The organism is Mycobacterium colombiense, assembly GCF_003284935.1.
Classification (GTDB): domain Bacteria; phylum Actinomycetota; class Actinomycetes; order Mycobacteriales; family Mycobacteriaceae; genus Mycobacterium; species Mycobacterium arosiense_A.
Genome location: NZ_QMEV01000014.1, coordinates 1 through 92,576 on the forward strand (window position 1 = coordinate 1; position 92,576 = coordinate 92,576).

The 92,576-nt window shown below is 68.3% G+C and carries 81 protein-coding genes and 1 pseudogene; 45 read left to right on the forward strand and 37 right to left on the reverse strand.

The features are described from left to right. Positions 1–999 (reverse strand): PPE family protein (locus DQP57_RS09390; protein WP_114149382.1); only part of this gene is annotated, 999 nt, incomplete at its 3' end. 91 nt (positions 1,000–1,090) lie between these two features. Further along, a complete protein-coding gene (locus DQP57_RS09395) occupies positions 1,091–2,005 on the reverse strand; it encodes an oxygenase MpaB family protein (RefSeq protein WP_112632712.1) in 915 nt (304 codons plus the stop codon). 84 nt (positions 2,006–2,089) lie between these two features. On the opposite strand from DQP57_RS09395, the gene DQP57_RS09400 reads away from it, so the two are divergent. Continuing rightward, entirely contained in the window at positions 2,090–2,752 is a 663-nt protein-coding gene (locus tag DQP57_RS09400) for a TetR/AcrR family transcriptional regulator (RefSeq protein WP_112632713.1), read from the forward strand. A gap of 15 nt (positions 2,753–2,767) precedes the next feature. Here the strand turns inward: DQP57_RS09400 and DQP57_RS09405 are convergent, their stop codons facing one another. The 6 genes from DQP57_RS09405 to DQP57_RS09430 all read right to left on the reverse strand — a co-directional run bounded on the left by DQP57_RS09405 (position 2,768) and on the right by DQP57_RS09430 (position 10,320). Next, positions 2,768–4,105 (reverse strand): hypothetical protein, encoded by a 1,338-nt coding sequence (locus DQP57_RS09405; protein ID WP_112632714.1) that lies wholly within the window; start codon positions 4,103–4,105, stop codon positions 2,768–2,770. A gap of 2 nt (positions 4,106–4,107) precedes the next feature. Then, entirely contained in the window at positions 4,108–5,583 is a 1,476-nt protein-coding gene (locus DQP57_RS09410; RefSeq protein WP_112632715.1) for a condensation domain-containing protein, read from the reverse strand. A gap of 306 nt (positions 5,584–5,889) precedes the next feature. Beyond that, a complete protein-coding gene (locus DQP57_RS09415) occupies positions 5,890–7,239 on the reverse strand; it encodes a hypothetical protein (RefSeq protein WP_112632716.1) in 1,350 nt (449 codons plus the stop codon). A gap of 2 nt (positions 7,240–7,241) precedes the next feature. Further along, positions 7,242–8,717 (reverse strand): condensation domain-containing protein, encoded by a 1,476-nt coding sequence (locus DQP57_RS09420; protein ID WP_112632717.1) that lies wholly within the window; start codon positions 8,715–8,717, stop codon positions 7,242–7,244. Positions 8,718–9,159: 442 nt separating this feature from the next. Beyond that, positions 9,160–9,708 (reverse strand): hypothetical protein, encoded by a 549-nt coding sequence (locus tag DQP57_RS09425; protein ID WP_112632718.1) that lies wholly within the window; start codon positions 9,706–9,708, stop codon positions 9,160–9,162. A gap of 30 nt (positions 9,709–9,738) precedes the next feature. Then, positions 9,739–10,320 (reverse strand): VOC family protein, encoded by a 582-nt coding sequence (locus DQP57_RS09430; RefSeq protein WP_112632719.1) that lies wholly within the window; start codon positions 10,318–10,320, stop codon positions 9,739–9,741. 186 nt (positions 10,321–10,506) lie between these two features. Between DQP57_RS09430 and DQP57_RS09435 the strand changes: the two genes are divergently transcribed. The 3 genes from DQP57_RS09435 (at position 10,507) to DQP57_RS09445 (ending at position 14,545) form a co-directional block, all read left to right on the forward strand. Then, the gene (locus DQP57_RS09435) at positions 10,507–11,070 is read left to right on the forward strand and encodes a TetR/AcrR family transcriptional regulator (RefSeq protein WP_165821788.1); all 564 of its coding nucleotides are present in this window, start codon (positions 10,507–10,509) and stop codon (positions 11,068–11,070) included. Further along, positions 11,067–12,197, forward strand: a complete 1,131-nt coding sequence (locus tag DQP57_RS09440) for an alpha/beta hydrolase (protein ID WP_112632721.1) — start codon at positions 11,067–11,069, stop codon at positions 12,195–12,197. Before DQP57_RS09435 ends, DQP57_RS09440 begins: the two co-directional genes overlap by 4 nt. Before the next feature lie 146 nt (positions 12,198–12,343). Continuing rightward, positions 12,344–14,545, forward strand: a complete 2,202-nt coding sequence (locus tag DQP57_RS09445; RefSeq protein ID WP_112632722.1) for an acyl-CoA dehydrogenase — start codon at positions 12,344–12,346, stop codon at positions 14,543–14,545. 133 nt (positions 14,546–14,678) lie between these two features. On the opposite strand, the gene DQP57_RS26585 is transcribed toward DQP57_RS09445, so the two are convergent. Beyond that, positions 14,679–15,005 carry a hypothetical protein gene (locus DQP57_RS26585; protein ID WP_133259230.1) on the reverse strand — a complete coding sequence of 109 codons (327 nt, stop codon included), beginning with the start codon at positions 15,003–15,005 and terminating at the stop codon, positions 14,679–14,681. Positions 15,006–15,574: 569 nt separating this feature from the next. Here DQP57_RS26585 and DQP57_RS09455 point away from each other — a divergent pair. Next, positions 15,575–15,940: an ATPase gene (locus tag DQP57_RS09455; protein ID WP_112632779.1), complete on the forward strand. Its 366-nt coding sequence runs from the start codon at positions 15,575–15,577 to the stop codon at positions 15,938–15,940. A 25-nt stretch (positions 15,941–15,965) separates the two neighbouring features. Here the strand turns inward: DQP57_RS09455 and fadD2 are convergent, their stop codons facing one another. Further along, positions 15,966–17,645 carry a long-chain-fatty-acid--CoA ligase FadD2 gene (gene fadD2 / locus DQP57_RS09460; protein WP_112632724.1) on the reverse strand — a complete coding sequence of 560 codons (1,680 nt, stop codon included), beginning with the start codon at positions 17,643–17,645 and terminating at the stop codon, positions 15,966–15,968. A gap of 59 nt (positions 17,646–17,704) precedes the next feature. On the opposite strand from fadD2, the gene DQP57_RS09465 reads away from it, so the two are divergent. Further along, positions 17,705–18,997 (forward strand): DNA polymerase domain-containing protein, encoded by a 1,293-nt coding sequence (locus tag DQP57_RS09465; RefSeq protein ID WP_112632725.1) that lies wholly within the window; start codon positions 17,705–17,707, stop codon positions 18,995–18,997. Between the two features lie 2 nt (positions 18,998–18,999). Here the strand turns inward: DQP57_RS09465 and DQP57_RS09470 are convergent, their stop codons facing one another. Beyond that, entirely contained in the window at positions 19,000–20,391 is a 1,392-nt protein-coding gene (locus DQP57_RS09470; RefSeq protein WP_112632726.1) for a NarK family nitrate/nitrite MFS transporter, read from the reverse strand. Positions 20,392–20,587: 196 nt separating this feature from the next. Between DQP57_RS09470 and DQP57_RS09475 the strand changes: the two genes are divergently transcribed. The 8 genes from DQP57_RS09475 (at position 20,588) to DQP57_RS09510 (ending at position 28,391) form a co-directional block, all read left to right on the forward strand. Then, positions 20,588–21,172, forward strand: a complete 585-nt coding sequence (locus DQP57_RS09475) for a TetR family transcriptional regulator (RefSeq protein ID WP_112632727.1) — start codon at positions 20,588–20,590, stop codon at positions 21,170–21,172. 57 nt (positions 21,173–21,229) lie between these two features. Further along, positions 21,230–22,243, forward strand: a complete 1,014-nt coding sequence (locus tag DQP57_RS09480) for an ABC transporter substrate-binding protein (RefSeq protein WP_112632728.1) — start codon at positions 21,230–21,232, stop codon at positions 22,241–22,243. Positions 22,244–22,356: 113 nt separating this feature from the next. Further along, positions 22,357–23,037, forward strand: a complete 681-nt coding sequence (locus DQP57_RS09485; protein WP_112632729.1) for a 5-oxoprolinase subunit B family protein — start codon at positions 22,357–22,359, stop codon at positions 23,035–23,037. 27 nt (positions 23,038–23,064) lie between these two features. Continuing rightward, positions 23,065–23,976 (forward strand): 5-oxoprolinase/urea amidolyase family protein, encoded by a 912-nt coding sequence (locus DQP57_RS09490; RefSeq protein ID WP_112632730.1) that lies wholly within the window; start codon positions 23,065–23,067, stop codon positions 23,974–23,976. 478 nt (positions 23,977–24,454) lie between these two features. Next, complete coding sequence (locus DQP57_RS09495; protein ID WP_112632780.1) at positions 24,455–25,852, forward strand: MFS transporter; 1,398 nt, start codon at positions 24,455–24,457, stop codon at positions 25,850–25,852. Positions 25,853–25,941: 89 nt separating this feature from the next. Beyond that, the gene (locus tag DQP57_RS09500) at positions 25,942–27,093 is read left to right on the forward strand and encodes a uroporphyrinogen-III synthase (RefSeq protein ID WP_112632781.1); all 1,152 of its coding nucleotides are present in this window, start codon (positions 25,942–25,944) and stop codon (positions 27,091–27,093) included. Next, on the forward strand, positions 27,084–27,860 hold the full coding sequence (locus DQP57_RS09505) for a sirohydrochlorin chelatase (RefSeq protein ID WP_112632731.1): 777 nt from the start codon (positions 27,084–27,086) through the stop codon (positions 27,858–27,860). Before DQP57_RS09500 ends, DQP57_RS09505 begins: the two co-directional genes overlap by 10 nt. Before the next feature lie 78 nt (positions 27,861–27,938). After that, positions 27,939–28,391: a hypothetical protein gene (locus DQP57_RS09510; RefSeq protein WP_112632732.1), complete on the forward strand. Its 453-nt coding sequence runs from the start codon at positions 27,939–27,941 to the stop codon at positions 28,389–28,391. Between the two features lie 13 nt (positions 28,392–28,404). Here DQP57_RS09510 and nirD read toward each other — a convergent pair whose 3' ends face one another. Beyond that, the gene (gene nirD, locus DQP57_RS09515; RefSeq protein WP_112632733.1) at positions 28,405–28,773 is read right to left on the reverse strand and encodes a nitrite reductase small subunit NirD; all 369 of its coding nucleotides are present in this window, start codon (positions 28,771–28,773) and stop codon (positions 28,405–28,407) included. A gap of 10 nt (positions 28,774–28,783) precedes the next feature. Then, positions 28,784–31,366 carry a nitrite reductase large subunit NirB gene (gene nirB / locus DQP57_RS09520; protein WP_112632734.1) on the reverse strand — a complete coding sequence of 861 codons (2,583 nt, stop codon included), beginning with the start codon at positions 31,364–31,366 and terminating at the stop codon, positions 28,784–28,786. Between the two features lie 227 nt (positions 31,367–31,593). Here nirB and DQP57_RS09525 point away from each other — a divergent pair, with 227 nt between their 5' ends. Beyond that, complete coding sequence (locus tag DQP57_RS09525; RefSeq protein ID WP_112632735.1) at positions 31,594–32,034, forward strand: Hsp20/alpha crystallin family protein; 441 nt, start codon at positions 31,594–31,596, stop codon at positions 32,032–32,034. A 69-nt stretch (positions 32,035–32,103) separates the two neighbouring features. Here DQP57_RS09525 and DQP57_RS09530 read toward each other — a convergent pair whose 3' ends face one another. Next, positions 32,104–32,865 carry an isocitrate lyase/PEP mutase family protein gene (locus DQP57_RS09530; RefSeq protein ID WP_112632736.1) on the reverse strand — a complete coding sequence of 254 codons (762 nt, stop codon included), beginning with the start codon at positions 32,863–32,865 and terminating at the stop codon, positions 32,104–32,106. A gap of 105 nt (positions 32,866–32,970) precedes the next feature. On the opposite strand from DQP57_RS09530, the gene DQP57_RS09535 reads away from it, so the two are divergent. The 4 genes from DQP57_RS09535 to DQP57_RS09550 all read left to right on the forward strand — a co-directional run bounded on the left by DQP57_RS09535 (position 32,971) and on the right by DQP57_RS09550 (position 36,901). Beyond that, entirely contained in the window at positions 32,971–33,285 is a 315-nt protein-coding gene (locus DQP57_RS09535) for a hypothetical protein (protein ID WP_112632737.1), read from the forward strand. Between the two features lie 80 nt (positions 33,286–33,365). After that, positions 33,366–34,193 (forward strand): hypothetical protein, encoded by an 828-nt coding sequence (locus DQP57_RS09540; protein ID WP_112632738.1) that lies wholly within the window; start codon positions 33,366–33,368, stop codon positions 34,191–34,193. A 45-nt stretch (positions 34,194–34,238) separates the two neighbouring features. Further along, on the forward strand, positions 34,239–36,158 hold the full coding sequence (locus tag DQP57_RS09545) for a fumarate reductase/succinate dehydrogenase flavoprotein subunit (protein ID WP_112632739.1): 1,920 nt from the start codon (positions 34,239–34,241) through the stop codon (positions 36,156–36,158). Further along, positions 36,155–36,901, forward strand: a complete 747-nt coding sequence (locus DQP57_RS09550) for a succinate dehydrogenase/fumarate reductase iron-sulfur subunit (RefSeq protein ID WP_067123930.1) — start codon at positions 36,155–36,157, stop codon at positions 36,899–36,901. Before DQP57_RS09545 ends, DQP57_RS09550 begins: the two co-directional genes overlap by 4 nt. A 315-nt stretch (positions 36,902–37,216) precedes the next feature. On the opposite strand, the gene DQP57_RS09560 is transcribed toward DQP57_RS09550, so the two are convergent. Together DQP57_RS09560 and DQP57_RS09565 are read right to left on the reverse strand one after the other, a co-directional pair. Next, complete coding sequence (locus DQP57_RS09560) at positions 37,217–37,705, reverse strand: flavin reductase family protein (protein WP_112632740.1); 489 nt, start codon at positions 37,703–37,705, stop codon at positions 37,217–37,219. 82 nt (positions 37,706–37,787) lie between these two features. After that, the gene (locus DQP57_RS09565) at positions 37,788–38,834 is read right to left on the reverse strand and encodes an isopenicillin N synthase family dioxygenase (RefSeq protein ID WP_430918636.1); all 1,047 of its coding nucleotides are present in this window, start codon (positions 38,832–38,834) and stop codon (positions 37,788–37,790) included. Between the two features lie 201 nt (positions 38,835–39,035). Between DQP57_RS09565 and DQP57_RS09570 the strand changes: the two genes are divergently transcribed. Next, positions 39,036–40,871, forward strand: coding sequence for an acyl-CoA dehydrogenase (locus tag DQP57_RS09570; protein WP_112632741.1), 1,836 nt, complete (start codon positions 39,036–39,038; stop codon positions 40,869–40,871). A gap of 332 nt (positions 40,872–41,203) precedes the next feature. Here DQP57_RS09570 and DQP57_RS09575 read toward each other — a convergent pair whose 3' ends face one another. After that, a complete protein-coding gene (locus DQP57_RS09575; RefSeq protein WP_112632742.1) occupies positions 41,204–42,547 on the reverse strand; it encodes an acetyl-CoA C-acetyltransferase in 1,344 nt (447 codons plus the stop codon). A 152-nt stretch (positions 42,548–42,699) separates the two neighbouring features. Between DQP57_RS09575 and DQP57_RS09580 the strand changes: the two genes are divergently transcribed. Together DQP57_RS09580 and DQP57_RS09585 are read left to right on the forward strand one after the other, a co-directional pair. Continuing rightward, on the forward strand, positions 42,700–44,064 hold the full coding sequence (locus DQP57_RS09580) for a 3-oxoacyl-ACP reductase (RefSeq protein ID WP_112632743.1): 1,365 nt from the start codon (positions 42,700–42,702) through the stop codon (positions 44,062–44,064). 26 nt (positions 44,065–44,090) lie between these two features. Further along, positions 44,091–44,933, forward strand: a complete 843-nt coding sequence (locus DQP57_RS09585; RefSeq protein ID WP_112632744.1) for a MaoC/PaaZ C-terminal domain-containing protein — start codon at positions 44,091–44,093, stop codon at positions 44,931–44,933. Between the two features lie 22 nt (positions 44,934–44,955). On the opposite strand, the gene DQP57_RS09590 is transcribed toward DQP57_RS09585, so the two are convergent. From DQP57_RS09590 to DQP57_RS09600, 3 genes are read right to left on the reverse strand one after another with little or no spacing between them, the layout of a single operon-like run. Next, positions 44,956–46,209: a chloride channel protein gene (locus DQP57_RS09590; RefSeq protein WP_112632745.1), complete on the reverse strand. Its 1,254-nt coding sequence runs from the start codon at positions 46,207–46,209 to the stop codon at positions 44,956–44,958. 23 nt (positions 46,210–46,232) lie between these two features. Further along, entirely contained in the window at positions 46,233–46,883 is a 651-nt protein-coding gene (locus DQP57_RS09595; protein WP_112632746.1) for a TetR/AcrR family transcriptional regulator, read from the reverse strand. A gap of 52 nt (positions 46,884–46,935) precedes the next feature. Next, positions 46,936–48,090 (reverse strand): glycoside hydrolase family 3 N-terminal domain-containing protein, encoded by a 1,155-nt coding sequence (locus tag DQP57_RS09600; RefSeq protein WP_112632747.1) that lies wholly within the window; start codon positions 48,088–48,090, stop codon positions 46,936–46,938. Between the two features lie 110 nt (positions 48,091–48,200). Here DQP57_RS09600 and DQP57_RS09605 point away from each other — a divergent pair, with 110 nt between their 5' ends. The 5 genes and pseudogenes from DQP57_RS09605 to DQP57_RS09625 all read left to right on the forward strand — a co-directional run bounded on the left by DQP57_RS09605 (position 48,201) and on the right by DQP57_RS09625 (position 55,623). Then, positions 48,201–48,404 carry a DUF2613 family protein gene (locus DQP57_RS09605; protein ID WP_112632748.1) on the forward strand — a complete coding sequence of 68 codons (204 nt, stop codon included), beginning with the start codon at positions 48,201–48,203 and terminating at the stop codon, positions 48,402–48,404. A gap of 87 nt (positions 48,405–48,491) precedes the next feature. Further along, positions 48,492–48,665 carry a DUF2613 domain-containing protein gene (locus tag DQP57_RS09610; RefSeq protein ID WP_007769006.1) on the forward strand — a complete coding sequence of 58 codons (174 nt, stop codon included), beginning with the start codon at positions 48,492–48,494 and terminating at the stop codon, positions 48,663–48,665. 67 nt (positions 48,666–48,732) lie between these two features. Further along, positions 48,733–52,923 (forward strand): alpha-(1->3)-arabinofuranosyltransferase, encoded by a 4,191-nt coding sequence (locus DQP57_RS09615; protein ID WP_112632749.1) that lies wholly within the window; start codon positions 48,733–48,735, stop codon positions 52,921–52,923. Positions 52,924–53,010: 87 nt separating this feature from the next. After that, positions 53,011–54,458, forward strand: a pseudogene (locus DQP57_RS09620) (lipase maturation factor family protein). Between the two features lie 148 nt (positions 54,459–54,606). Next, a complete protein-coding gene (locus tag DQP57_RS09625) occupies positions 54,607–55,623 on the forward strand; it encodes an ABC transporter substrate-binding protein (RefSeq protein WP_112632750.1) in 1,017 nt (338 codons plus the stop codon). Positions 55,624–55,674: 51 nt separating this feature from the next. On the opposite strand, the gene DQP57_RS09630 is transcribed toward DQP57_RS09625, so the two are convergent. Together DQP57_RS09630 and DQP57_RS09635 are read right to left on the reverse strand one after the other, a co-directional pair. Next, positions 55,675–56,829 carry an NAD-dependent formate dehydrogenase gene (locus DQP57_RS09630; RefSeq protein ID WP_112632751.1) on the reverse strand — a complete coding sequence of 385 codons (1,155 nt, stop codon included), beginning with the start codon at positions 56,827–56,829 and terminating at the stop codon, positions 55,675–55,677. A gap of 104 nt (positions 56,830–56,933) precedes the next feature. Then, positions 56,934–57,845: a LysR family transcriptional regulator gene (locus tag DQP57_RS09635; protein ID WP_112632752.1), complete on the reverse strand. Its 912-nt coding sequence runs from the start codon at positions 57,843–57,845 to the stop codon at positions 56,934–56,936. Positions 57,846–58,100: 255 nt separating this feature from the next. Here DQP57_RS09635 and DQP57_RS09640 point away from each other — a divergent pair, with 255 nt between their 5' ends. Next, a complete protein-coding gene (locus DQP57_RS09640; protein WP_133259231.1) occupies positions 58,101–58,526 on the forward strand; it encodes a hypothetical protein in 426 nt (141 codons plus the stop codon). A 19-nt stretch (positions 58,527–58,545) separates the two neighbouring features. Here the strand turns inward: DQP57_RS09640 and DQP57_RS09645 are convergent, their stop codons facing one another. Beyond that, positions 58,546–60,192 (reverse strand): acetolactate synthase large subunit, encoded by a 1,647-nt coding sequence (locus DQP57_RS09645; RefSeq protein ID WP_112632754.1) that lies wholly within the window; start codon positions 60,190–60,192, stop codon positions 58,546–58,548. A gap of 90 nt (positions 60,193–60,282) precedes the next feature. Here DQP57_RS09645 and DQP57_RS09650 point away from each other — a divergent pair, with 90 nt between their 5' ends. Next, positions 60,283–61,701 carry an NADP-dependent succinic semialdehyde dehydrogenase gene (locus DQP57_RS09650; RefSeq protein ID WP_112632755.1) on the forward strand — a complete coding sequence of 473 codons (1,419 nt, stop codon included), beginning with the start codon at positions 60,283–60,285 and terminating at the stop codon, positions 61,699–61,701. Between the two features lie 13 nt (positions 61,702–61,714). Here the strand turns inward: DQP57_RS09650 and DQP57_RS09655 are convergent, their stop codons facing one another. The 3 genes from DQP57_RS09655 to DQP57_RS09665 form a co-directional block, all read right to left on the reverse strand. Further along, positions 61,715–62,656, reverse strand: coding sequence for a R2-like ligand-binding oxidase (locus DQP57_RS09655; protein ID WP_112632756.1), 942 nt, complete (start codon positions 62,654–62,656; stop codon positions 61,715–61,717). Continuing rightward, positions 62,653–63,336 (reverse strand): TetR/AcrR family transcriptional regulator, encoded by a 684-nt coding sequence (locus DQP57_RS09660; RefSeq protein WP_112632757.1) that lies wholly within the window; start codon positions 63,334–63,336, stop codon positions 62,653–62,655. Before DQP57_RS09660 ends, DQP57_RS09655 begins: the two co-directional genes overlap by 4 nt. A 130-nt stretch (positions 63,337–63,466) precedes the next feature. Then, a complete protein-coding gene (locus DQP57_RS09665) occupies positions 63,467–65,164 on the reverse strand; it encodes an acyl-CoA dehydrogenase (protein WP_112632758.1) in 1,698 nt (565 codons plus the stop codon). A gap of 135 nt (positions 65,165–65,299) precedes the next feature. Between DQP57_RS09665 and DQP57_RS09670 the strand changes: the two genes are divergently transcribed. The 8 genes from DQP57_RS09670 to DQP57_RS09705 all read left to right on the forward strand — a co-directional run bounded on the left by DQP57_RS09670 (position 65,300) and on the right by DQP57_RS09705 (position 72,617). Beyond that, positions 65,300–66,361, forward strand: a complete 1,062-nt coding sequence (locus DQP57_RS09670) for a 4,5-dihydroxyphthalate decarboxylase (RefSeq protein ID WP_240631721.1) — start codon at positions 65,300–65,302, stop codon at positions 66,359–66,361. Then, entirely contained in the window at positions 66,361–67,350 is a 990-nt protein-coding gene (locus DQP57_RS09675) for an amidohydrolase family protein (RefSeq protein ID WP_112632760.1), read from the forward strand. Before DQP57_RS09670 ends, DQP57_RS09675 begins: the two co-directional genes overlap by 1 nt. Before the next feature lie 59 nt (positions 67,351–67,409). Then, entirely contained in the window at positions 67,410–68,390 is a 981-nt protein-coding gene (locus DQP57_RS09680) for a phosphotriesterase-related protein (protein WP_112632761.1), read from the forward strand. After that, positions 68,383–69,855, forward strand: coding sequence for an AMP-binding protein (locus DQP57_RS09685; RefSeq protein ID WP_112632762.1), 1,473 nt, complete (start codon positions 68,383–68,385; stop codon positions 69,853–69,855). Before DQP57_RS09680 ends, DQP57_RS09685 begins: the two co-directional genes overlap by 8 nt. 48 nt (positions 69,856–69,903) lie before the next feature. Then, positions 69,904–70,380 (forward strand): YbjN domain-containing protein, encoded by a 477-nt coding sequence (locus tag DQP57_RS09690; protein ID WP_112632763.1) that lies wholly within the window; start codon positions 69,904–69,906, stop codon positions 70,378–70,380. Between the two features lie 214 nt (positions 70,381–70,594). Further along, positions 70,595–70,894, forward strand: coding sequence for a hypothetical protein (locus DQP57_RS09695; RefSeq protein ID WP_240631722.1), 300 nt, complete (start codon positions 70,595–70,597; stop codon positions 70,892–70,894). Between the two features lie 2 nt (positions 70,895–70,896). Further along, positions 70,897–72,021 (forward strand): hypothetical protein, encoded by a 1,125-nt coding sequence (locus tag DQP57_RS27140; RefSeq protein ID WP_240631723.1) that lies wholly within the window; start codon positions 70,897–70,899, stop codon positions 72,019–72,021. A gap of 188 nt (positions 72,022–72,209) precedes the next feature. Next, complete coding sequence (locus DQP57_RS09705) at positions 72,210–72,617, forward strand: hypothetical protein (protein ID WP_133259232.1); 408 nt, start codon at positions 72,210–72,212, stop codon at positions 72,615–72,617. Between the two features lie 5 nt (positions 72,618–72,622). On the opposite strand, the gene DQP57_RS09710 is transcribed toward DQP57_RS09705, so the two are convergent. Beyond that, positions 72,623–73,798, reverse strand: a complete 1,176-nt coding sequence (locus DQP57_RS09710) for an acyltransferase family protein (RefSeq protein ID WP_112632765.1) — start codon at positions 73,796–73,798, stop codon at positions 72,623–72,625. Positions 73,799–73,977: 179 nt separating this feature from the next. Between DQP57_RS09710 and DQP57_RS09715 the strand changes: the two genes are divergently transcribed. Both DQP57_RS09715 and DQP57_RS09720 read left to right on the forward strand, forming a co-directional pair. Then, the gene (locus tag DQP57_RS09715) at positions 73,978–75,249 is read left to right on the forward strand and encodes a DUF3068 domain-containing protein (RefSeq protein WP_165821787.1); all 1,272 of its coding nucleotides are present in this window, start codon (positions 73,978–73,980) and stop codon (positions 75,247–75,249) included. Between the two features lie 21 nt (positions 75,250–75,270). Further along, positions 75,271–76,992, forward strand: a complete 1,722-nt coding sequence (locus DQP57_RS09720; protein WP_112632767.1) for a hypothetical protein — start codon at positions 75,271–75,273, stop codon at positions 76,990–76,992. Here DQP57_RS09720 and DQP57_RS09725 read toward each other — a convergent pair. After that, on the reverse strand, positions 76,972–78,138 hold the full coding sequence (locus tag DQP57_RS09725) for a glycosyltransferase family 4 protein (RefSeq protein ID WP_112632768.1): 1,167 nt from the start codon (positions 78,136–78,138) through the stop codon (positions 76,972–76,974). The two genes, DQP57_RS09720 and DQP57_RS09725, sit on opposite strands and share 21 nt — an antisense overlap. Positions 78,139–78,215: 77 nt before the next feature. On the opposite strand from DQP57_RS09725, the gene DQP57_RS09730 reads away from it, so the two are divergent. From DQP57_RS09730 to DQP57_RS09740, 4 genes are all read left to right on the forward strand, one after another. Next, on the forward strand, positions 78,216–78,986 hold the full coding sequence (locus tag DQP57_RS09730) for a class I SAM-dependent methyltransferase (protein ID WP_112632769.1): 771 nt from the start codon (positions 78,216–78,218) through the stop codon (positions 78,984–78,986). A 41-nt stretch (positions 78,987–79,027) separates the two neighbouring features. After that, entirely contained in the window at positions 79,028–80,494 is a 1,467-nt protein-coding gene (locus DQP57_RS09735) for an aldehyde dehydrogenase (RefSeq protein WP_112632770.1), read from the forward strand. 333 nt (positions 80,495–80,827) lie between these two features. Continuing rightward, positions 80,828–80,959: a hypothetical protein gene (locus tag DQP57_RS27430; protein ID WP_255361682.1), complete on the forward strand. Its 132-nt coding sequence runs from the start codon at positions 80,828–80,830 to the stop codon at positions 80,957–80,959. An 89-nt stretch (positions 80,960–81,048) separates the two neighbouring features. Then, positions 81,049–81,636 carry a TetR/AcrR family transcriptional regulator gene (locus DQP57_RS09740; protein WP_112632771.1) on the forward strand — a complete coding sequence of 196 codons (588 nt, stop codon included), beginning with the start codon at positions 81,049–81,051 and terminating at the stop codon, positions 81,634–81,636. 5 nt (positions 81,637–81,641) lie between these two features. On the opposite strand, the gene DQP57_RS09745 is transcribed toward DQP57_RS09740, so the two are convergent. Beyond that, a complete protein-coding gene (locus tag DQP57_RS09745; protein WP_067124006.1) occupies positions 81,642–81,938 on the reverse strand; it encodes a hypothetical protein in 297 nt (98 codons plus the stop codon). A gap of 20 nt (positions 81,939–81,958) precedes the next feature. Beyond that, complete coding sequence (locus tag DQP57_RS09750) at positions 81,959–83,485, reverse strand: class I adenylate-forming enzyme family protein (RefSeq protein ID WP_112632772.1); 1,527 nt, start codon at positions 83,483–83,485, stop codon at positions 81,959–81,961. Between the two features lie 232 nt (positions 83,486–83,717). Here DQP57_RS09750 and DQP57_RS09755 point away from each other — a divergent pair, with 232 nt between their 5' ends. Next, entirely contained in the window at positions 83,718–84,053 is a 336-nt protein-coding gene (locus DQP57_RS09755) for a hypothetical protein (protein WP_205869081.1), read from the forward strand. A gap of 1 nt (position 84,054) precedes the next feature. On the opposite strand, the gene DQP57_RS09760 is transcribed toward DQP57_RS09755, so the two are convergent. From DQP57_RS09760 to DQP57_RS09780, 5 genes are all read right to left on the reverse strand, one after another. Beyond that, a complete protein-coding gene (locus DQP57_RS09760) occupies positions 84,055–84,849 on the reverse strand; it encodes a crotonase/enoyl-CoA hydratase family protein (protein ID WP_430918661.1) in 795 nt (264 codons plus the stop codon). Between the two features lie 132 nt (positions 84,850–84,981). Then, positions 84,982–86,391, reverse strand: coding sequence for a WS/DGAT/MGAT family O-acyltransferase (locus DQP57_RS09765; RefSeq protein WP_112632774.1), 1,410 nt, complete (start codon positions 86,389–86,391; stop codon positions 84,982–84,984). Between the two features lie 44 nt (positions 86,392–86,435). Further along, complete coding sequence (locus DQP57_RS09770) at positions 86,436–87,641, reverse strand: alpha/beta hydrolase (RefSeq protein WP_112632775.1); 1,206 nt, start codon at positions 87,639–87,641, stop codon at positions 86,436–86,438. Between the two features lie 168 nt (positions 87,642–87,809). Further along, positions 87,810–88,475, reverse strand: a complete 666-nt coding sequence (locus DQP57_RS09775) for an SAM-dependent methyltransferase (protein ID WP_112632776.1) — start codon at positions 88,473–88,475, stop codon at positions 87,810–87,812. Positions 88,476–88,793: 318 nt separating this feature from the next. Beyond that, complete coding sequence (locus DQP57_RS09780; protein WP_112632785.1) at positions 88,794–89,525, reverse strand: alpha/beta fold hydrolase; 732 nt, start codon at positions 89,523–89,525, stop codon at positions 88,794–88,796. A gap of 179 nt (positions 89,526–89,704) precedes the next feature. Between DQP57_RS09780 and DQP57_RS09785 the strand changes: the two genes are divergently transcribed. Further along, positions 89,705–90,604 (forward strand): alpha/beta hydrolase, encoded by a 900-nt coding sequence (locus tag DQP57_RS09785; protein ID WP_112632777.1) that lies wholly within the window; start codon positions 89,705–89,707, stop codon positions 90,602–90,604. 7 nt (positions 90,605–90,611) lie between these two features. Here the strand turns inward: DQP57_RS09785 and DQP57_RS09790 are convergent, their stop codons facing one another. Together DQP57_RS09790 and DQP57_RS09795 are read right to left on the reverse strand one after the other, a co-directional pair. Further along, complete coding sequence (locus DQP57_RS09790) at positions 90,612–91,925, reverse strand: amidohydrolase family protein (protein WP_112632778.1); 1,314 nt, start codon at positions 91,923–91,925, stop codon at positions 90,612–90,614. Then, the coding region (locus tag DQP57_RS09795) for a CoA transferase (RefSeq protein ID WP_205869083.1) at positions 91,919–92,576 on the reverse strand (658 nt) is incomplete at its 5' end. The genes DQP57_RS09790 and DQP57_RS09795, both read right to left, overlap by 7 nt.

Genomic DNA, 92,576 nt, shown 5'->3' on the forward strand with positions numbered 1-92,576 from the left:
GGGTGCCGGCAGGACCGGCGGATGCGGGATGGCGGCCAGCCCAGCCAAGCCGGCGAAGCCACCCAGCGCCCCGAGGGGGGCGACTGCCACGAGGGCGGGGATGAGCAGCAACTGCGGCGAGCTCGATAGCCAACTGGCGATTTCGGCGATGTGCGTGGGCCAGTCCGACGTCTCGAGGGCGACCAAATACTGAAAGGCCAACGCCGGATTTTGCTGCAGGTACACCCCGTACTGTTCGAAATCTTCGAGAAGTTCCAGCGCTCGCACGACCCAGAACATCAGCTGGCCCGGGTTGGTGTAGGAGTCGTAGGGCAGTCCATTGACGGTCCCCTGGCCGGGGTTCCAATTGATGCCAAAGAGACGCAGGATTTGCGCGATAAAGTCGTTGAGCGGGTTGTCGACCGTGGGGTCGGGGAAGTCGTTTGTGTCGTCGACCCCCGAGTCATCGCTTGACGCATCGGATTTCACGATCGGCGGCGCCGGATCGGCTGGCGGTGTCGCCGCGACCGCCGCGGTGGACACCGCCTGGTAGGTGGACATGGTGGTGGCCGCCTGCGTCCACATCCGCGCGTAGTCGGCCTCGTTGACCGCGATGGGGATCGTGTTGACGCCGAAGAAATTCGTCGCCACCAGCGCCCCGTGCACGACGTGGTTGGTGGCCAGTTCCGGCAGCGTGGGCATGGCGGTCAAGGCCGCGGTGTATGCCGCCGCGGCCACCTCGTGCTGACTGGCGGCGGTCGCGCTGTCGGCGCTGGACTTCGTCAGCCACGCCAGGTACGGCGCGTGCGCGGCCGCGTAGGACTCAGCGCTGGGCCCCTGCCACGCCCCGGCCTGCACTTCCGCCAGCAATGCGCTCAATTCCTCTGCGGCAGAGAAATACTCGGCGCGCAGCTGCGTCCATGCGTCGGCCGCGGCCAGCAGCGGGCCGGGTCCGGGGCCGCTGCTGAGCAGCGCCGAATGCAGTTCGGGCGGCGAGGCCATCCAAATCGGGGCCGTCATCAGGCACTCCTCAGGCTGGAAGGGTTACCAGACTGAGGAGCTTAATGAATATGATTATCGTTTTCAACCGGGCCCGCGTCCGGCCCGCGCACTAGACCAGCGGGCGGCCCTTCTTGATCCTGCGGTCCAGGTCGTAGAGCAGGACGTTGAACGGGAACTGGCGGATGAACCGCGGGAGATAGCGGTTCACGGTCGCCAGCACGGCGATCAGCCTGTCGAAACGGCGTTGCTTCTTGGCGTCCCAGTGCAACCGCATCTCGTCACGGAACCGCTGGGGCAAGAACCCCGTGGTGATCAGCAGCGCGAAGTTGTCGGAGAGGCGCTGCAGCCGATCCGGCAGTTTCACCCCCCGAATGCGATTCGCGGCAATGGGAAACAGGTACTCCCGCACGGCGTCGTCGATGTGGACCTTGGCCAGCGATTCCTCCCAGTAGCGGTCGAACGCCGCACGGTCGGCGGGCCACATGTTCGGCGGCACCTGCAGGGTGGTGGCCAGCGTCATGCCCTCGCGATAGTGACGATCGGCGTCCTCGCCCTCGAGTTCGCCGATGAACATGCGGTAGATGTCGACCCCGCCCTTGTAGAGGCACGCCCCCACCCACAGCTGCAGCGCTGGGTCGAAAGCGTTGTAAGCCACCGGGCTTTTGCTGTCCGGGGCCGAATACACCTGGGCGTGAGCGCGATTCACGGCGCGGCGGAAGGCGGCTTTCTGGGCATCGGTGCCGTTGGTCGCGACCGCAAGGTAGGTGAAGGTGGTGCGGGCGCGCTTGATGGGATGCAGGTCGACCCGGCCACTTTCGACGCGGCTCTCCATCACGCCGTATCCGACGCCGGGCTGGGCCAATTGCATGATCACGTTGGCCGGCCCGGCCAGCAATGCGACGCCCATCAGTCCCTCGTCGACACCCAGCGTCGTCCGTCGCCGGCGGCGCTGCGGCCGGGCCGGATCGGTGACCCTGCGCTCGACATGCGCGATCGGCCGGTGCACCGGCTCGTGAATAGCCATTCGTCAGGTCCTCCCGCAGCGCCGGTCCGCTAATGTGCGAACGCTTGTTTCCTGATATTGTCGCGGCTGGGCGTTAGTGTCAAGATGGTTTCCATGAGCGAGACGTCCAGCGCGCGGCCGTACCGCGGGGTCGAGGCCGCCGAGCGCCTGGCCACCCGCCGTAACCGGCTGCTCGCCGCGGGGCTGGACCTGCTCGGGGCGCAGCGACAGAACATCTCGGCGGTCACCGTGCGCGGCGTGTGCCGCAGCGCCGGCCTGGCCGCCCGCTACTTCTATGAGAGCTTCGCCGACAAGGACGAGTTCGTCGCGTGCGTGTTCGACTGGGTGGTCGCCGAGCTGGCCGCCACCACGCAGGCGGCGGTGGCCGCGGTACCGGCCGGTGAGCAAACCCGCGCGGGCATGGCCAACATCGTGCGGACCATCACCGACGACCCCCGCGTGGGCCGCCTGCTGTTCAGCACGCAGCTGGCCGATCCGGTGATCGTGCGCAAGCGTGCCGAGTCGAGCGCGCTGTTCGCCATGCTGTCCGGCCAGCACGTCGGCCACGCGCTACGGGTCCCGGCGAACGAACGCATCAAGGCCGCCGCGCATTTCGTGGTGGGCGGCGTCGGCCAGACCATCAGCGCCTGGCTGGCCGGTGACGTCCGACTCGACCCGGACCAGCTCGTCGACCACCTGGCGGCGCTGCTCGACGAGCTCGCCGAGCCAAACCTGTACCGCCTCAGCGAAACACGAGCGGACGCCTAGCATCCCGTGACGGGCTCACACCCTGCTGACCGTGCGCCAGCCCGTCGTGGCGGTCAGCGAGAAGTCACTCAGCGTGCTTGAAATGTGCTGCCGCAAAACCTCGTCCGAGTTCGGGCGGCCGGGCTGATAGGAGAGCACCGAGACGAAGACCTGTCCGTGCACCCGTCCCGATAGCAGTGCCAGCACGCCGTTGGTGCGCTGCATGGTCGCGCGGGTCACGCCCGGGTACAGGGATTTCATGGCGAAATGGTCGGCATCGCTGCCGTCCGGCCGGTTGGCGGCCGGGTCGACCGCGCCGAGGTTGGACGATACGACGGCGGTCGCGTTGCCGGTGACCACGCTGATCAGCCGCCGGAAGAGCCGCTTGGGGATCAGCGGCACCAGCGGCAGCAATGCCCACCGCTCGTCGGGCACATCCCGGTGACGGATCAGCGCGTCCTTGATGACGGCGCGGATCTCGCCCAGGTTGGTCGCGTCCGCGGGGTCGACCGTGATGTCGACATTTGTGACGGCGTTGGCGCGGGTGTCGCCCGGGGCGCGCTCGTTGACCGGCATCCCCACGTTGACCGAGCCGTCCGCGGCGACGCGTCCCACGCGCTGGGCCAGCCGGGCTGCCAATCCGGCCAGCAGCGCGTTGCTGGTGCCCCCGAGGGAGCGGGCGCGCGCGTCCCACTCGTCGGCCTCGAAGAAGAGCGTCGCCGCGGGCAGCGTGATGCTTTCGTCCCCTCCGGCGACCGGCGCGGGTCGCTTCGTGGGCGGGGCATCCCGGCGACCGACCCGGGCCAATCGCGCCGCCGCCATAACCGCGCGGCCGATATCGGTTGTGTCGCGCGTAGTTTGGCGTGCGTCCTCGCGCAGCGCCCGCCACCGCCGCCGTGCCTTCGCGGCGGGCCAGCGGGCCGCGTCGTCACGCCCGGACGCGGCATCCGCCACCGCCTCGCACAGCCCGACGCCATCGGTAAGGCAATGCGTGATCACCAGGCTGACCGCCGCCCCACCGTCGGTGAACGGCAGCACGGCCAGGCGCCAGCCGGGGCCGAACTCGGCGTCCGGGCGCTGGGCCGCCTGCTCGTCGCACCAGGTGTCGAGCTCCGCACGGGGCCGGGGCGTCGTGATGATCTCGAGGCCGGGCTGCTCGCGGGGTGACACCCAGCGGTGGCGGCCGAACGGCAGGGGCGAGCGCTCGATGCGGCGGGCCAACCTTCCCCGGCCTAGGTGGTCATGAAACCTTGTCAGACCGTCGATGTCGACGGGCCGGTCGTACACCCAGACGCATTGCACGAGGCTGGTGGTGCCCGTCGCTCGTTCGCCGAGAAACAGGGTCTGGTCGGCCAGGTCCAGTACGTTGCTCACGTCTAGGCCGCCTCGGTGTCGTCTTCGTCAGCACCGTCCTGCGGCTCGTCCGAAACGTCCTGCCGTGCGGCCATACCCGCGGCCGACGTGACGCTTTCGGCGGCGTGCCCGAAAGTTTGGACCAGTGCCGCGATGTAGCGCCGCACCGACTCGCGCGCAACCTCGTTGTCCGGGAAGGAGATCGTCACCGTGGTCTTTTCGGCGTGCCGGTTGATCCACATGTTGATGCCGCCGGCGGACAGGTTGTCGCCGTAGGTGCCGAAATTCGTCTCCGCCCACAATCCGGCCAGGGGTATCTTGCGGAAATCGAGGTAGGACAACATCATTGGCAGGCTGGTCGGCAGCTTGATGCCCAGTTCGTCCGGCGTCGATAGCTCCAGGACGCGCTCGAACGGTACATCGGCCAGCGGCCGTGCGGCGTCGAACGACTTCTGGGCCGCGCGGGCCGCCTCGCCGAATGAGACATCGGCGGCCGGCACGGTGACCGGGATCAGGCTGGCGAACCAGCCCACGGTCATCGTGTCGGTGCCCGGCATCCGGGTGTCCTTGGCGGTGAACCCGTGGTAGGTCTCGGTGCCGGTCAACTCGTGTTCGGTCAGCGCCGTGCAGGCCAGGACTCCCCCGATGAACCGCGCGCCCGCCGCGCGGCAGGCGGCGTCGAAAGCCTCGGTACCGGCCGCGTCCAACAGCTGGACCGTCACCAGGTCGCCCTCGGTGCTGGCCCATGTATCCCCAAGCGGCAGTGGGAAACTCGGCCAGTTTCCCTCGGTGTCGCGGCCGAACGCGATCCATTCCTTGATCTCCGGGGATGACAACGTCAAACCCGCGGCACTCTCACGTTGCCGAACGGCGTAGTCACGGTAGCTCCTCACCTCGGGGAGGTGGGGCGGGTGCCGATGAGCGCCCTGCGCCAGTTCCAGGTAGGCCAGGTGGATGTCGACGAAGATCAGGCCTGCGGACAAGCCGTCGATATGCAGATGGTCGACGCTGGCGTAGAAGGTGAAATAGTCGGCGTGCTCGACGATGCCGAAGGTGAAGCAGCCCCACTCGAGGGTCCCGGGGGTCGTCGTCAACGCGTGGGTGCGCACCTGTTCGGCGCTCATGTGCCCGTAGCGCACCGGAACCAGATCGATCACCGCGGGGTCATCGATCGTGCGTCGTACGATCGCGCCGTCCTCGAATTCAAACCAGTTGTGATAGGTCTCCTGGCGCCGAACGTGTGCATTGATGGTCGCCGTCATCGCGGTGATATCACACACGCCGGGGATATCCCAGGCTACGACCATCAGGCGGGGTAGCTGCCTGTTCAGGGTGCTGCCGACGTTGGCGGCCCAAAGATGTTGATTCTGTTGATAACTCGGAGCAAGCGGTGACCGACGAGCGGTGCGAGCCGCATCAAGCGCCGCGGGCGCGGGGGTCCACATCGTCAGCGGACCGCTCGGTGGTTGCCATTCGTTGATACTTCCGAGTGCGACCATTTGCTTAAGTCGTCCCTCCCGTTGATGCCGACATTTAGTGCGCAGCAAGGGAACACGAAAGAGTCATTGGACTTGTGCCGGTGACCCCTTCGCGCAGAATCCCGTTCGTTGGAACTGTTACGACGTGTCGCGGCATGCGGACTGACGTTGCCGTGTCGCGTGCGCCCCCTGCGTCGCCGGACTGACGGTAGTCGAATAGGCCACACACGTGCCCCACTTGTGAGAAGGGTCACACCGACCTAGGACGGCGCGCGGGGGCCGGTGGCCGCGCACGCGCGTGCGGACGCCTCGCGCCGCGCGGCGGGTTCACACCCGGCTGAACGCGCGCCAGTCCGTCGTGGCGGTCAGCGAGAAATCGCTCAGCACGCCGTGGATGGCTTGCCGTAACCCTTCGTTCGAATTTCGGCGACCCAGCTGATAGCCCAGGACCGAGACGAACACCCGACCGTGGACCCGCCCCGAGAGCAACGCCAGCGCCCCGTTGGTGCGGTGCATCGTCGCGCTGGTCACGCCGGGGTACACCGACCTCATCGCGAAGTAGTCGGCGTCGCGGCCGTCCGGCCGGTTCACCGCAGGGTCCATGGCACCGAGGTTGGACGATACGACGGTGGTTGCGCCGCCGGTGACCACGCTGATCAGCCGCCGGAAGAGCCGCTTGGGGATCAGCGGCACCAGCGGCAGCAATGCCCACCGCTCGTCGGGCACATCCCGATGGCGGATCAGCGCGTCCTTGATGAGGGCGCGGATCTCTCGCAGGTCCGTGCCGATCGCCGAGGGCCGCAGCGTGACGTCGACGTTCGCGACCGCGTTGGCGCGAGTGTCGCCCGGGGCGCGCTCGTTGACCGGCATCCCCACGTTGACCGAGCCGTCCGCGGCGACGCGTCCCACGCGCTGGGCCAGCCGGGCCGCCAATCCCGCGAGCAACGCGTTGCTGGTGCCCCCGAGGGAGCGGGCGCGGGCATCCCATTCGTCGGCGTCGACGAAGAACGTCGTCATCGGCAGGGTGACGCGCTCGTCTCCGGCCGCCGTTGGCGCGGACGGCTTCTCGGCGGATGCGGCCTGCACCGCGTCGCGGCCCTGACTGAGCATGCGCGCCGCTGCGCCGACGGCCCGAGCGACATCGCCGGCGTCGCGCACCGTTTGGCGTGCGTCCTCGCGCAGCGCCCGCCACCGCCGCCGTGCCTTCGCGGCGGGCCAGCGGATCGCGTCGTCACGCCCGGAAGCCGCGTCCGCCAACGCCTCGCACAACCCGACGCCGTCGGTGAGGCAATGCGTGGTGACCAGGCTGACCGCCGCGCCACCGTCGGTGAACGGCAGCACCGCAAGGTGCCAGCCGGGCCCGTGCTCGGCATCCGGGCGTCGGGTGGCTTGTTCGGCCAGCCAGGCGTCGATCCCGTCACGGGAACGCGGCGCGCCGACGATCTCGAGGGCGCACCGGTCGTTCGGCGACACCCAGCGATGCCGGCCGAACGGCAAGGGCGAGCGCTCGACCCGGCGCGACAACCGTCCCTGGCCCAGCCGGCGATGGAACTCGCGCAGCCCGCCGATGTCGATGGCGCGGTCATACACCCACATACATTGCAACAGGCTGGTGGCCCCCGTCGCCCGCTCACCGAGGAAGAGGGTCTGGTCGGCCAGGTCCAGCACGTTGCTCATGGTCAGGCCGCTTCGTGGTCGTCCGCGTTTGGCGCGACGGGGTAGGACCCTTCCGAATCCGACTGGGGCGCAACGATAACTGGATCGTCCAGGGTGGGCTTGGCGACGCGCACGAACGCCTGGGTCAGTGTCGCGATGTAGCGGAGGACGGACTCGCGCGCGATCGCGTTGTCCGGGAAGGACATCGTCACCGTGGTGTTCTCGGCCTGCCGGTTGATCCACAAGTTGATCCCGCCGTGGGACAGGCTGTCGCCGTAGGTGCCGAACTTCGTCTCCGCCCATAGCCCGTTGAGGGGAATCTTGCGGAAGTCCAGGAAGGACAGCATCATCGGCAGCTGCGTGGGCAGCTTGATCCCCAGTTCGTCGGGGGTCGCCAACTCCAAGACCCGCTCGACGGGCACGTCGGCGAGGCGCTGCGCGTCGTCGAACGACTTCTGCGCCGCCCTGGCCGCCTGGGCGAACGTCTCGCCGGCTGTCGGCACGGTGATGGGAATCAGGCTGGCGAACCAGCCCACGGTCATCGTGTCGATACCCGCGGCCCGGGTGTCCTTGGCGGTGAACCCGTGATAGGCGTGCTTGCCGGTCAATTCGTGTTCGGCGAACGCGGCGCAGGCCAGGACTCCGCCGATGAACCGGGCGCCGGCGGCCACACAGGCGGCGTCGAAGGCCTCGGTCTCGGCGGCATCCATCAATTCGACCGTCAGCAGATCGCCCTTGGTGCTGGCCCAGGTGTCACCGAGCGGCAGCGGAAAGCTGGGCCAGTCGCCATCGGTGTCACGCGCGAAGGCGATCCAGTCCTTGATCTCTGGCGACGACAGGTCCAAGCCGGCAGCCCTCTCGCGCTGTCGCGCAACGTAGTCGCGGTAGCTGCGCACCTCGGGCAGCGGGGCGGCCCGGTGCCCGCCCTGCGCTAACTCCTGATACATCAGGTGAATGTCGAGGAAGATCAGGGCGGCGGACAGGCCGTCGATGTGCAGGTGGTCGACGCTGGCGTAGAACGTGAAATAGTCGGCGTGCTGGACGATTCCGTAGGTGAAGCAGCCCCATTCCAGCGTGTGTGGAGTCGTGGTGAGGACGTGGTTACGCGCCTGATCCGGTGTCATCTCCCCGAGGGCGACGGGGACGAAATCGATGGCTGCGGGGTCCTCGAGTTCGCGGCGCACGAAGATTCCATTGTCGAATTCGAACCAGTGGTGGTACGTGTCCTGGCGGCGCACATGGGCATTGATCGTCGCGGTCATCGCCTCGATGTTGCAGGTTCCGGGGATGTCCCACGCCACGATCATCAGCCGGGGCAGCTGCCGGTTCAGGTTCTTACCGTGATAGGAGGCCCAGAGGTGTTGATTCTGTTGATAACTCGGTGCCAGATCGCTTCGTCGCGCGGCGCGCGCCGCTTCGAGCGCCGTGGGGGCGGCCATCCACATGGTAACCGGGCCCTGTGGCGGTTGCCATTCGTTGATGTTTCCGAGTGCGACCATTTCGTCGAGTCCTTGTGCTGTGAGATACCGACATCTGTTGTGCGGTCTGGGGGGCTGTGAAAGTGTGGTCAGCGCTTGGTGTTTGGCGCATCATCTGTTCGGTCTCGCGCGTGAAATTTCGCGACGGATTATCGGTATGTCGGGCTGAACTACCGCGTCGCTGCACCCCCTATGTCGCTGCCGTGGACGCTAGCTGAGGGGGCCGAGGATTTCGCGGTTTTACGAAGACTCGCATTCTCGCGCGAGATCATCGGTGGTGCGGTAGTCTTTCTCCGCCAACCGGTCGCAGGGCCGGCGGGTGCGTACCAAAAAGTATCTAACTACAAATGGATCCGTCGCCGATCCGCCTGCCCGGGGCCAGGATTCGGGATAGCATTGTTCGGCTCGCGCCGCGACCGGCAGCGGCCCGAACCGGAGCGGCTCGGGCCAAACCCTCACCGCCTCATGGGAACAGCGGCAGGTGCCAGAGCCGCATGCCAGGGTGCAGCAGCCATAACCGCATCATGGTGAGCCGCAGGATGCGCACCGCGCTGGTGATCAGGAAGATCGCCAGGGGCACCTCGATCAGCAGCGCCGTGATCACCGACAGCCAGATGTCCTTGGGGCCGGCGGTCATCAGGTCGAACCAGGCGTCGCAGATCAGCAGCACCCCGGTGGTGAAGGCGGCGAGCACCAGCAGCTGACGACGCAGGTATCCGAGCACCGCCGTCGTCAACATGAACCCGACCAGCAGCACGTCGAAGCCGACCCAGGTGATCGGCCAGTTGTGCGCGACGTAGTTCTCGGGCAGCGTCACGGACAGATACCCCAGCCAGGGGACCATCGCCATGGAGCCACCGATCATCAGGCTCAATCGAATGCGCCGCACCCGGGCCAGAAACTCCGGGTCGATCACGTCGCCCAGCGGCTGCTCCAGCCGGGTGATCAGTTCCCGACGTTGCTCGGGCGTCAGCGCCGCGATCTGCGCGTCGGTCAGAATGCCGTCGGTCATGAACCCATCCTCCGGCTCGGCCCGGTCGGATCAGTGGGCGGCACCCACCGCAGGGCGCCGGTCCGCCGCGGTTCTGGGCACAGCCTTGGCATCGCCGCTCTCGAATTCCTTGACCCAGCAAGCAAATTCGAGGGTGATGCCGTCGGGGTCCTGAAAATAGAACGAGCGCACGTAGACGCCGGGATGCACGGTCGCCGACACCTGCATGGGGCTTTCGTCGTGGTTGAGCACCGGGCCCACCCGCACCCCTTTGTCCTTGAGGAGTTGGCGATAGGCGTCGAACTTCTCGGCCGGCACATGAAAGGCCAGGTGGTTCATCGTGCTGACGGCGCTGGTGATGTCGCCGATGCCCGGGATGGCGCCCGGCGACGAGATCCCCGGCACCCGGTCCGGAGCGTCGGCGAACCAGAAGAAGGCGACGCAGTCGCCGTTGCCGGCGTCGAAGAAGAAGTGCTGGCCGGCGCCGCCGGGTAGATCGAGCGACTTGATCAGCGGCATGCCGAGGATATTGCTGTAGAAGTCCACGGTTTTCGCCATGTCCGAACACACCAGGGCGACATGGTTGATCCCGCCCAGTTCGAATTCCGTGTTGGTGTTGTGCGGCTTGATCATCTGGTGGCTCCCCTCGGTCCCCGGCGTGACGATCCTGGCCAAGATCCAAATCTGAATCTAACATCAGTTTCAGTTTTGGCCCAGGGAGGTGCATAGGTGTCGACCGCGGCGTCCCCTGCTGACCGCGACGGCCAGCCCGCCACACTTCCCACCCGTCGCGGCAGGCGGACGCAGGCCGCCATCGATATGGCCGCCCGGACCGTCATCGCGCGCAAAGGCGTGCTGGCCACGACGATCTCCGACATCGCCGCGGAAGCGGGCCGTTCGGCGGCGTCGTTTTACAACTACTACGACTCCAAAGAGGCGATGGTGCGCCAGTGGGCGCTGCGCTTTCGCGACGAGGCCACCGAGCGCGCGCAGTCGGTCACCGGACACGGTTTGTCCGATCGTGAGCGCGCCCACGCTGCCGCCGCCGCGCACTGGCACACCTACCGCAACCGGCTCGCCGAGGTGATCAGCGTGTCGCAGCTGGCGATGATCAACGACGACTTCGCCCGGTATTGGTCCGAGATCTGCGAGATACCAGTGTCGTTCATTGCCGAGTCGGTTCGGCGCGCCCAGTCCGAGGGCCACTGTCCCGACGACGATCCGCGGCTGATCGCCGAGGCCATCGTGGCGATGTTCAACCAGTTCTGCTACCTGCAGCTCGCCGGGGCGCGCGCGGAGGAGCCCGACGATCAAGCGTGCATCCAAACCCTGGCCAACATCTATTACCGGGCCATCTACGCGTCAGGAGGACCGCTGAATTGACTCGTCGCACCGGTGCCGGAGTGGTCCGGGAATTCGTCGGGCTGCCCTCGCGCACCGCGGGGCGCGCGGGCGCGGGCGGCCACCCCTGCCAGGGGCTGTATCACCGGGGCGTGGGACGCAAACCCAAGGTCGCGATGATCGCCACGCACTACCAGATCGACTTCTCCGAGCACTATCTCGCCGACTACATGGCCACGCGCGGTGTCGGGTTCCTGGGCTGGAACACCAGATTTCGCGGCTTCGAGAGCAGCTTCCTGCTCGACCACGCGCTGGTCGACATCGGCGTCGGGGTGCGCTGGCTTCGCGAGGTGCAGGGCGTGGATACCATTGTGCTGCTGGGTAATTCGGGTGGCGGCTCGTTGATGGCCGCCTACCAGTCACAGGCCGTGGACCCCAACGTCACTCCCCTGGACGGGATGCGCCCGGCGGCCGGTGTGACCGAGCTGCCGCCCGCCGACGGTTACGTGGCCACCGCCGCCCATCCCGGTCGCCCGGAGGTGCTCACCGCCTGGATGGACGCCGCCGTCGTCGACGAGAACGACCCCGTCGCCACCGAGGCCGACCTCGACCTGTTCAACGAGCGCAACGGGCCCCCCTACTCGCCGGAATTTCTCGCCCGGTACCGCAGCGCGCAGACCGCGCGCAACCACGCCATCACCGACTGGGTCGAAACCGAGCTCAAACGCGTTCGCGCGGCGGGCTTTTCCGATCGACCGTTTTCGGTGATGCGGACCTGGGCCGACCCCCGCATGGTCGACCCCGGCATCGAGCCCACCAAACGCCCGCCCAACATGTGCTACGCGGGCGTTCCGGCCAAGGCGAACCGCTCGGCGCACGGCATCGCGGCGGCCTGCACGCTGCGCAACTGGCTGAGCATGTGGAGCCTGCGGGTGGCGCAAACGCGTGCCGAACCGCACCTGGCCCGCATCACCTGTCCCGCCCTGGTGATCAACGCCGAGGCCGACACCGGCGTGTTCCCCTCCGACGCCCAGCGCATTTTCGGCGCACTCGCCGGCACCGACAAGACACAGGCATCCGTGGACACCGACCACTACTTCACCACCCCGGGCGCACGTACCGAGCAGGCCGACATCATCGCCCACTGGATCAACAAGCGGTGGCGCTGAGAGTCGCGAACCATCGTGGCGACCCGCCGCGGGCGGCTTCGCCGCGCTTGCGATCGCCACCGGCCCCTGTCGTCAACCAACCGACTGGTTGTTAGCTTGGAAGGTGCTTGGCCGAAACGGCGTCCTGCAGCAACGGAAGGCGACCAATGCCGATCGCGATAAATCCCGAGCATCAACAGCTGGCCGATTCCGTGCGATCGCTGGTGGCGCGCATCGCGCCGTCCGAGACGCTGCACGCGGTCATGGAGACTCCCCTCGAGAACCCTCCGCCGTACTGGCAGGCCGCGGCCGAGCAGGGGCTGCAGGGGGTCCATCTGGCCGAATCCGTCGGCGGGCAGGGTTACGGCATCCTCGAGTTGGCCATCGTGCTGGCCGAATTCGGTTACGGGGCGGTGCCGGGCCCGTTCGTGCCATCGGCCATCGCCAGTGCCCTGATCGCCGCGCACGACCCGGACGCGAAGGTGCTCTCCGAGCTGGCGTCGGGCGCCGAAATCGCCTCCTACGGCCTGAATTGCTGCGCGCTGACCGCCACCCGGCACGGCAATTCGTTGGTGATCCGCGGCGAAGTGCGGGCGGTCCCCGCCGCGGCGCAGGCCACGCTGCTGGTGCTGCCCGTGGCGATCGACAGCGGCGAGGCCTGGGTGGTGCTGCGCGCCGACCAGCTCGAGATCGAGCCGGTGAAGAGCCTGGATCCGCTGCGCCCCATCGCCGACGTGCGAGCCAACGCCGTCGAGGTCGGCGGGGACGTCGTGCTGACGAACCTGACCATGGCGACCGCGCACGCGTTGATGACAACGCTGCTGTCCGCCGAGGCCATCGGTGTGGCGCGCTGGGCGACCGACACGGCCTCGCACTACGCCAAGATCCGTGAGCAGTTCGGCCGGCCGATCGGCCAGTTCCAGGCCATCAAGCACAAGTGCGCCGAGATGATCGCCGACACCGAGCGGGCCACCGCGGCCGTGTGGGACGCGGCCCGCGCGATCGACGAGGCCCGCGAAAACAATTGGGACACAGCGGTTTCGCACGTCGAGTTCGCCGCCGCCGTCGCGGCGACGCTGGCTCCAGCGGCCGCCCAGCGCTGCGCGCAGGACTGCATTCAGGTGCACGGGGGGATCGGCTTCACCTGGGAGCACGACACCAACGTGTATTACCGCCGGGCCCTGATGCTCGCCGCCTCGTTCGGGCGCAGTTCGGACTACCCGCAGAAAGTCGTCGACACCGCCACCACCACCGGCATGCGTGCGGTGGACATCGATCTCGACCCCGACACCGAGAAGCTGCGGGCGGAGATCCGCGCCGAAGTCTCCGCGCTCAAAGAGATCGAGCGTGAGCAGCGCAAGGTCGCCATCGCCGAAGGCGGTTGGGTGTTGCCCTATTTGCCGAAGCCATGGGGGCGGGGCGCCAGCCCGGTGGAGCAGATCATCATCGCCCAGGAGTTCGCCGCCGGGCGGGTCAAGCGACCGCAGACCGGGATCGCGACCTGGATCGTGCCGTCGATCGTGGCCTTCGGCACCGAGGAGCAAAAGCAACGGTTCCTGCCGCCCACCTTCCGCGGCGAAATGATTTGGTGCCAGCTGTTTTCCGAGCCGGGCGCCGGATCGGATCTGGCCAGCCTCACCACCAAGGCCACCCGCACCGACGGCGGCTGGCGCATCACCGGCCAGAAGATCTGGACCACCGCCGCGCAGTTCTCGCAGTGGGGGGCGCTGTTGGCGCGAACGGACCCCAGCGCCCCGAAACACGCCGGCATCACGTACTTCCTGTTGGACATGAAAAGTGAAGGCGTCGAGGTCAAGCCGCTGCGCGAGCTGACCGGCAACGCCATGTTCAACACCGTCTACATCGACGACGTGTTCGTGCCCGACGACTGCGTGCTCGGTGAGGTCAACCGCGGCTGGGAGGTCAGCCGCAACACCCTGACCGCGGAGCGAGTGTCGATCGGGTCCAGTGAGGCCAACTTCCTGGCCACGCTGGCACAGTTCGTCGAGTTCGTCCGCGACGGCCACTTCGACCAGATCGCCCAGCACCGTGCCGGCCAATTGATCGCCGAGGGCCACGCGGCCAAGGTGCTCAACCTGCGCTCGACGCTGCTGACGCTCGCCGGTGGGGATGCCATGCCGTCGGCGGCGATCTCGAAACTGCTGTCCATGCGCACCGGCCAGGGCTACGCCGAATTCGCGGTGTCGTCGTTCGGCACCGACGCCGCGATCGGTGACCCCGACCAGTTGCCGGGCAAATGGGGCGAATACCTGCTGGCCAGCCGCGCCACCACCATTTACGGCGGCACCTCCGAGGTGCAGCTGAATATCATCGCCGAGCGGCTGCTGGGCCTGCCCCGCGACCCGTAAGCCGCCGCGAAAGTCCCCAAACAGGGCCATGCCGACCTGACTAAGTCAGGCCGGCATGGGTCCCTCCAGAACGCGGTCGGCCATCCCGAGGGTTGGCGTGTCGGCGACGGCCGTTACCGCGCGGAGATGGTGGTCACCACCACCAGTTCCACCAGTGCTGGGGGCCCCAGTAGCCACCGCCACGGCCCCAGTTGCCGTGGCCCCAATTGCCGTGGCCCCAGTTACCCGGCCCCCAATGGCCATTTCCCCGACCATCATGGCCGCCCCACCCGCGACCGCCGGGGCGATCGGGGATGAAGCCCGGTCCGCCGTGCGGCCCAGCACTGGCGAAGCTCGTGGTGGCTGCGGGCGCAGGAGCGGCCTGGGCCGCGGGGGCGCCGCCGAACAGCAGCGCGCCGGCCACAGCCCCGGCACCGATGACACCTGCGGCCGCGCCGCGTAATGATCGCCCGATGATCATTTGAGTCATTCCTTCCAACCACTTGCTATCGATACCAAAAACGTTAATCGGACATTTCTGAGCAAACAAGGGCAATTCGAATATTTTGGATGTGAATTAGGCAACAAGACCCCTCTCCGGCCCTATATCGAGCCGACAATTTGAAAGCGTATTTACGTAATTCACTTTCTCGCAAATACTGACGCCGCGGGCCAGTCGTCAAATTATCCGCAGCTCAGACTATGTTTACTGATTTACTGGATTGCGGAAGGTGTATCTACTGATATCAGATATTCCGCGTAAGCGGATCCGCTGAATTCGCCGGTATTTTCGGCTAACTAATCAGCGCCATTCAATGGCCAGTAGGCTCAGCGGTTGCACTGGCAGCTACTTCTATCGGTTTGCGGCACGATCTGCGGAACGCGGCGGCGAACGCGCCGCGCAAGTGCGGTCCGCCGCGCAGGGCCACCGACCGGTCCACGGGCGGCCCGGCGACGCGACTTACGCTGGCCTCGGTGACAGAATCAGTATTGACACAACGGCACCGAGCGCTGATTTACTGATTGGCACTCACGGAGGAAGACACCGAAGTGAACTTCAACAGCAGCCACAGCGGACCCAGCGTCGGAGCCTTTCGCGCCCCCAACTCGGCCGGCGGCCCGGCGGGAGACGCCGCACCGACCGAGCGTCTTACGAGTCTCGGGCACCCGGGCGGCCAGCGGATCGTCGGCCAACCGGCCGCCGCCCAGCCTGGTCGCACCCAGCGGACGCGTCGCACCGTCGACCTGCCTGCGGCCACTCACCGGGCCCTCGACATCTGGCAGCGTGAGGCGGCCGACCGGCTGGGCGTCGCCCGGGTGACCGGGCAGGAGGTCCTCACCGCGCTCATCGACCAACTCCTGGTCGACCCGAAACTCACGGCGCAGATCACCCGCGCCATCAAAGACCGCCGCTGACTCGCGGCGCGCGAGCCGCACCGGGCTAGTCGACGTCCATTTCGCGCAGCTCGCGCTTGAGGATCTTGCCCGTGGGGTTGCGCGGCAGCTCGTCGAGGAAGACCACCTCACGCGGCACTTTGTACTTGGCCAACTGGTCCCTCACGTGCTTTTTGAGGGTGTCCTCGTCGACGTCGGAGCCGTCCTTCTTGACCACGAAGGCGCGCAGGCGGTGACCCCACTCCTTGTCTTCGACACCGATCGCTGTCGCCTCCACCACGTCGGGATGTCCGCTTAGGCAGTCCTCCACTTCCGCGGGGAAGACGTTCTCGCCGCCCGACACAATCATCTCGTCGTCGCGGCCGCTGATGTACAGCAGATTGTTCTCGTCGAAGTAGCCGACGTCGCCCGAGGACATCAGGCCGTCGATGACCTGCTTCTTGCCGCCGCCGGTGTAACCCTCGAACGGGAAGGCGTTTCCGACGAAGATGCGACCGACTTCGCCCTGCGGCAGCTCCTTGCCGTTTTCGTCGTAGATCTTCACCTTGACGCCTTTGACCACCGGGCCCGCCGTCGAGGGGTTGTGCCTAAGGTGCTTGGGTTCGGCGATCGTGGCGAAAGCGATCTCCGTCGAGCCGTACATGTTGTAGATGACGTCCCCGAGCTCCTTGAGACCCCGCTCGGCCACGTCGGCGTTCAGCGCGGAGCCGGAGACGAACACAATTCGCAGGCAAGACAAATCGGGCTTCTCATCCATCTTTTCCAGGGCGTCCAGCATCCGGGACAACATCACCGGGACGACGACGATCGCGGTCGTCTTGTGCTTCGCGATGTCCTTCAACACCACGTCGGGCTTGAACTTGCGGTGCAGCACCAGCGTCGAGCCCAGGAACGCTCCGATGGTGGCGTGCAGGAAGCCCAGCGCATGGAACATCGGCGCGGGAAGCGCCGTCACCTCGCCGGCCTTGAACGGGACATGCGACAGGATGCCGCCGACAGGTGCGAGGGTCGGCGGGGTGCTGCGGTTCGCACCCTTGGGGGTGCCGGTGGTGCCGCTGGTCAGGATGATGATCGACGAGTGGTTGCTCGCCTTGGGTGCGGGCTCGCCGCTGCTGTGTTCGATGAGGTCGGCCAGTGTCTCGTCTTTGCTGCCCGACTTCTTATCGGAATCAGGGTTGGTTCCCAGCGCCCGCAGCTTGCCCAGTGGCGGGTCGGCCTTGCTGACGTCCTCGCAGTATTCGTCGTCGTAGATGATCAGCTTGGCGTCCTCGCGCTCAGCCACCTCCTTGATCTGTGGCCCGGAGAAAGAACTGTTCAGCAGGATGATGCGAGCACCGACCCGGGCGCACCCGAACTCGGCGATGGAAAACCAGCGGCTGTTGCGGGCCAGGATCGCGACGCCGTCGCCACCTTTGACGCCCTTGTCCAGCAGGCCGTGGGCAACCGCGTTGGCGGCGTCGTCGAGCTCCTTCCAGGTCAATTCGCCGTCATCGTCGATAATGGCCACCTTGTCCGGGTTGCGGCGCGCGTGCAGGGCCGGAAGCATGCCGATCTCGCCCCACTTGCGGAGGTCGTTGGCCATGGCGGCGAGGTTTTGCGGCGGCTCCAGCGGAAAGCCGCCGGCTTCGAGAATTTTGCGGACATAGTGCAGCTCGGCCAAACCGCGCTCCGCGTATTGCTGAACCTTCGAAACCGCCTGCCCGGGCAGACCGATCAGATTAGGCATGGATCCCACCCTATGTGACGTCCGTCGCATTACGAGGGGTAAGTACCCATCGACTTACGATGATGAACATGGGTCCGGTTTTGCTGGAGGTGGCCGGGCGCGAGGTCACGATCACCCATCCGGACAAGGTGGTGTTCCCCGGCGCGAGCGGCCGCGAAACCACTGGCTCCTCTTCGGGTCCGTACACCAAGCTCGACCTGGTCCGCTATTACCTGTCCGTGGCCGAGGGCGCGCTGCGCGGTGTGGCCGGCCGCCCGATGATCCTGAAGCGCTTCGTCAAGGGCATCACCGAAGAAGCGGTGTTCCAGAAGCGCGCCCCGGCCAAACGGCCGGACTGGATCGACGTTGCCGAACTGCGGTACGCCCGAGGCACTTCCGCCGCCGAAGCGGTGATCCACGACGCCGCGGGGCTGGTCTGGGCCGTCAACCTGGGCTGCGTCGACCTCAACCCGCATCCGGTGCTGGCCGACGACCTCGATCACCCCGACGAACTGCGGGTCGACCTGGATCCGATGCCCGGCGTCTCGTGGCGGCGCATCGTGGACGTCGCGCTGGTCGCCCGCGAGGTGCTCGAGGACTATGGCCTGACCGCGTGGCCCAAGACGTCCGGATCGCGCGGCTTTCACATCTACGCCCGCATCGCCCCGCGCTGGGAGTTTCGCCAGGTGCGGCTAGCCGCGCAGACCGTCGCCCGCGAAGTCGAGCGGCGCGTGCCCGAGGCGGCGACCAGCCGCTGGTGGAAGGAAGAGCGCGAGGGCGTCTTCGTCGACTTCAACCAGAACGCGAAGGACCGCACGGTCGCCTCGGCCTACTCCGTGCGGGCGACTCCGGATGCCCGGGTATCGACACCGCTGCGGTGGGACGAGGTCGCCGGTTGCCGGCCCGAGGCGTTCACCATCGACACCGTGCCCGCCCGGTTCGCCGAGCTCGGTGACCCCTGGGCGGGGATGGACCCCTCCAACGCAGCGGTCGTTGGCTCTCTCGACCGGCTGCTGGTGCTGGCCGAGGAGATGGGGCCGCCCGAGCGCGCCCCGAAAGGGTCGGGCAAGGGCGGCAGGGGCACCGGCGGCAGGCGGCAATCGGCGATGCCGCTGATCGAGATCGCCCGCACCAAGACCAAGGATGAGGCGATGGCGGCGCTGGACGTCTGGCGCGATCGCTATCCGGCGGTGGCCGACCGGCTGCAGCCGGTCGACGTCCTGGTCGACGGGATGCGCGGGCCCAGTTCGATCTGGTACCGGATCCGGATCAACCTGCAGCACGTTCCCGAGGACCAGCGGCCACCCCAGGAAGAGCTGATCGCCGACTACAGCCCTTGGGAAGGCTACGGCGGCCGGCAGAAGCCGTCCTGACCCTAGATCCCCACCCGGGTGATCGCGTTGTGCTTGCGCAGGTAGCAGTACCAGGTGACGCCGAGCAGGGCGAGGAAGAACCCGATGTAGAACCGCAGCGCCGGTTCGATGCTGCCGAACTCCGACTTCGACCACGCGTAGGCGAGCGGAACGACGAACCCGCCGAACGCACCCACCGCCGAGATGACGCCCAGCGCACCGGCGGCCTGGCGGCGCATGTCCACCATGGTCTCGGGATCGCCCCCGGCCAGCTCGCCCTTGATCTTGAAGATCCGCGAAATCATCCGGTAGGTCGAACCGTTGCCGATGCCGGTGGCGACGAACAGGAACATGAAGCTGGCGAAGAACGCCGGCAGATTGACCGCGTCGACCGACCACAGCGCGGCCGCTGCCCCGATCGCCAGCATCACGAAGCTGGCGGCGGTGATGCGGGCGCCCCCGATCCGGTCGGCCAGCTTGCCGCCGAGCGGCCGGATGACCGATCCGATGCCGGCACCCAGAAAGGCCCACGCCAGGGCGATGTCGCCGCGCCCGAAAACGGTCTTGAGCAGGGTCGGGAAGGCGGCCGAGTAGCCGATGAACGACCCGAAGGTGCCGATGTACAACAGCGACATGATCCAGGTGTCGGGGTGCCGCAGCGACTCCAGCACCGGCCGCACGTCGGCCTTGGCCTCGGTGAGGTTGTTCATGAGCAAGAACGCGCAGACCGCGGCCACGACCGCCAGCGGCACATAGAACAGTCCGGCGCGCGACAGCGCCATCCCGCCGCCGGCGATGACGATGGGCGGGATGATCTTCTGCACCACCGCGACGCCGATGTTGCCGCCGGCCGCGTTCAGGCCCAGCGCCCAGCCCTTGTCCTTCTCCGGGTAGAAGAACGAGATGTTGGCCATCGACGAGGCGAAGTTGCCGCCGCCGAAGCCGGCGGTCGCGGCGATGGCCACCAGGGCGCCGAACGGAATCCCGGGATGGCTCACGGCCCACGTCAGCAGCAGGCACGGGATCAGCAGCAGCGCCGCGGAGATGGTCGTCCAGTTGCGGCCGCCGAAGAGCGGAACCGCGAAGGTGTAGGGCAACCTCAAAAACGCCCCGACACCGCTGGGCACGGCCACCAGGCACAGGGCCTGGCTGGCGGTCAGCGCCCACCCGGACGCGGCGGCGTGCCCGTGCGCCCCGGCCGTCATCTGCACCACCACGATGCTCCACAACATCCACACGCTGAACCCGACGTGCTCGGCGAAGATCGAGAAGATCAGGTTCCGGCGGGCGATCGGCTTGCCGGTGGCCTCCCAGAAATCGGGGTCTTCGGGCCGCCAGTCATCGATCCAGTGCCGCCCCTTGCGAGACTCGCGCGGCGGCGCGGGCTGCGATACCGGGGTGATGGTCGTGGTCATCTGGTGGGACTCCTGGGTTGAATGAGGCGCGGGCAGTGACGACTCGACGCTAAAGAAGCACTGTTACCGGTCTGGGTGTGCACAGTTACGTGGGCGATACGCAGAAATCGCAACGGCCCGCACCCGTTTGTCAGAACTCTGCAACGCACGGACGTCGCGGGCCCACGGCGCGGGCTGGATGCGCGACAATCGGCGCATGCAGGTGACTGGGGCTCCCCTGGGCCTACGGGAGCGCAAAAAGATCAAGACCCGCCGCGCCATCCGGCGCGAGGCGTTTCGCCTCATCGAGGAGAACGGCTACGCCGCGACCACCGTCGAACAGATCGCCGAGGCGGCCGACGTGTCGCCGAGCACGTTCTTCCGCTACTTCGGATCCAAGGAATCGCTGCTGCTCGCCGACGACCTTGACCCGCTGATCCTCGAGGCGTTGAAGGCCCAGCCGCTCAACCTGTCCCCGGCGCAGGCGTTCCGCCGGGCGTATGCCGCCGTCATCGCCGAGTTGCCCGACGACCAGCTGGAGTTCGAGAGCACCCGGCAGCGCCTGATGTTCTCGATACCCGAGCTCAAGGCGGCGATGTACGACGAGTACTACCGCACGGTGACGGTCGCCGCCGAGGCGATCGCGCACCGGATCGGCCGTGCCGCAGACGATTTCGAGGTCCGGGTGTTCGCCGGCGCGTTGACGGGTGCCATGATGGCCGCCTTCGACAACGCCCCCAAGACCGCCGACACGATCTATCGGGCCCTGGATTTCATGGACGCCGGCATGCCGCTGGGCTAAAGCGCCTCAACAGCGCGGCGATGCAGTTGCGCGGGCGGAACGCGATACTCTCACGCGATGCGACAGGGATGGAATCGACGGGGATTCTTGCAGCTCGCAGGGGCTGCCGGGGTCGCCGCGATCGGCGGTGCGACCGCGCTCTCGGAGCTCGTGGCGGGGTGCTCGTCGAGCAAACCGGCCCCGGGGGCCACGCCGGGGTCGGTGACGGTCACCCACCTGTTCGGTCAGACCGTCATCAAAGAACCACCCAAGCGCGTCGTCAGCGCCGGCTACACCGAGCAGGACGACCTGCTGGCGGTCGGGGTGGTGCCGATCGCGGTGACCAACTGGTTCGGTGACCAACCGTCCGCGGTCTGGCCGTGGGCCGCGCCCAAGCTCGGCGGGGCGCAGCCGACGGTGCTGAACCTGGACAACGGCATTCCCGTCGACCAGATCGCCGGCCTGAAACCGGATCTGATCGTGGCCGTCAACGCCGGCCTGGACGCCGACACCTATCAGAAGCTGTCCGCGATCGCCCCGACCGTCGCCCAGTCGGACGGCGACGCCTTCTTCGAGCCGTGGAAGGAGCAGGCCACCACCGTCGGCCAGGCGGTGTTCCAGGCCGACCAGATGAAGTCGTTGATCGACGGCGTCGACCAGAAGTTCACCGACATCGGCAAGAAGAATCCGCAATGGACGGGCAAGAAGACCCTGCTGATGCACGGCGCGCTGTGGCAAGGCACCGTCGTCGCCACGATGGCGGGCTGGCGGACGGACTTTTTGAACCAGATGGGACTGGTCATCTCCGACGGCATCAAACCCTTCGGCACCGATCAGCGCGCCGTCATCCCGCGCGATCACATCAAGGCGGTGCTTGATTCCGCCGACGTGGTGATCTGGACGACCCAGAACCCGGACGATCAGAAGGCGATCCTGGCCGACCCGGAGGTGGCCGGGTCCCTGACCACCGCGCAGAACCGGCACATCTTCACCACCAAGGACCAGGCCGGCGCCATCGCGTTCGCGTCGCCGCTGAGCTACCCCGTCATCGCCGACCAGCTGCCACCGCTGATCACCAAGATCCTGGGCTAGCCACGCGGGCGCGTCGCGGCTGTTTGAGCGTTTGCTAAGGCAGCTCTGGCAGTGCTCGAAAATCCGTCGGCCGACCCTCGCACAGGCCCCGATCCCGGGGTTACCGTCGAGTAATGAGCGTGACGGACCTTAGCGGCGACCTGGCCCACAACCTGCCGACGGAGCTGGTCGGCAACACCGTCGTGGACTACGGCGACCGCGCGCTGATGGTGCAATGCGGCAGTACCGCCGAGGTATTGGCGTGGGCGGACGCGCTGCACGCCGTGGCGATACCGGGCGTGGTCGACGTCGTCCCCGCCGCCCGCACGGTGCTGGTGAAGCTGGACACGCCGCGCTATCAAGGCGTCGTCCGTCGGCGGCTGCGCAAGATGCGCGTCGACGCCACCCCCGGCGCCGCCTCGCAGCGCAGCGCCGACGTTGTCATCGACGTCGTCTACGACGGCCCGGACCTGGCCGAGGTCGCCGAGCGCACCGGACTGACCATCGCGGCGGTGATCGACGCCCACACCGCCACACCGTGGCGGGTCGGATTCGCCGGATTCGCACCCGGTTTCGCGTATCTGGTCGACGGCGATCCGCGGCTGAGAGTGCCCCGGCGCCCCGAGCCGAGGACATCGGTGCCGGCGGGCTCGGTCGGCCTCGCCGGTGAATTCAGCGCGGTCTATCCGCGGCAATCCCCCGGCGGGTGGCAACTCATCGGCCACACCGACGCGGTGCTGTGGGATCTGCGGCGGCCGAGCCCTGCGTTGCTGGCGCAGGGCATGTGGGTTCAGTTCCGGGCCGTCAGCACGTGATTCGCCACCCTAGCTAAGGAGATAGCCGTGCCGATCCTGGAGATCCTGCGCACCGGACCGTTCGCCGTCGTCCAAGACCTCGGCCGCCCGGGCCTGGCCCACCTAGGGGTGAGCCGCTCCGGAGCCGCCGACCGGCGCGCGCACAAGCTGGCAAACCGGCTGGTGGCCAACCCCGACGACCGCGCCACGGTTGAGGTGACGTTCGGTGGTTTCGCGGCCAGGGTCATCGGCGGAGATGTGGACATCGCGGTGACGGGCGCCGACACCGACCCCACCGTCAACGGAATCACGTTCGGTACCAACAGCATTCACCATGTCCGCGATGGCGAGGTGATCTCGTTGGGCGCCCCGCGCGCGGGGCTGCGCAGCTACCTGGCGGTCCGCGGCGGCATCTGCGTGGACCCGGTGTTGGGGTCGCGCAGCTACGACGTGATGTCGGCCATCGGCCCGGCGCCGCTGCACAGCGGCGATCGCCTGCCGATCGGCGAGCACACCGACGCCTACCCCGAACTGGACCAGGCGCCGGTCGCGGCGATCACCGACCATGTCGTCGAGCTGTCCGTGGTGCCCGGGCCCCGCGACGACTGGTTCGTCGATCCCGACGCCCTGGTACACACCGACTGGGTGGCCTCGGATCGCAGCGACCGGGTGGGGATGCGGTTGACCGGCCGGCCGCTGCAGCACTGCTATCCCGACCGGCAGCTACCCAGCGAGGGTGCCACCCGCGGCGCAATCCAGGTGCCGCCCAATGGTTTACCGGTGATCCTGGGTCCCGACCATCCCGTCACCGGCGGCTACCCGGTGATCGGCGTCGTGGTCGACGAGGACGTCGACAAGGTCGCCCAGGTGCGGCCGGGCCAGACGGTGCGGCTGCACTGGGCGCGGCCCAGGTCGCTGGTGGGCGCCCCGTCCGGCGCCGCGAGTTGGCCGTTTTCCTAACCCAATTCGGCGGGGCGAACCGTCGGCGCCGCAACCGCGTGTATTCCAGCTCACACGAGAGTGGATCTATGCGTGAAATCACTTGACGGCGCCGCCTATTCACCGCCGGCGAAACGGCACCTGGGCGAACTGATTGCCCCTCAGGCATTTACCAGATAACTGGTAAACAACTAACAGGCGATATCGGCCCATTCCGGTTGACCCGTTCGCGTCGTAAATGTGAGCATCAGACCATACGGCGGGGCCACGCCCCTCCATATCGGGGCGCCCAAACGTCGAAAGCCAGTCTCCGAACCGCTTTCCCGATGTCGGGCGAGCCCGGTGACCCTTGACGCGGCGGCGGCCGGATGCGCGGTTCGTGGAGCCTGACGAGAGGGACCTGTATGCACGCCGACCGGCGAAATGCCGTTGGGCCGCAATCGATTTCCGTGGTAGGGGCATGGGCATGAGCGCCATGGCGACGAAAGGTGACGATCGGATGGGCCGCAGCCACCGCATCGCGGACTGGAACCCGGAGGACACGGCGGCCTGGGATGCCGGCAACAAGAACATCGCCCGGCGCAACCTGCTGTGCACCATCGCCGGTGATCACGTCGCGTTTTCGATCTGGACCCTGTGGCCCGTCATGGCGCTGTTCATGCCGGGGTCCGTTTACGGCTTCTCCGCCAGCGACAAGCTGCTGTTGGGGGCGGTCGCCACCCTCGTGGGTGGTTGCGCCCGCATCCCCTACACCTTGGGCATCGCCGCCTTCGGCGGCCGCAACTGGACGACGTTCTCGGCCTTCGTATTGCTGATCCCCACGGTCGGCACGATCGTGTTGCTGGCCAATCCCGGCGTGCCACTGTGGCCGTTCGTGCTGTGTGCCGCCCTGACCGGGCTGGGGGGCGGGAACTACGCGGCCTCGCTGGCCAACGTCAACGCCTTCTATCCGCAGCGACTCAAGGGCGCCGCGCTGGCCGTCAACGCCGGCGTCGCCAATCTGGGGGTGGCGGTGATCCAGTTGGTCGGCCTGCTGGTGCTGGCCACCGCCGGGCACGAGGCGCCGTACTGGGTGTGCGCGGTGTACCTGGTGTTGCTGGTCGTCGTCGGCATCGCTGCCGCGGTGTTCATGGACAACGTCAACCACGGCACCCAGCTGAGCACCATGCGCTCGATCCTGTTCGAGCGCGACACCCTGGTGATCTCGCTGCTCTACATCGCCACCTTCGGTTCCTGGATCGGGTTTTCCTTCGCCTTCGGGCAGGTGATGCAGGTCAACTTCGCCGAAAGCGGCGAGAGCCCCAAGCACGCGGCGCTGCACGCCGCACAGCTGGCCTTCCTGGGACCCCTGCTGGGGTCCCTGGCGCGCATCTACGGGGGCCGGCTGTCCGATCGCCTCGGCGGCAGCCGCGTCACCCTGGGCGTCCTGGCCGGCATGACGCTGAGCGCAGGGCTCCTGGTCACCGTCAGCACCGTCGACGACCACCACGCCGCGGGGCACGCCGCCACCATGATCGGCTTCGTCGCCGGCTTCATGGTGTTGTTCATCCTGTCCGGCATGGGCAACGGTTCGGTGTTCAAGCTGATCCCGTCGGTGTACGACGCGCGCAGCCGCTCGCTGGACGCGAGCGAGGACGAACGCCGTCATTGGGCCCGCGCCAAGGCGGGATCGCTGATCGGCATCTGCTCCGCCGTCGGTGCGCTAGGTGGCGTGGGGATCAACCTCGCGCTGCGCCAGTCCTACCTGAGCACCGGCACCGAAACCTCGGCGTACTGGGCGTTTCTGGCGTCCTATGTGGTGGCGGCGATCATGACTTGGATGGTCTATGTGCGCCGGCCCGCGTCCGCGCCGGGCCTGTCGGCCTCGGCGCCGGAAACCGAGGCGGCCCGCGTGTGAGCGGACTCGCAACACGGGCAATGCCACAGCAATTGACCGGTAACGCAACGGAAACGTCGCAGGCATACACACTTCATATGGCCCCCCAACTGGCCCCACCAGACTCCGCGCCGCTGACCGGCTACCGGATCGCCGTCACGTCGGCGAACCGCGCCGAGGAGCTGTGCGCGTTGCTGCGCCGCAACGGCGCGGAGGTGTCCAGCGCCGCGGCCATCAACATCATCGCGCTGCCCGAAGACGAAGATTTACACAGCCACACCGAGGCGGTGATCGCCGACCCGCCGGATATTTTGGTGGCGCACACCGGCATCGGCTTTCGCGGCTGGGTCGCCGCGGCCGACGGGTGGGGCCTGGCCACCCAGCTGCTGGCGTCGCTTGCCAAGTCGCGGATCGTGGCGCGCGGCCCCAAGGCGACGGGAGCGTTGCGCGCCGCCGGGTTACACGAAGAATGGTCGCCCAAATCCGAGTCGTCCCGCGAAGTTCTGCGTTACCTGCTCGAATCGGATGTCGCCGGCAAGCGCATCGCCGTCCAGCTGCACGGCGCGGCCGACGGGTGGGATCCGTTCCCCGAGTTCATCAACGGCTTGCGATCGGCGGGCGCGCAGGTGGTGCCCATTCACGTATACCGCTGGAAGCCGACGCCGGCCGGCGGTGACTTCGACCAGCTGGTGGCCTCGGTCGCCCGGCGGCAGTTCGACGCGGTGACCTTCACCTCCGCCCCCGCCGGCGCGGCGCTGCTGGAGCGCAGCCGCGAGTTGGGCATCGAAGATCAACTGCTGCAAGCGCTGCGCAGCGACGTGCACGCGATGTGCGTCGGCCCGGTCACCGCGCAACCGCTGATCCGCGCCGGGATCCCGACGTCGTCGCCCGAGCGAATGAGGCTAGGGGCCTTGGCCCGCCACATCGCCCAGGAACTCCCGCCGCTGCGGTCGTGCACCATCCGCGCGGCCGGTCACGACATCGAGATCCGCGGCACCTGCGTGCTGGTCGATGGTTCGGTGAAGTCGCTGTCGGGGTCGGGCATGGCGACGCTGCGCGCGCTGGCGCAACGCCCCGGAGATGTCGTCGCGCGCAACGACTTGCTGCGCGTGTTGCCCGGCAACAGCAGCGACCCACACGCCGTCGATACCGCGGTGCTGCGGTTGCGAACGGCGTTGGGCGACAAGAACATCGTGGCGACTGTCGTCAAGCGCGGCTACCGGCTCGCGATCGATCACCCGGAAGACTCGCCATGGCACTGATCCTGGCGGCACACGGCACCCGCAGGCCGGGCGGCGTGGCGATGGTCGAAGGCCTTGCGGCACAGGTGAGTACGCTCGTCCACAGCCCGGTGGACGTCGCTTTCGTGGACGTGGTGGGTCCCACCCCCACCGAGGCTCTGATGCGCGCGAAGGCGTGCGACCGGCCGGCCATCGTGGTGCCCGCGTTCCTGTCGCGGGGATACCACGTCCGGGCGGACCTGCCCGCCCACGTCGCGGCCAGTGGACACCCGAACGTGCTCGTCACCCCCGCGTTGGGTCCGAGCGGTCAGATCGCTCGTATTGTCGGCGACCAGTTGGTGAAATGTGGTTGGCGACCGGGCGATTCGGTGGTCCTGGCCGCCGCGGGAACCTCGGATGCCGCGGCGCGCACCGACCTGCACACCACCGCGACGTTGGTGTCGGCCCTCACCGGATCGCGGGTGAGCCTGGCGTTCGCGGCCGGTGATGCGCAACTGCCCGAGGCCTTGGAAAGGGTCGTAGCCCGGGCCCGTGCGCGGCGCCCCGGCGGTCGTGTCGTCGTCGCCTCATACCTGCTGGCCGACGGCCTGTTCCAGCAACGGCTGCACGGCTGCGGCGCGGACCTGGTCAGCGAACCGCTGAGCACCCACTCCGGGCTGGCGCGCCTGGTCGCGAACCGGTTTCGGCGGGCCCTGCCGCCGGTGCTGGCCCCCACCGCACGGCACGCGTCGCGCCGATCGAGCCCGCATCAGCTGGCTCGCGGCCACGCCGTGCGCTCGGTTCCGTAGCGCGAAACGCCGGGTTTCGAGGCGCGCCGTTGCCCGCCATTCCTTGATCTTTGCCCCCAGACGGGCGATCCTGGCACCATGCCCCGTCGCGAAGAGCCATCGCATGGGATCCTCGACCCGGTCGCCAAGATGTTGCGGTTGCCCTTCGGCACACCGGAATTCATCGACCGGATGGTCACCGGCGGGGTCAATCAGGTGGGCCGCCGGACGCTGCGCACGCTGATCACCACCTGGGACGCCGCCGGCGGCGGCCCGTTCGCGGCCAGCGCCATCGCGTCGACGGGGATGGCGAAGACCGCCGAGATCGTGCAAAACATGTTCGTCGGCCCGGTCTTTGGCCCACTGCTGAAGATCCTCGGGGCCGACAAGGTCGCCCTGCGGGCCTCGCTGTGCGCCTCACAACTGGTGGGCCTGGGCATCATGCGCTACGGCATCCGCTCCGAGCCGCTGCATTCCATGTCGGTCGACGCGATCGTCGACGCCATCGGGCCGACGCTGCAGCGCTACCTGGTCGGCGACATCACCCGGTGAGCCGGCCTCGGACTCAGGCGGCCCGCTGCTGGTAGTCCCGCGCGATCTGCACGTAGCCGTCGGCCGTGATCCGCACCGGGTACACCGGCACCGAGACGGTCGGATCGTCCAGGCACGAACCATCTTCCAGCGAGAAGGCCTGCTTGAGGATGGGCGACTGCACGGTGACGCGGCCGTCGCGGTCCCCCACGATGCCGCGCGAGAGCACCGCGGCCCCGGAGAACGGGTCGACGTTGCCGATCGCGTGCACCGAGCCGTCGTCGAGCCGGAACAGCGCCGCCTGGGAACCGTCGTCGAGCAGCACGCCGACTCCACGGCCCGGAATGAGGTGGTCGTAAGCGCAAGCGCGGGTCCACACCTGGATGTCGTTGAGAAGTGTCATGATCCCTTCCTCATTCTTCCGGAGTTGTCGCTGCACGAACGCGCGGCATGCCAATGGACACAGGGATTTTGCGTCCGGCGTGCTCGGTGAACGCCACCGTCGAATCGACGGCATCCGGGGCGTTGACGAAGGACACGAACCGCGACAGCTTGTCCGGGTCGTCCAGCACGCCCTTCCATTCGCACTTGTAGTTCTCGACGTGCCGCTCCATTGCGGCCTCGAATTCGGCGGCCAGGCCCAGCGAGTCGTCACACACGACCTCGCGCACGTGGTCGAGTCCGCCGTCGAGGGAGTCGACCCACGGCGCCGTGCGCTGCAGCCGGTCGGCCGTCCGGATGTAGTACATGACGAACCGGTCGACATAGCGGACCAGCGTTTCGGTGTCCAGATCGCTGGCCAGGAGCTGCGCATGCTTCGGTGTCATGCCGCCGTTGCCGCCGACGTAGAGGTTCCAGCCCTTTTCGGTGGCGATGACGCCCACGTCCTTGGAACGCGCCTCGGCGCATTCCCGCGCGCAGCCCGAAACGCCCATCTTGATCTTGTGCGGCGCCCGCAGCCCGCGGTAGCGCAGTTCGAGATCGATGGCCAGCTGCACCGAATCCTGTTGCCCGTAGCGGCACCAGTCGGTGCCCACGCAGCTTTTCACGGTGCGCAAGGCCTTGCCGTAGGCGTGGCCGGACTCCATGCCGCCGTCGACCAGGCGCTTCCAGATCTCCGGCAGCTGGTCCACCCGGGCGCCGAACATGTCGATTCGCTGACCGCCGGTGATCTTGGTGTAGAGCCCGAAGTCCTGGGCGATCTGGCCGATCAGGATCAGGTGCTCGGGCTTGATGTCACCGCCGGGCACCCGCGGCACCACCGAGTAGCTGCCGTTCTTCTGGATGTTGGCCAGGAAGTGGTCGTTGGAATCCTGCAGCGAGGCCTGCTCGCCCTCGAGGATGTGGTCCGACCCGGTGGACGCCAGGATGGAGGCGACCACGGGTTTGCAGATGTCGCAACCCTTTCCGCGACCGAAGCGCTCCAGCAGTCCGGAGAAGGTCCGGATCTCGGTGACGGAGATGATCTCGAAAAGCTCTGCGCGCGACTGGCTGAAGTGCTCGCAGAGGGCCTTGGACTGTTCCACGCCCTCGGCCTCCAGCAGCTGCTTGAGCAGCGGGACGCACGATCCGCAGGAGGTACCGGCCGAGGTGCACGCCTTGAGGGCGGGGACATCCGCGCAGCCGTCGGCGATCGCGCACTTCAGATCGCCCTTGGTCACGTTGTTGCACGAGCAGATCTGCGCCGAATCCGGCAGCGCCCCAACGCCCAACGCCGTGCCGGTGCCGGAGGAGGCTGGCGCGATCAGCGCCAGCGGGTCGCCGGGCAGCTCGCTGCCGACCATGGGCCGCAGCACCCCGTAGGACGAGGCGTCACCGACCAGCACGCCGCCGAGCAGCGTCTTGGCGTCGTCGGAGAGCACCAGTTTGGCGTAGGTCCGGTTGACCGCGTCGTTGATGGCGACCTCGAGGCAGTTCTCGGTCGTGCCCATCGCGTCGCCGAAGCTGGCCACGTCGACGCCCAGCAGTTTGAGCTTCGTGGACAGGTCGGCCTCGCCGAACTCGGCGACGCCGTCGAGCAGCCGGTCGGCCACCACCTCGGCTGAGGTGTAGCCCGGCCCCACCAGGCCGTAGCAGCGGCCTCCGATCGCGGCGACCTCACCGATCGCGTAGATGTCGGGATCGCTTGTCTGGCAAGCCACGTCGGTGAGCACCCCGCCACGCTCGGCGCGCTGCAGCCCGGCGGCGGTGGCCAGTTCGTCGCGCGGCCGGATGCCGGCCGCGAAGATCACCAGGCCCGCGTCGATGACCTGGCCGTCGGTCAGGCTGACCCGCACCGAGGTGGTGCCGTCGCCGTGCTCGACCGGCTCGATCGATTCGGTGCCCGTGCCGACGTGCACCGAGATGCCGAGCTCGCCGATCATCCTGGCCAGCAACGCGCCGCCGGCTTCGTCGATCTGCTGGGCCATCAGCCGCGGCATCATCTCGACGACGTGGGTCTGCAACCCGAACTGGCGCAGCGCATTAGCGGCTTCCAGCCCGAGCAGGCCGCCACCGATGACGACGCCCGCGGCGGCGTGTGAGGTCTCCACCGCGCGCTGGGCGTCGGCGCGGATGGCGTCGAGGTCGTCCAGCGTGCGGTACACGTGACAGGCAGGTAGATCGTGACCCGGCACCGGCGGCACGAAGGCGTACGACCCGGTCGCCAGGACCAAGGCGTCGTAACCGTGCCGCTGACCGTCGGCGGTGACCACCGTCTTTGCCGCGCGGTCTATTTCGGTAACGCGCTGGTTGAGCACCAGCCGGACCTGTTCGTCACCCTCATATTCGTTGCCGGGCAAGGCCAGTAGCTTGCGATCCCAGCTTTCGGTGTAGGAGGTCAGACCCACGCGGTCGTAGGCCGCGTTAGTCTCCTCGGCGAAAACCGTGATGCGCCACAGTCCCTCGGTGTCACGGGCGCGCAGCGCCTCGACGAACCGGTGCCCCACCATGCCATGTCCGACTACGATGATGTGACGAGGCGCACAGCTGGCGCGCGAAATCCCGTCTGCAGACATGGCTTTGAGAGTAACGGCCAGAAATTACGTTCTTTTCGCCCAATGTGACGGTCCTATGACGAGGATCTCACAACTCACAGGAACGACTGTGATTGATCGTTCGCTGCCGGCGAACGGCGAGGTGGAACTTAAGCGTGGTCGACTCATGTTTGTACGAGTAGCCGGCCACGGAGGCGCCGGTCACAGGAATCTCACAATGAAGCTCAAGGAATTGGAAGGGAAGCGTCATGAGCAACCTCGCACTGTGGTCGCGACCGGCCTGGGACACCGACCGGTGGCTGCGCGACTTTTTCGGCCCCGCCGCCGCGGCGGACTGGAACACCCCGGCGACCAGCGGTTTTAGGCCCGCAGCCGAGATCGTCAAGGACGGCGACGACGCGATCGTACGGGTCGAGCTCCCGGGCGTTGACGTCGACCAGGACGTCAAGGTCGAGGTCGACCGCGGCCGCTTGGTCATCCACGGTGAACACCGCGACGAGCACGCCGAGGAAAAGGAAGGCCGCACGCTGCGGGAGATCCGGTACGGCTCGTTCCGCCGGTCGTTCCAGCTGCCCGCCCACGTCACCGGCGACGCCATCACGGCCAGCTACGACGCCGGTGTGCTGACCGTGCGGGTCACCGGTGCGTACGCGGGAAGCCAGGCGCAGCGCATCGCGATCACCAAATAAGCGCGGGCCCGTCCGCAGAGAAGTAGGCGAATCCGGCGGAGTCCCAACGGCTCCGCCGGATTCAGCGCGTCAGCGCCAGCGGGCCAACAACTGCTTGGCGTGGCCCGCCAGCGCGGCCTGCAGGAAGGGCCCGAAGCTGATGCGCGCAACGCCCAGCGGACCGAAGGACGCCGGGTCGTCCTGATCGGCCAGCGCGATCGCGTTGACCGGCAGCTCCAATTCGGCCGTCAGGCGCCGCAACGTGTCGGGATCGTGGCGGCCCACCGGATAAAGAACATCGGCGCCCGCGGCCGCGCACTGGTTCAGTCGGGCCACCGCCCGCTCGACGCGATCGGAGGCCTCGCCGTCCTGGCGCAGGAACAGATCGGTCCGGGCATTGATGACGACGTGCACCCCGGCCGCGTCGGCGGCCGCCCGCAGCTGCCCGACCAACTCGGTGTGTTCGTCGGCGGACCGCAGCCGCTTGCCCTCCGCGTGCACGGTGTCCTCGATGTTCAGCCCGACGGCGCCGACGCTCAGCAGGCCCTCGATCAGCCGGTCTGCCGGCTGCCCGTAGCCGGACTCGATGTCCACCGACACCGGCACGTCGACCGCGGCGGTGATCTGGGCGACCCGGGTGAGGACGTCGTCGAACGACATGCCCTCGTTGTCCGGTTTGCCGATCGAGTCCGCCATCGGATGGCTGCCCACGGTGAGCGCGGCGAATCCGGCGCCGGCGGCCAGCCGGGCCGACCAGGCATCCCACACGGTCGGCAGGATGACCGGGTGGCCCGGCCGGTGCAGTTCCAGCAGCGTGGCGGCCTTCTCGGCCGGGGCGGCGCGTCCCGTCATACGTGTTTGCTCGCTCGGCATCCGGCTCGGCGAGCTGACGTCCGGCGTGTGCGATGGATAGTATCGAGGGCGAACTGTGATCCGAAACACTGCCGAGGAGATCCTTTGACTCGCACGCCGACCACGACTGGCACGACCGAATTCGCCGAACTGCACGACCTCATCGGCGGCCTGCGGCAGTGCGTGAGCTCCCTGCGGGCCCGATACGGTGACAGCCCGGCCATGCGGCGCATCGTCATCGACGCCGACCGCATCCTGTCCGACGTGGACCTGCTCGACACCGACGTGTCCGAATTGGACCTGGCGGGAGCCACCGTGCAGCAGTCCGGTGAGAAGATCGTCATTCCGGACACCCAGTACGACAGCGAATTCTGGCGCGATGTCGACGATGAGGGTGTCGGCGGTCACAACAGGTCCTGAACAACGAAGCCCCCCACAAGAGGGGGGCTTTCCTCTGTGTACCCTTCGACCTACAGCCCGTTCGAAGAGGAACACACTAAATGAGCGCACCCACGGCGAACCGTCCTGCGTCCGGTGTCTTTTCACCCACGCGCGCCCGTATCCAGCAACGGACCCTACGCACCGATCGGTGGTGGATGTCGCCGCTGCGGATCGATCTCGGCTTCGCGGCCTTCATCATCTACGCGACGGCGCGTGCGTTCCAGCAGAACTACTTCTTCGTCGCGAAGTACCACTACCTAACGCCGTTCTACTCGCCCTGCGTGAGCAAGGGTTGCGGTGAGGCCGGCGACATCTGGCCGCAGTTCCTGCCCGACGTGTGGTGGCTGCCGTACGCCGCGTTGTCGCTGCCGTTCCTGCTGCTGTTCCGGCTGACCTGCTACTACTACCGCGGCGCCTACTACCGCACGGTGTGGCAGTCGCCCAGCGCCTGCGCGGTGGCCGAGCCCCGCGTGCACTACACCGGCGAGACCAAGTTCCCGCTGATCATCCAGAACACCCACCGGTACTTCTTCTACATCGCCGGCATCATCTCGGTGATCAACACCTACGACGCGATCGTCGCGTTCCATTCCGACAGCGGGCCGGGCGGATTCGGCTTCGGTCTGGGCAATCTGATCCTGCTCGGCAACGTCATCATGCTGTGGATCTACACGCTGTCCTGCCACTCGTGCCGGCACGTGACCGGCGGGCGGCTCAAGCACTTCTCCAAGCACCCTGTGCGGTACTGGATCTGGACCCAGGTCAGCCGGATGAACACCCGGCACAAGCTGTTCGCGTGGATCACCCTGGGCACCCTGATGCTCACCGACTTCTACATCGCATTGGTGGCCAGCGGCACCATTCCTGACCTCCGATTTGTTGGCTGACAAGCCATTTCGACACACATCAAGAATTTAGCTAGCGAGGGTTTCATGGTGGAAATCGAGCGGCACACGTACGACGTGGTCGTGATCGGTGCCGGCGGCGCCGGGCTGCGTGCGGTTATCGAAGCGCGCGAACGGGGTTTGCGGGTCGCGGTGGTGTGCAAGTCCCTGTTCGGCAAGGCCCACACGGTCATGGCCGAGGGCGGCTGCGCGGCCTCCATGGGCAACACCAACCCGAAGGACAACTGGAAGACCCACTTCGGCGACACCATGCGCGGCGGGAAATTCCTGAACAACTGGCGCATGGCCGAACTGCACGCCAAGGAAGCCCCCGACCGCGTCTGGGAGCTGGAAACCTATGGGGCGCTGTTCGATCGCCTCAAAGACGGCAAGATCAGCCAGCGCAACTTCGGTGGGCACACCTACCCGCGGCTGGCCCACGTCGGTGACCGCACCGGCCTGGAGCTGATCCGCACCATGCAGCAGAAGATCGTCTCGCTGCAGCAGGAGGACTTCGCCGAGCTCGGCGACTACGAAGCCCGGATCCGGGTGTTCGCCGAAACCACGATCACCGAGCTGATCAAGGACGGCGACGCGATCGCCGGGGCGTTCGGCTACATCCGCGAAAGCGGCAACTTCATCCTGTTCGAGGCGCCCGCGGTGGTGCTGGCCACCGGCGGGATCGGCAAGTCGTTCAAGGTCACCTCGAACTCGTGGGAGTACACCGGCGACGGCCACGCCCTGGCCCTGCGGGCGGGCGCGTCCCTGATCAACATGGAGTTCGTCCAGTTCCACCCGACGGGCATGGTGTGGCCGCCGAGTGTGAAGGGGATCCTGGTCACCGAGGGTGTCCGCGGTGACGGCGGGGTGCTGAAGAACTCCGACGACAAGCGGTTCATGTTCGACTACATCCCCTCGGTGTTCAAGGGGCAGTACGCCGAATCCGAGCAAGAAGCCGACCAGTGGCTCAAGGACAACGACTCGGCCCGCCGCACTCCGGACCTGTTGCCGCGTGACGAGGTCGCGCGCGCGATCAACTCGGAGGTCAAGGCTGGCCGCGGCAGCCCACACGGCGGCGTCTACCTGGACATCGCCTCGCGGCTCACACCCGCGGAGATCAACCGCCGGCTGCCGTCGATGTACCACCAGTTCAAGGAGCTGGCCGGCGTCGACATCACGAAGGAGCCGATGGAAGTCGGGCCGACCTGCCACTACGTGATGGGCGGCGTCGAGGTTGACGCCGACACCGGCGCGGCCACGGTCCCCGGGCTGTTCGCCGCCGGCGAGTGCTCCGGCGGCATGCACGGCTCCAACCGGCTGGGCGGCAACTCGCTGTCGGACCTGCTGGTGTTCGGCCGGCGCGCCGGCCTGGGTGCGGCCGACTATGTGCGGGCCCTGAGCAGCCGCCCGACGATCGCCGAGGGCGCCGTCGACGCCGCGGCCAAGCGGGCGCTGTCCCCCTTCGAGGCGCCGGCCAACGGCGCGGCCGGGGAGAACCCGTACACCCTGCAGCTCGAGCTGCAGCAGTCGATGAACGACCTGGTGGGCATCATCCGCAAGGAGGAAGAGATCACCGAGGCCCTCGAGCGGCTCACCAAGCTGCGCGAGCGGTTCAAGAACCTGCACGTCGAGGGGCAGCGCCGGTACAACCCGGGCTGGAACCTGGCCATCGACCTGCGCAACATGCTGCTGGTCAGCGAATGCGTCGCCAAGGCCGCGCTGCAGCGCACCGAGAGCCGCGGCGGGCACACCCGCGACGACCACCCGGGGATGGACTCGTCGTGGCGCAAGGTGCTGCTGGTCTGCGAGGCGGCCGGCGGCGACGAGGTGATCCCCGACATCACCATCACGAAGAAGGATCAGACGCCGATGCGGCCCGATCTGCTGGAGCTGTTCGAGATCGCCGAGCTGGAGAAGTACTACACCGACGAAGAACTCGCCGGGCACCCGGGACGGAGTGGCAAATGACCTACAACGCGACGATGCGGGTGTGGCGCGGCGACGACGCCGACGGCGGTCTGCAGGACTTCACGGTTGAGGTCAACGAGGGCGAGGTCGTCCTCGACATCATCCATCGCCTGCAGCAGACCCAGACGCCCGACCTGGCGGTCCGGTGGAACTGCAAGGCCGGCAAGTGTGGCTCCTGCTCGGCGGAGATCAACGGCAAGCCGCGGCTGCTGTGCATGACCCGGATGTCCACCTTCGCCGAGGACGAGGTCGTCACCGTCACGCCGCTGCGGACGTTCCCGGTGATCCGCGACCTGGTGACCGACGTCTCGTTCAACTACGAAAAGGCGCGCGAGATCCCGTCTTTCGCGCCGCCCAAGGACCTGCAGCCCGGGGAGTACCGGATGGCGCAGGAGGACGTCGGACGCTCCCAGGAATTTCGCAAGTGCATCGAGTGCTTCCTGTGCCAGAACGTGTGCCACGTGGTGCGCGACCACGAGGAGAACAAGAAGGCGTTCGCCGGTCCGCGCTTCCTGATGCGGATCGCCGAGCTGGAAATGCACCCGCTGGACACCCGCGACCGGCGCAACGACGCCCAGGACGAGCACGGCCTGGGCTACTGCAACATCACCAAGTGCTGCACCGAGGTCTGCCCGGAGAACATCAAGATCACCGACAACGCGCTGATCCCGATGAAAGAGCGGGTCGCCGACCGCAAGTACGACCCGGTGGTGTGGCTCGGCAACAAGCTGTTCCGCCGCTGAGCTGCCGGCCCCGCCATCCGGGCCGTCCCGCCGTGGCACGTTAGGCCGTCGCGGGACCCGGGTAACCACACTGCATCCTGTCGGGTCGCCCCGTGCGGCCGTCTGTCCACGACCGGAAAGGCAGTTCATGGAACCCATGCGGAAACCGCCAGCATCAACAACATTCGCACCGCGATCCGCCAGCTGTCGGTTCGCGCGCAGCTTGCGAACAAAGAAGGCCGATACGCCGATGCCGCCGAGCTCGAGAGCCGCATCCAGGGCTTTCGGGAGGAATTGAGCCACCGCCCCTAGGCGGTCAATCGTGCGCCGAGCCGACTAGGCGCCGAGGCGGCGGAATACGCTGCGGTGGAACACGATCGGCGCCACGTCGGCGTCGACGGTCACCTCGTTGACCCGCAACACCACAATGGTGTGATCGCCGGCCGGAATGAGCTGCTCGATGGCGCTTTCCAGCCAGAGCCCGGTGCCCTTGATGAACACCGCGCCGGTGGACCGCGAGACCGTCTCGAGGCCCGCGAACCTGTCGCCCGTCTTCGCGGCCAGCGTGCGGGCGGCCTCGTCGTGCGCCTCGCCGAGCACGCTGATGCCCAGCATCGGCAGGTCCTTGAGTTTGGGCCACGTCGTCGAGGTGTTTTGCACGCAGAACGATACCAGCGGTGGGTCCAGCGAGACGGGGACAAAGGTGCTGGCCGCCAGGCCTTCCCGGGTTCCGTTGACCTCGGCGGCGATCGCCACCACGCCGGACGGGAAGTGACCGAAGGCCTCACGCAGTGACGACGCTGTCAGCTTGTTGTTCGAGTTCACCGGACTGATTCGCCCCTAGAGCCGGACACGGGATTTTCGACTGTGACCCTACCCGGCGCCGGTCGCGCCGGCACGGCCACCCTCAGCCGTTTTCTAAGCGTTCTGCCGAATATCCGTGCGCCGCGGCCACATCCGGATGGGCCCGCAACCTGCTCTTCCAGGCGTTGCGGCCGTAGACCGAGAACATGGGGTCGGCCGGATCGTGCGACGGCGTCCAGTGCTGATCGGTCCGCGCCGCAAGCTCGTCGGGCAGTGACAGCGCCGGTATCCGCGCGTCCAGGCGCGGGTTGAAGAAGAAGGCCACCGAGATGCGCTCGCCCGCCTGCCCGCACAGGTTCACCCGGTGCTCGGTGGCGCGCAGGTAGCCACGCGTGGCCACCTCCAACAGCTCGCCGATATTGACGATGAACGCCCCCTCGCGCGGCGGCACCTCGATCCAGCCGTCGTCGGGACTCGCGCCGCCGCCGCCGCGCCGGACCTGCAGGCCGGTGCTGCCCGGCTCAGCCAGCAACAGGGTGAGCACGCCGGAGTCGCGGTGCGCGCCGACGCCTTGCGCGCTCGCCGCGCGTCCCGGATACCGGATGATCTTGATCAGGGTGGCCGGCGCGTCGGCGAAGGACGCGTCGAACACGGCGGGCGGGCTGCCCAGCGAGGCCGCCCAGTGCCGCAACAGGGTGCGGGCCACCGCGGACAGCGCGGCGTCCCACTCCTCGACGAGCCCGGCCAGCTCCGGCAGGGCGGCCGGCCACTGGTTCGGGCCCTGCAGCCACCGATAGTCGGTCTTGTCCAGCCCGTCGATCGGGGCGCGCTCCGGTCCGACGTCGATCTGCTCGCGCCAGTCCACCTCGCCGCGGGTCAGTTCGCCGCCGAGCCGGGTGTAGCCGCGGAAATGGGGGCTGCGCACCATCGCGACCGCGTCCTTGTCCGGTTGCGGCAGCCCGAAGAGCCGTCGCGCCGCGTCCAGCATCCGGGTCACCAGATCCGGGGGCACACCGTGACCCGTCAGGTAGAAGAAGCCCACCTGGTGGCCCGCCTCCCGCAGCTGCTGCCGGGCGCGCGCGGACTCGGCCCGCAGGTCCACCGTCGGTATCTCGACGGGCGGGGCAGTGACGGCGCGCACATCGGTCACGGGTGGATCGTCGCCGCAGGTAGATCGGATTTCAACGGCATGACCAGCAGCTTCCCAACCGGTTGGTTAATTAGGCAATGAAATCTAGCTCACATTGACTTGCATACGGCTGACGCGAACGATATTTTAGGTCTTGTTACTGGTGGGTAACTTAGACCTAGTACCCAACCACAAGTGGCATTCTCAACGAGGAGGACCGTAGTGAGCCACTACAAGAGCAACGTCCGCGACCAGGTATTCAACCTGTTCGAAGTTCTGGGCGTTGACAAGGCGCTGGGCCAGGGCGAATACGCCGACCTGGACGCCGACACAGCCCAAGAAATGCTGAATGAGATCAGCCGACTGGCCGAGGGGCCGGTCGCCGACTCCTTCGTCGAGGGTGACCGCAATCCGCCGGTGTTCGACCCGAAGACGCACTCGGTGACGCTGCCGGACTCCTTCAAGAAATCGGTCCAGTCCGTCATCGAGGCCGGCTGGGACAAGGTCGGCATCGACGAGGTGCTGGGCGGCATGCCGATGCCCCGCGCGCTGGTCTGGGCGCTGCACGAGCACCTGCTCGGCGCCAACCCGGCCGTGTGGATGTACGCCGGCGGCGCGGGCTTCGCCAACATCCTGTACCACCTCGGCACCGAGGAGCAGAAGAAGTGGGCCGTCATCTGCGCTGAGCGCGGCTGGGGTTCGACCATGGTGCTCACCGAGCCGGACGCCGGTTCCGACGTGGGCGCCGGGCGGACCAAGGCCGTCAAGCAGGACGACGGCTCCTGGCACATCGACGGCGTGAAGCGGTTCATCACCTCCGCCGACTCCGGTGACCTGTTCGAGAACATCTTCCACCTGGTGCTGGCCCGCCCCGAGGGCGCCGGGCCGGGCACCAAGGGGCTGTCGCTGTTCTTCGTGCCCAAGTTCCTGTTCGACTTCGAGACCGGCGAGCTGGGCGAGCGCAACGGCGTCTTCGTCACCAACGTCGAGCACAAGATGGGCCTCAAGGTCTCGGCGACGTGCGAGCTGAGCTTCGGCCAGCACGACGTCCCCGCCAAGGGCTGGCTGGTCGGCGAGGTGCACAACGGCATCGCGCAGATGTTCGAGGTCATCGAGCAGGCCCGCATGATGGTCGGCACCAAGGCCATCGCGACCCTGTCGACGGGCTACCTGAACGCGCTGGAGTACGCGAAGTCTCGCGTCCAGGGCGCCGACATGACCCAGATGACCGACAAGACCGCGCCGCGCGTGACCATCACGCACCACCCGGACGTGCGCCGGTCGCTGATGACCCAGAAGGCCTACGCCGAGGGTCTGCGCGCGCTGTACCTGTTCACGTCCACCTATCAGGACGCGGCGGTCGCCGAGGCGCTGTATGGGGTAGGCCCCGAGCTGGCGGTCAAGGTCAACGACCTGATGCTGCCGGTCGTCAAGGGTGTGGGCTCGGAGCAGGCGTACGCCAAGCTCACCGAGAGCCTGCAGACCTTCGGTGGCTCCGGCTTCCTGCAGGACTACCCGATCGAGCAGTACATCCGGGACGCCAAGATCGACTCGCTCTACGAGGGCACCACCGCCATCCAGGCGCAGGACTTCTTCTTCCGCAAGATCGTCCGCGACAAGGGTGTGGCGCTGGCCCACGTGTCCGAGCAGATCCAGAAGTTCGTCGATGCCGAGTCCGGCAACGGCCGCCTGAAGACCGAGCGCGAGCTGCTGGCCAAGGCCCTGACCGACGTGCAGGCGATGGCGGCCACGCTGACCGGCTACCTGATGGCGGCGCAGGAGGACGTGACCAGCCTGTACAAGGTGGGTCTGGGTTCGGTGCGCTTCCTGATGAGCGTCGGTGACCTGGTCATCGGCTGGTTGTTGCAGCGTCAGGCCGCGGTCGCCGTGGCGGCGCTCGACGCCGGTGCCAGCGGCGAGGAGCGGTCCTTCTACGAGGGCAAGATCGCGGTGGCGTCGTTCTTCGCGAAGAACTTCCTGCCGCTGCTGACCAGCACCCGCGAGGTCATCGACACGCTGGACAACGACATCATGGAACTCGACGAGGCCGCCTTCTAGGAGGCCTTCGACGGCCACGCACAAATCCCCCGCCTCGCCTGCGAAGCGGGGGATTTGCGTTCGGCAGGTAACGACGAGGCCCTGCTTGAAAGGCCCGCTTGCACGCAAAAGGCCGCCGCTGGATCCCCTCACTCCAGCGGCGGCCCTTTTCGTACGCCAGTCCGCGTGGCGGACGGGCGGTCGCATTCGGGGGATGCCCCGTATTGCCGTCGGGGTCGGGGGGTCAGACCACAACACGGGGCTATCCGGTGGGGCGGATACCCGCGCCCCCTTCTGACTAACCAGATGTGACTCAACTCATGACGAGCGGGGCGAGGCGCCCGAGGTCCCCGTCAGGCCTCCAGGATCGCGGCCACGCCCTGGCCGCCGGCCGCGCAGATCGAGACCAGGGCGCGCACGGGGGCGCCGCCCTTCTGCTCGGCCTTGCGCTGGGCCAGCTGCTTGGCCGCCTGGGCCAGGATCCGCCCGCCGGTGGCCGCGAACGGGTGACCGGCGGCCAGCGACGACCCGTTGACGTTGAGCTTGGACCGGTCGATCGAGCCCAGCGCGCCGTCTAGGCCCAGCCGCTCCTTGCAGTACTCCTCGGATTCCCACGCCTGCAGGTGGCACAGCACCACCGACGCGAACGCCTCGTGGATCTCGTAGAAGTCGAAGTCCTGCAGGCTCAGGCCGTTGCGGGCGAGCAGTCGCGGCACGGCGTAGGTCGGGGCCATGAGCAGGCCGTCGCGCCCGTTGACGTAGTCCACCGCCGCGGTCTCCGAATCCACCAGGTAGGCGAGCGGGGTCAGCGAATGAGCGGCCGCCCACTCGTCGGTGGCCAGCAGCGCCACCGACGCACCGTCGGTCAGTGGCGTCGAGTTGCCGGCCGTCATCGTCGCGTCGCCGGCCTTGACGCCGAACACCGGGCGCAGCTTGGCCAGCTTCTCCGCCGACGAGTCCGGGCGCAGGTTGTCGTCGCGGTACAGCCCGAGAAAGGGCGTGACCAGGTCGTCGAAGAAACCGCGGTCGTAGGCCGCGGCCATGTTGCGGTGGCTGGCGGCGGCGAGCTCGTCCTGGGCGACGCGCGAGATGCCCATCTTCTTGGCCGTGAGCGCCTGGTGCTCCCCCATGGACAGCCCGGTGCGCGGCTCGCTGTTGACCGGGATCTCGACGCCCAGGGTGGCGGGCAGCGTGCCCACCAGCTTCAGCCGTTGCACGTTGGACTTGGCCCGGCGCAACTTGAGCAGCGTGCGGCGCAGGTTGTCGCCCAGGCCGATGGGCGCGTCGGAGGTGGTGTCGACGCCGCCGGCGGCGGCCACCTCGTAACGCCCGGATGCGATGCCCTCGGCGGCGGCGACGGCCGCCTGCAACCCGGTACCGCAGGCCTGCTGCAGGTCGAATGCGGGCGTGTGGGACGACAGCTGCGACCCCAGCACGCATTCGCGGGTCAGGTTGAAGTCCCTGCTGTGCTTGAGGACGGCGCCGCCGACCACGACGCCCAGCCGCTCGCCGGCCAATCCGAAGCGATCCACCAGCCCGCCCAGGGCGGCGGTGAACATGTCCTGGTTGGACGCCTCCGCGTAGGCGCCGTCGGATCGGGCGAACGGAATGCGGTTGCCGCCCAGCACGGCCACCCGCCGACGCTCAGAACTGCGCTGAGCAGACTGTTTACTTGCCTCAGAACTTGCAGCGGCCACTATTCTTCTCCGTGTTTGCGCGGTCTATCGGTTTGGGAATCGCCCGTTCGGGGCCATACTACTCACTGTTCTTACTCTGCAGTAAGTTCGTCCCCGATACGGTTGTGCTGTAGTCATACCCCGATTTCGCAAGAACATGGAAGGTAGCTCCGGTGGCTCCCAAGGCTTCGTCCGATCTGTTCTCCCAGATCGTCAATTCCGGTCCTGGATCGTTTCTCGCCAAGCAGCTCGGCGTGCCCCAGCCCGAGACGCTGCGCCGTTACCAGGCCGGTGAACCGCCACTGGCCGGCGCCCTGCTGATCGGCGGGGATGGCCGGGTCGTCGAACCGCTGCGCACGGCGCTGGACGCCGATTACGACCTGGTGGGCAACAACCTGGGCGGCCGGTGGGCCGACAAGTTCGGTGGGCTGGTGTACGACGCGACCGGCATCACCACGCCCGAGGGGCTGCGGGGGTTGTACGAGTTCTTCACCCCCCTGCTGCGCAACCTGGGCCATTCCGCGCGCGTGGTGGTCGTCGGCACCACGCCCGACGCCGCCGCCAGCCCGCACGAGCGGATCGCGCAGCGCGCGCTGGAGGGCTTCACCCGTTCGCTGGGCAAGGAGCTGCGCAACGGCGCCACGGTGGCGCTGGTGTATCTGTCGCCGGACGCCAAGCCCGCCGCGACGGGCCTGGAATCGACGATGCGGTTCATCTTGTCGGCCAAGTCGGCCTACGTCGACGGCCAGGTGTTCTACGTCGGGGCGGCCGACTCCACGCCGCCGGCCGACTGGGAGCGCCCGCTGGACGGCAAGGTGGCCATCGTGACCGGCGCCGCCCGCGGCATCGGCGCGACGATCGCCGAGGTGTTCGCCCGCGACGGCGCCCGCGTGGTCGCCATCGACGTCGAATCGGCCGCCGAGGCGCTGGCCGAGACGGCCAGCCGGGTCGGGGGCACCGCGTTGTGGCTCGACGTCACCGCCTCCGACGCCGTCGACAAGATCACCGAGCACCTGCGCGAGCACCACGGCGGCCGCGCCGACGTCCTGGTCAACAACGCCGGCATCACCCGCGACAAGCTGCTGGCCAATATGGACGACGCCCGTTGGGACGCCGTCATGGCCGTGAATCTGCTTGCCCCGCTGCGGCTTACCGAAGGTCTGGTGGCCAACGGCACCCTCGGCGAAGGCGGCCGGGTGATCGGCCTGTCGTCGATGGCCGGCATCGCCGGCAACCGCGGCCAGACGAACTACGCCACGACCAAGGCCGGGATGATCGGGCTCACCCAGTCGCTGGCCCCGGAGCTGTACGGCAAGGGCATCACGATCAACGCCGTCGCACCGGGATTCATCGAAACTCAGATGACCGCCGCCATCCCACTGGCCACCCGCGAGGTGGGCCGCCGGATGAACTCGCTGCTGCAGGGCGGGCAGCCGGTGGACGTCGCCGAAGCCATCGCCTACTTCGCCAGCCCGGCATCAAACGCGGTGACGGGCAACGTCATTCGCGTCTGCGGCCAGGCCATGCTGGGCGCGTAGCGCAACGGGCTGTCGAGGAGAATGCGATGAATCAGCCAAGCGGCCTGAAGAACATGCTGCGTGCGGCGGCCGGGGCGCTGCCGGTGGTGTCCCGCAGCAGCGAACTGCCCACCCGCACGGTGAGCATCGAGGAATTGCCGATCGACCGCGCGCACGTGGCCGAGTACGCGGGGGTCACCGGTCTGCGTTACGGCAATCATGTTCCGCTGACCTACCCGTTCGCGTTGACCTTTCCGGCGCTGATGTCGCTGGTGACCGGGTTCGATTTCCCTTTCGCCGCAATGGGTTCGGTGCACACCGAGAACCACATCACCCAGTACCGCCCGATCGCGGTCACCGACACCGTCGGGGTGCGCGTGCACGCCGAGAACCTGCGCGAGCACCGCAAGGGCCTGCTGGTCGATCTGGTGACCGATGTCAGCGTGGGCAACGACACCGCCTGGCATCAGGTGACGACCTTCCTGCACCAGCAACGGACCAGCCTGTCCGATGAGCCCAAGCCGCCCCCGCAGAAGCAGCCGAAGCTGCCGCCGCCGTCCACGGTGTTGCGGATCAGCCCGGGGCTGATCCGGCGCTACGCCGACGCCGGGGGCGACCACAACCCGATCCACACCAACTCGGTCGCGGCGAAGCTGTTCGGATTCCCGACCGTGATCGCGCACGGGATGTACAGCGCCGCAGCGGTGTTGGCCAACATCGAAGCGCAGATTCCCGATGCTGTGCGGTATTCGGTGCGGTTCGGCAAGCCGCTGGTGCTGCCCGCGACCGCCGGGCTCTACATCGACGAACACGACGGCGGCTGGGACATTTCGCTGCGCAACATCGCCAAGGGGTACCCGCACCTGACCGGCACCGTCCGGCCCCTCTAGCGCCGACGGCCTCGCGTCACCGCTAGCCCGCGTGCGTCGTACCGCGGCCCTGGGCAAGCACTTTCAGTGCGTAGGCGCTGCTCGCGGTCAGCAGGAAGAGCAGAACCAGCCACAACGGTGGCCGGGCGAGTTCCCAGACGAAGATCGCCGCCCAGATCGGTGAGCCCTGGGTCACCGCGAGCACGCCGGCGGCGCCGGCGAGCGAGACCGCCGGCACGTGCAGGTGAGTTCCCGTCGCCGCGTTGATCGCCAAGACCAGCGCCGCCCCGGCGGCCGCGCCGGTGGCCAGCGACGGCGTCAGCAGTCCGCCGGCCCCGCCGGCGCGCAGAAACAGCGCGGTCAGTAGGGGTTTCAGCGCCAGGATCGCCAACGCGGACACCAGGGTCATGCCGCTGGCCAGGCTCACGGTCAGGATGCTGCGGCCGTTGCCGGGCAACTCGGGCCACCAGTGCGAGCACACGCCCATCACCAGGCCCGCGCCGGCGAGCGCGGGGATCAGCAGCGCAGTCCTGGGCTGGCGGGTGGGTCGGGCCGCGGCCATCAACCGGTTGAACGCCAGCCCCACCACGAGGGCCACTGGCGCCAGCAGCAATCCGTGCGCGGTCAGCAGATACGTCGACTCTCCGATCGGCCACTGCAGATTGGGTTGATCGCGGGTGATGGCCGAGCCGACGGCGACCGCCAAGCCGGAGGACAGAAACGCCGCGCCCACCGCCCGCGGCCGCCAGGTGGTGAGCAGGATCCGGGTCGAGAACAGCGCACCGGCCAGCGGAACCGCATACACCGCGCCCAGGCCCGCGCCGGCCGCGCAGGCAAGCAGGATTTCGCGGTCGCGCGGACCCAGCCGCCTGAGCCATCCGGTTCCCACATCGCCGAGCGCAGCGGCGAATTGGCGCGGGGCCCCCTCTCGCCCGAGCGAGGCGCCCGATCCGACGAGCAGCACCTGCAGCATGGCGTCGACGCTCCAGGAAAGCCGCGGGACCGGTGCGCGGTCGGCGATGGTCTGCGCCAGCGCGGGCACCTCGGCCCGGCGCCGCAACAGCCACCACCCCAGGCCCGCCAGGCCGGCCCCGATCATCGGGCCCAGCACCCGCCGGATCGGGCTGCTGGCGGCCACCCCGGCCAGCAGCGGGCCGAAACCGTAGTGGTAGGTGGCGTGCTGGACCGCGCGCAGCACGAACGTCGTCGCCAATCCGGCGACCCCGGCGAGCAGGCCGACGATGATTACCGCGCAGAAGAATTCGACGTTGGCGCGGTCCGAGCTCGGCGCGCTCATTCGGGCCACCTGAACGGCTGGGTCTAGTCGCCGGCGGCGTCCGCGCCGCCCGCCTCGGGGTGCGCCGCGGCCGCTTCCCGTTCCGCCGGTGAGCCCTTGAGGCCGTACCAGAACAGGTCGATCATCAGCTGTGCCGCCTCCTCGACGTCGACGTCGCCCGTGCTGAGCCGATTCGCGACGGCCTCGCCGGCGCCCACCAGGGCCACGGCCATCATCTCGTGTTCGCGCTCGGAGCGCGGATTGCGGCTACCCGCCCGCATCAGCCCGGCAACCAGGTCGATGATCTGCTCGCGCCCCTCGCGGACCATGTGGGCGAACGCCTGCGAGCTGGTGGCCTGGGTGTACATCACGATCCAGGACGCCCGGTTGGCGTCGATGTAGCGCATGAACGACGCGATGGTGTTGCGCAGCATGTCGTTGGGGCTCTGCTGGAAATCGATGTCGGCGCGTACCGCGTCGATGAACCGGCCCATCTCCCGGTTCAGGCAGGCACCGAACAGGTCTTCCTTGGAGCCGTAGTACAGGTACAGCATCGGCTTGGAGATCTGCGCCTCGGCGGCGATGGCATCCATCGAGGTCTCGTGATAGCCGTTGACCGAGAACATCTGGACGGCGGCGTCGAGCATCTGCTGCTCACGGACGGCGCGCGGTAACCGCTTGGTGCCACCCGCCATCGCTTACCTCTCCAGCCCGTCTATCTGACTCAAGGGTAAGCAATGCGCCTCGCTAGTGGCCGCAGTTGGGGCTGGGGCCCTTCATCGTCGCCACCCGCACCAGCGAATCGTCGACCTGCTTGGCCGGCAGGTCGCCGGACGCCACCGCCTGCTGCAACCGGTCCAAGACCGCCGGCACCTCGTCGGTGGTGACCCACAGCGCCACGTCGACGCCGGCCCGCAGGCTGCGCAGCACGGCCTCCGCCACCCCGTATCGGTCGGAGATGGCCGCCATGCTGGACAGGTCGTCACTGAATACCGGCCCGGTGAACGGCGGGCCCTTGTAGCCGACGCCGTTGCGCAGCAGCTGCACCGCCTCGGGACTCAGGCTGGCCGGGGCGTCGCCGGTGAGGCCGGGAACCTGCAAGTGGCCCACCATGACCCCGACCGGCGGCGTGGTCACCAGGGTCCGGTAGGGCACCAGGTCGTTGTTCTGCAGAGCGTCCAGCGGCGGCGTGACGACGCCCCCGGTGTGCGAGTCGCCCGAGCCGTGGCCGTGGCCGGGGAAGTGCTTGAGCACCGGCAGCAGCCCGGCGTCGCGCAGGCCCTGCGCGTAGGCCCCGGCATACTCGGTGACGGTGGCCGGATCCGCGCCGAACGACCGGTTGCCGATCACGGCGTCGTCGGGCTCGTCGCTGACGTCGACGACGGGTGCGAAGTCGACGGTGATGCCCAGGTCGCGCATCTTCTTGCCGCGGTCGGCGGCCAGGTCGTGCACCTGCTGGGCCGTTTGCGTCTGCGCCAGCTCGCGGGGCGACGGCGAGGTCCCGATCAACGACTTCAACCGCGAGACCCGCCCGCCCTCTTCGTCGACGCTGACCGCCAGGGGCAGCGGCCCCGCCTTGGCCGCGATGTCGGCCAGCGGTCCCTTGAAGATCGACAGGTCCGTCCAGCTACCGATGAAGATGCCACCCACGTGGTAGCCGTTGACGACGTTGCGGGCGTCGTCGGCGTTCTTCACGCCCACCATCAGCAGTTGGGCGAGCTTGTCGCGGATGCCCAACGTGGCCGGGACCGCCGACGGGTCGGCGCACACCGGCGGCGCCGGAGCGGCCACCGGCTTGCTCGACGTCGACGGGCTGGACGGGTGGGCGGCGTGTGGGTGGCCGCAGCCGGCCACCAACACCGACGCGGCTGCGAGCACGGCGAAGGTGCGCGAAAATGCCATCGGGCCATGCTTTCACGGCGGGCGTTTCGCGCCTGGCTCCAGGGGGGATCAACGGTACGTTGCTGATCAGGGGGCTGCACGCCCGTCGGACTGGCAGGGAGGAGCCAGCGATGACCGGTTTCACGTTGGCCGCCGCGGTCAGCGTCGCGGTGGGCCTGTCCGTCGGGGTGGCGACGACCGTCGGGATCACGCTGGCCGTGGCGGATCAGAGCCTGGTGTCGGTGCCGAGCCTGCAGCGCCCCGCGCTTCCGGCCGGGCCCTACCAGGTGGAATACGGCGACCGCTGTTTCCACGGACACTGTCTGCACTGGTGACCGGCACCCCGGTTGACGGGGAGCCCTTCTGCTAGGTTGGCGCTAGGTCGAAAGTCAGGACCGCAAGCCGATACTCAGGAGCCGTCGATGAACCGGATCGTTGCGCCCGCCGCAGCGAGCGTTGTGGTTGGCCTGTTGCTCGGCGCGGCCGCGATCTTCGGGATCACCTTGATGGTCCAGCAAGACACGAAGCCGCCACTTCCCGGGGGCGATCCGCAGTCGTCAGTGCTCAACCGGGTCGAGTACGGCAACCGTAGCTAGCCAGTCGCGGACGGGGGCCGCAGCGCCGGCCTCATGCTCGACGGCTGGGCCGGTTTCGCGGCGGTGGTTGTGGTTGGTCGGTGCGATCGCGCTGGCCCTGACGTTCGCCCAATCGCCGGGACGGATCTCCCCGGACACCAAGCTTGACCTGACCGCCAACCCCCTGCGGTTCCTGGCCCGCGCGACCAACCTGTGGAACAGCGAGCTGCCGTTCGGGCAGGCCCAGAACCAGGCCTACGGCTACCTGTTTCCGCACGGCACCTTCTTTCTCCTCGGCCACGCGCTGGGCGTGCCCGGCTGGATCACCCAGCGGCTGTGGTGGGCGCTACTGCTCACCGTCGGCTTCTGGGGGCTGCTGCGGGTCGCCGAGGCGCTGCGGATAGGCAGCCCGGCGTCGCGGGTGATCGCCGCCGCCGCGTTCGCGCTGTCCCCGCGGGTGCTGACCACGCTCGGCTCGATCTCGTCGGAAACCCTGCCAATGATGTTGGCGCCGTGGGTGTTGCTGCCCACCATCCTCGCCCTGCGGGGCACCGGCGGCCGCTCGGTGCGCGCGCTGGCCGGTCAGGCCGGCCTGGCGATCGCCCTGATGGGCGCCGTCAACGCCATTGCGACCGCGGCGGGCTGCCTGCCCGCGGCGATCTGGTGGGCGTGCCACCGGCCGAACCGGTTGTGGTGGCGTTACACCGGCTGGTCGCTGGTGGCGCTGGTGCTGGCCACGCTGTGGTGGGCGGTGGCGCTGATGATGCTGCGCGCCATCAGCCCGCCGTTCCTGGATTTCATCGAATCGTCCGGCGTGACGACGCAATGGTCGTCGCTGGTCGAGATGCTGCGCGGTACCGACAGCTGGACCCCGTACGTGGCGCCGACCGCCACCGCGGGCGCTCCGCTGGTGACCGGGTCGGCGGCCATCCTGGGCACCTGCCTCGTCGCGGCGGCCGGCCTGGCGGGGCTGGCCCGCCCGGCGATGCCGGCGCGCGGGCGGCTGGTGACCATGCTGTTGGTCGGGGTGGTGCTGATGGCCGCCGGGTACAGCGGCGGGCTGGGCTCGCCCGTGGCCCACGCGGTGCAGGGGTTCCTGGACGCCGGCGGCGCCCCGCTGCGCAACGTGCACAAGCTCGGCTCGGTGATCAGGATCCCGGTGGTGCTGGGACTCGCGCAGCTGCTGGGGCGGATCCCGCTGCCGGGCAGCGCGCCAATGCCGGTGTGGCTGCGCGCGTTTGCGCATCCCGAGCGCGACAAACGGGTGGCGACGGCGATCGTGGTCGTGACGGCCCTGCTGGTCAGCACGTCGCTGGCCTGGACGGGCCGGCTCGCCCCGCCGGGGACGTTCACCGCGATCCCGCAGTACTGGCAGGAGGCCGCCGACTGGCTCACCGAGCACAACGCCGCCGGGCCCGGGTCCCCTCCCCCCGGGCGGGTGCTCGTCGTTCCCGGCGCCCCGTTCGCCACCCAGGTGTGGGGCACCAGCCATGACGAGCCGCTGCAGGTGCTGGGCGCCAGCCCGTGGGGGGTGCGGGATTCCATTCCGCTGACCCCGCCGCAGACCATCCGGGCGCTCGATTCGGTGCAGCGCCTGTTGGCCGCCGGCCGCCCCTCGGCAGGGCTCGCCGATACCCTTGTCCGGCAAGGCATTTCCTACCTGGCGTTGCGCAATGACCTGGACCCGGACACGTCACGCTCGGCGCGCCCCATCCTGGTCCACCGCGCCATCGACGGGTCCCCCGGACTGCGCAAGGTCGCCCAGTTCGGCGCGCCGGTGGGCCCCGGCACCCTGACCGGTTTCGTCGCCGACAGCGGGCTGCGACCGCGCTACCCGGCCGTCGAGATCTACCGGGTCGGCGGCGATGACGAGCCCGGCGCGCCGTATTTCGTCGACGCCGACCGGATGGCCCGGGTCGACGGCGGGCCGGAGGCGCTGCTGCGTCTGGACGAGCGGCGGCGGCTGCTGGGCCGGCCACCGCTGGGCCCGGCGCTGCTGAGCGCCGACGCGCGAGCCGCCGGGCTGGCGACGAACGGCGGGGTCACGATCACCGACACCCCGGTGGCCCGCGAGACGGATTACGGCCGGGTGGACCAACATTCGTCGGCCATCCGCGCTCCGGGCGATGCCCGGCACACCTTCAATCGGGTGCCCGACTACCCCGTCCCCGGCGCCGATCCGGTGGCCGGGGCGTGGACCGGCGGCCGGATCACGGTATCGAGTTCGTCGTCGGATTCGACCGCCATGCCCGACGTCGCACCGGCGACCTCGCCGGCCGCCGCGATCGACGGGGATTCGGCGACCGCCTGGGTGTCCAACTCGCTGCAGGCCGCCGTCGGTCAATGGATGCAGATCGATTTCGACCACCCGGTGACCAACGCGGCGATCACGCTGACACCCAGCGCCACCGCCGTCGGGGCGCAGGTGCGGCGGATCCTGATCGAAACCGCCACCGGCAGCACCACTTTGCGTTTCGACCAGCCCGGCAAGCCGCTGGCCGCGGCACTCCCCTACGGCGAGACCCCGTGGGTGCGGATCACCGCGGCGGGCACCGACGACGGTTCGGCCGGGGTGCAGTTCGGCATCACCGACCTGACGGTCACCCAGTACGACGCGTCCGGATTCGCCCACCAGGTCGACCTGCGGCACACCGTGCGGGTGCCGGGGCCGCCGCCGGGCACGCCGATCACGGGGTGGGACCTGGGATCCGAACTGCTGGGCAGGCCGGGCTGCGCCCACGGGCCCGACGCTGTGCGTTGCGCGCCGTCGATGGCCCTGGCCCCGGAGGAACCGGTCAACTTCAGCCGGACGCTGACCGTGCCGGAACCGGTGTCGGTGATCCCGGCGGTGTGGGTACGGCCGCGGCAGGGCCCGAAGCTCGCCGACCTGATCGCAGAGCCGAATAGCACGGTCGCCCACGGTGATTCGGATACGGTGGACGTCCTCGGCTCCGCCTACGCGGCCACCGACGGCGACCCGGCCACCGCGTGGACGGCACCCCAGCGGGTGGTGCAGCACAAGACCCCGCCCACGCTGACGCTCACCCTGCCGCGGCCCACCGAGGTCACCGGCGTGCGGCTGACTCCCGGTCGATCGGTGCTGCCGGTGCACCCGACGATGGTGGCCGTCAACCTGGGGGACGGCCCGCAGGTGGTCGCGGTGAACGCCGAGGGGACGCAGACGGTCCCGCTCAAACCCCGGGTGACCGACACCGTGACCATCAGCCTGCTGAACTGGGAAGACGTCATCGACCGCAACGCTTTGGGTTTCGACCAACTCAAGCCGCCGGGGCTGGCCGAGATCGCGGCCCTGGGCGTCGACGGCAACCCGATCGCCGCCCCCGACCCCGGCCGCAACCGCGCCCGGGAGGTCACCGTCGGCTGCGAGCGCGGACCGGTCATCGCGGTCGCGGGCCGGTTCGTGCACACCGCGATTCACACCACCGTGGGGGCGATCCTGGACGACGCCCCCGTCGCGGCGGTGCCGTGCGAACACGACCCGATCGCGCTGCCCGCGGGCCAACAGGAGTTGCTGATCAGCCCGGGCGCTCAATTCGTCGTGGACGGGGCCCAGCTGTCCGCCCCGGTGCCCGCCGAAATCGCACGGCCCCTTCATGTTTCGACATGGCGCGCATGGGGCCCGGATCGGCGCGAAGTGCAGGCACCCGCCTCCCCGAACTCCCGGGTGCTGGTCATCCCGGAAAGCATCAACCCGGGCTGGGTGGCGCGCACCAGCACCGGGGCGCGCCTGACGCCGGTCGCGGTCAACGGGTGGCAGCAGGGCTGGGTGGTGCCCGCGGGCGACCCGGGGACCATCACGCTGACGTTCGCCTCCAACTCGCTCTACCGGGCCGGCCTGGCGGTGGGGCTGGCCCTGCTGCCGTTGCTGGCGCTGTTGGCGCTCTGGCGCACCCGGCGACGAACGGTCGACGACACTGCCGAACCCGCGCGACCGTGGCGGCCCGGCCCCTGGGCGGCCGTCCCCGTGCTGGCCGCCGGGGCGCTGATCGCGGGCGTGGGCGGTGCGGTGGTGATGGGGGCGGCCCTGGGCCTGCGATACGTCCTGCACCAGCGGCGCTGGGAGCGCCTGAGCGTGGTGTGCGGCGCGGGCGGGCTGATCCTGGCCGGGGCGGCGGTGTCACGGCAACCCTGGCGGTCGGCCGACGGCTACGCCGGCCATTCCGCGAGTGTCCAGGCGCTGGCCCTGATTTCGCTTGCGGTGCTTGCCGCTTCGGTGGTTGCGCTCCCCCCACGCGCGCCGGTGGCCCGCGACGCATAGTCGGCCGGGCTATTGGCTACCCGTTTACCGGCTGATTGACTGGATACGCGGGTTGGCGTAGCCGTCACCGACCGAGGAGTTAGCGCCATGGACTGGTTTTCCGCACCCCAATATTGGGTGGGCAGACTGGTGCTCGAGCGCGGCGCCGCGGCGATCTACCTGCTCGGGTTCATAGCGGCCGCGGTCCAGTTCCGCGCCCTCATCGGGGAGCGCGGCATACTGCCCATTCCGCGGTTTCTGGCGCGGCAATCGTTTTGGCGCACACCGAGCCTGTTTCATCTGCGGTATTCCGATCGGCTGTTTTCCGCCGTCGCCTGGCTAGGGGCGGCGTTGTCGGCGGCGGTCGTCGCCGGGGCCGCCGACGCGGTGCCGTTGTGGGCCGCGATCGTGATGTGGCTGGCACTGTGGGTGCTTTATCTGTCGATCGTCAACGTCGGGCAGACCTGGTACTCGTTCGGCTGGGAATCGCTGTTGCTCGAAACCGGGTTCCTGATGATCTTTGTGGGCAACCACGACGTGGCCCCTCCAGTCCTGACGTTGTGGATGGTGCGGCTGCTGGTGTTCCGCGTGGAATTCGGTGCGGGACTGATCAAGATGCGCGGCGACCCGTGCTGGCGCGATCTGACGTGTTTGTACTATCACCACGAGACGCAACCCATGCCGGGTCCGTTGAGCTGGTTCTTCCACCACCTGCCCAAGCCGCTGCATCGGATCGAGGTGGCGGGCAACCATTTCGCGCAGCTGATCGTGCCGTTCGGATTGTTCGCGCCGCAGCCGGTGGCCAGCGTGGCCGCCGCGATCATCGTCGTCACCCAGTTGTGGCTGGTCGCCTCGGGCAATTTCGCGTGGCTGAATTGGGTCACGATCGTGCTGGCGTTCAGCGCCATCGATGACGCGTCGATCGCGACCGTGCTGCCCAACGGCCTGGTCCCGGCGCATGCGGGCCCGACGCCGCCCTGGTTCGTCGGTCTGGTGGTCGCGGTCACCGCCGCCGTGGTGTTCATGAGTTACTGGCCGGTGGCCAACATGCTGTCGTCGCGGCAACGAATGAACATGTCGTTCAACTCGTTCCACTTGGTGAACACCTACGGCGCCTTCGGCAGCATCGGACGGATCCGCCGGGAGGTGGTGCTCGAGGGCACCGACGAAGCGGTCATCACCGCCCAGACCGTCTGGCAGGAATACGAATTCAAGGGTAAGCCGGGCGCACCGCGGCGGCTGCCGCGGCAGTGGGCGCCCTATCACCTGCGCCTGGACTGGCTGATGTGGTTCGCCGCGATCTCGCCGGGCTACGCGCAGCCGTGGCTGAGGCCGCTCCTGCAACGCTTGCTGGAAAACGATCGACCGACGCTGCGGTTGTTGCGGCACAATCCCTTTCCGGATGCGCCCCCCCCCGGTTCGTGCGGGCGCAGCTCTACCAGTACCGCTTCACCACACCCGCCGAGCTGCGGCGTGATCGGGCGTGGTGGCACCGCGCCCTGATCGGCGGTTACGTCCCGCCGATGAGCTTGCCGCGGGCGACCAGCGCCAACTGACGGCCGAGGGGTTTCCCATCGCGGTTCCGTTCACCGCAATTCAAACCCTGGTCAGCCCAACCGATCTGCCATAACCTCGCCTGGCACTGCGCCGCAGACTTGCCGGCGCGGATCGCACCCGCCGACAGCCAAGAGGATTACGCAACCCGTGAATCTACGATGCCATGCCGCGCTGCTGCTGGCTGCCGTCGCCCTCCTGCTGCCGGGGTGCGTCTCCCGCCCACACGCCGCCGGTCCCGGCCAGGTGCCGCAGCAAGTCCCGCTGTCAGAGCTGGCCGACGTCACGCTGACGGTCGGCGATCAAAAGAGCGTGGCCACCGACGCCATGCTGCGCGCCGCCGGCGAACTGCAGGGCCTCCCGTACCGGATCGCTTTCTCCACCTTCACATCCGGGCCGCCGATGATCGAAGCCGCCGCCGCGGGCAAGATCGACTTCGCCATCACCGGTGACACCCCACCGATTTTCGGCGCGGTCGCCAGCGCCCGCATCAAGGTGGTGTCCGCATACGACGGCGGCGGCCCCGGCGACCAGATCCTGGTCCACACCGATTCGACCGTCCAGACGGTCCCCGACCTGCGCGGCAAGACGATCGCGCTGGCCAAGGGCAGTTCGGCGCACGCCAATGTGCTCGACCAGCTGGACAAGGCCGGTCTCACACCGGCCGATGTCCACCTCGTGTTCCTGCAGCCCGCCGACGCCCTGTCGGGATTCCGCAACGGTCAGGTCGACGCCTGGGCGGTCTGGGACCCCTACACCGCCCAGGCCGAACAGCAACTCCCGGTGCGCGGCCTGGTCACACGCAAGCACAAGTACTCGTTCGGCGTCGCGTCCGACAAGACGTTGGGCGACGCCAAGACCAACACGGCCCTGGGGGATCTACTGGCGCGGTACGCCAGAGCCGCGGCCTGGGCGCGCGAGCACTCGCAGCAGTGGGCCGGCGAGTACGCCAGGTCCGCAGGCGTCGATCCCACCGTCGCCGCCGTCGCGCAGGGCCGCACGCTGCGGCAGCCGATCCCGCTGGACGACACCGTGGTCGGCAGCGAGCAACGCCTCACCGATCTCTTCGCGGCCGCCGGCCAGATCCAATCCGCGCCGCGTTTCGGCGACTGGGTGGATCGCCGCTTCAACGCCACCGCGGCGACGGGTCGCGCGGCGCCGCGATGAGTCGCCCCTGTGGTGCAACCGCTTTCGCGCATGACGCGGCCAATGGATCGGTTACTTCTGGTAGGACAGCGCTCCGGTGCCCGCGAGCTTGCCGCCTTCGACGATCAGGTACTCGGGGCGGATGGGCTTGCCGGCGAACCAGCTTTCCAGGATTTCGCGGGTGCCGGCGGCGTAGCGCGCCTGCGCGGACAATGTGGTGCCCGAAACATGCGGTGTCATAGCGTTATTCGGCATCGAGCGCCAGGGGTGATCGGGGGGCGGCGGCTGCGGATACCACACGTCTCCCGCGTAGCCCGCCAGCTGGCCGGACCTCAGCGCGTCCGCGATGGCTTCCGGGACGGTCTCCTCGGCGCGGGCGGTGTTGACGATGTAGGAGCCCCGCCGCATCGTCGAGATCAGCTTCTCGTCGAACATCCTGCGGGTGTCGTCGTAGAGCGGTGAGTGGATGGACACCACATCGACCGCCCGCACCAGCGATTCGACCGTGGGGTGAAACGTCACGTTGAGTTGTTTCTCGGCTTCGGGCGCCAGCCGGCGGGTGTCGGTGTAGTGCAGGTTGACGTCGAAGGGCGCCAGCCGGCGCAGCACGGCACGCCCGATCCGCCCGGCGGCGATCAATCCGACGTCCATCCCCTCCAGGTCGTAGGCGCGCGCGGCGCAATCGGCGATGTTCCAGCCGCCGCCGGCCGCCCATCGATGCGACGGCACGAAATTGCGCACCAGCGCCAGGATCTGCATCACCGTGTGCTCGGCGACGCTGATGCTGTTGCTGTATGTCACCTCGGCCACGGTAATCCCGCGCGCTTGCGCCGCGTCCAGATCCACGTGGTCCGAGCCGATGCCGGCGGTCAGCGCCAGTCTGAGGTGGGGCGCCTTGGCGATGCGCTCCGCGGTCAGGTAGGCCGGCCAAAATGGTTGCGAGATCACGATTTCCGCGTCGGCGAGCTCGCGTTCGAATTCCGAATCCGGCCCGTCCTTGTCCGACGTCACCACCAACTCGTGTCCCGCGTCTTTAAAGAACCTGCGCAACCCCAGGGCGCCCGACACGCAGCCGAGGAGCTCGCCGGGGGTGAAGTCGATGGTCGACGGGGTCGGCACGGTGCTGCCGTCGGGGTATCCCCGGATCGTCGGCACGCTGTCGCGCGCGTAGCGCGGCGGATACCCGTCGACGGGGTCGGGGTAGAGCACCATCACACACTTGGCCATCGAGGCCTCCTTCAGCCGGGGGTCAAGCCCAGTCTCGGAGGGCGACCGCGCGGTTGTCCAAGACGCGGTTCCGACCGGCTGATAGGCGGCGCCGATCAGCGCGGCTAGGACGGCTCGCTCAGCGTGACGCCGAGGCGGGCCTCGCGCGCGATGCGGCGCAGCGCGCGGGTCAGCAACGAACCCGGCTCGGCCCGGTTGGTGACCAGCGCTATCAACGCCGTGACCGACGGGCGCCGCAACGGCAGCACCACCACGCCCGCGGGCACGCCCAAGGTGTGGATCCATGGTTGCGGCACGATGCTTGCCCACCGGCCGGTGCGAACGTGGGCGAACAGCGCTGCCACGGAATCGGTTTCCAGCTGCGGGGTGACCTGCAGGCCGTGGGTGGCCAGCGCGTCGTCGATGACCCGGCGCCCCCGCATGCCCTGCGTCAGCAGACACAGCGGCAGCCGCACGGCATCCGACCACGCCATGGTTTTCGCCTCGCCGCCAAGGAGTTCGGCGGCGGCGATGAGCACCGGCTGCTCGTGATAGAGCGGGGTGACCAGCAGGTCGGCCGTGTCCTGTTGGTCCGGATACAGGATGCCCGCGTCCAATTCGAACTTGCGGACGCGCTCCACGATCCCGGCCGAGCGCAGGTTGACCTCGAGCTGAACCCGCACCAACGGATGCGCCGCGCAGAATGGGTCCGTCAACAGCGCAACGGTAGTCGAAGCGGCCGGCACCACCCCGAGCCGCAGTTCGCCCGTCAGGCCGGCCCGCAGCGCGGTCACCTCCTGCTTGAGGGCGTCGCGGTCGGCCAGGATGCGCCGCGCCCACGGCACCAGCCGCTCACCTTCGGGGGTGAGCCCTTCGAACTTCTGTCCGCGCCGCACCAGCGGGACGTTGAGCTCGGATTCGAGCTTGCGGATGGCTTCCGACAGCGCGGGCTGGGAGACGTAACAGGCCCTGGCCGCGCGCGCGAAGTGGCGCTCTTGCGCGAGCGCGACGAAATACTCCAGCTGACGGAACAGCATGTACCCATTCGACCACGGTCCCGCCCCGGTGCCCGCTCCCAGGTGCCCCACGGCGGGCACCACCCAGCCCCCGTTAATTGCCGTGACAGTCAAGGGCTTTCACCATGACGGCCCGCGCGAGACCGCCCGCACCGCGGACCCCCGCCGCACCACCCGACGTCGAATAAGTTTGCCGAATAGCGGTGAAGCGCGACCTGTGATACACCATCATGAACGCTCGACACCTGGGTGAGCTCGACGGAAGGAAAGATGGGCATGGCTTTCGCACGGGGTTTTGCGACAACCGCTATGTTCGCCGGCTTAGCTGCCTGTAGCGCCGGCACCGCATGGGCCGATACGCCCACGATGAACGGCAACTACACCGAGACCGCGACAACACCGGCCGGGGCAACGTTCAACACCTCTTGGGCGGTCAACTCCTGTGGCGACGGATGCATCTTCATCAAAGCCGGGCTGGGTGGCAGCCAGGCGCGATTGATCGACGGTCAATGGGTCTTGGACACGATGAACAACGTCGCCTGCGCCGACGGCAGTTCCGTTCAGTATGCCTCCAGCTCCCATATGACGTGGGACCCGAACACCCTTGAGGGCACGGCGCAGCAGACCTATGTCATCCCCGCCTGCGGGCACCCGGCGGGCTACTCCTACACCGACCAGATAAAGATCAAGCAGGCGTCCTGACCCGAGCCGGCGCAGGCGTCTACAGCGTTTCGTCCAGCTCGCCGAGGCGGTCGGTCAGCCGCAGATTCTCGGAGTAGTCGACCGGGCAGCTGATCAGCGAGACCCCGTCGTCGTCGAGCGCGGCCCGCAGCGTCGGCAGCAGTTCATCGGCGTGAGAGATCCGATATCCCTTGGCGCCGAAGCTTTCCGCGTACTTCACCACGTCGGGGTTGTTGAACTTCACGTAGTAGTGCGCCCCGAGCTCGAGGTCCATCTTCCACTCGATGAGGCCGTAACCGCCGTCCTCCCAGATCAGCACCACCAGCGGGATCCGCTCGCGCACGGCCGTCTCGATCTCTTGGGAGTTCATCAAGAACGCACCGTCGCCGACGACGGCCAGCACCTTCGCCTCTGGCTGTGCCAGCTTGACGCCCAGCGCCCCGGGGAGGGCGAAACTCATGGTGGACAAGCCATTTGAGATCAGGCAGGTGTTCCGCTCAAAGGTCGGGTAGAGCCGGGCCATCCACATCTTGGTGGCGCCCGTGTCGACCAGGACGATGTCGCTGCGGCCCAGCGCCGCGCGGGTGTCGGCGACCACCCGGGCGGGCGCCATTGGGTAGCGCGAATCCTGTTGTCCCCGTTCGAATTCCTCGGCCAGCAGACCCGAGCCGGGGACATCGGCGGCATGTTCGAAGGTATGGCCGGACAGCGCGTCGGTCAGCGCGTTCAGCGAGTCGCTGATATCGCCGATGATCCCCACGTCGACCGAGTAGTGAGCGTCGACCTCGGCGGGGAACCGGTGAATGTGGATGATCTTCTTGTCGGCCTGCGGGTTGATCCGGACCGGGTCGAATTCCTGCAACTCGTAGCCGACGGTGATGACGGCGTCGGCGTTGTCGAACCCGAAGTTGACGTAGTCGTGCCGCATGAAGCCCAGCGTCCCGATGCTGTTCGGGTGATCGTCGGGCATGACGCCCTTGCCGTGGAAGGTATTGGCCACCTGGATGCCGAACTCCTCGGAGAAGCGCACCAGGGCCTTGGCGGCGTCGGCGCGGGCGGCGCCGTGCCCGGCCAGCACCACCGGGCGCTTGGCGTTGCGCAGCACCTCAACCGCGCGTGCCACCTGGCGGGGCGCCGGGGCGTCGGCGCGGACGACGTTGCGCGGCAACGGCGCCAGGTCGTAGTCGGTGTCGTCGGCATCGATGTGCTCGGGCACGGCCAGATACACCGCGGCCGGACGTTCGGCCTCGGAGACCTTGAACGCCTTGCGGACCATCTCGGGGATGGCGCGCGCCGTCGGGACGCCGGCCGACCACCGGGTGATGGGGGCGAACATCGACACCAGGTCGACGTACTGGTGTGACTCCTTGAACTCCCGGTCGTGGCCGACCTGCGCGGAGATGGCGACCAACGGGGTGCTGTTGGTGGTGGCGTCGGCCACCCCGAGCTGCATGTTGATCGCGCCGGGTCCCAGCGTGGCCGACACCACCGCGGCGCGTCCGGTGACCCTGCCGTACATCTCGGCCATGAACGAGGCGGCCTGCTCGTGCCGGGTGAGCACATAGCGGATGTTCGAGGACGCCAGCGCCTGCACAAACCGGATGTTCTCCTCGCCCGGAACCCCGAACACGACGGAAACACCCTCGTTTTCCAGGCACTTGACGATCAGCTCCGCGGCTTTGCTCATCCGACACCTCCCTTAGGGGAACGATAGTGGCAGGCTAGGTGTTGGACTTTTCAGCCGTGTACAACACGAACCCGACGAAGGAGGGCCGACGTGCCCATCGCCACCATTAACCCGGCTACCGGCGAGACAGTGAAGACCTTCACCCCGGCCACCGACCAGGAGGTCGACGCCGCGATTGCCCGTGCCTACGAACGCTTCCTCGATTACCGCCACAACACCACGTTTGCCCAACGCGCCGAGTGGGCAAACGCCACCGCCGACCTGCTCGAAGCGGAGGCCGACGAGGTCGCCGCCATGATGACGCTGGAGATGGGCAAGACCCTGAAGTCGGCCAAGGCGGAAGCGCTGAAGTGCGCCAAGGGTTTTCGCTACTACGCCGAAAACGCCGAGAAGATGCTGGCCGACGAGCCGGCCGACGCCGAGGCGGTGGGCGCGAAGAAGGCCTACACCCGCTACCAACCGCTCGGGGTCGTGCTCGCCGTGATGCCGTGGAACTTCCCGCTGTGGCAGGCCGTGCGGTTCGCCGCGCCGGCGCTGATGGCCGGCAACGTCGGGATCCTCAAGCACGCGTCCAACGTGCCACAGTCCGCGCTGTACCTCGCCGACGTGATCGCCCGCGGCGGCTTCCCCGAGGGCTGTTTCCAGACCCTGCTCGTCTCCTCCAGCGCGGTCGAGCGCATCCTGCGCGATCCGCGGGTGGCGGCGGCGACCCTGACCGGCAGCGAGCCGGCCGGCCAGTCGGTGGCGGCCATCGCCGGTGACGAGATCAAGCCGACCGTGCTCGAGCTCGGCGGCAGCGACCCGTTCATCGTGATGCCGTCGGCGAACCTGGACGAGGCGGCCAAGACGGCGGTCACCGCCCGGGTGCAGAACAACGGCCAATCCTGCATCGCCGCAAAGCGGTTCATCGTGCACACCGACATCTATGACGCGTTCGTCGACAAGTTCACCGAACAGATGGAGGCGCTGACCGTCGGTGACCCCACCGACCCGGACACCGACGTGGGTCCGCTGGCCACCGAGTCGGGCCGCGACGAGATCGCCAAGCAGGTCGACGACGCCGCCGCGGCGGGGGCCAAGATTCGCCTCGGCGGCAAGCCGATCGACCGGCCGGGGTGGTTCTACCCGCCGACCGTCGTCACCGACATCACCAAGGACATGGCCCTCTACACCGAGGAGGTGTTCGGCCCCGTCGCGTCGATGTACCGGGCCGCCGACATCGACGAAGCCATCGAGATCGCCAACGCCACCACGTTCGGCCTGGGGTCCAACGCCTGGACCAACGACGAGGCCGAACAGCAGCGCTTCATCGACGACATCGAGGCCGGCCAGGTCTTCATCAACGGGATGACGGTGTCCTACCCGGAGCTGGGATTCGGCGGCGTCAAGCGGTCGGGCTACGGACGCGAACTCGCGGGCCTGGGCATCCGCGCGTTCGTCAACGCCAAGACCGTGTGGGTCGGGGAATCCGAGAGCGGCTCCTCGTCGGGCGGCGACAAGGTCGAGTGAGCGCCCGGGCCGGTTAAGCCGACGCGCCCGCCAGCAGCTTCTCGTCCTCTTGGGCGAAGGTGTCCTCGAGCTGGACCGGCTCGTAGTCGAGGTCGATCTCGGCGAGCGGGCGCCCGCGCGCGCTGGAGATGGTGCCGAAGCGTCGCATGCCCTTGTCGGAGGCGTAGGCCATGAACTCGTCCACCGACAGGCCGAACGGCATCGGGTCATAGAGGGCGAAGCCCTCTTCGATCAGGCGCAGACCCAGCGGCATCAGCTCGTTCATCCGCGTTTCGAAGACGCCCCAGTTGGCGTCGTCGGCGGCGACGTGGCGCCGGCAGGTGAAGGTGCCCCACGCCATGTGGCGTCGCTCGTCGTCGCCGATGCGACGCACCAGCTCCTGCATGCCGGGCAGGATCCCGCGCTCCACGCAGATCTTGTGCCAGCCGAAGTAACCGGTCAGCGCCAGCATGCCCTCGACCATGTGGTTGTAGGTCACCGACGCGCGGACCTGCGCGGCCGGTGACGGGTCGACCGTCAGCGCGTTCAGACAGTCCGGCAGTTCCTCATAGAAGATCGTGCGATAGGTCGGAACGTCCTCCAGGTAGTAGTGCAGGTCCTCGGTGATGCCGACGGCGTCGAGCCACATGCGGAACACCTGGACGTGCTTGGCTTCCTCGAAGGCGAACTGCGTCAGGTACATCTCGTCGCCGAGCCGGCCTTCGGCCCGCATCGCGGCCATGAACGGCTGGATGTCTTGGGTCACCGACTCCTCGCCGGCGATGAACTCCGCGCACAGCCGCGTCGCGTAGCTGCGTTCGTCGTCAGTGAGCCGCTCCCAGTCCTCGCGATCGCGCGAGAAGTCGATGTCGGCCGGATTCCAGAACTTCGCATTGCCGCCCGCAAACAGCTTGAGCGGCAAGCTGTCCCAGTTGAGGCCGCCCTGGGCCATCGAGGCGATTCGGGTGCGATTCATGTGACCTCCTCAGATCGTTTGGGGGCGGATTCCAGCGGCGAAGCCGAGAACGCGGCCGCCAGCACCGCGACGAGCCTGCGCACCGCCAGCGCCGGCTGCTCCGGTGTGGGCTCGTCGAGCCCGAGAATCGGATCCAGGCCGCGCATGTAGGGCGCCAGCGCCAGGTGCGGAAAGATCAGCAGCAGCAAGGACAGCAGCGCATCGGTGTCGGAATCCGCGCGCAGGTCGCCGCGCCGCTGCGCCTCGCGCACCAGTGGGCGCATCACTTCCAGGTAGTGCCGGTGGATGACGTGCTGCACGCTGACCCGGGCCTCGGTGTCGACTTCCAGCGTCGCCGCGGCGTGCAAGGCCCGTTCGTGCGGGTGGTCGGCGAAGTAGGCCACCCACGCGTCGAGCCAGTCGGTGAGGAACTCGAAAAACGGCCGGCTCGGGTCGAGTTCGCGGATGCGGTCTTCCATATACGCCCGCACCCGCTGGCTGCCGATGTCGGCGATGAACGCGTACAGGTCTCGCTTGTCCGCGAAGTACTGGAACAGGCTGCCCTTGGCCACCCCGGCACGGCGTGCGATGACGTTCAGGCTGCCCCGGGAAAACCCGTGCGCCCCGAACTCCGCCTCCGCGGCTTCGATGATCGCGGCACGACGGGCCGGATCGACGCGTGCCCAGGTGACCGTTGGCAATGCCCCTCCTATGGTGAATGACCACTGGTCATATTACGGTGAGCTGCGTCACAGTCAAGGGGTTTGGACGGTTGTCATCCTGCCGAGCGTGAAACTAACTTCACGTTCGGTGCCGCGAGGCGACGCGCAGCTACGGCCGCATGCGGTACGCGCCGCTGAGCGGCAGCACGTGCTCTTTCCAGATCTGGTCATAGCGCGACGGGTCGTACACAGGACGACGGATCATCCGCGTAGCGAAACGGGCCTGCGCGTCGGTGGTCGACGGCTTGTCGTTGAGCTCGACGGCATAGCCGTTGAAGTCGCGAACCAGCACCGCGAAGATCGCGTCGGTCAGCGTCTCGTCGATGTCGGAGAGCGCGGCCTCCTCCAGGATGAGCTGCGCGTAGGGCACCGTCGCGAACAGCTGCCCGACCGCGAACGCGAAGTCAATGTCCTTCTGCTGCGCGGCATCCGGGGTGGCGCCGGCCAGCATGTCCGCGAGCACGTCGATCTGCGAGCGCAGCAGCGCGACGTTGGGCAGGTGCCCGAAGCTGTCGAACGGCGCCCGCCAGTCGTGGAAGCGCACCTTGCCCAGGCCGCCGGTGGGCCCCTGCGCGAACAGAAAGGTGTCGTCGGCCGCGTCGTCGCGGCGGGGAATCAACGGCAGCGCGCTGTTGGGGGCGAACAGGAAGTTCGGCATGAACTTGCCCAACAGCCCGATGTTGATGTGAACGGTGCCCTCCAGCCTTGGCAGCAGGCCGATCTCGCGGGTCATCGCCTCGAAGATGGTGTCCTTCTCCACGCCCTTGGCGGCGATGACGTCCCACAGCGCGGTGATGACGCGTTCACCCTCGCTGGTGATCTTCGCCTTGGTGAGCGGGCTGTAGAGCAGGTAGCGGCGGTCGGAGGCCGACGCGCTGCGCATGTAGTCGCATGCCCGGGTGGCGACCAGCCGCATCCCGACCAGCCGCGCGTAGGCGTCGGTGAGCAGGCGACGCACGTGGGTGAAGTCGGTGACGACGGTCCCGTACAGGATCCGGTTGGACGCGTGGGTGACCGCCTCGTACATCGCGTGGGTACACATGCCGACCGCGCCCCAGCCCAGGTTGTACTTGCAGACGTTGACGGTGTTGAGCGCCGCGTGGAAGGCCTCGGGGCCGCGGTGCAGGATGTCGGCCTCGGTGACCGGGTAGTCGCGCAAGGCGTAGTTGGCGACGAAGTTCTGCGAGTTCACCACGTTTTTGATCAGCTCGTAGCGCTCGTGCTGCGAGTCGGCGGCGAAGAACACGTACTCGTCGGTGCCGTCGAACTTGCCGAAGGTCGAGACCATCCGGGCCACGTTGGCGTTGCCGATGTAGTACTTCTCGCCATTGGCCACCCAGCCCTGGTCCGCCGGCGTCAGGTTCATGTCGGTCTGGTAGACGTCCGCGCCGTGCGTCTGCTCCGACAGGCCGAAGGCGAACACCTCGCCGGCCTCGAGCAGCGCGGCGGCCTTGCGCTTGGCGTCCTCGTTGGCGCTCATCCAGATCGGGCCCAGGCCCAGGGCGGTGACCTGGAAGGGGTACCAGTAGTTCAGCCCGTAGAAGCCGACGATCTCGGCGAACGCACTGATCCGGTAGGTGTCCCAGCGGCAGTCGTCCGCCCCGTAGCCGCTCGGGGTCAGCAACGAGGCGAAGATGCGCTCCCGGCCGACGTGGTCCAAAAACTCCGAGTACCACACTCGTTCGTGGTCGTCGGCCTTCAGCCGGGCCTTGCCCCGCGACTCGAAGAAGTCCACCGTCGCGGCCATGATCTCCGCCGAGCGGCGGTCCGGGTACTGGCGTTGCAGGTGGTTGGGATTGAGCAACATGACGTGACTCCCAGCGGGTTCTCGACCAAGACGAGGGTGACGGTACTGCAATCGCTCGGCCGTCGGGAGTGCCTAAGAAATCGGCACGGCAGGTCTTCCACGGTTCGACCCGATTCTCACGAATGAGACAACCGCATGCCGTTCCAGTCGCACCCAGACCGGGTACGCCACAACGATGACCACTTGGCACAAGGACTTGTAGTGACCGCCATGAAAATTGATCTTGCCTTCTGGGATTACGACCGGACACGGGGGCTGACCGATGGCACAGTCGAGATCGACGGTGTGGACGCCCGCTTCCACAGCGCTCGTATCGTCACCGAGATCTTCGAGCCAATGATCCGCCAGCACGCATTCGACGTGTCAGAACTCGGCCTGACCTACTTCCTGCGCACGATGGATTTCGACGACCCGCCGTTTCTGGCGATCCCCGTGTTTCCAAACCGCTGCTTTCGGCATTCGGCGATCTACGTCAACAAGGACAGCGACATCACGCGGCCGCAGGACCTAGCCGGCAAGACGGTCGGCGAACTCGCCGTCTACGGCCACGATGCCGGGGTGATGCCGAAGGGAATACTGTCGGATGAGTTCGGTGTGACGCCCGAGCAGTGCCGGTGGATCGTCGGTCCGATCGACTTCCCCATGGCACCAGTTGATTTCATACCGCAACCACACCCTGCCGACGTCGAGGTCACCTGGACCGGCGATGATCTGGGCAAGCAACTGGAGGCGGGCCAGATCGACGCCCTGATCTCGGCCGACGTGCCCGAGTGCGTGCTGCACAAGTCGCCCCAAGTTGGGCGTTTGTTCGATGACTACGAAACGGTCGAGCGCGACTACTACCAGCGCACCGGAATCTTTCCGATCATGCACACGGTCGTGGTCCGCAAAGATCTGGCCGCCCAGCGGCCCGACATCGTGAGCGCCGTCTACCGGGGCTTCTGCGATGCCAAGGACGCAGCTGCCGAGCAGCTGGTGAAGGGCATGACCTTCAACAACATGGCCAGCATGGTGCCTTGGTTGACCAAGCGCATCGAGAACGACCGAGATCTCCTGGGCCACGATTGGTGGCCCTACGGCGTCAGCGCCAACCGCGCGGCGCTCGACGCGGTCCTGCGCTATCACTACGAGCAGGGCCTCACCAGCCGCAGGTTCACCTGTGAGGACGTGTTTGTCGACTATCTCCTGGACACCTGATGAAAATCGTCGGGCTCGAAGAGCATTTCGCCACCTCCGAGGTAATCGCCGCCTGGCAAAGGGTGGACCCGGAGCAACGCGATCTCGCAATCGAAATGTCCACCGGAAACGATAACGAGCGTCTGTTGCTCGACCTCGCCGACCACAGGATCGCCCGAATGGACGAGGTCGGCGTCGACGTTCAGGTGCTATCGCTGACGACACCGGGCGTGCAAAGTGTCGAGCCGAGCTGTGCAGTACCGCTTGCGGGTGCCGCCAACGACCGGATGGCCGAGATCATCCGCGCCCGGCCCGACCGATTTCAGGGCTTCGCCACCCTTCCGACCACCGCGCCGGGTGAGGCCACGCGGGAGCTGCGACGGGCCGTGGCCGAACTAGGCCTCAACGGAGCGATGCTGTTCGGTCGTACCGGTGCGGACAACCTCGATCACCCCGATTTCCTACCGATCCTGGAGGCCGCCGCCGAACTGCGCGCACCCCTTTACCTGCACCCACAATCGCCGCTGCCGACGGTTCGGAACGCGTATTACGGCGGGTTCGACTGCGCCCTTGAGACGGCATTCGCCACGGCAGGGATCGGCTGGCACTACGAAACCGGTATCCAAGCGCTCCGCCTGGTGTTGTCCGGTGTGTTCGAGCGGCTGCCCGACCTGCAGATCATCCTTGGCCACTGGGGCGAGGTCACACTGTTTTATCTGGATCGGATTGACATGCTGAGCGCTCCAGCACACTTGCCGCGCAACGTATCCGAATACTTCGCCACCAATGTGTCGGTCACGCCGAGTGGAATCTTCAGCCAGCGATACCTGCAGTGGGCGATCGACATCCTGGGCATCGACCGAATCCTGTTTGCCACCGACTACCCCTTCGTACTCTTCGACAACGGCGCAGCATCACGCTTTCTCGAGGAGGCGGACCTCAGTGCTGCCGATCGCGACAAGATCGGTTTCGGCAACTGGGCCAGGCTCTGCGCCGACATCCAGCGCTGACAGTGGTCGCTCGGCAAAGGCGATGCCAAACCACGCAGCATGGTTCTACCATCAGTGGCGTGTCAGAACTCAATACCGCTCGGGGGTCCATCGATACTGCCGATCTCGGCGTCACGCTCATGCATGAGCACGTGTTCATCATGACCACCGAGATCGCCGAGAACTATCCCGAAGCGTGGGGCGACGAGGACAAGCGCGTCGCCGACGCCGTGAACCGGCTCAACGAACTCAAGGCCCGCGGCGTGGACACCATCGTCGACCTCACCGTGATCGGCCTGGGCCGCTACATTCCGCGGATCGCCCGGGTCGCGGCCCAGACCGAGCTGAATATCGTTGTGGCGACTGGCCTTTACACCTACAACGACGTCCCGATGTACTTCCACTACCTCGGTCCGGGCGCACTGGCGGGCGGCCCGGAGATCATGACCGACATGTTCGTCCGCGACATCGAGCAGGGCATCGCCGACACCGGCATCAAGGCCGGGATCCTCAAGTGCGCGACCGACGAACCCGGCGTCACACCGGGCGTCGAGCGGGTGCTGCGCGCGGTCGCCCAGGCGCACAAGCGCACCGGTGTGCCGATCTCGACGCACACCCACGCGGGGCTGCGGCGCGGGCTCGAGCAGCAGCGCATCTTCGAAGAAGAGGGCGTCGACCTGAGCCGGGTGATCATCGGGCACTCCGGCGACAGCACCGACATCGGCTACCTCGAGGAGCTCATCGCCGCCGGCTCCTACCTCGGGATGGACCGCTTCGGCATCGACGCGTTCCTGCCCTTCGAGGATCGGGTGAACACGGTGGTGCAGATGTGCGAGCGCGGACACGCCGACAAGATGGTGCTCTCGCACGACGCCAACTGTTACTTCGATGCGATCCCGGAGGAGCTGGGGTCGCAGATGCTGCCGAACTGGCACTACCTGCACATCCACAACGACGTCATCCCGGCGCTCAAGGAGCGCGGCGTCACCGACGAGCAGCTGCATACGATGCTGGTCGACAACCCGCGCCGCATCTTCGAGCGGCAGGGCGCGTATGAGTGAGCCGATCCCGCCGATCGGCACGCAGATTTCGGCACTGGCCGAACTCGCCCCCGACGAGCCGGCGGTCACCTGCGACGGCATCACCCTCACCCGCGCCCAGCTCGACCGCTCGACGAATCGGCTGGCCCGCGCCTACGCCGAGCGCGGTGTGGGTGTCGGTGACTACGTGACCATGGTGCTGCCGAATTCGGTCGAGTGGATCCAGGCCGCGGTGGCGTGCTGGAAGCTGGGCGCGGTGCCGCAGCCGTTGTCCGCCCGGTTGCCCGACGCGGAGTTGCAGGCCCTGCTGGACTTGCGGCCACCCGCCCTGCTGGTCGGGCGCGACCACCCTGGAATGGCAAGCGTGCCAGCAGGTTTCGAGCCCGATCCGACGTTGTCCGACGCGGCGTTGCCCGAGGCGGTGTCGCCGGTGTGGAAGGCGATGGGATCCGGCGGCAGCACCGGGCGGCCCAAACTGATCGAATCCGGCGGCGACAGCCGGATACCGTCGGCGATCGGCTACCCGCTGGGCGCCCAGGAAGGCGACACCACCCTGGTGCCGGTGCCGTTGAGCCACAACACCGGTTTCAGTACCGCGACGATCGCGCTGCTGATGCGCCATCACCTGGTGCTGATGAGCCGGTTCGACCCCGAGCGGTTTCTGCGACTTATCGCCGACCACCGCGTGACGTTCCTGACGACGGTGCCGACGATCATGCAGCGGACGCTGCCGGTCTACCAGGCCGACCCGGATACCTACGACCTGTCGTCGATCCGCCGGTTCTGGCATCTGGGCGCGCCCTGCCCGCCCGCCATCAAGCAGGCATGGATCGACCTGCTGGGCCCGGAGAAAGTCTGGGAGCTCTACGGCGGCACCGAATTACAGGCGCTGACCTTCATCTCCGGGGACCAATGGCTGGCGCACCGCGGCTCGGTCGGCGTGGTGGTCGCCGGGGAGATGAAGGTGCTCGACGACGACGGCAATCCCTGCCCGCCCGGGGTCGTCGGCGAGATCTATATGCGGCCCGGCCCGGACAGCGCGCCCACCTACCGCTACGTCGGCGCCACGGCGAAAAGCCGCGACGGCTGGGACTCACTGGGTGATCTGGGCTATTTCGACGCCGACGGCTTCCTGTACCTCTCGGACCGGCGGGTCGACATGTTCACCGTCGGCGGCCGCAACGTCTACCCCGCCGAGATCGAGAACGCGCTCTCGGCGCACCCGGACGTGTTGTCCTGTCTGGTCGTCGGCGTCCCCCACGACGACCTGGGCCAGGTGCCGTACGCGCTGGTGCACCCGCAAGAAGGTTCCGCTCTGGATTCCGTTGGTGTGCAAGCGTTTCTGCGCGACCACGTGGCCGGGTACAAGGTGCCACACACCGTCGAGTTCGTCGACACCCCGCTACGCGACGACGCCGGCAAGGCCCGCCGGTCGGCGGTCCGCGAACAGATCATCGAGCGTCTGGCGGCCGCGGAAGCCAGCTGACCGACGCCGCCAAGGATTCTCCAAGGACGCCGCACCATCGTCGGGGACATGCGGATCGAGCCGTTGAGTACCGAGCTGATCGAACGTTATCTGCGCTCGCGCCAGCTGCGGTTCTTCCGCAGCGACGACGGCGAGGAGTTCCTGCTGCTGTCCAGCTACGAGCGCGGCAAGCTGCACGTCAACCTGCGGGTCAACGGTTTACGGCGCGACTTGCTGGAGATCTCGATCAGCCCGTCCGCCTACTACCCGGCCGGCGAGCGCCCACGCCTGATGGAACTGATGAACGATTGGAACCGAGACACCTACTGGCCCAAGTTGTTTCTGCGCGAGACGGCTCAGCCCAGCCACGTCAGCGTCGTCGGTGAGAACGCCTACCTGCTCAGCGACGGCATCCATCTCGAGGCGCTGGGCAATCTCATCGAATCGGCCGTCGAGTACGGGCGCGATCTGTTCGCCAAGATCGAGCGGGCCATCTGTCTACCGTCCGCGCACGAGCTGGAAGAGTGGATGGACCGCACCGGCTAGGGCGCGATCACGTCGGCTTCCGCGTCGACACCTGGGTCCAAGCGAAGCCGGCCCACTCAACAATGACGTGTACGGGTTAAAGGTCGCATGACATGCCTGTAGCAAGCCGGCCAAATTAAGTGCGAGTGCCGCCAGCGGTGAAGGCCTGCTAGGCAGTTCATAGACGATGATAGGTGAATGGCTCGGACCCTCTCGATTGCCTACACTTTCGCTTGTGCAGGAGACGTTGCGGGTAAATAACGCAGGCGTGCAAGCGATAGCGGCCCGCTGGGCCGTCTCTGCGGACGATTTGAACGCGATGGTGTCGCCGGCGACTTTCGGATTGTCATGGCAGCCCAGCGCGACGGCAGTCAACGCCGCCCACGCCGATGTCACAGTCTTCACCGCGGCACTGGCCGCTCGGGTAGGGTCCACCGCTACGCACGTCTCTGAAGCAGACCGCCGTTATCTTGCCAACGAGAACCGATCGGCTAATCAGCTGGCCTCTGTGGTGCAGCCCGTGATAAGCGTGTAGCGATGGCCACGGTCGCAGGGGTTCCTGGCCTGTCGGCGGTGTTGACCTGGCCGACCGACCATCTCACTGAGGCGGCCGCCCACTGGGAGACCGTGGCCGAGCGCAGCTATGCGCTGTCCCACCAGGTATGGCGGGACGCCGCTTCGGTCGATTGGCGAGGCGAAGCCGCTACGGCGCTGCGCGTCGCGACGCGCGCTGACATGGAAACCGTCAGCTCAGCTGCCGACCAGCTGCAGGCGGCTGCACGCGTGGCGCGCAACGGCGCCTCTGACTTATATGCCGCCCGCTCCCGAGTCCGCTACGCCATACAGGATGCCCAATCGGCGGGATATAAAGTCGGCGAAGACCTTTCCGTCACAGATCGCATGGTTGGCGGATCGACCGCGCAGCGGGCCGCCCGCCAATCCCAAGCGCAAGTCCTCGCCGGCGAGATCCGCCGGCGCGCCGCACAATTGGTCGCCCTAGACCAACAAGTCGCCGGGAAAATTACCGCCGCAGTGGCCGGTGTCAGCGACACTTTCCCGCAACGTCCGGCCTTCGACAGTCCACCGAAGGACAACCCCGTCCACACCGTCGACAGTCACACCTTCAAAGACGACCCAGCCCCGCAGCCATGGCAACCACCCCCGCCGCCATACCCCCAAGGCAAGCCTGTAGGCCCCGGCTTGCCGCCCGAAGGTGTTCGCCCGCCTGTCGATGGACCGGTGACCGTCGGACCGGCTAGTAAGCCGAGCGCCCAAGCAAAGGGCGAACAGCACTTGTGGGACAAGAACGGCGGCGAGTGGCGGTACGACCCTGGCCAAGATCGGTATCACTACCCGCACTGGGACTACAACCCGCACAACGCGCCGAACAGCAGGTGGGGCAACGTCGGAATCAACGATCTTCCAACTCACAAGGAAGCGTCAGCCCCACCGCGCTCGGGGACGGTCGGTATCCCGCCCACCGCCCCCCAACCCCCAGCTCCTGCACCTAAACTGCCAGCGCCGAAGCTGGGTGAGGAACCGGTAATCGGCGGCGGACCTTCTTTTGGACCGCAAGTGATCCCGCCGCCACATGCTCATAAACACTGGCTCGGCGAAACCAACATCGAAGAATGGGAAGAAGGCCCGGCCGGCAGCCACTGATTTGCTTCTGAAGCAAATAGGCTCACCCGCAATCGGTCCCGACCACTATGCACTGCTGCGGCCCTCACGCCGAACACTTTGATCCCAGCGGTGAACCTGTTCGAGACACAAGATGGTAGGACCGGGGTGCAATTAGCGCAGCCGCCAACAGCTTCCGGCCATTAACATTTGTTTGACAATGAGAAAGCATGGTGCTTATGAGCGTGATTTATGCCGAACTGGCCGAAAAGCTGTACATGGGCGACGATGCGGTGCTGCTGGCGATGGATACCGCTGGCGTCGACACTGTCCTTGCGGCACTGACTGAGGCCGCACAACAGGCTTCAGCCCGGCTGGACCACGGGGCAACGATTCACCAGTTCATCATCGAGCCGGAAGCTGCCGAGATTGAATTTCGCGACGGCGCCGTGGTGTGGCGGTTGGACGCGGCCGTTGCCGCGGAGATCATCGAATTGCTGACGGAAATGCATGATCACCCCGGCTCGGGCCACCACTATGTGGACATCTCCAAGCCCGCCGACTTGCTCGTACTGTCGATGAACGAGTACCCCCTGAACCTCTTACCTCCCGAAGCCGTATACCCGCGCCCGAGCTGAAACTCCTAGGGCGCGATCGCGTCCGCCTCGGCGTCGACACCCCGAGCCGACTCGCCCGGCCTCTCGCGTTTCTCCCAGCGGCGCAACGCTTCTCGACACGGCGACTCGACCAGCGCATAGCTGACCGCGGCGATCGCGAAGCCGAAGAGCAGCGTCAGCACCAGCACCGTGGGCATGCGGCCGGTGAAGGGGAACGTCCCGAGCACCGGGAACACCATGGCCAGCGCCGCCAGGTGCCAGACGAACAGCCCGTAGGACCATCGCCCCAGGGTCACCATGGCGGTGGTCCCCAGGATGCGGTGCGGGGTGTCGACGCGGTCCAGCACCAGCGGGGCGACGAGCGCGAAGGCCACCAGCGAACCCATGGCGGTCTTCACCGCGAACTGGGCCGGCGTGCCCGGCACCAAGCCTTCGGGGCCCGCCAGCGGGGACGCCGCGACCAGGTAGGCGCCCACCGCGACGGCGGCCATTACCAACCGCCGGCGCGCGACGCGGTGTGGCAACCCGACACCGCTGTGCACCCACTCGGCCAGCAGCATGCCGGCGGCGAACCAGGAGAAGAACGCCGGCGGCCAGTTGAGCGGATTGCTGCCGGAGCCGGAGTCGGCCCCGAAGAGCCATCCCCACGCCCAGCTGAGCGCCCCCAACGCGGCGATCGCCGGGACCCGGCCCCGCATCGGTAGGCGGCGGGCCAGCAGCGCGAGGATCGGCAGCGCCAGGTAGAAACTGACCTCGACGGACAGGCTCCACATCTGGGTCAGCCCGCCGGTCAGCGTTAGCGGCACGTAAATCTGGGTGAGCGTCAGGTTGGCCAGCCAGACCGTCAGGCTGGCGTGGTCGGCGTCGGGCAACAGCGTCAGGATCACGATCACCACGACCACATAGGCCGGCATGATGCGGACCACCCGCGACCGCAGGTAGTGGCCGGTGGCCGGGCGCGGCCCCAAACCTCGTGCGGCCGCGGCATGCCCGCGCCACAACAGAAAACCCGACAGCGCGAAGAACACCGCCACGGCCAGGTCGAAGCGGCCGAACAGCCTGCCCGTCGCGCCGCTGGAATGCCCGGTCTGGAACGCGACATGCGTGACCACCACGCCCATGGCCGCGCACGCGCGCATGCCTTCCACGGCCGGCAGGAAGCTGCGCACCCCACCCACCCGCTGGTCGTCGCTCACCACCACAGTTTGCCTGTGCCGCGCGGCCGGGCGAATGGGCACACCGGGGGCCCGTCCGCGCGAGCAACAGGTTCGTAAGTCGCTGCCTTACTTTCTGCTGTTAGGGTCGAACGAGTTTGCCCCGGGCTGCCTGCTCGGGGCGGGTCGCGGCTGATGAAGCACGAAAATGAGGAGGGCACAGCGACGTGAACCGAGCAGTCATGTTGCGGTTCGCCGCATGCGGGATCATCGGACTCGGAGCTGCCCTGCTGATCGCCGCGCTGCTGTTGACGACGTACACCACCAGCAGGATCACCAAGGTCCCCCTGAACATCGACGCGACGCTGATCGGTGACGGCACGGGGACCGCGCTGGACTCCGGGTCGTTGTCGACCGACCACGTCGTCGTCAACCAGAACGTGCCGCTGGTCTCCCAGCAGCAGATCAGCGTGGAGTCGCCCGCCAACTCCGACGTGGTCACGCTGCAAGTCGGAAGTTCGTTGCGCCGCACGGACAAGCAGAAGGACAGCGGGTTGCTGCTGGCGATCGTCGACACCGTCACGCTCAACCGCAAGACCGCGCTGGCCGTCTCCGACGACACCCATGCCGGCGGTTCGGTCCAGAAGCCGCGTGCCGTCAATGACGAAAACCCGCCCACCGCGATGCCGCTGCGGCACGAGGGGCTGTCCTACCGGTTCCCGTTCCACACCGAGAAGAAGACCTACCCCTACTTCGATCCGATCGCGCAGAAGGCGTTCGACGTCAACTACGACACCCAGGAAGACGTCAACGGCCTGACCACGTACAAGTTCACCCAGAACGTGGGCTACAACGCCGACGGCAAGCTGGTGGCCCCGGTGGCCTACCCGTCGCTGTTGGCGGGCAACGAGGACGCCAAGCAGACCACGTCGGCGTCGATGTGGGGCGTGCAGGGCGGTGACCCGAACGAACAGATCACCATGACCCGCTACTACGCGGCGCAACGCACCTTCTGGGTGGATCCCGTGTCGGGCACCATCGTCAAGCAGACCGAGCACGCCGATCACTACTTCGCCCGCGATCCGCTCAAGCCGGAGCTCACGCTGGCCGACTACAAGGTCACCTCGAACGAGGACACCATCGAATCCCAGGTGAACGCCGCCCGCGATGAGCGCGACCGGCTGGCGCTGTGGTCGCGGGTGCTGCCCATCACCTTCACCGCGGTCGGCCTGATCGCGCTGATCGGCGGCGGGCTGCTCGCATCGTTCAGCCTGCGCAGCGAGAGCGCGCTGACCGACCCCGGCCTGGACCGCGGCGACCAGGACTTCTTCGGCCGCAGCGGCCTCGAGGAACCGGTGCCCGGCGCCGAAGCCGAAACCGAGAAGCTGCCCACCCAGCGGCCCGAGGCGCGTCAGGAGCCCGGCACGCCCGGCCCGGAGGAGCCCACCGAGGCGGGGCCCACCGAGGCGAAGCCGCCCGGCACGCACGACCGGGAATAGCCCGGCCCGGATGCGTTAACCGTGCGCTGGACCCGACCCGGGTACGCACTGGTCTTGGCGCTGCTGGTGGTCGGGCCGCTCCTGACGCCCGGATACCTGCTGCTGCGTGACGCGGTGTCGACGCCGCGGTCCTACCTGTCCGACACCGCGCTGGGGCTCACGTCGGCGCCACGCGCCACCCCGCAGGATTTCGCGGTCGCGCTGGCCTCCCAACTGATCGACGGCGGCGTCGTGGTCAAGGCGCTGCTGGTGGCGGGGCTGTGGCTGGCGGGATGGGGCGCGGCCCGGCTCGTTGCGGTCGCGCTGCCCTGCGCGGGCGCGCCCGGCCAGTTCGTCGCCACCACCGTGGCGATCTGGAATCCCTATGTCGCGGAACGGCTTCTGCAGGGGCATTGGAGCCTGCTGGTCGGCTACGGCTGCCTGCCCTGGGTAGCCGCGGCGATGCTGACGCTGCGGACGGCACCGAACTCAAGCCGGTTCGGGTTCTTCGCACTGGCCTTCTGGATCGCGCTTGCCGGGCTGACCCCGACGGGCCTGCTGCTCGCCGCGACGGTGGCGCTGGCCTGCCTGGCGGCGCCCGGTCCCGGCCGGGGGCGCGGGTGGTGCGCCGGGGTTGCGTTGGGCGCCGCCCTGGTGGCGGCGGCCCCATGGCTGACGGCGTCGGCGATGGGTTCGTCGTTGACCGCGCACACGGCGGCCAACCGGCTAGGGGTCGAGGCCTTCGCCCCCCGCGCCGAGCCGGGGCTGGGCACCCTGGGCAGCCTGGCCAGCCTCGGCGGAATCTGGAACGGCGACGCCGTACCCGGTTCGCGCACCACGCTTTTCGCGGTGTTCTCGGCGGTGGTGCTGTTGGGCGTGGTGGCCGCGGGGTTGCCGACGGTCGTCCGGCGCCCCGCGGTGGTGCCGCTGCTGGCGCTGGCGGCCGTGTCCGTGCTGATCCCGGCGGCGCTGGCCACCGGGCCGGGCGTGGCGCTGCTGGGCACGGTGGTCGACGCCGTGCCCGGCTTCGGGGTGCTACGCGACGGGCAGAAGTGGGTGGCGCTGGCGATGCCCGGCTACGCGCTGGCCGGGGCCGGCGCGGTGGTGACGCTGCGCCGCTGGCTCCGACTCCCCGGCGGCGGCGCCCCGGCGCTGGTCTGCTGTCTGGCGCTGTTGCTGGCGCTGCCGGACCTGGGCTGGGGGGTGTTCGGCAAGGTGGCGCCCGTGCACTATCCGCGCGGCTGGGCCGCCGTCGCTGCGGCGATCGACGCCCAGCCGGGCGCAGTGGCGGTGTTGCCGGCCGGCACCATGCGGCTGTTCTCCTGGTCGGGCGCGGCGCCGGTGTTGGATCCGCTGCCCCGCTGGGTGCGCGCCGACGTGCTGAGCACCGGCGACTTGGTGATCTCGGGGACCACCATCACCGGCGAAGGCGCGCACGCCCGCGCGGTCCAGCAGCTCCTGTTGTCCGGCCCGGACCCGTCGGCGCTGGCCGCGGCCGGGGTGGCCTGGCTGGTGGTCGAATCCGACAGCGCCGGGGACATGGGGGCGGCCGCACGCACCCTGGGGGCGATGGCACCGGTCTATCGCGACCACGAGATCGCGCTCTACCGGATCGGCGGGCGGACCGCCACGGTGGCCGCCGGTCAGCGGACCGCCACGGTGATCGCGCACCTGGCGTGGCTGGCGATGTTGATCAGCGCCGGCGCCGGCGCGGTGATCGGCGCGTGGCGGCGCCGCGCCCGCTCAGCCCCGCCCGGTGACTAGCCCGTTGACCGTGCGGCCGGCCTGCACCGCTTCCAGCACGCCGCACATCGCGTCGGCGCTTTGCGTCCAGGAGAATTCGCCGCTGCGGGTGTGCGCCTTGGCGCCCAGTTGATCGCGCAGGACCGGATCGGCGAGCAGTTCTTCGAGCCGATCCACCAGCTCGGCGTGGCTGTCCACCAGGATCCCGGTCACCTCGTCGACGATCGAGTCCGACAGTCCGCCCGAGGATCGGTAGCCGATGGTCGGCACCGCGTGCTGGGCCGCCTCGACGACGGCCAGGCCCCAGCCCTCCTTGCGCGAGGGCAGCAGGTGCACCCAAGCCCCTTGCAGCACATGGTGTTTGGTGAGGTCGTCAACGTGACCGTGAAACGTCACCGCCGAACAGATGCCGAGCCGAGCCGCGTGCTCGACGAGCCTGCCGCGCCACCAGCCGTCGCCGACGATGTCCAGGTGCAGACCCGGTATCCGCGGCAACAGCCGCGCGACCGCATCCAGGGCGTCCTCGATCTGCTTGTGCGGCACCAGCCGCGAGAGCACCACCACCCGCGGCGCCGCCGAGCGGGGGCCGGACAGGGATTGCGCCGGCGCCCGGTCGACGCCGTTGCGCACCACCGCGATCCGGGCGCCGTCGACGCCCAGGGCGACCAGGTCGCGCGCCGACGGCAGCGACACCGTCACGTACTGGTTGTGCCGGTTCACCCGCGGCGACAGCGTCGACTCGACGAACCAGCCGAGCCGGCCGAGCACCGGGCCCGCCACCGGCCACTGCTCGCGGTGGCAGTGATGCACCAACACCACCACCCGGCGGCCATAGATCAGCCGGGCCAGAAAGGGCAGGCCGTTCTGGGTGTCGACGACCACGTCGGGCCGCACCCTGCGCAGCGGGCCGAGCCCGAGCCGGGCCCAGAACATCGCCAGCAACGCCCACACGTACACCGAATAGCGGCCGCCGGCACGGTCGATCCGCACGCCGTCGACGACCTCGCGGCGCGGCGCACCGCGATAGCGGGCGGTGCGCAGCGTGACGGCGATGCCGGACGCGGCCAGCTGCGCGCCGATGCGCTGTAAATACGCCTCACTGCCGCCGCCCTGCGGGTGCCCGGTATCGCGCCAGCACAGCAGCAGCACGGAGCGCAAGGAAGACATCGATGGCCAGCCTAACCGGCGGCGATACGCGCCGGCGGCATGCCGACGGTTCCGGCCGCCTCCGTAGGGTGTGCCCGGTGGGCGCCACCGACCTCTTCGCGCGCCGGGCGACGCTGGCCCGCTCGGTGCGGCTGCTGTCGGAGTTTCGCTACGAGCAGTCGGATCCGGCCCGGTTCTACGGCGCCCTGGCCGCCGATACCGCCGCGATGGTGGGCGACCTGTGGCGCGGCACCCACGGCGGTTCACCGGCCGGGCGCACGCTGCTCGACGTCGGCGGAGGCCCCGGCTACTTCGCGGCGGCCTTCACCGATGCCGGGGTCCGCTATGTCGGGGTCGAACCCGACCCCCGCGAGATGCACGCGGCCGGGCCCGCCGGTGTCCGCACGGCGGCGCCATGCGTGCGCGCCTCGGGGATGGCGCTGCCCTTCGCCGACGACTCCGTGGACATCTGCCTGTCCTCCAACGTCGCCGAGCATGTGCCGCGGCCCTGGCAGCTGGGCACCGAGATGCTGCGGGTCACCAAGCCCGGCGGGCTGGCCGTGCTGTCCTACACGGTCTGGCTGGGGCCCTTCGGTGGCCATGAGATGGGCCTGACGCACTACCTAGGCGGCGCCCGGGCCGCCGCGCGATACACCCGCAAGCACGGCCACCCGCCCAAAAACAACTACGGGTCGTCGTTGTTCGAGGTGTCCACCGCCGACGGTCTGGCCTGGGCGGCCAATACCGGGGCCGGCGTGGCCGCATTTCCCCGCTACCACCCGCGATGGGCGTGGTGGCTGACCTCGGTGCCGCTACTGCGCGAGTTCCTGGTCAGCAATCTGGTGCTGGTCCTGCAACCCCAAGAGTGAAACGTGTTCTCGTTTTGCGTCGCCTTGGGTAGGGTGGCGCCATGACCGAGAGCAAGACCGAATACGACAAGCTTTTCATCGGCGGCAAGTGGACCGAACCGTCCACCTCCGATGTCATCGAGGTGCACTGTCCGGCCACCGGCGAGTACGTCGGGAAGGTGCCGCTGGCCGCGGCCGCCGACGTCGACGCCGCGGTCGCCGCGGCGCGCGCGGCCTTCGACAACGGCCCCTGGCCCACCACCCCGCCGAAGGAGCGCGCGGCCGTGATCGCCAACGCGCTCAAGCTGATGGAGGAGCGCAAGGACCAGTTCACCCAGCTGCTGGCCGCCGAGACAGGGCAGCCGCCGACCAGCGTCGAGACGATGCACTGGATGAGCTCGATCGGGGCCCTGAACTTCTTCGCCGGCCCCGCCGTCGACCAGGTCAAGTGGAAAGAGGTCCGCACCGGCGGCTACGGGCAGAGCATCGTGCACCGCGAGCCGATCGGCGTCGTGGGCGCGATCGTCGCGTGGAACGTGCCGCTGTTTTTGGCCGTCAACAAGCTGGGCCCGGCGCTGCTGGCCGGCTGCACGGTGGTGCTCAAGCCGGCCGCCGAAACCCCTTTGAGTGCAAACGCTTTGGCGGAGGCCTTCGCCGAGGCCGGGCTGCCCGAGGGCGTGCTGTCGGTGGTGCCCGGCGGGATCGAGACCGGGCAGGCGCTGACGTCGAACCCGGACGTCGACCTCTTCTCCTTCACCGGCAGCTCGGCCGTCGGCAAGGAGATCGGCCGTCGCGCCGCGGACATGCTCAAGCCGTGCACGCTGGAGCTGGGCGGAAAGTCAGCGGCCATCGTGCTCGACGACGTCGACCTGGCCGCGTCGATCCCGATGCTGGTGTTCTCCGGGATCATGAACAGCGGACAGGCCTGCGTGGCCCAGACCCGCATCCTGGCCCCCCGGTCGCGGTATGACGAAATCGTGGACGCCGTAAGCGCTTTCGTTCAGGCGCTGCCGGTGGGCCTGCCGTCGGACCCGGCCGCCCAGATCGGCTCGCTGATCTCGGAGAAGCAGCGCGCCCGGGTCGAGGGCTACATCGCCAAGGGCATCGAGGAGGGCGCAAGGCTGGTGACCGGCGGCGGCCGCCCGGAGGGTCTGGACAGCGGATTCTTCGTGCAGCCAACGGTTTTCGCCGACGTCGACAACAAGATGACGATCGCCCAGGAAGAGATCTTCGGCCCGGTCCTGTCGATCATCCCTTATGACACCGAAGAGGACGCGATCAAGATCGCCAACGACTCGGTGTACGGCCTGGCCGGCAGCGTGTGGACCGCCGATGTGCAGCGGGGCATCGAGGTCTCGGAGAAGATCCGCACCGGGACCTACGCCATCAACTGGTACGCGTTCGACCCGTGCTGCCCGTTCGGCGGCTACAAGAACTCCGGCATCGGCCGTGAGAACGGGCCGGAGGGCGTCGAGCACTTCACCCAGCAGAAGAGCGTGTTGATGCCGATGGGCCACACCATCGAGTGACCCTGGCTTTCACCGCCGAGCGTGCACTCAGAGCGAATTTTCCGTCGATTTTTCGCCGTGGGTGCACGTTCGGCGTTTCAGCCTCGGCGCTCCCCGAGACGGGTCTGCCGGCGCGGGGCTGACGACCATCCGCTCAGCGAGCCGCACGCCTCGAAATTATGCTAAAGAGCATAATTTTGAGGTCGCTGTGCGCCGGCGCCCGCAAGCGGGGATGCGGCCAGCCTGCAATTTGTGCGACGTAGATCACACTTTGCCTGAGGAATTGCTTAGTTTACGGATGTCTTATATGTTTCATAGCATAATCTAGGGCCGATCACAGGCCGGGAGAACATCATGTGGATCATCGAGCTCAACGTCGCCGGCTATCAATACACCCGCGAGATGCCAGACTTGCGGCGCCGCACCTTCCGCTTCAGCCCCCGCCACATGCACTGGCCCGCGTTGCGGCACTCGCACGCTGCATGATCCCAGCTCCGGGAGGTGCTCCCACGTCAACGATCGATGAGGCCGCGCCGGGCCAGGGCCGGGCGAAACGCGGGGGCACCCGCACGAAGATGTTGGCCAGCGCCGCCGAAGTGATGCGCGAGCGCGGAGCCGCCGGCGTGACCATCGACGCGGTGCTCGCCCGCAGCGGCGCCCCGCGCGGTTCGGTGTACTACCACTTTCCCGACGGGCGCAACCAGATTCTGACCGAGGCGCTGCGCTACTCGGGTGACTCCATCACCGCCATGATCGACGACGCCGCCGGGCGGGGCGCCAGGGTGTTGCTGGCCGAGTTCGTCGGATTCTGGGAGCGGCTGCTCACCGACGGCGGTTTCACCGCCGGCTGTCCGGTCGTGGCGGCGGCGATCGGCTGTTCGGACGACGACGGTCCCAAGCTCTCCGCCGAGGCCGGCGCCATCCTGGGCCGCTGGTGCACCGCGCTCACCCGCGCATTCGTCAACGACGGCTTCGACGACGCCGACGCCGCCTCCCTGGCGGTGATGTCCATCGCCGCGCTGGAGGGCGCGATCGTGCTCTCCCGCTCCACCCGCAACGCGGGCCCGCTGCATCAGGTCGGCGAGCAACTCGAATTCCTGATCAAGGCAAAGGAATTCGTTGCCCGCAACAAGATTTCGGGCAAGCAGGACGCGGCGCGCTGACCCGCTCAGTCGCTGGCGGGTAGCGGCTTGACCTCTTTGAGCTGCAGGGCGGTCTGCCCGATGCTCAGGCTGCCCGCGCCCGGCTTGGTCACCAGCACCTCGGCGCCGGTCTCGTCGACGTAGCGCTTGCCCATGACCGTGCCGTCGGCGAACGCCGGGTCCAATTCGCCCGACCGCTCGCCCCCGACCGGCACCATCGGCGCACCGCCACACCGCAAGTCGTCCAGGCTGTCGGCGCTTCTGACGACGATCACCTGGGTGTCGCACACCTGGCTGGCGAGACGAGTTCCGTTCTTGATCATTGATTTCCGTCCTTGATCGCTTACTGCTGGGCCGGTGCGGCGCGCAATCCGGTGAGGGTCTGGATGATCTCCCGCCGCAAGACCTTGCCGGTCGCGGTGGTGGGCAGCTCGTCGCGAAACACTACCTCGTCGGGAGTGCGCGAACCGCGCAAACTCTTGCGGACGAATTCACGCAATTCCTCGGGGTCGGGGTCGGCGCCCGCCGCCGGCACCACCACCGCGACGATCGCCTGGCCCCACTGCGGGTCCTCGACGCCGACCACGGCGACGTCACGCACGTGCGGGTGCTCGACCAGGACCTCTTCCAGCTCGGCGGGCGCGATGTTCTCGCCGCCGCGGATGATGGTGTCGTCGCTGCGCCCGCCGATGAATAGGTAGCCCTCGTCGTCGAGCATGGCGATGTCCTTGGTGGGGAACCAGCCGTTGTCGTCGAGCACCGAGCCGATCCCCGTGTAGCGGCCCGACACCTGCTCGCCGCGCACGAACAGCTCGCCCGTCTGCCCCGGCGGCAGCACGTTGCCGGCCTCGTCGCGGATCTGCAGCTCGATGCCCGCCACCGCCTGGCCGACCGACCCCAGCCGCCGGGCGGCCTCGGCGGTCGACGCCGCCTGCGCGGCGCGATGGTCGTCGGGGGTGAGCACCGCGATCGTCGAGCTGGTCTCGGTCAGGCCGTAGGCGTTGACGAAGCCCACGTTGGGCAGCAGCTCGAGCGCGCGGCGGACCAGCGGCAGGCCCACTTTGGAACCGCCGTAGGCCAGGTTGCGCAGCGACGGCAGCTCGATGGCCGTTCCATCGCCGTTGTCCAGCACGCTGATGATGCGGTCCAGCATGGTCGGCACCACCGTCGCGGTGGTCACGTTCTCGGCGTTGATCAACCGAACCCATTCCTGCGCATCGAAATTGGGCAGATACACCATCTTGCGTCCGGCGTACAGATTCGACAGCGCGGCGCTGACCCCGGCGATGTGATACGGCGGCACGCAGATCAGCGCGGCGTCGGTGTCCTCCGCCGCCCCGAATTCCACCGTCCCGGTGATGTAACTGGTCAGGTTGTTGTGTGAGAGCTCGACGGCCTTGGGCTGCGAGGTGGTGCCGGAGGTGAACAGCACGATCGCGATGGAATCCGGGTCGGGAAACGCGGGAACCTCCGCGGCCTGGCCGCGATCGCGCGCGGCCTCCAGGAAATCGTCGGACACCATCGCGCGGTCGGACACCTCGCCGACGGCGTCGCGGTAGCGGCTGTCGACGATCACCAACGGCTCGGGCAGCCGTCCGATCAGCGCCTGGATGCCGTCGGCGGAGAGCCGGTAGTTGATCGGCGTGAAGGGCACGCCGGCGCGCGCCGCGGCGAAGATCAGCACCGGCAGCATCGCGCCGCCGGTGCCCACGTACGCGACGTGCTTGGCGTTCGACGCGGCGATCACCCCGGCGCCGCCGTCGGCGAGATCGCTGAGCTGTTGCGTTGTCAGCCGCAGGTCCCCCGACACCACGGCCGTGCGCTCGGCGTTGCCCGACGCGGCCATCTCGAGCAGCAACGAAATGCTCATCCTCGATCTTTCTCCGGTCTCAACACGTTACAAAGCTGGCCAAAAGTGTCATGCTCGACTGTAGTTTAGATCACGCAACTATCTTGCGGCCCAGCGCCGTCACCACGCCGCATCGCCCGAGCGTGCCGGCGAGGTTTACCCGCAGCTGGCGGTGGGTTAACCCACCCCGATGCCCGCCCGGACCCGCTTCACGGTGCCCGGCCCGTAGACCGCCGACCCGGTAAGGAACCACGTGGAATCGCCGACCCTCCGCCACGGACAGACCCGACTGGACACCACCACGATGACCCGACTGCGCGCCGGGCTGCCCGGCGACTACGGCGGCACCACCGGCTGCTGGTGGATCCCGATCGTCGGCCCGCTGATCGGCGCCGTCGTCGGCATCGTCATCTACGACTTCTTCATCGGCCACGTGCTGGAAGCCCGCACGACCATGCTGCTGACCCCCGAACCCGGGCTGGCTCCGCCGCCGACCACCGATGCCGCAGCGGCGGTGGCCGGCCCGGTCACCGCCGAGGACAGCGCGGACTCAGAAAGCCTTGCGGCCGAAGGGGATCGAGCTGCCTAACTCAGGTGCCCGTCCACTTGGGCGGGCGCTTCTCGGCGAAGGCGATCGCGCCCTCCTTGGCGTCGTTCGACGAGAACACCGGGCCCAGCAGCTTGTTCTGCTCGGCGAACATCTCCTCGGGGCTCCAGCCGCGGGACTCGACGATGATCCGCTTGGTGGCGGCCACCGCCAGCGGCCCGTTCGCCGCGATCTTTTCGGCCAGCGCTATCGCGGCGTCGAGCGCCGTGCCGGGCTCGGCCAGCACGTTGACCATGCCCAGCGCATGCGCGCGCTCCGCGCTCAGGTTCTCACCGGTCAGGGCCAGCTCCATGGCGATGGCCGACGGGATGCGCTGCGGCAGCCGCAGCAGCCCGCCGCCGCCGGCGACCAGCCCGCGCTTGACCTCCGGGATGCCGAACGCCGAATCCTTGGACGCCACGATCAGGTCGGTGGCCAGCGCCAGTTCGGTGCCGCCGGCCAGCGCGTAGCCCTCGACCGCCGCGATCAGCGGTTTGACCGGCGGACGCTCGGTGAAGCCCATGCCGCGGCCCTCCACGATGGGCAGCTCGCCGCGGGCGAAGGCCTTGAGGTCCATGCCCGCGCAGAACGAGCCCCCCGCGCCGGTGAGGATGCCCACCGAGAGGCCGGTCTCGTTGTCGAGCCGGTCCACGGCGGCGGCCAGGCCATTGGCCACCGCGGAGTTGACCGCGTTCTTGGCCTTGGGCCGGTTGATCGTGATGATGAGGATTCGATCCCGTTGTTCGACCAGGACTTCGGGTTCGTTGGCGTCGTCGTTCCCAGTGCTCACGTGCCGCACAGCTCCTTCAGGGAATGGGTGGCTTCCAGATAGCTCCTGTCGGACCGATGGTAACGGGCGCCGGAAATGGCGTTAACGTCCCGGCGAGATCCGGCTTACCGCCGACGGTGATCAGCTAGCGATCCGGCCCGATCACGCCGGGGCCATCGCGGCCTCGACGACCGTCAACTTTTCGGAAAGTCCTGCGGCCCTGCGTATTTCGATGAAGTCAGCGACCATGGCGTCGGAGACCTCGTGCGGGTCCTCCAGGGTGGACCCGTCGGTGAGCACCGAGATGTTGAGCTGATCGACGTAGCTCCACACGGTGATGTTCAGGCCGCTGCCCGCGGTCAACGGGCCCACCGAGTAGATCTCGGTGACCAGCGCCCCGCCCACCCGGCCGCGCTTGCGCGGGCCCGGAACGTTGGAGATGTTCAGGTTGAGGATCTTGTTGTGCCCGTCGCGACCGGACGCCCACCGGAAGAAGGCCTGGGTGGGCCGGGGCGGCATGTAGGCGGCCCACCGGCTGACCAGCTCCGGGCCCATCAGCTGGTTGCTTTCCTTGGCGGCGATGGCGTTCTCGTGGCTGCACCGCACCCGCTCCAGCGGGTCGTCGGAGTCCGTCGGCAGGCCCACCAGCACGCCGGTGAAGCGATTGCCCGAGATCCGTTCGGGCGAGAAGTCGAAACTCATGGGCACCGACGCCAACAGCGGTTCGGCCTTGCCGTCGTACCGCAGCAGCAGGGTGCGCAGCGCCCCGGTCGCCATGGCCAGCACCATGTCGTTGATCGTCGCCCCGAGCCGCTTGCCGGTCTCCTTGACGTCGGCCAGCGCCAGGGTGGCGGTGGCGAAGCGGCGTTCGGGGGTGATCTTGTGGTTCATGAAGGTCGGTGGCGGTTCGAAGGGCCGGGTCAGCTCCGGGGAGAACTTGCGCGAACTGCGGCGCACCCGGCCCAAACCCTGGGCGGTGTAGCGGATGGTGTGCGGCAGCCGTCCGACATGGCGCATGTGGTCGGCGAAGGCCGACGCCATCAGCTGCCGCGTGGTGGGGGGCGGGTCACAGGCGTACGGCTTGCCCTCCGGGCCCGGCTGCAAATCCATGCCGCGGGCCATCAGGTTCGCCGAGGCGACGCCGTCGGCCAGGGCGTGGTGAATTTTGCCGACGACCGCAATCCGGTTGTTGGCCAAGCCTTCCACGAAGTACATCTCCCACAGCGGGCGACTGCGGTCGAGCGGCGTGCTGGCGATTTGCCCGATGGCCTCGTCGAGTTCGCGCCGGCCTCCGGGGGGCGAGACCCGCCAGGGGCGGATGTGATAGTTCAGGTCGAGCTCGCAGTTCTCCCGCCACATCGGGTGGTGGAAGTGCAGCGGCACCTCGACGAGCTGGTAGCAGAACGGGTCTAGTTTGTGCAGCCGCCCGGCGATGACCTCGCGGAAGGTGTCGACGTCCAGTGACCGGCGGTCAGCGTCGAGCTCGATGACGGCGGCTTTGATGGTGTGCATGTGGACATTCGGCGCTTCGCTGTACAGCAGTACGGCGTCCCACCCGCTAAGCCTCTTCACCCCTGCCCCTTGCCCATAGAGGGACCATACTCAGCGGTGCCGGTTCAGATGACCTCTTTTGCCCCGACGCGTGTCTTGGTGCGGTAAATCTGGTTGAGGAACAGCGAAGTGACGTGCGCCGCGGCGCCGGCACGCTCGCCGTCGAGCAGGTCATAGCCGTGACCGGCGCCCGGGAATTCCAGGTAGCCGACCATCGAATGCGACACCGCCCGCAGCCGCTCGACGAAGCTGCGCGCCTGCTCGACCGGGATCACGGTGTCCTTGCTGCCGTGAATGACCAAGAAGGGCGGCGCGTTTCGGTGCACGCGCGCGATCGGGGACGCGTCGCGGAAGATCTCGGGGCGCCGGGCGATCGACTTTTTCACCACGACGCGCTCGAGGAATTCGACGAACCGTTCGCGCTCCGGCGTGGAGCGATCCTCCCAGTCGTAGCGGCCGTAGATCCCGACGACCGCGTCCACCGAGGTGTCCGCGCCCTCGGGCAGCTTCGCCTGGAATTGCGGGTCGTCGGGCGTCAGCCCGGCCAGCGCGCTCAGGTGCCCACCGGCCGAACATCCCGCCACCGCAACGAAATCGCGGTCGCCGCCGAACTTGTCGACGTTGGCGCGCGCCCACGCGATGGCGGTCTTGACGTCGACGATATGGCGGGGCCAGCGGTGGTGCGGCGAGACGCGGTAGTTGACCGCCAGGCACACCCAGCCCTGCTCGGCGAGCCGGGACATCAGCGCCGATCCCTGGCCCATGCACTTGCCGTGCACCCAGGCGCCGCCCGGCAGGAAGATCAGGACGGGTGCGGGTTGCGCCGGCAGGTCCTTGCGCCGCCAGACGTCGAGCACCTGATCGGGGTGGTCCCCGTAGTGGACGGCGCGGCGATAGAGATAGCGGCGCTGGCGCAGGCCGTCCCAGATCGGCGGCGTCTTCTCGGCGACGGGCCAGTCCGCCTCGAGGTCCGCGGCCGCCACGACCCCACGCAATGCGGCGAGGGACACCTGCTGGGTGCTCTCGCGGTCACGGCGACGGACGTCGTTGATGCCGGGTGTGAACCAGCCTTTGGTCACCGCGGAGATCGCCTCGGGCGCGTGCCGGGCGCCCCACACACCCATGGCGGTCAAACCCCCCAGGGGTTCAAGATGCTTGCCTACCACGGGCAGCGAAGCCCCGGCCACACTCAACGCCAGCGCATAGTCGCCGGGGCGGGCCCGCAGCAACCATTTCACGCAATCGGTAATGCCCGGACCATTCGCCGTCATGAACGGGACTGTACCCCTCACGGGGTTTCGCAAACTGAGGTTTCCTCAGAACGCGCGGGCGTGGCGGAATCGCTTTGCCGGGCATGCTCGCTGACGACGATATTTACGCTGTTTGAACGGCTTTTGAAGGTTCGCTGCGTTCGCCGAATTTTGCTGTGTACGACACGCTTACCCGGCCGTCAGGTCGGCGATCACCCGGCCACCGATAAGGCTGACGCTGGTCAGCGTCAGCCCCACCTGCGCGGCCAGGGCGGCGGCGCTGTCCACCCCGACGGATGCCCAGCGAAACCAGGGTCCGACCTCCCCCGCCGACTCCAGGCGCACCCAGCGCGAACAGATGCCGATGGCCTCGGCCTCGAATTCGGCCACGCACCGCCCGCCGCGGGCCAACAGCTCGAAGGCGCGCCCGAGGATTCGGCGGGGATCCCCGCCGAGCCCGACATTGCCGTCGACCAATAGGACCGTCTGCCACAGGCCCGTGCCCGGCAGCGGCTCGAAGACGTCGCCCAACAGGGCGGGTGCACCACCGCGACCCGCCAGCTGGATCGCGGTCGCGGACCGGTCGATGCCGAGCGCGGGGATGCCCCGCTGCACCAGCCTCGCCACCAACCGGCCCGGACCGCAACCCAGCTCGATTGTCGGTCCGGTGCACATCCGCGTGACGGCTTCGTCGAAGATTTCGTCGAAGGCTTGGTCGACGGCGTCGCCAGTTCCGTCGCCGGGACGTCGCGCACCCAACCATCGGTGCGCCGGCAGCGGCCGCAGTTCGCCGTCGTCATGACGGATCCAACATCGCTCCCCGCCAAGTGCCCGATCGTAAAGCTGCCCAAGCATTCCACGTCCTCGCGTCCTGGCCGATCGGGCGGTGTGCCGCCACTCGGTCCCGTTGCGGGACGTTGCGGCGACGCACCGGCAAACCCCAACACGCTGACGGCAAGCCCGTGCGTCAGCATTGCTCCGATACCCCGATCGTGGCTCCGTTAATCCATTTCTCGTCCAGACCCTCCCTGCGGCTACGGTGCAGCGACCGGCACGGTTCACCCACCGGCGCGTGCCGGACGTGCGCGCCGCCCTCGCCGGGGTAGCGGGTGCTTCGGAGTTATGTTCTCGGGCAAGGCTTTTCGGCTCGTGGCGGGACGGCGTCGGCCTACCTCATCGGCCGAACAAGAACGCGTCCAGCAGCTCGTTGACCCGTGCGGGCTCTTCGAGCGCCGCCAGGTGCGCGACCCCGTCGAGCACGGCGAAGGACGCGCCGGGGATCGAGTCGGCCATGGCGCGGGTCTCGGCCACCGGAAAGGTGGCGTCTTCCGCGCCGGCGACCACCAGCACCGGCGCCGTGACCCCCGCTAGCAGGGCGTGCTGGTCGGGCCGCGCGGACACCACGCTGCGCACCGCCCAGCGGACCGAATCGGTGTCCACCGACTGCACGGCTGCCCGCACGGTCGCCACCACGTCCGGGCGGGTGCGCAGCGTCGTCGGCCCCAGGAAAGCGCGGACGGCCGAGTGGGTCAGCGGCGGCCGGATGCCGCCGAGCACCTTCGCCAACCACAGCATGGCGGCATACTGCACCTGTTGCGCGACACCGGCTTTCGAGGCCGTGCAATTCATCAGCACCGCGCGGTCGAGGCGGTCGGGGTGACGGGCGGCGAAGGTGCCGCCGATCATCCCGCCCCACGAGTTGCCGACGAAATGGGCCCTGTCGATGTCGAGGCCGTCCATCAGGTCGACGACGCAGCGCGCGCAGTCGGTGAAGCTGAACATCGCGCGCAGCGGCGCACTGGCGCCGTGGCCGGGCGGATCGATCAGCACCAGGCGATGGCTGTCGCCGAAGCGCGCGGCCTGCCCGGCCCACAGGTCGCCCGTCATCAACAGGCTCGGCCACATCAGGACGGCGGGTCCGGTGCCCGCACTGACCTGAACGCGCAGCGTTCCCAGAGCCGTGTCGACGAACCGCGAAGCGAGCCGGGGGGTGTTGGCGGTCACGCTGCCTCCTAGATGTCGATGGTGCACGGCAGATCCCCTATAGCCGTCCCCTGATTTTCCGCGTCGGTGATACTGATGCGGTGACGAACAACGATGTTCATCCTGACCTGCAACGATTCGCCCGCGTCGCCCCACGTCGGCTCGTCGGTCCAAGGACCCTGCCGCTGATGCGGGCGGGGCTCGCGTGGCGGGCACGCCTGGGCAAGCCCGTCGCCGGCGTCGAATCGATCACCCTGGGTTCGGGGGCCGGCGTCCGGCTGTTCCGGCCCGCCGGAGTCACCGCGCCCGCGCCCGCGCTGTTGTGGATCCACGGCGGCGGATACGTGATCGGCACCGCCCAACAGGATGACCAGCTGTGCAGCGGCTTCAGCAGGCGACTGGGCATCACCGTCGCATCGGTGGAATACCGTCTGGCGCCCGAACATCCGTATCCCACGCCGCTGGAAGACTGCTATTCGGCATTGACCTGGCTGGCCGGGCTGCCCTCGGTGGACCGCTACCGCATCGCCATCGGCGGCGCCAGCGCCGGCGGCGGCCTCGCGGCGGCCCTGGCCCTGCTGGCCCGCGACCGCGCCGAGCTGAGCCCGGCATTTCAGCTGCTGACCTACCCCATGCTCGACGACCGCAGCTCGGCCACCGCACCCAGGGCGCACTACCGGTTGTGGGACAACCGCAGCAACAAGTTCGGCTGGGCGGCGTATCTCGGCAACGCCGACCCCGAGGTCGCCGTGCCCGGGCGCCGCGACGACCTCAGCGGATTGCCGCCGGCCTGGATCGGGGTGGGCACGCACGACCTGTTCCACGACGAAGACCTCGCCTACGCCGAGCGCCTGACGGCCGCGGGGGTGCCGTGCCAGGTCGAAACCATTCCGGGCGCCTTCCACGGCTTCGACCTGGTGTTGCCGAAAGCCCAAGTGTCGCGGCGGTTTTTCGACAGCCAATGCACCAGTCTGCGCGCCGCGCTCAGCCCGGCCGCCTGACACCGCCTCACATCGCGAAGTACACCAACTCACCGCCGATGACGGTCGCCGCCACCAGGCCGGCGTCCAGGGCGGCCAGCGCCGTCTGCGGCGGTTCGTTGAGCACACAAAGGTCCCCCGGCTGCCCGACGTCCACGGTGCGCGGCCGGCCCGGCTGATCGGCTCGGCCCAAAAACATCGTCAAAGCCTCTCGCGCCGAGACGCATTCGCGCGGGCCGAGAACGGCGCCCTGGACCGTGGTGCGGTGCACCGCGGCGCGCATCGCCGTCCAGGGATCGCCGTGGCCGAACGGCATGTCGGTGGACAACGCGACCGGCACCCGCGCGTTGCGCAGGGATGCGACGCGCCACAGCTGATCGTGCTCGGCGGCGGGGACCTCGGCGAGGTATTGGTCGCCGCGCTCGGCGACGAAGTTGGGCTGCGTCACCACCGTGACCCCGAGCCCGGCGAGGTCGGACAGGTCGTCGTCGGGCACCACCGCGGCGTGCTCGATGCGGTCGTGCGGGTGGCCGCCCGCCTCGCGCAGGGCCGCGATGGTCACCACCAGCTGGGCCGCGGTCACGCAGTGCACGGCCACCGGCTGACCGTTGTCATGCTGGCGCGCAACCCATTCCGTGAGCCCGTCGAGGTCCAGGGCGTCGTCGTGCAGGATCTTCTTGCCCGGCGACAGGAAGCTCAACCGGGGCCGGAACTCGCCGCGCCGGTGCGCGGTCGTCAGCGATTCGATGTCGTCGGCGTCCAGATCCGGGCTGGCGTCGGTGACGCCGGTGACACCGGTCGCGGTGATCCGGCGGCTCAATTCGGCCAGATCGGTTTCGCGCCGCTGCAGGGCCAACGACCAGCCGCGGTCGGCGCTGCGCAGCCGGCCGTCGGGATGCTCGGCCAGCCCGACCCGCCCCAGCGCTTCGGAATTGAGGATCCACAGCGCCCCGCTGCGGTGCTGGATGCGCACGGGAATGTGGGGGACGATGGCGTCGAGTGCGCCGCGATCGAGTTCTCCGGCAACCGAATCGTGGTAGCCCACCGCGCGAATCCAGCCGTCGGGGCCCGGCGTGGCGTTGGCCAGCAAGTGGGCGAGTTCGGTTTCGGTGCTGACCCCGGGCGGCCCGACGAGGAACGAATCCTGCGCCGAGGCCGCCGAGCGCAGGTGCACATGGTGATCGTGCAGGCCGGGCAGGACGGTGCCACCGCCGGCGTACAGCACGCCCTCCCCCGGGCGCGCCGCCAGGCCCTCGCCCGGCGGGGCGATCTCCTCGATCAGCGCACCCACCCGGATGTCGGTCCTGGTCCCGTCCAGCAAGGTGGCCCGTTGGATCAGCATGACAGACACCGCTTCTGGCCGACCAGGCGGCGTACGGCCTCGTTGTCGGCACCCAGCCCGGACGCCGGCGGGGAGGCCGGCGGCGCCTGCGGGGCCGACACGCGCGCGCTCGATGCCGACGGCCCGGTCGGTAGCGCCGCGTAGGCCGCGGCGACCCCGGCCATGGATACGCGGATCAACTCGCCGCCACCGCGGCCCAGGGATTCGGCCACCGCCAGGGTCGCGTCCAGCCCGGTCAGCGGGTCGGCGATCGCGTCGCCGCAGAACACCGGCCCGTCGGCGCTGGTGCCGACCAGCCCACCGGCCACCGCGGCGTCGTCGCCGAATCCCGGTCTGCGGCCGTCATAACCGATGATTTGCAACCAGATTCGGCCGGCGCGCGGCGTGATGTCATCGGGTCCGAGCCCGCGGCGCGCCAGGGCCGCGGGGCGCGAGCCCTCGATGATGATGTCGCTGACGGCCAGCAAGTCCCGCAATTCGTCGGTTTGAGTTTCGAGATCTAGTGCATAGCAGAGCTTTTGGCCGTTGATCCAGTCGAAGAACGCCCGGTTGCCTGCCCGGGTGCCGTCGGGGCGCCGCGGGCTTTCGACCTTGACGACGGTGGCACCGGCGCGGGCCAGCAGCCCCGCGCACAGGGGGCCCGCCCACATC

Coding starts and splice junctions, on each gene's coding strand:
- DQP57_RS09670 (WP_240631721.1), top strand. CDS start 65,300: ATGCCGTTCCAGTCGCACCCAGACCGGGTACGCCACAACGATGACCAC.
- DQP57_RS09525 (WP_112632735.1), top strand. CDS start 31,594: ATGAGCAACCTCGCACTGTGGTCGCGACCGGCCTGGGACACCGACCGG.
- DQP57_RS09425 (WP_112632718.1), bottom strand. CDS start 9,708: ATGACCGACGGCATTCTGACCGACGCGCAGATCGCGGCGCTGACGCCC.
- DQP57_RS09605 (WP_112632748.1), top strand. CDS start 48,201: ATGACCGGTTTCACGTTGGCCGCCGCGGTCAGCGTCGCGGTGGGCCTG.
- DQP57_RS09505 (WP_112632731.1), top strand. CDS start 27,084: ATGGCACTGATCCTGGCGGCACACGGCACCCGCAGGCCGGGCGGCGTG.
- DQP57_RS09545 (WP_112632739.1), top strand. CDS start 34,239: ATGGTGGAAATCGAGCGGCACACGTACGACGTGGTCGTGATCGGTGCC.
- DQP57_RS09750 (WP_112632772.1), bottom strand. CDS start 83,485: ATGAGCATTTCGTTGCTGCTCGAGATGGCCGCGTCGGGCAACGCCGAG.
- DQP57_RS09780 (WP_112632785.1), bottom strand. CDS start 89,525: ATGTGGCCGAGCCTGTTGATGACGGGCGACCTGTGGGCCGGGCAGGCC.
- DQP57_RS09590 (WP_112632745.1), bottom strand. CDS start 46,209: ATGAGCGCGCCGAGCTCGGACCGCGCCAACGTCGAATTCTTCTGCGCG.
- DQP57_RS09530 (WP_112632736.1), bottom strand. CDS start 32,865: ATGACGGGACGCGCCGCCCCGGCCGAGAAGGCCGCCACGCTGCTGGAA.
- DQP57_RS09585 (WP_112632744.1), top strand. CDS start 44,091: ATGAATCAGCCAAGCGGCCTGAAGAACATGCTGCGTGCGGCGGCCGGG.
- DQP57_RS09430 (WP_112632719.1), bottom strand. CDS start 10,320: ATGATCAAGCCGCACAACACCAACACGGAATTCGAACTGGGCGGGATC.
- fadD2 (WP_112632724.1), bottom strand. CDS start 17,645: ATGCCTAATCTGATCGGTCTGCCCGGGCAGGCGGTTTCGAAGGTTCAG.
- nirD (WP_112632733.1), bottom strand. CDS start 28,773: ATGACACTTCTCAACGACATCCAGGTGTGGACCCGCGCTTGCGCTTAC.
- DQP57_RS09630 (WP_112632751.1), bottom strand. CDS start 56,829: ATGGCCAAGTGTGTGATGGTGCTCTACCCCGACCCCGTCGACGGGTAT.
- DQP57_RS09480 (WP_112632728.1), top strand. CDS start 21,230: ATGCGACAGGGATGGAATCGACGGGGATTCTTGCAGCTCGCAGGGGCT.
- DQP57_RS09685 (WP_112632762.1), top strand. CDS start 68,383: ATGAGTGAGCCGATCCCGCCGATCGGCACGCAGATTTCGGCACTGGCC.
- DQP57_RS09415 (WP_112632716.1), bottom strand. CDS start 7,239: ATGAGCAACGTGCTGGACCTGGCCGACCAGACCCTCTTCCTCGGTGAG.
- DQP57_RS09775 (WP_112632776.1), bottom strand. CDS start 88,475: ATGCTTGGGCAGCTTTACGATCGGGCACTTGGCGGGGAGCGATGTTGG.
- DQP57_RS09640 (WP_133259231.1), top strand. CDS start 58,101: ATGGCTTTCGCACGGGGTTTTGCGACAACCGCTATGTTCGCCGGCTTA.
- DQP57_RS27430 (WP_255361682.1), top strand. CDS start 80,828: ATGTGGATCATCGAGCTCAACGTCGCCGGCTATCAATACACCCGCGAG.
- DQP57_RS09635 (WP_112632752.1), bottom strand. CDS start 57,845: ATGCTGTTCCGTCAGCTGGAGTATTTCGTCGCGCTCGCGCAAGAGCGC.
- DQP57_RS09540 (WP_112632738.1), top strand. CDS start 33,366: ATGAGCGCACCCACGGCGAACCGTCCTGCGTCCGGTGTCTTTTCACCC.
- DQP57_RS09610 (WP_007769006.1), top strand. CDS start 48,492: ATGAACCGGATCGTTGCGCCCGCCGCAGCGAGCGTTGTGGTTGGCCTG.
- DQP57_RS09445 (WP_112632722.1), top strand. CDS start 12,344: ATGCCGATCGCGATAAATCCCGAGCATCAACAGCTGGCCGATTCCGTG.
- DQP57_RS09435 (WP_165821788.1), top strand. CDS start 10,507: ATGGCCGCCCGGACCGTCATCGCGCGCAAAGGCGTGCTGGCCACGACG.
- DQP57_RS26585 (WP_133259230.1), bottom strand. CDS start 15,005: ATGATCATCGGGCGATCATTACGCGGCGCGGCCGCAGGTGTCATCGGT.
- DQP57_RS09705 (WP_133259232.1), top strand. CDS start 72,210: ATGGTGCTTATGAGCGTGATTTATGCCGAACTGGCCGAAAAGCTGTAC.
- DQP57_RS09595 (WP_112632746.1), bottom strand. CDS start 46,883: ATGGCGGGTGGCACCAAGCGGTTACCGCGCGCCGTCCGTGAGCAGCAG.
- DQP57_RS09790 (WP_112632778.1), bottom strand. CDS start 91,925: ATGCTGATCCAACGGGCCACCTTGCTGGACGGGACCAGGACCGACATC.
- DQP57_RS09395 (WP_112632712.1), bottom strand. CDS start 2,005: ATGGCTATTCACGAGCCGGTGCACCGGCCGATCGCGCATGTCGAGCGC.
- DQP57_RS09770 (WP_112632775.1), bottom strand. CDS start 87,641: ATGACGGCGAATGGTCCGGGCATTACCGATTGCGTGAAATGGTTGCTG.
- DQP57_RS09655 (WP_112632756.1), bottom strand. CDS start 62,656: ATGAATCGCACCCGAATCGCCTCGATGGCCCAGGGCGGCCTCAACTGG.
- DQP57_RS09510 (WP_112632732.1), top strand. CDS start 27,939: ATGCCCCGTCGCGAAGAGCCATCGCATGGGATCCTCGACCCGGTCGCC.
- DQP57_RS09400 (WP_112632713.1), top strand. CDS start 2,090: ATGGTTTCCATGAGCGAGACGTCCAGCGCGCGGCCGTACCGCGGGGTC.
- DQP57_RS09645 (WP_112632754.1), bottom strand. CDS start 60,192: ATGAGCAAAGCCGCGGAGCTGATCGTCAAGTGCCTGGAAAACGAGGGT.
- DQP57_RS09410 (WP_112632715.1), bottom strand. CDS start 5,583: ATGGTCGCACTCGGAAGTATCAACGAATGGCAACCACCGAGCGGTCCG.
- DQP57_RS09675 (WP_112632760.1), top strand. CDS start 66,361: ATGAAAATCGTCGGGCTCGAAGAGCATTTCGCCACCTCCGAGGTAATC.
- DQP57_RS09465 (WP_112632725.1), top strand. CDS start 17,705: ATGATGAACATGGGTCCGGTTTTGCTGGAGGTGGCCGGGCGCGAGGTC.
- DQP57_RS09745 (WP_067124006.1), bottom strand. CDS start 81,938: ATGATCAAGAACGGAACTCGTCTCGCCAGCCAGGTGTGCGACACCCAG.
- DQP57_RS09550 (WP_067123930.1), top strand. CDS start 36,155: ATGACCTACAACGCGACGATGCGGGTGTGGCGCGGCGACGACGCCGAC.
- DQP57_RS09470 (WP_112632726.1), bottom strand. CDS start 20,391: ATGACCACGACCATCACCCCGGTATCGCAGCCCGCGCCGCCGCGCGAG.
- DQP57_RS09725 (WP_112632768.1), bottom strand. CDS start 78,138: ATGTCTTCCTTGCGCTCCGTGCTGCTGCTGTGCTGGCGCGATACCGGG.
- DQP57_RS09600 (WP_112632747.1), bottom strand. CDS start 48,090: ATGGCATTTTCGCGCACCTTCGCCGTGCTCGCAGCCGCGTCGGTGTTG.
- DQP57_RS09485 (WP_112632729.1), top strand. CDS start 22,357: ATGAGCGTGACGGACCTTAGCGGCGACCTGGCCCACAACCTGCCGACG.
- DQP57_RS09735 (WP_112632770.1), top strand. CDS start 79,028: ATGACCGAGAGCAAGACCGAATACGACAAGCTTTTCATCGGCGGCAAG.
- nirB (WP_112632734.1), bottom strand. CDS start 31,366: ATGTCTGCAGACGGGATTTCGCGCGCCAGCTGTGCGCCTCGTCACATC.
- DQP57_RS09740 (WP_112632771.1), top strand. CDS start 81,049: ATGTTGGCCAGCGCCGCCGAAGTGATGCGCGAGCGCGGAGCCGCCGGC.
- DQP57_RS09475 (WP_112632727.1), top strand. CDS start 20,588: ATGCAGGTGACTGGGGCTCCCCTGGGCCTACGGGAGCGCAAAAAGATC.
- DQP57_RS09495 (WP_112632780.1), top strand. CDS start 24,455: ATGGGCCGCAGCCACCGCATCGCGGACTGGAACCCGGAGGACACGGCG.
- DQP57_RS09420 (WP_112632717.1), bottom strand. CDS start 8,717: ATGGTCGCACTCGGAAACATCAACGAATGGCAACCGCCACAGGGCCCG.
- DQP57_RS09690 (WP_112632763.1), top strand. CDS start 69,904: ATGCGGATCGAGCCGTTGAGTACCGAGCTGATCGAACGTTATCTGCGC.
- DQP57_RS27140 (WP_240631723.1), top strand. CDS start 70,897: ATGGCCACGGTCGCAGGGGTTCCTGGCCTGTCGGCGGTGTTGACCTGG.
- DQP57_RS09665 (WP_112632758.1), bottom strand. CDS start 65,164: ATGTTGCTCAATCCCAACCACCTGCAACGCCAGTACCCGGACCGCCGC.